Origin of the sequence: Citrobacter sp. CK194 (genome assembly GCF_030333395.1) — a bacterium.
Lineage (GTDB): Bacteria > Pseudomonadota > Gammaproteobacteria > Enterobacterales > Enterobacteriaceae > Citrobacter_B > Citrobacter_B koseri.
On record NZ_JAOWGA010000019.1, the window covers coordinates 172,614 to 287,956 of the forward strand.

Annotated in this window: 102 protein-coding genes, 7 tRNA genes and 1 pseudogene (2 of these 110 cut by a window edge); 68 read left to right on the plus strand and 42 right to left on the minus strand. The window is 53.1% G+C overall.

Translation table 11 applies throughout. From position 1 onward, the window contains the following. From cysP to cysM, 5 genes are all read left to right on the plus strand, one after another. On the plus strand, positions 1 to 345 hold the 3' portion of the coding sequence (cysP, locus tag OGX80_RS16985) for a thiosulfate/sulfate ABC transporter substrate-binding protein CysP (RefSeq protein ID WP_101744326.1). Its footprint begins 672 nt before the window's first position; 345 of the gene's 1,017 nt are visible here — the last part of the coding sequence; its start codon lies off the left edge, out of view; it ends in the stop codon at positions 343 to 345. Further along, entirely contained in the window at positions 345 to 1,178 is an 834-nt protein-coding gene (cysT, locus tag OGX80_RS16990) for a sulfate/thiosulfate ABC transporter permease CysT (protein ID WP_012131358.1), read from the plus strand. The genes cysP and cysT overlap by 1 nt, the downstream gene beginning before the upstream one ends. Further along, complete coding sequence (cysW, locus tag OGX80_RS16995) at positions 1,178 to 2,053, plus strand: sulfate/thiosulfate ABC transporter permease CysW (RefSeq protein ID WP_012131359.1); 876 nt, start codon at positions 1,178 to 1,180, stop codon at positions 2,051 to 2,053. Before cysT ends, cysW begins: the two co-directional genes overlap by 1 nt. Further along, entirely contained in the window at positions 2,043 to 3,140 is a 1,098-nt protein-coding gene (gene cysA / locus OGX80_RS17000) for a sulfate/thiosulfate ABC transporter ATP-binding protein CysA (RefSeq protein ID WP_012131360.1), read from the plus strand. Before cysW ends, cysA begins: the two co-directional genes overlap by 11 nt. A gap of 113 nt (positions 3,141 to 3,253) precedes the next feature. After that, a complete protein-coding gene (gene cysM, locus OGX80_RS17005) occupies positions 3,254 to 4,165 on the plus strand; it encodes a cysteine synthase CysM (RefSeq protein ID WP_024130134.1) in 912 nt (303 codons plus the stop codon). A 90-nt stretch (positions 4,166 to 4,255) separates the two neighbouring features. On the opposite strand, the gene OGX80_RS17010 is transcribed toward cysM, so the two are convergent. Together OGX80_RS17010 and ptsJ are read right to left on the minus strand one after the other, a co-directional pair. Then, positions 4,256 to 4,972 carry a type 1 glutamine amidotransferase gene (locus tag OGX80_RS17010; protein WP_012131362.1) on the minus strand — a complete coding sequence of 239 codons (717 nt, stop codon included), beginning with the start codon at positions 4,970 to 4,972 and terminating at the stop codon, positions 4,256 to 4,258. A gap of 13 nt (positions 4,973 to 4,985) precedes the next feature. Beyond that, positions 4,986 to 6,278: a MocR-like B6 salvage transcription factor PtsJ gene (ptsJ, locus tag OGX80_RS17015; protein ID WP_115181310.1), complete on the minus strand. Its 1,293-nt coding sequence runs from the start codon at positions 6,276 to 6,278 to the stop codon at positions 4,986 to 4,988. Between the two features lie 82 nt (positions 6,279 to 6,360). On the opposite strand from ptsJ, the gene pdxK reads away from it, so the two are divergent. Together pdxK and OGX80_RS17025 are read left to right on the plus strand one after the other, a co-directional pair. Continuing rightward, positions 6,361 to 7,227, plus strand: a complete 867-nt coding sequence (gene pdxK, locus OGX80_RS17020) for a pyridoxine/pyridoxal/pyridoxamine kinase (protein WP_047462159.1) — start codon at positions 6,361 to 6,363, stop codon at positions 7,225 to 7,227. Further along, positions 7,224 to 7,463, plus strand: coding sequence for a hypothetical protein (locus tag OGX80_RS17025; RefSeq protein WP_012131365.1), 240 nt, complete (start codon positions 7,224 to 7,226; stop codon positions 7,461 to 7,463). Before pdxK ends, OGX80_RS17025 begins: the two co-directional genes overlap by 4 nt. Before the next feature lie 219 nt (positions 7,464 to 7,682). Here the strand turns inward: OGX80_RS17025 and crr are convergent, their stop codons facing one another. The 5 genes from crr to cysZ all read right to left on the minus strand — a co-directional run bounded on the left by crr (position 7,683) and on the right by cysZ (position 12,567). Next, a complete protein-coding gene (gene crr, locus OGX80_RS17030; protein ID WP_000522253.1) occupies positions 7,683 to 8,192 on the minus strand; it encodes a PTS glucose transporter subunit IIA in 510 nt (169 codons plus the stop codon). 40 nt (positions 8,193 to 8,232) lie between these two features. Continuing rightward, positions 8,233 to 9,960, minus strand: a complete 1,728-nt coding sequence (ptsI, locus tag OGX80_RS17035) for a phosphoenolpyruvate-protein phosphotransferase PtsI (RefSeq protein ID WP_115181311.1) — start codon at positions 9,958 to 9,960, stop codon at positions 8,233 to 8,235. Between the two features lie 44 nt (positions 9,961 to 10,004). Beyond that, on the minus strand, positions 10,005 to 10,262 hold the full coding sequence (gene ptsH, locus OGX80_RS17040) for a phosphocarrier protein Hpr (RefSeq protein ID WP_005971891.1): 258 nt from the start codon (positions 10,260 to 10,262) through the stop codon (positions 10,005 to 10,007). A gap of 383 nt (positions 10,263 to 10,645) precedes the next feature. Beyond that, positions 10,646 to 11,617: a cysteine synthase A gene (cysK, locus tag OGX80_RS17045; protein WP_047462171.1), complete on the minus strand. Its 972-nt coding sequence runs from the start codon at positions 11,615 to 11,617 to the stop codon at positions 10,646 to 10,648. 188 nt (positions 11,618 to 11,805) lie between these two features. Next, on the minus strand, positions 11,806 to 12,567 hold the full coding sequence (cysZ, locus tag OGX80_RS17050; protein ID WP_112001786.1) for a sulfate transporter CysZ: 762 nt from the start codon (positions 12,565 to 12,567) through the stop codon (positions 11,806 to 11,808). Between the two features lie 229 nt (positions 12,568 to 12,796). On the opposite strand from cysZ, the gene zipA reads away from it, so the two are divergent. The 3 genes from zipA (at position 12,797) to OGX80_RS17065 (ending at position 16,128) form a co-directional block, all read left to right on the plus strand. Then, entirely contained in the window at positions 12,797 to 13,822 is a 1,026-nt protein-coding gene (gene zipA / locus OGX80_RS17055; RefSeq protein WP_115181312.1) for a cell division protein ZipA, read from the plus strand. 70 nt (positions 13,823 to 13,892) lie between these two features. Then, positions 13,893 to 15,908: an NAD-dependent DNA ligase LigA gene (ligA, locus tag OGX80_RS17060; RefSeq protein WP_058667836.1), complete on the plus strand. Its 2,016-nt coding sequence runs from the start codon at positions 13,893 to 13,895 to the stop codon at positions 15,906 to 15,908. A gap of 1 nt (position 15,909) precedes the next feature. Continuing rightward, a complete protein-coding gene (locus tag OGX80_RS17065) occupies positions 15,910 to 16,128 on the plus strand; it encodes a DUF3820 family protein (RefSeq protein WP_012131373.1) in 219 nt (72 codons plus the stop codon). Here OGX80_RS17065 and OGX80_RS17070 read toward each other — a convergent pair. Then, positions 16,125 to 17,123: a bile acid:sodium symporter family protein gene (locus OGX80_RS17070; RefSeq protein ID WP_058667834.1), complete on the minus strand. Its 999-nt coding sequence runs from the start codon at positions 17,121 to 17,123 to the stop codon at positions 16,125 to 16,127. The genes OGX80_RS17065 and OGX80_RS17070 overlap by 4 nt on opposite strands. Before the next feature lie 89 nt (positions 17,124 to 17,212). On the opposite strand from OGX80_RS17070, the gene OGX80_RS17075 reads away from it, so the two are divergent. Further along, positions 17,213 to 18,139: a LysR family transcriptional regulator gene (locus OGX80_RS17075; RefSeq protein ID WP_012131376.1), complete on the plus strand. Its 927-nt coding sequence runs from the start codon at positions 17,213 to 17,215 to the stop codon at positions 18,137 to 18,139. Here the strand turns inward: OGX80_RS17075 and OGX80_RS17080 are convergent. Further along, positions 18,130 to 18,471, minus strand: a complete 342-nt coding sequence (locus OGX80_RS17080; RefSeq protein ID WP_024130136.1) for a FlxA-like family protein — start codon at positions 18,469 to 18,471, stop codon at positions 18,130 to 18,132. The genes OGX80_RS17075 and OGX80_RS17080 overlap by 10 nt on opposite strands. A 235-nt stretch (positions 18,472 to 18,706) precedes the next feature. Here OGX80_RS17080 and xapA point away from each other — a divergent pair, with 235 nt between their 5' ends. The 3 genes from xapA (at position 18,707) to OGX80_RS17095 (ending at position 21,839) form a co-directional block, all read left to right on the plus strand. Next, complete coding sequence (gene xapA, locus OGX80_RS17085; RefSeq protein ID WP_047462182.1) at positions 18,707 to 19,540, plus strand: xanthosine phosphorylase; 834 nt, start codon at positions 18,707 to 18,709, stop codon at positions 19,538 to 19,540. Positions 19,541 to 19,600: 60 nt separating this feature from the next. After that, positions 19,601 to 20,857: a nucleoside permease gene (locus tag OGX80_RS17090; RefSeq protein WP_115181313.1), complete on the plus strand. Its 1,257-nt coding sequence runs from the start codon at positions 19,601 to 19,603 to the stop codon at positions 20,855 to 20,857. A gap of 97 nt (positions 20,858 to 20,954) precedes the next feature. Beyond that, on the plus strand, positions 20,955 to 21,839 hold the full coding sequence (locus OGX80_RS17095; RefSeq protein WP_012131381.1) for a LysR family transcriptional regulator: 885 nt from the start codon (positions 20,955 to 20,957) through the stop codon (positions 21,837 to 21,839). Positions 21,840 to 21,967: 128 nt separating this feature from the next. On the opposite strand, the gene OGX80_RS17100 is transcribed toward OGX80_RS17095, so the two are convergent. From OGX80_RS17100 to OGX80_RS17115, 4 genes are all read right to left on the minus strand, one after another. Next, positions 21,968 to 22,043, minus strand: a tRNA-Lys gene (locus OGX80_RS17100). Between the two features lie 4 nt (positions 22,044 to 22,047). Beyond that, positions 22,048 to 22,123 (minus strand) — tRNA-Val (locus tag OGX80_RS17105). 46 nt (positions 22,124 to 22,169) lie between these two features. Continuing rightward, positions 22,170 to 22,245 (minus strand) — tRNA-Val (locus OGX80_RS17110). A gap of 44 nt (positions 22,246 to 22,289) precedes the next feature. After that, positions 22,290 to 22,365, minus strand: a tRNA-Val gene (locus tag OGX80_RS17115). A 259-nt stretch (positions 22,366 to 22,624) separates the two neighbouring features. Here OGX80_RS17115 and gltX point away from each other — a divergent pair. Continuing rightward, the gene (gene gltX, locus OGX80_RS17120) at positions 22,625 to 24,040 is read left to right on the plus strand and encodes a glutamate--tRNA ligase (protein WP_047462188.1); all 1,416 of its coding nucleotides are present in this window, start codon (positions 22,625 to 22,627) and stop codon (positions 24,038 to 24,040) included. A 76-nt stretch (positions 24,041 to 24,116) separates the two neighbouring features. Here the strand turns inward: gltX and OGX80_RS17125 are convergent, their stop codons facing one another. Continuing rightward, positions 24,117 to 24,506: a MerR family transcriptional regulator gene (locus tag OGX80_RS17125; RefSeq protein WP_012131383.1), complete on the minus strand. Its 390-nt coding sequence runs from the start codon at positions 24,504 to 24,506 to the stop codon at positions 24,117 to 24,119. A gap of 1 nt (position 24,507) precedes the next feature. Beyond that, complete coding sequence (locus OGX80_RS17130; RefSeq protein ID WP_012131384.1) at positions 24,508 to 24,870, minus strand: YfeC-like transcriptional regulator; 363 nt, start codon at positions 24,868 to 24,870, stop codon at positions 24,508 to 24,510. A 221-nt stretch (positions 24,871 to 25,091) separates the two neighbouring features. On the opposite strand from OGX80_RS17130, the gene OGX80_RS17135 reads away from it, so the two are divergent. From OGX80_RS17135 to OGX80_RS17145, 3 genes are all read left to right on the plus strand, one after another. Continuing rightward, positions 25,092 to 25,167 (plus strand) — tRNA-Ala (locus OGX80_RS17135). Positions 25,168 to 25,206: 39 nt separating this feature from the next. Further along, positions 25,207 to 25,282: transfer RNA gene (locus OGX80_RS17140), tRNA-Ala, on the plus strand. 210 nt (positions 25,283 to 25,492) lie between these two features. Then, positions 25,493 to 27,691, plus strand: a complete 2,199-nt coding sequence (locus tag OGX80_RS17145) for a bifunctional diguanylate cyclase/phosphodiesterase (protein ID WP_112001790.1) — start codon at positions 25,493 to 25,495, stop codon at positions 27,689 to 27,691. An 80-nt stretch (positions 27,692 to 27,771) separates the two neighbouring features. On the opposite strand, the gene nupC is transcribed toward OGX80_RS17145, so the two are convergent. Further along, a complete protein-coding gene (nupC, locus tag OGX80_RS17150; protein ID WP_012131386.1) occupies positions 27,772 to 28,959 on the minus strand; it encodes a nucleoside permease NupC in 1,188 nt (395 codons plus the stop codon). A gap of 275 nt (positions 28,960 to 29,234) precedes the next feature. Here nupC and OGX80_RS22445 point away from each other — a divergent pair, with 275 nt between their 5' ends. Continuing rightward, on the plus strand, positions 29,235 to 29,324 hold the full coding sequence (locus OGX80_RS22445) for a hypothetical protein (protein WP_418222348.1): 90 nt from the start codon (positions 29,235 to 29,237) through the stop codon (positions 29,322 to 29,324). Continuing rightward, positions 29,305 to 30,543, plus strand: a complete 1,239-nt coding sequence (locus OGX80_RS17155) for an Nramp family divalent metal transporter (RefSeq protein WP_024130137.1) — start codon at positions 29,305 to 29,307, stop codon at positions 30,541 to 30,543. The genes OGX80_RS22445 and OGX80_RS17155 overlap by 20 nt, the downstream gene beginning before the upstream one ends. A 100-nt stretch (positions 30,544 to 30,643) precedes the next feature. On the opposite strand, the gene ypeC is transcribed toward OGX80_RS17155, so the two are convergent. Together ypeC and mgrA are read right to left on the minus strand one after the other, a co-directional pair. Beyond that, positions 30,644 to 30,964 carry a DUF2502 domain-containing protein YpeC gene (ypeC, locus tag OGX80_RS17160; protein ID WP_024130138.1) on the minus strand — a complete coding sequence of 107 codons (321 nt, stop codon included), beginning with the start codon at positions 30,962 to 30,964 and terminating at the stop codon, positions 30,644 to 30,646. 124 nt (positions 30,965 to 31,088) lie between these two features. Next, on the minus strand, positions 31,089 to 32,087 hold the full coding sequence (gene mgrA, locus OGX80_RS17165; RefSeq protein ID WP_114848275.1) for an L-glyceraldehyde 3-phosphate reductase: 999 nt from the start codon (positions 32,085 to 32,087) through the stop codon (positions 31,089 to 31,091). A gap of 182 nt (positions 32,088 to 32,269) precedes the next feature. Between mgrA and OGX80_RS17170 the strand changes: the two genes are divergently transcribed. Then, positions 32,270 to 33,925 carry an alpha-keto acid decarboxylase family protein gene (locus tag OGX80_RS17170; RefSeq protein WP_104868382.1) on the plus strand — a complete coding sequence of 552 codons (1,656 nt, stop codon included), beginning with the start codon at positions 32,270 to 32,272 and terminating at the stop codon, positions 33,923 to 33,925. Positions 33,926 to 33,938: 13 nt separating this feature from the next. On the opposite strand, the gene OGX80_RS17175 is transcribed toward OGX80_RS17170, so the two are convergent. Beyond that, positions 33,939 to 35,174, minus strand: a complete 1,236-nt coding sequence (locus OGX80_RS17175) for an ion channel protein (protein ID WP_115181314.1) — start codon at positions 35,172 to 35,174, stop codon at positions 33,939 to 33,941. Between the two features lie 204 nt (positions 35,175 to 35,378). On the opposite strand from OGX80_RS17175, the gene glk reads away from it, so the two are divergent. The 6 genes from glk (at position 35,379) to ptsP (ending at position 42,847) form a co-directional block, all read left to right on the plus strand. Beyond that, positions 35,379 to 36,344 (plus strand): glucokinase, encoded by a 966-nt coding sequence (gene glk / locus OGX80_RS17180; RefSeq protein ID WP_012131396.1) that lies wholly within the window; start codon positions 35,379 to 35,381, stop codon positions 36,342 to 36,344. Between the two features lie 247 nt (positions 36,345 to 36,591). Next, entirely contained in the window at positions 36,592 to 36,918 is a 327-nt protein-coding gene (locus OGX80_RS17185) for a PTS fructose transporter subunit IIB (RefSeq protein WP_047462211.1), read from the plus strand. Between the two features lie 20 nt (positions 36,919 to 36,938). Beyond that, positions 36,939 to 38,186 (plus strand): PTS fructose transporter subunit IIC, encoded by a 1,248-nt coding sequence (locus OGX80_RS17190; RefSeq protein WP_047462213.1) that lies wholly within the window; start codon positions 36,939 to 36,941, stop codon positions 38,184 to 38,186. 16 nt (positions 38,187 to 38,202) lie between these two features. After that, a complete protein-coding gene (gene ypdF / locus OGX80_RS17195) occupies positions 38,203 to 39,288 on the plus strand; it encodes an aminopeptidase (RefSeq protein WP_233644207.1) in 1,086 nt (361 codons plus the stop codon). After that, a complete protein-coding gene (ypdE, locus tag OGX80_RS17200) occupies positions 39,288 to 40,325 on the plus strand; it encodes an aminopeptidase (protein WP_115181316.1) in 1,038 nt (345 codons plus the stop codon). Before ypdF ends, ypdE begins: the two co-directional genes overlap by 1 nt. Before the next feature lie 26 nt (positions 40,326 to 40,351). Then, positions 40,352 to 42,847: a phosphoenolpyruvate--protein phosphotransferase gene (gene ptsP / locus OGX80_RS17205; protein WP_115181317.1), complete on the plus strand. Its 2,496-nt coding sequence runs from the start codon at positions 40,352 to 40,354 to the stop codon at positions 42,845 to 42,847. A 219-nt stretch (positions 42,848 to 43,066) separates the two neighbouring features. Here the strand turns inward: ptsP and OGX80_RS17210 are convergent, their stop codons facing one another. Genes OGX80_RS17210 through ypdA form a run of 3 tightly spaced genes read right to left on the minus strand, consistent with a single transcriptional unit; the run spans position 43,067 to position 46,385 of the window. Next, complete coding sequence (locus tag OGX80_RS17210) at positions 43,067 to 43,924, minus strand: AraC family transcriptional regulator (RefSeq protein ID WP_012131402.1); 858 nt, start codon at positions 43,922 to 43,924, stop codon at positions 43,067 to 43,069. A 14-nt stretch (positions 43,925 to 43,938) separates the two neighbouring features. Next, positions 43,939 to 44,673 carry a two-component system response regulator YpdB gene (gene ypdB / locus OGX80_RS17215; RefSeq protein WP_058667806.1) on the minus strand — a complete coding sequence of 245 codons (735 nt, stop codon included), beginning with the start codon at positions 44,671 to 44,673 and terminating at the stop codon, positions 43,939 to 43,941. A 14-nt stretch (positions 44,674 to 44,687) separates the two neighbouring features. Further along, entirely contained in the window at positions 44,688 to 46,385 is a 1,698-nt protein-coding gene (ypdA, locus tag OGX80_RS17220; RefSeq protein WP_115181318.1) for a two-component system sensor histidine kinase YpdA, read from the minus strand. Positions 46,386 to 46,774: 389 nt separating this feature from the next. Between ypdA and alaC the strand changes: the two genes are divergently transcribed. Then, positions 46,775 to 48,013 (plus strand): alanine transaminase, encoded by a 1,239-nt coding sequence (alaC, locus tag OGX80_RS17225; protein ID WP_012131405.1) that lies wholly within the window; start codon positions 46,775 to 46,777, stop codon positions 48,011 to 48,013. A gap of 51 nt (positions 48,014 to 48,064) precedes the next feature. Here the strand turns inward: alaC and ypdK are convergent, their stop codons facing one another. Both ypdK and lpxP read right to left on the minus strand, forming a co-directional pair. Further along, a complete protein-coding gene (ypdK, locus tag OGX80_RS17230; protein ID WP_010723117.1) occupies positions 48,065 to 48,136 on the minus strand; it encodes a membrane protein YpdK in 72 nt (23 codons plus the stop codon). A 378-nt stretch (positions 48,137 to 48,514) separates the two neighbouring features. Further along, positions 48,515 to 49,435 carry a kdo(2)-lipid IV(A) palmitoleoyltransferase gene (gene lpxP / locus OGX80_RS17235; RefSeq protein ID WP_115181319.1) on the minus strand — a complete coding sequence of 307 codons (921 nt, stop codon included), beginning with the start codon at positions 49,433 to 49,435 and terminating at the stop codon, positions 48,515 to 48,517. A 918-nt stretch (positions 49,436 to 50,353) separates the two neighbouring features. On the opposite strand from lpxP, the gene OGX80_RS17240 reads away from it, so the two are divergent. The 3 genes from OGX80_RS17240 to OGX80_RS17250 all read left to right on the plus strand — a co-directional run bounded on the left by OGX80_RS17240 (position 50,354) and on the right by OGX80_RS17250 (position 59,566). Then, on the plus strand, positions 50,354 to 57,313 hold the full coding sequence (locus tag OGX80_RS17240; RefSeq protein ID WP_115181320.1) for an autotransporter outer membrane beta-barrel domain-containing protein: 6,960 nt from the start codon (positions 50,354 to 50,356) through the stop codon (positions 57,311 to 57,313). A gap of 97 nt (positions 57,314 to 57,410) precedes the next feature. Next, positions 57,411 to 57,992 carry a LuxR C-terminal-related transcriptional regulator gene (locus OGX80_RS17245; RefSeq protein WP_047462248.1) on the plus strand — a complete coding sequence of 194 codons (582 nt, stop codon included), beginning with the start codon at positions 57,411 to 57,413 and terminating at the stop codon, positions 57,990 to 57,992. 62 nt (positions 57,993 to 58,054) lie between these two features. After that, positions 58,055 to 59,566 (plus strand): EAL domain-containing protein, encoded by a 1,512-nt coding sequence (locus tag OGX80_RS17250; protein ID WP_115181321.1) that lies wholly within the window; start codon positions 58,055 to 58,057, stop codon positions 59,564 to 59,566. A gap of 297 nt (positions 59,567 to 59,863) precedes the next feature. On the opposite strand, the gene OGX80_RS17255 is transcribed toward OGX80_RS17250, so the two are convergent. From OGX80_RS17255 to OGX80_RS17265, 3 genes are all read right to left on the minus strand, one after another. Further along, positions 59,864 to 61,759, minus strand: coding sequence for an amidohydrolase (locus tag OGX80_RS17255; protein ID WP_115591146.1), 1,896 nt, complete (start codon positions 61,757 to 61,759; stop codon positions 59,864 to 59,866). Continuing rightward, positions 61,756 to 62,034: a XapX domain-containing protein gene (locus tag OGX80_RS17260; RefSeq protein WP_012131415.1), complete on the minus strand. Its 279-nt coding sequence runs from the start codon at positions 62,032 to 62,034 to the stop codon at positions 61,756 to 61,758. The genes OGX80_RS17255 and OGX80_RS17260 overlap by 4 nt, the downstream gene beginning before the upstream one ends. 65 nt (positions 62,035 to 62,099) lie before the next feature. Then, positions 62,100 to 62,780 (minus strand): hydrolase, encoded by a 681-nt coding sequence (locus tag OGX80_RS17265; RefSeq protein WP_115181323.1) that lies wholly within the window; start codon positions 62,778 to 62,780, stop codon positions 62,100 to 62,102. A gap of 525 nt (positions 62,781 to 63,305) precedes the next feature. Between OGX80_RS17265 and OGX80_RS17270 the strand changes: the two genes are divergently transcribed. After that, positions 63,306 to 64,208, plus strand: a complete 903-nt coding sequence (locus tag OGX80_RS17270) for a LysR family transcriptional regulator (RefSeq protein WP_012131418.1) — start codon at positions 63,306 to 63,308, stop codon at positions 64,206 to 64,208. 211 nt (positions 64,209 to 64,419) lie between these two features. Here the strand turns inward: OGX80_RS17270 and OGX80_RS17275 are convergent, their stop codons facing one another. After that, positions 64,420 to 64,761: a helix-turn-helix transcriptional regulator gene (locus tag OGX80_RS17275; protein ID WP_071818848.1), complete on the minus strand. Its 342-nt coding sequence runs from the start codon at positions 64,759 to 64,761 to the stop codon at positions 64,420 to 64,422. 182 nt (positions 64,762 to 64,943) lie between these two features. On the opposite strand from OGX80_RS17275, the gene gap reads away from it, so the two are divergent. From gap to OGX80_RS17290, 3 genes are all read left to right on the plus strand, one after another. Beyond that, positions 64,944 to 65,945 carry a type I glyceraldehyde-3-phosphate dehydrogenase gene (gap, locus tag OGX80_RS17280; protein ID WP_115181324.1) on the plus strand — a complete coding sequence of 334 codons (1,002 nt, stop codon included), beginning with the start codon at positions 64,944 to 64,946 and terminating at the stop codon, positions 65,943 to 65,945. Positions 65,946 to 66,329: 384 nt separating this feature from the next. Then, entirely contained in the window at positions 66,330 to 68,873 is a 2,544-nt protein-coding gene (gene dosP, locus OGX80_RS17285) for an oxygen-sensing cyclic-di-GMP phosphodiesterase DosP (protein WP_286471357.1), read from the plus strand. Then, positions 68,870 to 70,432, plus strand: coding sequence for a sensor domain-containing diguanylate cyclase (locus OGX80_RS17290; RefSeq protein ID WP_049011460.1), 1,563 nt, complete (start codon positions 68,870 to 68,872; stop codon positions 70,430 to 70,432). The genes dosP and OGX80_RS17290 overlap by 4 nt, the downstream gene beginning before the upstream one ends. 42 nt (positions 70,433 to 70,474) lie before the next feature. On the opposite strand, the gene OGX80_RS17295 is transcribed toward OGX80_RS17290, so the two are convergent. Beyond that, entirely contained in the window at positions 70,475 to 71,899 is a 1,425-nt protein-coding gene (locus OGX80_RS17295; protein ID WP_220369554.1) for a glucose/sorbosone family PQQ-dependent dehydrogenase, read from the minus strand. A 628-nt stretch (positions 71,900 to 72,527) separates the two neighbouring features. On the opposite strand from OGX80_RS17295, the gene OGX80_RS17300 reads away from it, so the two are divergent. Then, positions 72,528 to 74,132, plus strand: coding sequence for an MFS transporter (locus OGX80_RS17300; protein ID WP_115181327.1), 1,605 nt, complete (start codon positions 72,528 to 72,530; stop codon positions 74,130 to 74,132). Between the two features lie 171 nt (positions 74,133 to 74,303). Here the strand turns inward: OGX80_RS17300 and OGX80_RS17305 are convergent. Together OGX80_RS17305 and OGX80_RS17310 are read right to left on the minus strand one after the other, a co-directional pair. Then, positions 74,304 to 74,378, minus strand: a tRNA-Arg gene (locus tag OGX80_RS17305). A gap of 75 nt (positions 74,379 to 74,453) precedes the next feature. After that, positions 74,454 to 75,386 (minus strand): formate/nitrite transporter family protein, encoded by a 933-nt coding sequence (locus OGX80_RS17310; protein ID WP_012131426.1) that lies wholly within the window; start codon positions 75,384 to 75,386, stop codon positions 74,454 to 74,456. A 288-nt stretch (positions 75,387 to 75,674) separates the two neighbouring features. Here OGX80_RS17310 and mlaA point away from each other — a divergent pair, with 288 nt between their 5' ends. Further along, positions 75,675 to 76,430, plus strand: coding sequence for a phospholipid-binding lipoprotein MlaA (gene mlaA / locus OGX80_RS17315; protein ID WP_024130145.1), 756 nt, complete (start codon positions 75,675 to 75,677; stop codon positions 76,428 to 76,430). A gap of 62 nt (positions 76,431 to 76,492) precedes the next feature. Here the strand turns inward: mlaA and fadL are convergent, their stop codons facing one another. After that, complete coding sequence (gene fadL / locus OGX80_RS17320; protein ID WP_024130146.1) at positions 76,493 to 77,842, minus strand: long-chain fatty acid transporter FadL; 1,350 nt, start codon at positions 77,840 to 77,842, stop codon at positions 76,493 to 76,495. A 371-nt stretch (positions 77,843 to 78,213) separates the two neighbouring features. Between fadL and OGX80_RS17325 the strand changes: the two genes are divergently transcribed. The 4 genes from OGX80_RS17325 to sixA all read left to right on the plus strand — a co-directional run bounded on the left by OGX80_RS17325 (position 78,214) and on the right by sixA (position 82,825). After that, the gene (locus tag OGX80_RS17325) at positions 78,214 to 78,498 is read left to right on the plus strand and encodes a YfcZ/YiiS family protein (protein ID WP_024130148.1); all 285 of its coding nucleotides are present in this window, start codon (positions 78,214 to 78,216) and stop codon (positions 78,496 to 78,498) included. Positions 78,499 to 78,675: 177 nt separating this feature from the next. Continuing rightward, positions 78,676 to 79,986 carry an acetyl-CoA C-acyltransferase FadI gene (gene fadI / locus OGX80_RS17330; protein WP_233644091.1) on the plus strand — a complete coding sequence of 437 codons (1,311 nt, stop codon included), beginning with the start codon at positions 78,676 to 78,678 and terminating at the stop codon, positions 79,984 to 79,986. Beyond that, on the plus strand, positions 79,986 to 82,133 hold the full coding sequence (gene fadJ, locus OGX80_RS17335) for a fatty acid oxidation complex subunit alpha FadJ (RefSeq protein ID WP_115181357.1): 2,148 nt from the start codon (positions 79,986 to 79,988) through the stop codon (positions 82,131 to 82,133). Before fadI ends, fadJ begins: the two co-directional genes overlap by 1 nt. Before the next feature lie 206 nt (positions 82,134 to 82,339). Beyond that, positions 82,340 to 82,825, plus strand: coding sequence for a phosphohistidine phosphatase SixA (gene sixA / locus OGX80_RS17340; RefSeq protein ID WP_047462281.1), 486 nt, complete (start codon positions 82,340 to 82,342; stop codon positions 82,823 to 82,825). Between the two features lie 242 nt (positions 82,826 to 83,067). Here sixA and smrB read toward each other — a convergent pair whose 3' ends face one another. Further along, complete coding sequence (gene smrB, locus OGX80_RS17345; RefSeq protein WP_115181358.1) at positions 83,068 to 83,619, minus strand: endonuclease SmrB; 552 nt, start codon at positions 83,617 to 83,619, stop codon at positions 83,068 to 83,070. Between the two features lie 165 nt (positions 83,620 to 83,784). On the opposite strand from smrB, the gene prmB reads away from it, so the two are divergent. From prmB to OGX80_RS17375, 6 genes are read left to right on the plus strand one after another with little or no spacing between them, the layout of a single operon-like run. Next, on the plus strand, positions 83,785 to 84,717 hold the full coding sequence (gene prmB, locus OGX80_RS17350; RefSeq protein ID WP_012131438.1) for a 50S ribosomal protein L3 N(5)-glutamine methyltransferase: 933 nt from the start codon (positions 83,785 to 83,787) through the stop codon (positions 84,715 to 84,717). Positions 84,718 to 84,755: 38 nt separating this feature from the next. After that, positions 84,756 to 85,841, plus strand: coding sequence for a chorismate synthase (gene aroC, locus OGX80_RS17355; protein ID WP_012131439.1), 1,086 nt, complete (start codon positions 84,756 to 84,758; stop codon positions 85,839 to 85,841). 3 nt (positions 85,842 to 85,844) lie between these two features. Next, positions 85,845 to 86,669: a penicillin-insensitive murein endopeptidase gene (gene mepA / locus OGX80_RS17360; protein ID WP_115181359.1), complete on the plus strand. Its 825-nt coding sequence runs from the start codon at positions 85,845 to 85,847 to the stop codon at positions 86,667 to 86,669. Next, positions 86,669 to 87,478, plus strand: a complete 810-nt coding sequence (locus tag OGX80_RS17365) for a sulfite exporter TauE/SafE family protein (RefSeq protein WP_012131441.1) — start codon at positions 86,669 to 86,671, stop codon at positions 87,476 to 87,478. Before mepA ends, OGX80_RS17365 begins: the two co-directional genes overlap by 1 nt. Then, entirely contained in the window at positions 87,478 to 88,026 is a 549-nt protein-coding gene (locus tag OGX80_RS17370) for an elongation factor P hydroxylase (protein ID WP_012131442.1), read from the plus strand. The genes OGX80_RS17365 and OGX80_RS17370 overlap by 1 nt, the downstream gene beginning before the upstream one ends. Positions 88,027 to 88,058: 32 nt before the next feature. Further along, positions 88,059 to 88,337 (plus strand): YfcL family protein, encoded by a 279-nt coding sequence (locus OGX80_RS17375; protein WP_012131443.1) that lies wholly within the window; start codon positions 88,059 to 88,061, stop codon positions 88,335 to 88,337. A 68-nt stretch (positions 88,338 to 88,405) separates the two neighbouring features. On the opposite strand, the gene mnmC is transcribed toward OGX80_RS17375, so the two are convergent. After that, positions 88,406 to 90,406 carry a bifunctional tRNA (5-methylaminomethyl-2-thiouridine)(34)-methyltransferase MnmC2/FAD-dependent 5-carboxymethylaminomethyl-2-thiouridine(34) oxidoreductase MnmC1 gene (gene mnmC / locus OGX80_RS17380; RefSeq protein ID WP_115181360.1) on the minus strand — a complete coding sequence of 667 codons (2,001 nt, stop codon included), beginning with the start codon at positions 90,404 to 90,406 and terminating at the stop codon, positions 88,406 to 88,408. Positions 90,407 to 90,564: 158 nt separating this feature from the next. Between mnmC and fabB the strand changes: the two genes are divergently transcribed. After that, entirely contained in the window at positions 90,565 to 91,785 is a 1,221-nt protein-coding gene (gene fabB / locus OGX80_RS17385; protein WP_047462293.1) for a beta-ketoacyl-ACP synthase I, read from the plus strand. A 111-nt stretch (positions 91,786 to 91,896) separates the two neighbouring features. Here the strand turns inward: fabB and OGX80_RS17390 are convergent, their stop codons facing one another. The 3 genes from OGX80_RS17390 to OGX80_RS17400 all read right to left on the minus strand — a co-directional run bounded on the left by OGX80_RS17390 (position 91,897) and on the right by OGX80_RS17400 (position 93,207). Then, on the minus strand, positions 91,897 to 92,427 hold the full coding sequence (locus tag OGX80_RS17390) for a YqhG/Tai3 family protein (protein WP_115181361.1): 531 nt from the start codon (positions 92,425 to 92,427) through the stop codon (positions 91,897 to 91,899). Then, entirely contained in the window at positions 92,427 to 92,795 is a 369-nt protein-coding gene (locus OGX80_RS17395; RefSeq protein ID WP_115181362.1) for a CHAP domain-containing protein, read from the minus strand. The genes OGX80_RS17390 and OGX80_RS17395 overlap by 1 nt, the downstream gene beginning before the upstream one ends. A 163-nt stretch (positions 92,796 to 92,958) precedes the next feature. After that, positions 92,959 to 93,207 (minus strand): helix-turn-helix domain-containing protein, encoded by a 249-nt coding sequence (locus OGX80_RS17400; protein ID WP_047462299.1) that lies wholly within the window; start codon positions 93,205 to 93,207, stop codon positions 92,959 to 92,961. A gap of 173 nt (positions 93,208 to 93,380) precedes the next feature. Here OGX80_RS17400 and OGX80_RS17405 point away from each other — a divergent pair, with 173 nt between their 5' ends. Together OGX80_RS17405 and OGX80_RS17410 are read left to right on the plus strand one after the other, a co-directional pair. Next, positions 93,381 to 93,755: a MerR family transcriptional regulator gene (locus tag OGX80_RS17405; protein WP_104868399.1), complete on the plus strand. Its 375-nt coding sequence runs from the start codon at positions 93,381 to 93,383 to the stop codon at positions 93,753 to 93,755. A 179-nt stretch (positions 93,756 to 93,934) separates the two neighbouring features. Further along, positions 93,935 to 95,113 carry an MFS transporter gene (locus tag OGX80_RS17410; protein WP_012131447.1) on the plus strand — a complete coding sequence of 393 codons (1,179 nt, stop codon included), beginning with the start codon at positions 93,935 to 93,937 and terminating at the stop codon, positions 95,111 to 95,113. Here the strand turns inward: OGX80_RS17410 and flk are convergent. After that, on the minus strand, positions 95,110 to 96,111 hold the full coding sequence (gene flk / locus OGX80_RS17415; RefSeq protein WP_049008705.1) for a flagella biosynthesis regulator Flk: 1,002 nt from the start codon (positions 96,109 to 96,111) through the stop codon (positions 95,110 to 95,112). The genes OGX80_RS17410 and flk overlap by 4 nt on opposite strands. A gap of 102 nt (positions 96,112 to 96,213) precedes the next feature. On the opposite strand from flk, the gene pdxB reads away from it, so the two are divergent. From pdxB to hisP, 15 genes and pseudogenes are all read left to right on the plus strand, one after another. Beyond that, a complete protein-coding gene (gene pdxB, locus OGX80_RS17420) occupies positions 96,214 to 97,350 on the plus strand; it encodes a 4-phosphoerythronate dehydrogenase PdxB (RefSeq protein WP_110493996.1) in 1,137 nt (378 codons plus the stop codon). A gap of 61 nt (positions 97,351 to 97,411) precedes the next feature. Further along, positions 97,412 to 98,425 (plus strand): aspartate-semialdehyde dehydrogenase, encoded by a 1,014-nt coding sequence (locus tag OGX80_RS17425; protein WP_115181363.1) that lies wholly within the window; start codon positions 97,412 to 97,414, stop codon positions 98,423 to 98,425. Continuing rightward, entirely contained in the window at positions 98,425 to 99,237 is an 813-nt protein-coding gene (truA, locus tag OGX80_RS17430; RefSeq protein WP_012131451.1) for a tRNA pseudouridine(38-40) synthase TruA, read from the plus strand. The genes OGX80_RS17425 and truA overlap by 1 nt, the downstream gene beginning before the upstream one ends. Before the next feature lie 23 nt (positions 99,238 to 99,260). Beyond that, a complete protein-coding gene (locus OGX80_RS17435; protein ID WP_012131452.1) occupies positions 99,261 to 99,920 on the plus strand; it encodes a DedA family protein in 660 nt (219 codons plus the stop codon). 152 nt (positions 99,921 to 100,072) lie between these two features. Further along, positions 100,073 to 100,987 carry an acetyl-CoA carboxylase, carboxyltransferase subunit beta gene (accD, locus tag OGX80_RS17440; protein WP_115181364.1) on the plus strand — a complete coding sequence of 305 codons (915 nt, stop codon included), beginning with the start codon at positions 100,073 to 100,075 and terminating at the stop codon, positions 100,985 to 100,987. A gap of 192 nt (positions 100,988 to 101,179) precedes the next feature. After that, complete coding sequence (gene folC, locus OGX80_RS17445; RefSeq protein ID WP_115181365.1) at positions 101,180 to 102,448, plus strand: bifunctional tetrahydrofolate synthase/dihydrofolate synthase; 1,269 nt, start codon at positions 101,180 to 101,182, stop codon at positions 102,446 to 102,448. After that, entirely contained in the window at positions 102,438 to 103,121 is a 684-nt protein-coding gene (gene dedD, locus OGX80_RS17450; RefSeq protein WP_012131455.1) for a cell division protein DedD, read from the plus strand. The genes folC and dedD overlap by 11 nt, the downstream gene beginning before the upstream one ends. 246 nt (positions 103,122 to 103,367) lie before the next feature. Next, complete coding sequence (cvpA, locus tag OGX80_RS17455; RefSeq protein ID WP_012131456.1) at positions 103,368 to 103,856, plus strand: colicin V production protein; 489 nt, start codon at positions 103,368 to 103,370, stop codon at positions 103,854 to 103,856. A gap of 35 nt (positions 103,857 to 103,891) precedes the next feature. After that, positions 103,892 to 105,409 carry an amidophosphoribosyltransferase gene (gene purF / locus OGX80_RS17460; RefSeq protein WP_012131457.1) on the plus strand — a complete coding sequence of 506 codons (1,518 nt, stop codon included), beginning with the start codon at positions 103,892 to 103,894 and terminating at the stop codon, positions 105,407 to 105,409. 91 nt (positions 105,410 to 105,500) lie between these two features. Beyond that, positions 105,501 to 106,076, plus strand: a pseudogene (locus OGX80_RS17465) (UbiX family flavin prenyltransferase); the annotation flags it as partial. 288 nt (positions 106,077 to 106,364) lie between these two features. Continuing rightward, the gene (argT, locus tag OGX80_RS17470; RefSeq protein ID WP_012131460.1) at positions 106,365 to 107,147 is read left to right on the plus strand and encodes a lysine/arginine/ornithine ABC transporter substrate-binding protein ArgT; all 783 of its coding nucleotides are present in this window, start codon (positions 106,365 to 106,367) and stop codon (positions 107,145 to 107,147) included. A 247-nt stretch (positions 107,148 to 107,394) separates the two neighbouring features. Beyond that, positions 107,395 to 108,177, plus strand: coding sequence for a histidine ABC transporter substrate-binding protein HisJ (gene hisJ / locus OGX80_RS17475; RefSeq protein WP_012131461.1), 783 nt, complete (start codon positions 107,395 to 107,397; stop codon positions 108,175 to 108,177). A gap of 185 nt (positions 108,178 to 108,362) precedes the next feature. Next, positions 108,363 to 109,049 carry a histidine ABC transporter permease HisQ gene (locus tag OGX80_RS17480; protein WP_012131462.1) on the plus strand — a complete coding sequence of 229 codons (687 nt, stop codon included), beginning with the start codon at positions 108,363 to 108,365 and terminating at the stop codon, positions 109,047 to 109,049. Next, on the plus strand, positions 109,046 to 109,762 hold the full coding sequence (gene hisM / locus OGX80_RS17485) for a histidine ABC transporter permease HisM (RefSeq protein ID WP_012131463.1): 717 nt from the start codon (positions 109,046 to 109,048) through the stop codon (positions 109,760 to 109,762). The genes OGX80_RS17480 and hisM overlap by 4 nt, the downstream gene beginning before the upstream one ends. A 7-nt stretch (positions 109,763 to 109,769) precedes the next feature. Beyond that, positions 109,770 to 110,543 carry a histidine ABC transporter ATP-binding protein HisP gene (gene hisP, locus OGX80_RS17490; RefSeq protein ID WP_049008687.1) on the plus strand — a complete coding sequence of 258 codons (774 nt, stop codon included), beginning with the start codon at positions 109,770 to 109,772 and terminating at the stop codon, positions 110,541 to 110,543. A gap of 97 nt (positions 110,544 to 110,640) precedes the next feature. Here hisP and OGX80_RS17495 read toward each other — a convergent pair whose 3' ends face one another. The 3 genes from OGX80_RS17495 to folX form a co-directional block, all read right to left on the minus strand. Further along, positions 110,641 to 111,153 (minus strand): GNAT family N-acetyltransferase, encoded by a 513-nt coding sequence (locus tag OGX80_RS17495; RefSeq protein ID WP_049008706.1) that lies wholly within the window; start codon positions 111,151 to 111,153, stop codon positions 110,641 to 110,643. Between the two features lie 70 nt (positions 111,154 to 111,223). Beyond that, positions 111,224 to 112,117, minus strand: coding sequence for a TIGR01777 family oxidoreductase (locus tag OGX80_RS17500; protein WP_047462321.1), 894 nt, complete (start codon positions 112,115 to 112,117; stop codon positions 111,224 to 111,226). A 19-nt stretch (positions 112,118 to 112,136) separates the two neighbouring features. Then, positions 112,137 to 112,499 carry a dihydroneopterin triphosphate 2'-epimerase gene (folX, locus tag OGX80_RS17505; RefSeq protein WP_012131467.1) on the minus strand — a complete coding sequence of 121 codons (363 nt, stop codon included), beginning with the start codon at positions 112,497 to 112,499 and terminating at the stop codon, positions 112,137 to 112,139. 196 nt (positions 112,500 to 112,695) lie between these two features. Here folX and yfcF point away from each other — a divergent pair, with 196 nt between their 5' ends. From yfcF to yfcD, 3 genes are read left to right on the plus strand one after another with little or no spacing between them, the layout of a single operon-like run. Continuing rightward, positions 112,696 to 113,340 (plus strand): glutathione transferase, encoded by a 645-nt coding sequence (gene yfcF, locus OGX80_RS17510; protein WP_024130152.1) that lies wholly within the window; start codon positions 112,696 to 112,698, stop codon positions 113,338 to 113,340. 55 nt (positions 113,341 to 113,395) lie between these two features. Continuing rightward, positions 113,396 to 113,947, plus strand: a complete 552-nt coding sequence (gene yfcE, locus OGX80_RS17515) for a phosphodiesterase (protein ID WP_047462326.1) — start codon at positions 113,396 to 113,398, stop codon at positions 113,945 to 113,947. Positions 113,948 to 114,002: 55 nt separating this feature from the next. Continuing rightward, a complete protein-coding gene (gene yfcD, locus OGX80_RS17520) occupies positions 114,003 to 114,557 on the plus strand; it encodes an NUDIX hydrolase YfcD (RefSeq protein WP_012131470.1) in 555 nt (184 codons plus the stop codon). A 5-nt stretch (positions 114,558 to 114,562) separates the two neighbouring features. Here yfcD and OGX80_RS17525 read toward each other — a convergent pair whose 3' ends face one another. After that, on the minus strand, positions 114,563 to 115,343 hold the 3' portion of the coding sequence (locus OGX80_RS17525; RefSeq protein ID WP_012131471.1) for a LacI family DNA-binding transcriptional regulator. Its footprint extends 239 nt past the window's final position; the window shows 781 of its 1,020 coding nt (coding positions 240-1,020); the start codon falls outside the window, past its right edge; its stop codon occupies positions 114,563 to 114,565.

Here is a 115,343-nt window from a genome sequence, read left to right on the forward strand (position 1 = left end):
CGTAAACAGTATGAAGCGCAGGGATTTGAAGTCGTTATCCCGAAAACCAATATTCTGGCCGAATTCCCGGTGGCATGGGTGGATAAAAACGTACAGGCCAACGGTACTGAAAAAGCGGCGAAGGCTTACCTGAACTGGCTCTACAGCCCGCAGGCGCAGACCATCATCACCGACTTCTACTACCGCGTGAATAACCCGGAAGTGATGGACAAACTGAAAGATAAATTCCCACAGACCGAACTGTTCCGCGTGGAAGATAAGTTTGGCTCCTGGCCGGAAGTGATGAAAACCCACTTCGGCAGCGGCGGCGAGCTGGACAAACTGTTGGCGGCGGGGCGTAAGTAATGTTCGCAGTATCGACAAGACGTGTGCTGCCCGGCTTTACCTTAAGCCTCGGAACCAGCCTGTTGTTCGTCTGCCTGATATTGCTGCTTCCGTTGAGCGCGCTGGTGATGCAGCTGGCGCAAATGAGCTGGGCGCAATACTGGGAGGTTATCACCAACCCGCAGGTAGTAGCGGCCTACAAAGTCACGCTGTTGTCGGCGTTTGTGGCATCAATCTTCAACGGCGTATTTGGCCTGCTGATGGCGTGGATCTTAACCCGCTATCGCTTTCCAGGACGTACGCTGCTGGATGCGCTGATGGATCTGCCGTTTGCCCTGCCGACGGCGGTGGCGGGTCTGACGCTGGCGTCATTGTTTTCCGTGAACGGTTTTTACGGCGAATGGCTGGCGAAGTTTGATATCAAAGTGACTTACACCTGGCTTGGCATCGCGGTAGCGATGGCTTTTACCAGCATCCCGTTTGTGGTGCGCACGGTGCAGCCGGTACTGGAAGAGTTAGGCCCGGAATATGAAGAAGCGGCGGAAACGCTCGGCGCAACGCGCCTGCAAAGTTTCCGCAAAGTGGTGTTGCCGGAGCTGTCTCCTGCGCTGGTGGCGGGTATTGCGCTCTCGTTTACCCGAAGCCTCGGCGAGTTCGGCGCGGTGATTTTTATTGCCGGGAACATTGCGTGGAAAACTGAAGTGACCTCGCTGATGATTTTTGTTCGTTTGCAGGAGTTTGACTATCCGGCGGCCAGCGCGATTGCGTCGGTGATCCTCGCGGCGTCGTTGTTGCTGCTGTTCTCGATTAACACCCTGCAAAGTCGCTTTGGTCGACGTGTGGTAGGTCACTAATGGCGGAAGTTACCCAATTGAAGCGTTATGACGCCCCCCGCATTAACTGGGGAAAATGGTTTCTGATTGGCACCGGGATGCTGGTTTCGGCGTTTATTTTGCTGGTGCCGATGATTTATATCTTCGTACAGGCCTTCAGCAAAGGGCTGATGCCGGTCTTACAGAACCTGGCCGACCCGGACATGCTGCACGCGATCTGGCTGACGGTGTTGATTGCGCTGATTGCCGTACCGGTAAACCTGGTGTTTGGCGTTTTGCTGGCGTGGCTGGTGACGCGCTTTAATTTTCCCGGTCGCCAGCTGCTGCTGACGCTGCTGGATATTCCGTTTGCCGTCTCGCCGGTGGTGGCCGGTCTGGTCTACCTGCTGTTTTACGGCTCGAACGGCCCGCTGGGCGACTGGCTGGATGAGCACAACCTGCAAATTATGTTTGCCTGGCCGGGGATGGTGCTGGTCACTATTTTCGTCACCTGTCCGTTTGTGGTGCGTGAACTGGTGCCGGTTATGCTGAGTCAGGGCAGTCAGGAAGATGAAGCGGCGATTCTGCTTGGCGCTTCCGGCTGGCAGATGTTCCGTCGCGTTACGTTGCCTAATATTCGCTGGGCGCTGCTGTACGGCGTGGTGCTGACCAACGCGCGCGCCATTGGCGAGTTCGGCGCGGTGTCGGTGGTTTCCGGCTCGATTCGCGGCGAAACCCTGTCGCTGCCGTTACAGATTGAATTACTGGAGCAGGACTACAACACCGTCGGCTCCTTTACCGCCGCCGCGCTGCTGACGCTGATGGCGATTATTACCCTGTTTTTGAAGAGTATGTTGCAATGGCGCCTGGAAAATCAGGAGAAACGTGCGCAACAGGAGGAAAATCATGAGCATTGAGATTGCCAATATTAAGAAGTCTTTTGGTCGCACCCAGGTGCTGAACGATATCTCGCTGGATATTCCTTCAGGTCAGATGGTTGCCTTGCTGGGGCCGTCCGGTTCCGGTAAAACCACGCTGCTGCGTATTATTGCCGGGCTGGAGCATCAGACCAGCGGGCACATTCGTTTTCACGGTACAGACGTAAGCCGTCTGCACGCGCGCGATCGTAAAGTCGGCTTTGTTTTTCAGCACTATGCGCTGTTTCGTCATATGACGGTGTTCGACAATATCGCCTTTGGCCTGACGGTGCTGCCGCGTCGCGAACGTCCGAATGCGGCGGCCATTAAAGCGAAAGTGACGAAACTGCTGGAAATGGTGCAACTGGCCCATCTGGCGGAGCGTTTTCCGGCACAGCTTTCCGGCGGGCAGAAACAGCGCGTGGCGCTGGCGCGCGCGTTAGCCGTTGAGCCGCAGATCCTGCTGCTGGATGAACCGTTTGGCGCGCTTGATGCGCAGGTGCGTAAAGAGCTGCGCCGCTGGCTGCGTCAGCTGCATGAAGAGTTGAAATTCACCAGCGTGTTTGTCACCCACGATCAGGAAGAGGCTACGGAAGTGGCGGATCGCGTGGTGGTGATGAGCCAGGGCAACATTGAACAGGCCGATGCGCCGGATCAGGTGTGGCGTGAACCCGCCACCCGCTTTGTGCTGGAGTTTATGGGCGAAGTGAACCGTTTGCAGGGAACGATTCGCGGCGGTCAGTTCCACGTTGGCGCGCATCGCTGGCCGCTGGGGTATACGCCAGCGTACCAGGGGGCGGTCGATCTGTTCCTGCGTCCATGGGAGGTGGATGTTAGCCGTCGCACCAGTCTGGATTCCCCGCTGCCGGTACAGGTGCTGGAGGCCAGTCCGAAAGGTCACTACACCCAATTAGTCGTGCAGCCTCTGGGGTGGTATAACGAACCGCTGACGGTGGTGATGCAGGGGGATAATCCCCCACAGCGCGGCGAGCGGCTGTTTGTCGGGCTGCAAAATGCGCGGTTGTACAACGGCAACCAGCGCATTGAGACACGCGAAGAGGAGCTTGCTCTGGCAGAATCGGCCTGATAGGTTAATATCACGTAGTTTTGCCGGGTGGCGCTGCGCTGACCCGGCCTACAAATATGATCTGCGTAGGCCCGGTAAGCGAAGCGCCACCGGGCTTTTTACTGGACAGAGAAGTGAACACATTAGAACAAACAATTGGCAATACGCCTCTGGTGAAATTGCAGCGGATGGCGCCGGATAACGGCAGTGAAATTTGGGTCAAGCTGGAAGGCAATAACCCTGCCGGGTCAGTGAAAGACCGGGCGGCGCTGTCGATGATCGTCCAGGCAGAAAAGCGCGGGGAAATTAAGCCCGGCGATGTGCTGATTGAAGCGACCAGCGGCAATACCGGTATTGCGCTGGCGATGATTGCCGCACTGAAAGGCTATCGCATGAAACTGCTGATGCCGGACAACATGAGCCAGGAGCGCCGTGCGGCGATGCGCGCCTATGGCGCGGATCTGATTCTGGTGTCTAAAGAGCAAGGGATGGAAGGCGCGCGCGATTTGGCGCTGGAAATGGCCGAACGCGGCGAAGGTAAGCTGCTCGATCAGTTTAACAATCCCGACAACCCTTACGCGCACTACACCACGACCGGGCCGGAAATCTGGCAGCAAACCTCAGGTCGCATCACCCACTTTGTCTCCAGTATGGGAACAACCGGCACGATTACCGGTGTGTCGCGCTTCCTGCGCGAACAGGAAAAACCGGTAACGATTGTTGGCCTGCAACCGGAAGAGGGCAGCAGCATTCCGGGGATTCGTCGCTGGCCCGCAGAATATATGCCGGGTATTTTTAATGCTCAGCTTGTGGATCAGGTGCTGGATATTCACCAGAGCGAGGCGGAAAACACCATGCGCGAACTGGCAGTACGCGAAGGTATTTTCTGCGGCGTGAGTTCTGGCGGCGCGGTTGCCGGTGCGTTACGCGTTGCCCGCGCGACGCCGGGGGCCGTGGTGGTGGCGATCATCTGCGATCGCGGCGATCGCTATCTTTCTACCGGCGTCTTTGGCGAAGAACACTTCAGCCAGGGGGCTGGGATTTAGCCTGTAGGCCTGATAAGCGTAGCGCCATCCGGCAACCGTAAAGTACGATCGCCGGATGACGACGCAAAGCGTCTTATCCGGCCTGCAACGTCAAGCGTTACGTTTCTCCACCAGCAGGTCGAGGAAGCGCCACAGTTTCTCGTTCATCTCCTGATAATTCCACTCGCGCATTTCGGCGTTCGAGCGAATAAAGCGCTTCCCTTTTGCCGCAGCCAGTTCCTGTTCTGAATGCTGGATCAGCCCTTCTACCGCCTCAGCGGTAAACTCCATATGGCACTGAAAACCGTAAACGGCGTTACCGTATTGCACGATCTGGCGCGGACATCCTTCGCTTGTCGCGAGAACGACCGACTGATCGGTTAACCCTGGCATATCGTTGTGCCAGTGCCCGACCACAAGCGGAGAGCCGAAATGAGCGAGCAGCGGATTCTGTTTCCCGGCTTCCGTTAGCGTAATCGGGTAGTGGCCGATCTCCTTTTCCGGGCTCTGGCGTACTTTTGCGCCCAGCGCCTCACCAATCAACTGGGAACCAAGACAGATGCCGATCACAATACGACGCGCAGAGATCGCCTGATTAATAAGCCGCTGTTCCGCTAAAGAGTCAAAATACGGGCACTCTTCGAGCGTAGTACGCGGTGACTGCGGGCCGCCAAACACCACCAGCATATCGAAACCATCCGCATTGGCGGGGACAGGTTCACCGGCATACACGCGGGACCAGGAGAGGGGATAACCGCGATCCTCAGCCCATTGCAGATAGGCTCCGGCAGATTCGAAAGACTCATGAACGACAAAATGAACTCGCACTTTTTCTCTCCTGTTAACGTTTCAACGCCTGATGGATATCAGCCGCCAGTTTGTTGATATCGCCGTCGCCCAGTGTCGATAGCGTAATACGCAGACCGTGGGCGGGCGCATTGACGCCAAATGCTTCGCCTTCCCGTACCAGCCAGCCCGCTTTCGCCAGCATAAACGCGATGCTCTGGCTGTGGCTTTTCAACGGCAACCACGCATTCAGCCCATCGCCGGGGGCGTGTGTAAGCCCGGTTCGCTGGAGCGCGCAGGCCAGCTTCTGCTGCTGCGAAGCATAAAATTGCCGGGTCTGCGCCAGCGTTCGCTGATAGTTTTTGTCACTCAGACAGGCATGCACTAAATCTTGCAACAGATGGCTGACCCACTGACTGCCGGAATTAAGGCGCAGGCGCAGTCTGGCTGAGGTGGCGGGATCGCTGGCGACAATGGCGAGGCGCAGATCCGGCCCCAGCGTCTTTGACATCGAGCGAACCACTGACCAGTGTAGCGTCTCCGGGGCGATCACCGGGTGCCAGGGAGATGAAGAGAGCAGGGCAAAGTGGTCGTCGATAATAACCAGCGCTTGCGGGTATTTCGCCACAATGTTCTGTAGCGCGGCGGCGCGGGAGGCGCTCAAACTGCACCCCGTAGGATTGTGGGCGCGCGGGGTTAAAATGACGGCGCGGGCGCCATTTTTCAGCGCCTGTTCCAGCATCTCAGGCTGCATACCTTCGCTATCGACGCCAACGGGGATGGCGGAAAACCCGGCGTAGCGCAGCATACTGATGCTGCTTAAAAAGCAGGGATCTTCCACCGCCACGCTGTCACCCGGCAGTAAATGGGCGCACAGCAGACGCTCGATGGCGTCAATCGCCCCACTGGTGATATCAATCTCGCCTTCGCCAGGTACGGCATCCTGCATCCACCGCTTCGCCCACGCGTGAAGGCCGGGAGAAACGGCCGCATCGCCGTAAAGACGCGGTGACTTATTTATTGTTGAAAAATAACTGCTGAGATCGGGCAGCCGTTGGGGATCGGGATTGCCGCCGGAAAGATCGGTCAGCGGCGTATCGGGACTGCTTCCTTCCAGCGCGAGCGGAGAAGGCGCACCTTTAATGACCGTACCGTTACGTCCCTGGCTCAGGGCCAGGCCAGATGTCACCAGCCGTTTGTAAGCCGCCGCGACAGTATTGCGGTTCACGTTTAATTCCGATGCCAGTTCCCGCACCGGCGGCAGCGTTTCCCCTGGCGCCAGTGCGCCGGTGGTGACATGCTGACGAATACTGTCAAAGATTTCGCTGGCGGTTTTTCCGTCGATCATTATTGACCTATGACAAAATGAATTTTAGCATATGACGATAATAGTGAGGCGTTAGCCCGCTGTCCAGTGAGAGGAGAGGTAAATGGGGCAGGATAGTGAAATACAGTCAGTGCTCTTCGACGATAAGCATCGGGCTTTACAGACCGACATTGTCGCCGTTCAGTCACAGGTGGTGTACGGCAGCGTAGGCAACAGTATTGCCGTACCGGCGATTAAAGCGCAGGGCTTGCGGGTGACGGCGGTGCCCACGGTGCTGTTCAGCAATACGCCGCATTATGAAACGTTTTACGGCGGCATTATTCCTGCCGACTGGTTCAGCGGTTATCTCCAGGCCTTAAATGAGCGGGATGCGCTGCGTGAGCTTAAAGCGGTCACGACAGGTTATATGGGCAGTGCGGAACAAATCGTTCTGCTGGCGAAATGGCTGGAAACGGTGCGGATCGCGCATCCTGAGGTGTGCATTCTGGTTGATCCTGTGATTGGCGACACGGACAGCGGAATGTATGTGAAAGCGGAAATCCCGCAGGCGTATCGTCATTATCTGCTGCCGCTGGCGCAGGGGCTGACGCCGAATGTGTTCGAGCTGGAGATGCTCAGCGGCAAACCGTGCGGCACGCTGGATGAAGCGGTTGCGGCGGCGAAATCGCTGCTCTCCGACACGCTGAAGTGGATTGTGATCACCAGTGCGCCAGGCCAGACGGCGGATACCATCAATGTGGCGGTGGTGACGAGCGGCGGCGTGGATGTGATTGAACACCCGCGTGTGGAAACCGATTTAAAAGGGACGGGCGATCTGTTCTGCGCCGAACTGGTGAGCGGTATTGTGCAGGGGAAAGCGCTGACGGCGGCGACGCGACATGCCGCAGAGCGTGTGCTGGAGGTGATGACCTGGACGCAGCGCTGCGGGTGTGATGAGTTGATTCTGCCACCGGCAGGGGAGGCGCGATGAAGAGCTATCGGCTGGTGGTTCGCCAGCAGGGGCGTGTGGTTGGTCACTTTGAAACGAGCGGGCTTGATGCGCTGGAGGATATCTGCGTGGCGCGCGCGATGTTCGGCATTGCGGGCGGCTATCAGTGCGAATTGCTGGTGTCGGACTCGGAGAAGCGGATGCTGGAAAGCGGGCCGGAAGGGATGAAGATCCTGATGCGCGAGAAGTGCTATCGTCCAGTCACCTCGCTGTTGTGAGTGCGTAACTATGCCGGATGGCGGCGAAAAACGCCTTATCCGGCATGCGATATTTTGTTGTAGGCCTGATAAGCGAAGCGCCATCAGGCAAACATCGCCTTATTCAGCATACGATATTTTATTGTAGGCCTGATAAGCGAAGCGCCATCAGGCGCGGTTTTACCGTAACCAGGATAAAAAAATGGCGCCAGTCGGCGCCATTTTTCCCTGCGGCAAGAATTACTTCTTGATGCGGATAACCGGGGTTTCACCCACAGTCACGCTACCGGACAGTTTGATCAGTTCTTTGATTTCGTCCATGTTGGAGATAACAACCGGAGTCAGGGTAGACTTGGCTTTTTCTTCCAGCAGCGGCAGATCGAACTCAATTACCGGATCGCCAACTTTAACGCGTTGACCTTCTTCAGCAATACGCTTGAAGCCTTCGCCTTTCAGTTCAACGGTGTCGATACCGAAGTGAACGAACAGCTCAATGCCGCTATCCGATTCGATAGAGAACGCATGGTTGGTTTCAAAGATTTTGCCGATGGTGCCGTCTACTGGCGCGACCATTTTGTTACCGGTTGGTTTGATAGCAATGCCATCGCCAACGATTTTCTCGGCAAAAACTACATCCGGCACGTCTTCGATGTTGACGATCTCGCCAGAGAGCGGAGCAACAATCTCAATAGTTCCGGTGTCTTTCTTATCATCAGAAACCAGAGATTTTAGTTTATCGAACAAACCCATGATCTTCTCCTAAGCAGTAAATTGGGCCGCATCTCGTGGATTAGCAGATTGTTTTTTCTTCAATGAACTTGTTAACCAGCGTCATTAACTCGTCCGTTGTCGGTTGAGCAAGAGCCTGCTCTGCTAACACCTTCGCATCTTCGAAGTTCGTGTTACGGATAATCTTCTTAATGCGCGGGATAGAAATGGCGCTCATAGAGAATTCGTCCAGACCCATCCCCAGCAACAGAAGTGTAGCACGTTCGTCGCCTGCAAGCTCACCACACATGCCAGTCCATTTACCTTCAGCATGAGAAGCATCAATAACTTGCTTGATCAAGTTCAGCACGGACGGTGACATTGGCTGGTAAAGATGTGAAATCATATCATTACCACGGTCAACTGCCAGGGTGTACTGCGTTAAATCATTGGTGCCGATACTAAAGAAATCAACTTCTTTGGCTAAATGACGAGCAATGGTTGCCGCAGCCGGTGTTTCCACCATCACGCCAATCTCAATGCTTTCATCAAATGCTTTACCTTCGTCGCGCAGTTCCTGTTTGTAGATTTCAATCTCTTTGCGCAGCGCGCGAACTTCTTCAACAGAGATGATCATCGGGAACATGATGCGCAGTTTACCGAATGCAGAGGCGCGCAGAATGGCGCGAACCTGGTCACGCAGGATCTCTTTGCGATCCATAGCGATACGTATCGCACGCCAGCCCAGGAACGGGTTCTCTTCTTTCGGGAAGTTCATGTACGGCAGTTCTTTGTCGCCGCCGATATCCATAGTACGGACGATAACCGCCTGAGAGCCGCAGGCTTCAGCGACGGCTTTGTACGCCGCAAACTGTTCTTCTTCAGTCGGCAGCGCGTCACGGTCCATGAACAGGAATTCAGTACGATACAGACCAACGCCTTCCGCGCCATTGCGCTCTGCGCCTTCAACGTCACGAACGGTACCGATGTTGGCGCAAACTTCTACCTGGTGACCGTCCAGCGTGATAGCCGGCAGATCTTTCAGTTTAGCGAGTTCCGCTTTCTCGGTTGCAACCTGCTCCTGAACGGCGCGCAGTTTTTCAATTTCTTCGTTGGTTGGATTGACGTAAACCTGATTGTTTACGGCATCCAGAATCAGATAGTCGTCGTTTTTCACCTGAGAGGTGACGTTACCGGTGCCCACGATGGCCGGCAGTTCCAGAGAACGCGCCATGATAGAGGTGTGGGAGGTACGTCCACCTGCGTCAGTGATGAAACCCAGCACCTTTTGCAGGTTCAGCTGTGCGGTTTCTGATGGGGTCAGGTCAGCGGCAACCAGGATGACTTCGTCCTTGATTGCGCTCAGGTCGATGATTGCCAGACCCAGGATGTTGCGCAGCAGGCGCTTACCAATGTCACGCACGTCAGCCGCACGTTCTTTCAGGTATTCATCATCCAGTTCTTCTAGGGCAGTGGCCTGACCTTCGATAACTTCATGCGCAGCTGCGTCAGCCGTCATGTTCTTATCTTTAATCAGGGCTATGATTTCCTGCTCCAGCTCCTCATCTTCGAGCAGCATGATATGCCCTTCAAAGATGGCTTCTTTTTCTTCACCGAACGTTTCACCAGCTTTCGTTTTGATCGCTTCCAGTTGCGCAGATGCCTTGGCACGACCGCTCAGAAAACGTTCAACTTCCTGATCAACCTTGTCGGCAGAAATTTTTTTCCGGTCAATGACGATTTCGTCTTCTTTCAGCAGCAGTGCTTTGCCGAAAGCGATACCCGGGGATGCTAAAATGCCTGAAATCATAACCCTACCTTACTTGTGACTGATTTTTAAAAGAACCCGGGAACTTACTCGAGTTCCGCCATCAGTTTGACCAGATGCTCTACCGCTTTTTGTTCGTCTTCGCCTTCAGCAGCGATGGTGACAACAGTGCCCTGAGTCAGGCCCAGAGTCTGTAGTTTGAACAGGCTTTTTGCGCTGGCGCTTTTGCCGTTGGAAGTCACAGTAATCTCAGAAGTGAAGCCTTTCGCTTCTTTAACAAACTGAGCAGCAGGGCGGGTGTGCAGACCGTTCGGAGCGGTAATGGTAACTTCTTGCTGGAACATTGTATTTCCCCAACTTATAGGTTTAGTGTTGTGGAACTAAAGTCTAGCCTGGCGGTTTGACTTTAGCCTGTATTGTTAGCGTCGGCGTAAACGGGACGCGACACACCAGGTGTTATGCGCAATCCGTTGCTGGCAACTGCTGGCCGCTGACGTTTCGCTCGTCATTAAACATTATGCCGTGAAAGGAAGACTTGAACCAAATCATTAAATCGATTCAGCTAGCGCTTTTCCTGTAACGATTAATTTCGGGCATCAAAATAATTAGTCTGGTTAAATACCAGACCCGGCAGGGTGAATCAATGCCAGGAGGGTTGAAAATTTGAAGCAGGCCACAAAAAAGCACCCAAAAGGGTGCTTTTTTACGCGTTTTTAACATGCTGGCATTACTGTTGCAGTTCTTTTTCAGTAAAGAGATCGGCAAACAAAGCAGTGCTCAGATAACGCTCACCCGATGACGGTAGGATAACCACAATATTCTTATTGGTAAAGGTTTCATCTTCCTGGAGCTTAAGTGCTGCCGCAACGGCCGCGCCGGAAGAGATCCCCGCCAGAATACCTTCCTCTTCCATCAGGCGACGAGCGGTGGAAATGGCTTCTTCATTTGTGATGCCGACAACTTTATCAATCAGTTTCAGATCGAGGTTGCCCGGAATGAAGCCTGCGCCAATGCCCTGAATTTTGTGCGGGCCGGGCTTCAGTTCTTCACCAGCCAGCGCCTGCGCGATAACCGGAGAGTCGGTCGGTTCTACTGCTACGGTAATGAGGTCCGTTTTGCCTTTGGTGCCTTTGATGTAGCGGGTGACGCCTGTCAGCGTACCACCGGTGCCGACGCCGGAGATAAAGACATCGACCTGACCATCGGTATCTTCCCAGATTTCCGGGCCGGTGGTTTTTTCGTGAATTTCCGGGTTAGCCGGGTTGCTGAACTGCTGAAGCAGCAGGTATTTTTCTGGATCGCTGGCGACAATCTCTTCCGCTTTCTGGATAGCGCCTTTCATGCCTTTCGCGCCTTCGGTCAGTACGAGGTTCGCCCCCAGCGCTTTGAGCAGTTTGCGACGCTCAACGCTCATGGTGTCTGGCATGGTCAGCGTCAACTTGTAGCCACGCGCGGCAGCAACATAAGCCAGCGCGATACCGGTGTTGCCGCTGGTCGGTTCCACCAGTTCGACGCCCGGTTTCAGCACGCCGCGTTTTTCGGCATCCCAAATCATATTGGCACCGATACGGCATTTAACGCTGAAGCTCGGGTTACGTGATTCCACCTTCGCCAGAATGCGTCCGTTACCGATACGGTTCAGTCGAACCAGCGGCGTATGACCGATAGTCAGCGAGTTATCTTCAAAAATCTTACTCATGGCCTGTCCTTAACTGTATGAAATTGGGATACATGGGCTAGCATACCTGCTCAGAGAATATGCGGAAGTAAGGATTTAGCATATCTATATTCGGAAGGGAAATAATGGTTACCTGGATGGAATAAGGAGCGGCATAAGCCCCTCCTTTTTTATACAACTATTTTACAGGGTTATGAGCGCACTGTGATTCATTTCCATGACCCATGTCTGGAACGGTAGCAATCAACCCACATCGCCGTTGCGCCACACACGGCGACGGGCATGATCACCAGGTTAAGCACCGGGATCATGGTGAACAAACTGGTTAACGCGCCGAACTGCATATTGGCGACTTTCTGCGTGCGCAGGGCGGTGCGCATCTCTTTGAACGGGACTTTGTGGTTGTCGAAGGGATAGTCGCAATACTGAATCGCCAGCATCCACGCGCTGAACAGGAACCACAGCACCGGGGCGACGGTTTGCCCGACTCCTGGAATAAAATAGAGAATTAACAGCACAATGGCGCGCGGCAGATACCAGATGAACTTTTGCCATTCGCGTTTCATAATGCGCGGCACATCTTTCATAATACCCAGTACGCCGGTATCTGGCGGCGTTGCGCCGGTCAGGCGCGCCTCAAGCTGTTCCGCCAGCAGCCCATTGAAAGGGGCGGCGATCCAGTTGGCAATGGTTGAAAAGAAATAGCCGAAGACCAGTAAAACCGAGATGACCGCAATGGGCCACAGCAGATAGCTTAACCACTGCAACCAGTCGGGAACGTGGCTCATCAGCGAAGGGATCCAGACGTCCAGTTGCGTAAACAGCCACCAGAATGCGCCGCCCATCAGCAAAATGTTTACCAGTAACGGCAAAATAACAAAGCGACGGATCCCCGGTTGCGTGACCAGTTTCCACCCCTGTGAGAAATAGTAAAAGCCGCTGCGAGGTGCAGTTGCGGATGATGACACCATAATCAGGACATGCTCCTTTAATAAAGCCCCGGGTAAACTTTGCGTATCTTACCGGGTTGTGACGCGTTCGCCAGTTAAGAAATGTTCGAAAAAACAGCAAAAAGCACGATTTCGTTCATCTTTATGCTGTGAAAGCCAAGAGCGCACTTGCACTTGACGTAATCGGCAAATACTCTTAGTGAGTAAATGTTTGCCGTGGTGGCAAGGTGTTAGAACAACAGAGAATATAATGATGCAGGATTTGCGTCTGATATTAATCATTGTTGGCGCGATCGCCATAATCGCTTTACTGGTACATGGTTTCTGGACCAGCCGTAAAGAACGATCTTCTATGTTCCGCGATCGTCCACTGAAACGCATGAAGTCAAAACGTGACGACGATTCTTACGACGATGACGTCGAAGAAGAGGAAGGCGTGGGTGAAGTTCGTGTTCACCGCGTGAATCATGCCCCCGGCAACGCTCAGGAGCATGATGCGCCTCGTCAGTCGCCGCAACACCAATACCAGCCGCCTTATGCGTCTGCGCAGCCTCGTCAACCGGCTCAGCAGCCGCCTGAAGCGCCAGCGCAGCCGCAGCAACGGCCGCAGTATGGGCAGCCGTCGCAACCGCAACCGGCACAACAACCGGCACAGCCTGTGCAGCAGCCAGTACAGCAACAGTCGGTAGCGCCGCAGGTTCAGTCTGCGCCGCAACAGCCTGTTCAGCCAGCGCCACAGCAACCTGCGCCTCAGCCTGCTCCGCAGACTTTCCAGCCAGCGGAACCTGTCGCAGAGCCTGCGCCAGCGCCTGAACCAGTAGTGGAAGAAGCGCCCGTCGCGGAAAAACCGCAGCGTAAAGAAGCGGTCATTATTATGAACGTCGCCGCTCATCATGGCAGCGAGCTTAGCGGCGAAGTGCTGCTGAACAGCATCCAGCAAGCGGGCTTCAAATTTGGCGATATGAATATTTTCCATCGCCACCTGAGCCCGGATGGCAGCGGCCCTGCGCTGTTTAGCCTGGCCAACATGGTGAACCCGGGAACGTTTGATCCTGAAATGACCGGTGATTTCTCCACGCCGGGGGTCACTATCTTTATGCAGGTGCCTTCTTACGGCGACGAGTTGCAAAACTTTAAGCTGATGCTCCAGTCTGCGCAGCATATCGCTGATGAAGTCGGCGGCGTGGTGCTTGATGACCAGCGCCGGATGATGACGCCGCAGAAACTGCGTGAATATCAGGATCGCATTCGCGAAGTGAAAGAATCCAACGCCTGAGAAACCCAGGCGTGATCCCCCCTTTCTGAACCCCCGCCTGTCGGGGGTTTTTTATCATTGATGGTGCGATATGGAATCAATCGAACAACAACTGACAGAACTGCGAACCACGCTTCGCCATCATGAGTATCTTTACCATGTGATGGATGCGCCGGAGATCCCGGACGCTGAGTATGACCGTCTGATGCGCGAACTTCGTGAGCTGGAAGCGCAGCATCCAGATTTAATTACGCCGGACTCCCCGAGCCAACGCGTCGGAGCGGCGCCGCTGGCGGCGTTCAGCCAGATTCGCCACGAAGTGCCCATGTTGTCGCTGGACAACGTGTTTGATGAAGAGAGTTTTCTGGCGTTTAACAAGCGCGTGCAGGATCGGCTAAAAAACAGCGATAAACTGACCTGGTGCTGCGAGCTGAAGCTGGACGGCCTGGCCGTCAGCATCCTGTATGAAAACGGCGTGCTGATCAGCGCGGCAACGCGTGGCGATGGAACGACCGGCGAGGACATCACCTCCAATGTGCGTACCATTCGCGCTATTCCGCTGAAGCTGCGTGGCGATAACATTCCGGCGCGTCTGGAGGTTCGTGGCGAAGTTTTCCTGCCGCAGGCCGGGTTTGAAAAAATTAATGAAGAGGCGCGCCGCACCGGTAATAAAGTGTTTGCCAACCCGCGTAACGCTGCGGCGGGGTCGTTGCGCCAGCTTGATCCGCGTATTACCGCGAAGCGACCGCTCACTTTCTTTTGCTACGGCGTCGGCATTCTGGAAGGTGGCGAACTGCCCGATACGCATCTGGGGCGCTTGCTGCAATTTAAAGCCTGGGGGCTTCCGGTAAGTGACCGGGTGACGCTGTGCGACTCTCCCGAAGCGGTGCTGGACTTCTACCACAAAGTGGAAGAAGACCGCCCGACGCTGGGTTTTGACATTGACGGCGTGGTGATTAAAGTCAACTCGATGGCGTTGCAGGAACAGCTTGGATTTGTCGCCCGCGCGCCGCGCTGGGCGGTGGCCTTTAAGTTCCCGGCGCAGGAGCAAATGACGTTTGTACGCGATGTAGAGTTCCAGGTGGGGCGGACTGGCGCGATCACGCCCGTCGCCCGTCTCGAACCGGTGCATGTTGCGGGTGTGCTGGTCAGCAACGCCACCTTGCACAACGCGGATGAAATTGAGCGTCTTGGCCTGCGCATCGGCGACAAAGTGGTGATTCGCCGCGCGGGGGATGTGATCCCGCAGGTGGTGAACGTGGTGCTTTCCGAACGCCCGGAAGAGACGCGCCCGGTCGAGTTCCCGACGCATTGCCCGGTGTGCGGTTCTGATGTTGAGCGCGTGGAAGGCGAAGCGGTCGCTCGCTGTACCGGCGGCTTGATCTGCGGCGCGCAGCGCAAAGAGTCGCTCAAGCACTTTGTTTCCCGCCGGGCAATGGACGTTGACGGCATGGGCGATAAAATTATCGACCAGCTTGTCGAGAAAGAGTATGTCCACACCCCGGCAGATCTGTTCCGTCTGACGGCAGGCAAACTGACGGGCCTGGATCGTATGGGGCCGAAATCGGCGCAGAATGTGGTGAATGCGCTGGAAAAAGCGAAAGAGACCACCTTCGCGCGATTCCTCTATGCGCTCGGTATCCGCGAAGTGGGCGAAGCCACGGCGGCAGGGTTGGCGGCGTACTTCGGTACGTTAGAGGCGCTGGAAGCGGCCTCTATCGACGAACTGCAAAAAGTGCCGGATGTCGGCATTGTGGTCGCTACGCACGTCTTTAACTTCTTTGCTGAAGAGAGTAACCGGGACGTGATCGGGCAGTTACTGGCGGAAGGCATTCACTGGCCTGCGCCGATCGTGGTTAATGCCGACGAAATCGACAGCCCGTTTGCCGGTAAAACGATCGTCCTGACGGGCAGCCTCAGCCTGATGTCGCGAGATGATGCGAAAGCGCGCCTCGTGGCGCTGGGGGCGAAAGTGGCGGGCAGCGTATCGAAAAAAACCGATCTGGTGATTGCGGGCGAAGCGGCGGGATCTAAGCTGGCGAAAGCGCAGGAACTGGGGATTGACGTGATCGACGAAGCAGAGATGCTCCGCTTACTGGGTGTCTGACATGGAAAAAGAGCAGCTGATTGAGATAGCCAACACGGTGATGCCGTTCGGCAAGTACAAAGGGCGTCGGCTCATTGATGTGCCGGAGGAGTATTTGCTGTGGTTTGCCCGTAAGGATGAATTTCCGGCGGGAAGACTGGGCGAGCTGATGCAAATCACGCTGCTGATTAAAACCGAGGGGCTGACGCAACTGGTGCAGCCCCTGAAACGACCTCTTTAAGCCTTCGCGGCGCGGCCTTCTTGCTGCGCCTGCAACTTATCGGTCTGGCGTTTGTAGCGACGCGCCAGCATCGCGCAGACCATCAACTGGATCTGATGGAAGATCATCAACGGCAGCACCATCATCCCAATCACTGAGGTGGGAAACAGGATATTGGCCATCGGGATGCCGTTCGCCAGACTCTTTTTCGACCCGCAGAAGACAATGGTTATCTCATCTGCTTTGCTGAATCCGAACCTGCGGGCGGCAAACACGTTAACGCCAATGACAATCGCCAGCAGCACAAGGCTGACGACGACAATAAACAACAACGAGCCCCATCCCACTTTGTGCCAGATACCGTTAACGACGGCTTCGCTGAATGCGGAATAGACGACCAGCAGAATGGAGGTCTGGTCCGTTTTTGCAATCCACTTTTTATGACGCGCGACCCAGTTGCCAATCCACGGACGCGACAGGTGCCCCAGCACAAACGGCAGCAGCAGTTGCAGCATGATTTTGCCGACCTGTTCCAGGCTGCCTTCCGCTCCGTGGATATTCATCACCAGGCCGACGAGCAGCGGCGAAAGAAAAATCCCCAGCAGGCTGGAGGCCGATGCCGAACAGACGGCCGCCGCGACGTTTCCTCCCGCCAGAGAGGTAAAGGCGATGGCAGACTGTACGGTCGCGGGCAAAATACACAGGTACAGGAAACCGGTATACAGCATGGGATCGACATTGACGGGCGCCCACCAGGCAAATAACACCCCGAGAACCGGAAACAGGATGAAGGTGCTGCACATTACCCACAGGTGCAGCCGCCAGTGGCTGCCGCCCGCGATAATGGCTTCGCGTGAGAGTTTTGCGCCATGCATAAAAAACAGCAGCGCAATCGCGGCGGTGGTTAAGCCTTCAAAAAACGGAACGAAATCCCCTTTGGCCGGAAAAAAGGAGGCCAGCAAAACGACGGTGATAAGCGTCAGCGTGAACGGATCAAGAATACGAAAAAGTTTCATAAAAACTCCTGAAAGTCGATGCAGGTATTTTGCTTTTTTCCGTTTGAGAAATAAAATTGATTTATTGCATCTATATATGAATTTAACAGATGAATTATTCTCTGCGTCAACTTCGTATCTTCGTCACCGTTGCTCAGGCTAAAAGCTTTAGTCGGGCAGGGGACGTCATTGGTCTGAGTCAGTCTGCGGTGAGCCACAGCGTAAAAGAGCTGGAACGGCAGACGGGAGTTAAGCTGTTGGATCGCACCACGCGAGAAGTGACGCTGACGGAAGCGGGTCAGCAGCTGGCGGGGCGTCTGGAACGTGTTCTCGATGAACTGCACAGTACTCTGCGGGAAGCCGGAAGAGTGGGAACGCAGTTAACCGGCACCGTGCGCGTGGCGGCCAGCCAGACGATTTCCGCGCATCTTATCCCGCAGTGTATCGCGCAGAGTAACCAGCTGTACCCGGAAATTGATTTTGTACTGCACGATCGTCCCCAGCAGTGGGTGCTGGAGAGCATTCGTCAGGGGGATGTGGATTTTGGCATTGTCATCGATCCCGGGGCTGTTTCGGATTTGCAATGTGAAGCCGTGCTGTCTGAACCCTTTTTGCTGTTGTGTCGCCAGGATAGTCCGTTAGCGCAGCGGGAGTGGGTTAACTGGCAGGATCTTAAACATGAGCGGCTGGTATTACAGGATTACGCCTCCGGCAGCCGCCCGTTGATTGACGCGGCTTTCGCGCATTTTGCCATTGATGCCACGATCGTGCAGGAGATTGGGCATCCCGCAACGCTGTTTCCGATGGTGGAGGCGGGGATTGGCATCAGCGTGTTGCCCGCGCTGGCGTTGCCGCTGCCTCAGGGAAGTCATTTGCAGGTGAAACGGTTGACGCCCGTCGTCGAAAGGCAGTTGATGCTGGCGAGACGCAAGAACCGGTCGCTCTCTACGGCGGCTCAGGCGCTGTGGGACGTCGTGCGCATGCAGGCCAGTGAACTTACCGCTGGCCGTGCACGCGATCCGTTGTATCAGATATAAACATCAATTTGGTGATCGTCGGAAGGCGCGTTGACACCTTCGGCCCTGAGTTGTTTCTGCTCCTGCTTCTGCTGCGTTTCTTCTGCCTGCTGGCGCTGTAATTGCGCCAGCTGCGCCTGCAACATTTTAATTTGCGTCTGTATCAGTTCCTGCTGCTTTTGTTTCTCTTCTGTGCTGCCACTGCCGTCAGCAACCTCTTTGAGCTGCTGTGTAAGCTTTGTAATTTGCTGCGTGATGCGTGAGATTTGCGCAGACAGATCGTTACCGGTAGCGGCTTTGCTGCCCGTGCTGCCGCTCTGAACGGCGGAGACTGAGGTGTTGATCGTCGTCATTACCATTTCCTCTTGCCTTAAAACGTTAATATCGGCAGAGGTGAACAGACCTTCAGCAGTCCCTGCCATTTCTGGTGGGTAAATCAGGCAAAGTCTGACCATTTTATTTTACGTATCAATATACATTTTATATCGATCGTCCGGGAAAACGGTATTGGTAATCGGTTGGTTACTCTCGTTATAACAACGATGTACCCAACGTATTTATCGATTATTCCGTTTTTAAGGACCTCTTATGACCCACACCCTTTTTTCGCAAAATCCCTGGTACAGCGCTGACATCATTCGCGCGCACAAGCCTGATTTTACCCCGCGTGTTGCTTTCATCCTTGGCTCCGGTCTGGGAGCGCTGGCGGAGCAAATTGAAGACGCGGTGGCAATTTCTTATGCGCGTTTGCCTGGTTTTCCGGTCAGTACCGTTCACGGGCATGCGGGGGAACTGGTGCTGGGGAATCTGGCTGGAGTCCCGGTGGCATGTATGAAAGGCCGTGGGCACTTTTACGAAGGTCGCGGCATGACGATCATGACTGACGCGATCCGTACCCTGAAACTGCTGGGCTGTGAACTGCTGTTTTGCACTAACGCCGCCGGCTCTCTGCGCCCGGAAGTCGGGCCAGGCAGCCTGGTCGCGTTGAGCGATCATATCAATACGATGCCGGGCACGCCGATGGTGGGGATGAACGACGAACGCTTTGGCGATCGCTTCTTCTCGCTGGCCAATGCCTACGATGCGGATTACCGCGCCATTCTCCAGCGCGTTGCAGGGGAAGAGGGCTTCACGCTTCACGAAGGGGTGTTTGTCTCTTATCCGGGGCCGAACTTTGAGACGGCAGCGGAAATTCGCATGATGCAGATCATCGGTGGCGACGTGGTGGGAATGTCGGTCGTCCCGGAGGTGATTAGCGCGCGCCATTGCGGACTAAAGGTGGTGGCCGTATCCGCGATCACCAATCTGGCGGAAGGGCTGGGTGATGTGAAACTGTCCCATGCGCAAACGCTGGCGGCGGCTGAGCTTTCCCGGCAGAACTTCATCAATCTGATTTGCGGCTTCTTACGCCAACTGGCTTAAAACACAAAATAATAATGGCCCTGCTTGCAGGGCCGTACTTTACGGCAAGGAACGAAAAAAATGGGTATTACGTCCCGCTTAAAAGTCATGTCGTTTTTACAATATTTTATCTGGGGAAGCTGGCTGGTGACCCTGGGTTCTTACATGATTAACACCTTACATTTTACTGGCGCTAACGTTGGAATGATCTACAGCTCAAAAGGGCTGGCGGCGATTATTATGCCGGGCATTATGGGGATCGTCGCCGATAAATGGCTGCGTGCCGAGCGTGCATATATGCTCTGCCATCTGGTGTGCGCCGGCGCGTTGTTGTATGCCACGACCGTGACCGACCCGGATGCGATGTTCTGGATAATGTTAATTAATGCAATGGCCTATATGCCGACTATTGCCTTATCCAACAGCGTTTCTTACGCCTGCCTGGCGCAGTCCGGCCAGGACCCGGTTACTGCATTCCCGCCCGTTCGCGTCTTTGGCACCGTGGGCTTTATTATCGCTATGTGGACGGTCAGCCTGATGGGGCTGGAGCTAAGCAGCGCGCAGCTGTACATTGCCGCTGGCGCTTCGCTGTTACTGGCGCTGTATGCCTTTACGCTACCGAAAATTCCGGTGGCGAAGAAGAATACGTCCGCCACGCTTGCCAGCAAACTGGGGCTGGATGCGTTTGTCTTATTCAAAAATCCGCGAATGGCGATTTTCTTTTTGTTTGCGATGATGTTAGGGGCTGTGCTGCAAATTACGAATGTTTTCGGTAATCCCTTCCTGCACGATTTTGCCCGCAATCCGGCGTTTGCTGACAGCGTTGTGGTGAAATATCCCTCCATCCTGCTGTCTGTTTCCCAAATGGCTGAGGTGGGTTTCATTCTGACTATCCCGTTCTTTCTGAAACGCTTTGGCATTAAAACCGTGATGCTGATGAGTATGCTGGCATGGACGCTGCGCTTTGGCTTTTTTGCGTTTGGCGATCCATCCCCGTTTGGCGTTGTGCTGCTGCTGATGTCGATGATTGTTTACGGTTGCGCTTTCGACTTTTTCAATATTTCAGGATCGGTATTTGTTGAGCAGGAAGTCAGTTCGACGATCCGCGCCAGTGCGCAGGGGCTGTTTATGACTATGGTCAATGGCGTAGGCGCCTGGGTCGGGTCAATTTTGAGTGGTATCGCCGTGGACTACTTCTCGGTGGAAGGCGTGAAAGACTGGCAGACCATCTGGCTGGTATTCGCCGCTTATGCGCTGGCGCTGGCAGTGATTTTTGCGCTGTTTTTCAAATATGAACACGAGCCAGAAAAATGGCTGGCGAAACCACTGGCGCACTAACGGCTGAAACGGCGGGGTGCCTGCCCGCCGTTTCAACGTCCCTGAGACAAATGTGCTAACGTTGCGCATTATTCCTTATCTGTGGAGCGCAATAATCATGGAACGCGTACATCGTATAGACCTTAAATTATTGCGCTATTTTCTCGCTGTTGCTGAGGAGCTGCATTTTGGCCGGGCGGCGGCGCGTCTGAATATGTCTCAGCCTCCTCTGAGTATTCATGTCAAAGAGCTGGAAAATCAGCTTGGCACGCCGTTGTTTGTTCGCCATTCCCGCAGCGTGGCGTTAACGCATGCGGGGAAAATTCTCATGGAAGAGTCGCGGCGTTTGTTGTTCAGCGCGAATCAGGCATTTGCGCGCGTGGAACAGATCGGACGCGGTGAAGCAGGGCGCATTGAACTGGGCGTTGTGGGCACGGCGATGTGGGGGAAAATGCGTCCTGTGATGCGCCGTTTTTTGAAAGAGAACCCCAATGTCGAGGTGTTATTTCGCGAAAAAATGCCTGCGATGCAGATGGCGTTACTGGAGCGACGCGAGCTGGATGCTGGCATCTGGCGGATGGCGATCGAACCGACGGAGGGATTTACCAGTCTGCGCTTACATGAATCCGCATTTCTGGTGGCGATGCCGGAAGATCACCCTCTGGCTTGCTGCCCGGCGATCCCTCTTGATGCGTTACGCAACGAATATTTCGTTACCATGCCTTCGATTCATACCGATTGGGCATTTTTGCAACGTGTTTGTCAGAAGGCCGGATTTACGCCGATGATAGTGCGTGAAGTTATGGAGCCGCAAACGGTGCTGGCGATGATCAGCATGGGGATTGGTATTACGTTAATCGCAGACAGTTATGCGCAGATGAACTGGCCGGGCGTGGTGTTTCGCCCTCTGGAAGAACGTATTCCGGCAGATTTGTATATTGTTTACGAGCCGCAGCAGGCAACACCGGCATTAACGAAGTTGATTGATGCGCTGATTCGTTGAGCATTGCCGGATGGCGGCGCAAGCGCCTTATCCGGCCTACAAGACCCGTAGGCCTGATAAGCGAAGCGTCATCAGGCATATAAATATTGCGCATAGCAAAAAGGCGCCTTTAGGGCGCCTTTTTACATTGGTGGGTCGTGCAGGATTCGAACCTGCGACCAATTGATTAAAAGTCAACTGCTCTACCAACTGAGCTAACGACCCGAAGTGGTGGGTGATGACGGGATCGAACCGCCGACCCCCTCCTTGTAAGGGAGGTGCTCTCCCAGCTGAGCTAATCACCCACTTCGGTACTTCATTTTACTGCAAGAAATCCAGCTGGCGAGAAAGTGGTGGGTGATGACGGGATCGAACCGCCGACCCCCTCCTTGTAAGGGAGGTGCTCTCCCAGCTGAGCTAATCACCCACTTCTCAATTTCTTGCTACACGGCGGAGACTACATAAAGTAGTTGGTGGGTGATGACGGGATCGAACCGCCGACCCCCTCCTTGTAAGGGAGGTGCTCTCCCAGCTGAGCTAATCACCCCCGCTGTGTGGAGTCGCATTATAGGGAGAGTTGAAAATGAGTCAACGCATTTTCTAAAGAAATTGTCCGTTCGTCGTAAATTTAAACAAAACGATCGCGAATTACTCCGTTCAGCATGATTTGTATACGAAAATCGCAAAGCGTGATGTTCCAACCCGAACAACATTGAGGAATCAGACCACGGTGATAGAATACCAGCCTGATAATCTTTCCCGGATTTGCCGGTTGTCGGCATCTTTAATAAACGTAAGGCCATTTCATGAAAATCAAAACTCGCTTCGCGCCAAGCCCGACAGGCTATCTGCACGTCGGCGGCGCGCGTACTGCTCTTTACTCCTGGCTTTTTGCACGTAACCACGGCGGTGAGTTTGTGCTGCGTATTGAAGACACCGATCTCGAACGCTCCACGCCGGAAGCTATTGAAGCCATTATGGATGGTATGAACTGGCTGAGCCTGGAATGGGATGAAGGCCCGTATTTCCAGACCAAACGTTTTGATCGTTACAACGCAGTGATTGATGAGATGCTGGAAGCGGGTACGGCATATAAATGCTACTGCTCCAAAGAGCGTCTGGAAGCGCTGCGCGAAGAACAAATGGCGAAAGGCGAGAAGCCGCGTTACGACGGCCGCTGCCGTCATGGTCACGAACATCATTCTGACGATGAGCCTTGCGTTGTGCGTTTTGCCAACCCGCAGGACGGCTCCGTTATTTTTGACGACCAGATCCGTGGGCCGATCGAATTCAGCAACCAGGAGCTGGACGATCTGATCATTCGTCGTACCGACGGTTCCCCGACCTATAACTTCTGCGTGGTTGTGGATGACTGGGATATGGAAATCACCCATGTGATTCGTGGCGAAGACCATATCAACAACACGCCGCGCCAGATTAACATCCTGAAAGCGCTGAACGCGCCGGTTCCGGTGTACGCGCACGTTTCCATGATCAACGGCGACGACGGAAAAAAACTGTCCAAGCGTCATGGCGCGGTCAGCGTGATGCAGTATCGTGACGACGGCTACCTGCCGGAAGCGCTGCTGAACTACCTGGTGCGTCTGGGCTGGTCCAGCGGCGATCAGGAGATCTTCACCCGTGAAGAGATGATCAAGCTGTTCTCGTTGAATGCCGTGAGCAAATCCGCCAGTGCGTTCAACACTGACAAACTGCTGTGGCTGAACCATCACTACATCAATTCTCTGGCGCCGGAATATGTGGCAACGCACCTGCAATGGCACATTGAGCAGGAGAATATCGATACCCGTAACGGCCCGCAGCTGGCTGAACTGGTGAAACTGCTGGGCGAACGCTGCAAAACACTGAAAGAGATGGCGCAAAGCTGCCGCTATTTCTATGAGGACTTTGCTGAGTTCGACGCAGATGCGGCGAAAAAACACCTGCGCCCGGTCGCGCGTCAGCCGCTGGAAGTGGTGCGTGATAAGCTGGCGGCCATCACAGAGTGGAGTGCAGAAAACGTACACCATGCAATTCAGGCGACAGCCGATGAGCTGGAAGTGGGGATGGGTAAAGTCGGTATGCCGCTGCGCGTTGCCGTCACTGGCGCAGGCCAGTCTCCGGCGCTGGACGTCACGGTGCATGCGATTGGTAAATCCCGCAGCATTGAGCGCATCAATAAAGCGCTGGCTTTTATCGCGGAACGTGAAAATCAGCAGTAAGGTGTATTAACCGTAGGCCGGATGGGGGTTGCGCCGCCATCCGGCCTGTTGCCCGATGGCGCTGCGCTTATTGGGTCTACGATTCATCAAGGCCCAAACGGGCGAGAAAACCGCGTATGCCTTCTCGCGACAGAAACTGCGCCAGCTTTTCCTGCTCTTTGGACGACATGTTTTCCACGGCATCAATAATCTGGCGATAGGCGTGGCTGCGCACAACGTGGCTGTATTCGGCAAGCGGCTCCTCCGCCTGATAAAACGCAGAATGGTTGCGGAAGGCAGGGATGTTAAGAATAAATTCCTGTACGCGAGCATCAATGTGAATGAGCCTTGCCCGACCGCCTTTTACGCCCGGAAACTTTTCAGTTTCCCATCCTTGTTCTCTGATCCACCGATTAACGGTTTGTCTGGCGACGCCAAGGCACTCCGCCAACTCTTCGGTCGTCATTTTGCTGCGTAATTTTTTCATATTATTTGCTATCGCGAATCCCTAAGCGTTGTAACAAACCGGTAATCCCTTCACGCAAAAGCAAAGACGTAAAGTGCTTCTGTTCAGATGGCGTCATCTCTTTGGCCAGCGTGACCAGCAGCGATTCAAGAGAGGTATCGCTGGTTAACGAAAAGGATTCCGATGCTCCCTCCGCAGAACGCTCGGCGCTGCGGATATATTCGCGAACCTGCTCATTAACGTGTACCAGCCGGGCTTTTCCTCCCTGTACGCCTGGTTTGGGCGACGTCGTCCAGCCTTCCTTGCGCACCCATTTATTGATGGTTTGTCGGCTGTAACCGGTCAGATTAGCGAGTTCTTCTGGCGTCATCCGTTCCTTGAACATAACGATTCCCTGAATAGTCGTATGGTTAATTAGCGGTTCACTTTATAGCATCATTTTAGTTGAAACCGTGACGCGTTTAACTACTAAATGCGAGTTGTTACGCAATGTTCTTCATTTGCCTGCTTTTTCAGCGATTGAATTTGCCGGTGGCATTTTGCCGTTGACACATGCGAAGGGAATTCATATGATGCCGCCCGTCAACTCGACAAGCTTTACGTGACGGGGCTATAGCTCAGCTGGGAGAGCGCTTGCATGGCATGCAAGAGGTCAGCGGTTCGATCCCGCTTAGCTCCACCAAATTTGAATCCCAACAAATCTGGTACGTAAAAGCATCGTGGGGCTATAGCTCAGCTGGGAGAGCGCTTGCATGGCATGCAAGAGGTCAGCGGTTCGATCCCGCTTAGCTCCACCAAAATTTGAACCCTCGCTGAAAAGCGGGGGTTTTTTGTATCTGCGTTCCCGCCATTTTTGTAATACAGTTTCAGTAAGCGTCAATACCTTTGTATCAAATGAAAGAACGTGTAAGAGCGCCTGATATCAGGCCTGTGCAGGTTTGCTTCGCGTCACGAATAAACTTATTATTTGTGTGCCTTATAGCGTGACTGATGAGAACAGGGAATCTATGCAGGATAAGCATAACTTACTAAAAAATATAAGAATATTTATCGTTTCTTTGACGTTATCCATTGTCGGCATACAGTTCTCCCGCTCTATTTCTCCGCTCGCCGTTGTCGATGACAGCTCTATTTTCCTGGCCTGGCTGCCGCTATGCGTCATGTTTTCCGTGCTGTTCTTATTTGGCCGACGCGGTATTGTCCCTATCATTTTAGCGATGATGGCGACCAATCACTGGAACCTTCATCTCCCGTTAATGCAGGCAGCGGTGCTGTTATTTTGTCAGACCTTTTCCGTATTGGGCATTTGCGGGATTGTCCGCTGGCAAGTGGGGGCGCGCTGGCGTCATGGATTGCCTGACAGGAATATCTGGTTGCGTATCTTCTGGCTCGGGTTTGTCGCGCCGGCGGGCATCAAAGCCAGCATGTATCTCGCGGGGCATTGTCTGGACTACCCTGTTGCGATATCAACATTCTTTGGTACAGCAACCATTATTTATACCATCGTGGATATTCTGAGCCTGATTTCAGCGGTCCTGATTTTCACTATGCTCTTTTATTATCCTTTGCGGATGATAATCAACCCGCGCTATTGCCGCATTTTCTGGCGCAGGGACATTGCGCCGTATCTGGTCAAAGAGAAGCGTCTGTTTACCCTGACCTGGATCTCCGTCGTCGTGGCGCTGATCGTTCTGATGTGCGCGCCTTTTGATGCCGACTATATTGCCGGTTATCTGGTGCCCGTCTTTTTTATTGTTTTTACGCTCGGCGTGGGCAAGCTGAGTTATCCGCTGCTGAACCTCAGCTGGGCCATCTCTGCGCTGTGCCTGCTGGTGTATAACCGGAATTTCTTGCAGGGCGTCGGCTCTGAATATTCACTGGCCTTTATCCTCTCTGTTCTCATCTCCTTTAGTATTTGCTTGCTGTATATGGTGTGTATTTATCAACGCAGCGAATGGTTGAACCGACAGTGGCATGGTCAGGCGTTAACCGATCCGTTGACGCGCCTTCCTAACATTCGCGCGCTGGAGCAATTTTTGTTGCAGGGAACAGGACAAACGGTGTGCTGCCTGCGGATGGAAAACCTGGAATTTTTGAGTCGACATTACGGCATGCTGATGCGCGTTCATTGCAAACGCTCGGTGTGTCGAATGCTGCAACCGTTCCTGCAAGAAAACGAGAGCGTATTTCAGGTGCCAGGCAGCGAATTGTTGTTAGTGCTTCGCGGCCCTGAGACGGAAGCCCGCCTGCAACATATGGTTAATCTCCTCAATAGTCGCAAAATTTACTGGAACAATACCGGGCTGGACATGGAATACGGCGCCGCGTGGGGCGCTTACGACGGCAGACAGGAGACGCTGCAACCCCTGCTGGGGCAGCTTAGCTGGTTGTCGGAGCAATCCTGCGCGAACCACCGGGTTATGGCGCTGACCCAAAGTCTTGAGGCGGTCTCCGATCAGACGACGGAACGGGTATTACTGCTGCAAAAGGTTCGCAAGGCGCTGGAAAACGGCGATCTGGTTTTGTACGCGCAACCGATTCTCAACGCGCAGGGGAAAGGGTATGCGGAGGTTCTGGCGCGACTGAAAAGTGATGACGGCATTATGACGCCGGATCAGTTTATTCCACTGATTGCCCAATTTAACCTCAGCGCCCGCTTTGATTTACAGGTTGTGGAAGCCCTGCTGCGATGGATAGCCACCCATCCGACGACAGCGCCGGGCGCCCGTTTCTCGGTCAATTTAATGCCGTTGACGTTACTGAATAAAGAGAGCGCATCACGCATTATCGGCCTGTTCAGGCGTTATGGTATTACGCCTGAAAGCGTGATCATCGAAATCACCGAAGAGCAGGCGTTTTCCAATTCTGAAATCAGCACGCAGAATATTGCGCAACTGCGGAATTTCGGTTTCAGGATAGCCATTGATGATTTTGGTACGGGATACGCGAACTATGAACGTCTTAAACGCCTGCGGGCAGACATCATCAAGATTGATGGTTGCTTCATAAAAGACATTATGACGGACTCTCTGGATGCGATGATCGTGAAATCAATTACCGATCTCGCGAAAGCGAAATCCTTATGCGTGGTTGCCGAATTTGTCGAGACGCCGGAGCAGCGGGAATTACTCTTAAGCCTGGGCGTGAACTATCTGCAAGGTTATCTGATTGGGCGACCGCGCCCGCTGGAAGCGCCACAGCTATAAAAAAACCGGGGAACATGTCCCCGGTTGCGCGTCGTAAGGCCAGATGAAGGCGTTTGCGCCGCCGCCTGGTGATACCGTAATTACAGCACCAGCGCTGCGATAGACGCAGACAGTACGCTCACCAGCGTTGAGCCGTACACCAGTTTCAGACCAAAACGTGAAACCACGTTGCCTTGCTCTTCGTTCAGACCTTTAATCGCGCCTGCGATAATCCCGATGGAAGAGAAGTTAGCGAAGGAGACCAGGAATACAGAGATGATGCCTTCCGCGCGCGGAGAGAGCGTAGAGGCGATTTTCTGTAGATCCATCATGGCGACGAATTCGTTAGATACCAGTTTGGTCGCCATGATACTGCCTACCTGAAGCGCTTCATTCGCCGGAACCCCCATGACCCAGGCCACCGGGTAGAAGATGTAACCCAGAATGCCCTGGAAGGAGATGCCCAGAACGGCCGCGAACAGGGCGTTCAGCGCCGCGATCAGGGCGATAAAGCCAATCAGCATCGCCGCAACGATAATCGCGACCTTAAAGCCTGCCAGAATGTATTCGCCCAGCATTTCGAAGAAGCTCTGACCTTCGTGCAGGTTAGACATCTGAATATTTTCTTCGCTGGCTTCGACGCGATACGGGTTGATCACTGACAGAACGATAAAGGTGCTGAACATGTTCAGAACCAGCGCCGCAACGACATATTTCGGCTCCAGCATGGTCATGTACGCGCCCACGATAGACATGGATACGGTAGACATTGCCGTTGCCGCCATCGTGTACATACGATTGCGGGACATTTTGCCGAGGATGTCTTTATACGCGATAAAGTTCTCAGACTGGCCCAGAATCAGGGAGCTGACGGCGTTAAATGATTCCAGTTTACCCATCCCGTTGACTTTGGATAAGAGGAAACCAATCGCGCGAATCACAACCGGCAGAACGCGGATGTGCTGAAGAATACCGATCAGCGCGGAAATAAAGACGATGGGGCAAAGGACTTTCAGGAAGAAGAAGGCCAGGCCCTGATCGTTCATGCTGCCGAAAACGAAGTTGGTCCCTTCGTTGGCAAAACCGAGCAGTTTTTCAAACATCTCGGAGAAACCTTTCACGAAGCCCAGGCCAACGTTTGAGTTCAGGAAGAACCAGGCCAGTAAAACTTCGATAACAAGCAGCTGAATGACGTAACGAATGCGAATTTTTTTACGGTCATGGCTTACCAGCAGTGCGAGTACCGCAACAACAGCGAGGGCCAGGACAAAATGAAGGACGCGGTCCATATTTGCTCCAAATATGAGGCAGGTTTAATTTCCGTGCACATTCTATGCAACAACAATAAAGAAAACGAGATCAAACACACACTATAATAAGGAGCTGTGATGAGATTCAAAATTAGTGATCTGGAATACGTTTCTGTTATGTTTAGTATGGAAGTGAAAAGTTATGTCATTGTGCTAATCTCATACAATTAACAAACAACCTGGTTTTGTTTTTCGACCCTCCCTTGCTGGCCCATAGCCTGGCGCTATCAGAGATATCAACGTTACCCATTAAAATGCACTTGATAATCATTCTCAATAAACATAGCATAAAACATAGCAAAGGCTATGTTTCTGAGGCAAAAGATGACAAACGATCGCGTTGAAAGCAGTAGTGGACGAGCGGCGCGCAAGTTAAGGCTCGCATTGATGGGCCCGGCGTTCATCGCCGCGATCGGATACATCGATCCCGGTAACTTTGCGACCAATATTCAGGCCGGAGCCAGCTTTGGCTATAAATTGCTGTGGGTGGTTGTCTGGGCGAACCTGATGGCGATGCTCATCCAGGTTCTGTCGGCCAAACTGGGGATTGCGACAAGCAAAAACCTGGCGGAGCAAATTCGCGATCATTACCCGCGCCCTGTCGTCTGGTTCTATTGGGTTCAGGCGGAAATCATCGCGATGGCCACCGACTTAGCGGAATTTATCGGGGCAGCGATCGGCTTTAAGCTCATTCTCGGTATCTCCCTGTTGCAGGGGGCGGTGCTGACGGGTATCGCCACATTCCTGATTCTGATGTTGCAGCGTCGTGGGCAAAAACCGCTGGAAAAAGTGATTGGCGGATTACTGCTGTTTGTGGCCGCAGCCTATATTGTGGAACTGATTTTTTCGCAGCCAAGCCTGGCGCAGCTGAGCAAAGGGATGATCATCCCCAGCCTGCCGAACTCTGAGGCGGTATTTCTGGCCGCCGGGGTGCTGGGCGCGACCATCATGCCCCACGTTATCTATCTGCACTCTTCTTTAACGCAGCATCTGCACGGCGGCTCCCGGCAGCAGCGCTATGCCGCCACCAAATGGGATGTGGCGATAGCGATGACGATTGCAGGGTTCGTGAACCTGGCGATGATGGCGACCGCTGCCGCCGCGTTCCATTTTAGCGGGCATACCGGTATTGCCGATCTTGATCAGGCGTATCTGACGCTGGAACCGCTGCTTAGCCACGCTGCGGCGACGGTGTTCGGCCTGAGCCTGGTTGCGGCGGGGCTCTCTTCCACCGTGGTCGGTACGCTGGCGGGGCAGGTTGTGATGCAGGGATTTGTTCGCTTTCATATTCCGCTGTGGGTACGCCGCACCATCACGATGATGCCGTCGTTTATCGTTATTCTTATGGGGCTCGATCCAACCCGAATCCTGGTGATGAGCCAGGTCCTGCTGAGTTTCGGCATTGCGCTGGCGCTGGTGCCGTTATTGATTTTTACCAGCGATCGCACATTGATGGGCGATCTGGTGAATACCCAATGGGTCAAGTACATCGGCTGGATGATTGTGGTGCTGGTGGTGGCGCTGAATATCTGGTTGCTGGTAGGAACCGCGCTGGGGTTGTGATTTAAAGACCGTATAGCCAGGGAAGTTAAGAGAAATGGTTGAATCGGTATTGCTGATAAAAACACAATTCGAAAATAGCCCCGTTTGAACGGGGCTATTTTTAATGACGGTGTCCGTGACCCCGGCCAGGGTGGTGGTCGCGATCGCGCCAGCCTTCGCGGTAGCCGCGTTCATAGGCTTTGCGCTTATCCCAGCCGCGATGATAGCCATTATCGTGTCGCCACCAGCGATTTTTACGCCATTCATAATGGTGGTGCCAGTAATCCCGGTCGCGCCAGTATCTGCCGTCCCAGTAGTTACCGTAATTATCGCGATCGCCAATTTGTAATTTTATCGATGGCAACAGGGTGATTTCGCCAGCGTTCGCGGCAAGCGGTGTAAAAGCCAATAAGGCTGCCGCCAGAATCAGTGACCTGAACATTCTTTTTCTCCTTCACGATCGAGCCGTAATCGGCCTGTTAACGCAATATTACGGGGCGGTAAAGCCCCGTTTCATCGCCTTAACTCTTAAATCATGAGTGAGAGCACTTTTTGCTAAAAAGTGATTATTGGCCGCCGTTCAGGATTGCGTTGATTTCTGCGCATTCGGCGGGAGAAAAATGACGATTCGCCAGCATCCCCACGGCATCTTCAATTTGCGCGGTCTTGCTGGCGCCAATCAGCACTGACGTCACTTTGTCGTCGCGCAGCACCCAGGCCAGCGCCATCTGGGACAGTTTTTGCCCCCGACGTCCGGCCAGCGCATTTAACTGGCGCACTTTTTCCAGTTTCTCCGGGGTAATCTGATCCGGGTTAAGGAAGCGGCTTCCGCTGGCGGCCCGGGAATCAGCCGGAATGCCGTTGAGATAACGATCGGTTAATTGCCCGCCCGCCAGCGGTGAAAAGGCGATACTGCCAACGCCTTTCTCCTGCAATAATGCCAGCAAGCCGTCTTCGACCCAGCGCTCGAACATCGAGTATTTGGGCTGGTGAATCAGGCACGGCGTGCCCAGGTCGTCCAGGATCTCAATGGCCTGTCTGGCCAGATCCGCCGGATAGTTGGAAATCCCGACGTACAGCGCTTTTCCCTGACGAACAATATGATCCAGCGCTTTCATCGTCTCTTTGAGCGGCGTTTCCGGGTCAGGGCGGTGGTGATAGAAGATATCGACATACTCCAGCCCCAGACGTTTCAGGCTTTGATCGAGGCTGGCTATCAAATACTTGCGCGAACCCCAGTCACCGTAAGGGCCATCCCACATGGTATAACCCGCTTTAGTGGAAATGATCAGTTCATCGCGCCACGGTAAAAAATCTTCCTGTAGGATACGGCCAAAATGGCGCTCTGCTGAGCCTGGCGGCGGGCCGTAATTATTCGCGAGATCAAAATGGGTAATTCCCAGATCAAAAGCACGCTGTAGCAGCGCCCGGCTGTTCTCTACCTGAGTGGTATCACCGAAATTGTGCCATAGCCCAAGTGAAATGGCGGGGAGCTTTAAACCGCTCTGACCGCAGCGGCGATACTCCATTGTCTGGTAGCGATTTTCATCGGCCCGATAAACCATGTTGTTGCCCTCTGAATGACGTGAGTTTTCAGTGTATACGTTTACACGGATTGTTATTCAATGAGATTACACCGTGAAAAACTGTAAATCCTGCTTTCCACCCCTTTTGCAGCGGCTTTTCTGGACAGCTATCACAGTTCTTTAATACTCAACATGAGGTTACCGTCAGAAGGATAGCTGTCATGCAAACCCCATACTCCGTTGCGGATTACCTGCTGGACAGACTGGCAGGCTGCGGTATCGGGCATCTTTTTGGTGTGCCGGGCGATTATAATTTGCAGTTTCTTGACCATGTGATTGCGCATCGTGACGTATGCTGGGTAGGGTGCGCGAATGAGCTGAATGCCGCCTATGCGGCTGATGGCTACGCCCGGTTAGCCGGGGCTGGGGCGTTGTTGACCACTTTCGGCGTAGGGGAGTTAAGCGCGCTTAATGGCCTGGCGGGAAGCTACGCAGAGTACGTTCCCGTGCTGCATATTGTCGGCGCGCCATGCAGCGGCGCACAGCGACGGGGCGAACTGATGCATCACACCCTAGGCGATGGCGACTTCCAGCATTTTTACCGTATAAGCCAGGCTGTAACGGCCGCCAGCGCCGTGTTGAATGAACAGAACGCCTGTTATGAAATCGACCGCGTATTACGCGAAATGCTGACGATGCGCAGACCCGGCTATCTGATGTTACCGGCGGATGTGGCAAAACGATCTGCTGTCCCTCCTGTAAACGTTCTCACACCTGACCGTGCCGAAGGGGAAAATGACACGGTGGCGGCGTTTCGCTATCGCGCGCGCCAGCGGCTGATGAACAGCCCGCGTGTGGCGCTGCTGGCAGACTTTCTCGCCCTGCGTTTCGGCTTGCAGCCGGTTTTACAACGCTGGATGGCGGAGACGCCAATAGCGCACGCGACGCTGCTCATGGGCAAAGGGCTGTTTGATGAGCAGCACCCGAATTTTGTCGGTACATACAGCGCCGGAGCCAGCAGTGAATCGGTGCGTCAGGCGATTGAAGAGGCTGATACCGTTATCTGCGTTGGCACCCGGTTTGTTGATACGCTGACGGCGGGCTTCACACAGCAACTGCCGCAGGAACGCACAATTGAAATCCAGCCGCATGCTTCGCGCGTCGGGAATAGCTGGTTCAGCGGTCTGTCGATGGAGCAGGCGGTCACTACGTTGCGCGAGTTATGTCTGGAACTTTCATTTTCGCCTCCTCCGACCCCGGCGCATGCGCCCGGCGGCCATATTGAGAAAGGGGCGCTGACGCAAGAAAACTTCTGGCATACGGTACAGGCGTACCTGCTGCCGGGCGATATTATCCTTGCCGATCAGGGAACCGCCGCGTTTGGCGCGGCGGATCTTTCACTGCCTGCTGGCGCGGATGTGCTGGTGCAACCGCTTTGGGGATCAATCGGCTATGCTTTGCCCGCCGCCTTTGGCGCGCAAACCGCCTGCCCGGAACGGCGAGTGATTCTGATTACCGGAGACGGCGCGGCGCAGCTGACGATTCAGGAACTGGGGTCGATGATGCGGGATGGACAGTCGCCGGTCATTCTGCTGCTCAATAACGATGGCTATACCGTGGAGCGCGCCATTCATGGGGCGAACCAGCGTTATAACGATATCGCCGGATGGAACTGGACACAGGTTCCGCAGGCGCTCAGTGCGAACTGTCAGGCGGAGTGCTGGCGGGTAACGCAGGCTATCCAGCTGGAGGAAGTGCTGGCGCGCCTGAAATCCCCGCAGCGGCTTTCGCTGATTGAGGTCGTGCTGCCGAAAGCCGATTTGCCGGAATTGCTGCGTACCGTCACCCGCGCGCTGGAATCGCGCAACGGGGAGTAAACGCGGTGGCCGGTTATCTGTCGTGGCGGTTGACGGCCATCATCGGTTTGCCTGCCAGCAGGAGCCAGGCGGGAAGCATAACGATGCACAACAGCGGAAGCAGGGTGGTGTCCGGTACGACGACTGCGGCCATAAACAGACTCAGCCAGCCGTCACGGGTTACGACCAGCATCATCCCCAGAATCGCGCATGAGACGGTAATTGCCGCCGGAACCGCTTCAACATGCGCGTGCAGCATCAGACCCAGCGCCACGCCCACAAAGACCGCCGGGAAGATACGCCCGCCCCGGAAACCGCAGGCGGCGGCGATAACCAGCGCGCCCAGCTTAACGATCGCCAGCATAAAGTAGTCCGTGGCGCCCAGCGTCTGGCTGAACGCCAACTGCTGCATCTCGTCCAGCCCTTTAAAGAGGGTCAGCGGCCCGCCCAATACGCCCAGAATTCCCAACATAAAACCGCCGATACCGAGAATAAGTACCGGATTTTTCAGACGATGCACCAACGTATGCAGACGTGGTAAACACCATACCGCCACCATACCCGCCGCAATCGCAATGGCTGCCACCACTGCGCCGCTGAAAATATCGCTCAGCCGCATTTGCGTGTAGTGCGCAATCGGCAAGGAGAAGTGCGGATGGAAGAACAGGCTGGTGGTTAACGATCCCGCGGCTGCCGCCATCAGCGGAGCGAACAGACGATCCCACAAGGGCGTATCGTCAGAGCTGTTCAGGGTTTGCGAGAAAATCAGCGCGGCGGCGACAGGGGTGCCGAACAGCGCGCCGATAGTGCCTGCGGAAGCCAGGATCGTCCAGTCCAGCGCCCCTATGCGTGGGAAAAGGCGCGCGCCGATAGCGACGGCCAGCGCGATATTCACCGCCATAATGGGATGCTCCGGCCCCAGGCTTACTCCACCTGCCAGGCCGAGAATGAGCGCGATCAGCAGGCCCGGAAGCGCGACAGGGCTCATCGGTGCGCCGATCAGCGGTTCGGTCGCCGGGTCCGGGCCCGCATGCCCAGGGCTGTAGCGGATGACAAGCCCGACCATGATCCCGGTAAACGTGAGCATGCCGATAATCCAGACGGGGGAATCATGGGCAATGCCCAGGCCGATGGGGATTTGCTCCCACAGCAGGCGCTGTAAAACGGAGGCGACTTTCATCACGGCGATCAATACCAGACTGGAGGCAATGCCAATAATGAGTGCGGGAAGCGATAATAACAGCATCGTTCTGGCTCGCGGATGGAGCATGATCTATTCCTTAATACTGAGTCATATGCTTAGTTTGCACAGCCTGCCCGATGGCATCGCTGCAAATGGTGCTGAAACGATAAAGTAATTATGTGATGCAGATCGATATTTTTGGGGAGCTCGCCTCTCGACCGTTGTTGTTATGCCCCCATGAATTTACAGTGTGGCAAAGATTTATTCTGACTTTAGCGGAGCAGTAGAAGAATGACAAAATATGCTTTAGTAGGTGATGTAGGCGGCACCAACGCGCGTCTTGCTCTGTGCGATATGACCAGCGGGGAGATTTCGCAGGCGAAAACCTATTCCGGGCTGGATTATCCGAGCCTCGAAGCCGTGGTGCGCGTGTATCTGGACGAGCATAACGCCAGGGTGGAAGACGGCTGTATCGCTATCGCCTGCCCGATCACCGGTGACTGGGTGGCGATGACCAACCACACCTGGGCATTTTCTATTGCGGAGATGAAAAAGAATCTTGGCTTTAGCCATCTGGAAATCATCAACGATTTTACCGCCGTGTCGATGGCGATCCCGATGCTGCGCAAAGAGCATCTGATCCAGTTCGGCGGCGCGGAACCGGTTGCCGGCAAACCGATTGCCGTTTACGGCGCCGGAACCGGATTAGGGGTGGCGCACCTGGTTCATGTCGATAAACGCTGGATCAGCCTGCCGGGCGAGGGCGGTCACGTTGACTTCGCGCCGAACAGCGAAGAGGAAGGCATTATTCTCGAAGAACTGCGTGCGGAAATTGGTCACGTCTCCGCCGAGCGCGTGTTGTCGGGGCCAGGGCTGGTGAATCTGTATCGCGCTATCGTCAAATCTGATGGCCGTCTGCCGGAAAATCTGCAACCGAAAGATATTACCGAACGCGCGCTGGCGGATACCTGCATTGACTCTCGTCGTGCGCTGTCGCTGTTTTGCGTCATTATGGGCCGTTTTGGCGGTAATCTGGCGTTGACGCTGGGCACGTTTGGCGGCGTCTACATTGCGGGCGGCATCGTGCCGCGCTTCCTGGAGTTCTTTAAAGCCTCCGGCTTTCGTGGCGGGTTTGAAGACAAAGGCCGTTTCAAAGCCTACGTTCAGGATATTCCGGTTTACCTGATTGTGCATGATAATCCCGGTCTGCTCGGCTCCGGCGCGCATCTGCGCCAGACGTTAGGGCAAATTCTGTAATTGAAGCTCGGCAGGCCTGATACGCGTTAGCGCCATCAGGCAGGGCATGACAGTCGTTGCCTGCATTATCCGGCCTTAAACCGCGTCACTGACGCGGTTTTTTTGTGCCCGTCGCCGACCTTTCCGACGCTCGTCACATTTCTGTTTAACGGGATTATTTGTCCAGTAAAAGCATTATTTGTCTGATAACAATGCGCAGGCTCTCACCGCCATAATTTCTCTCGTTAACTATCTGGAGGAGTCTGTTATGGCGAAAAAACTCATTGCTGTTTGCGCATGCCCGATGGGGCTGGCCCACACATTTATGGCGGCTCAGGCGCTGGAAGAGGCGGCGGTTGAAGCGGGATACGAGGTGAAAATTGAAACCCAGGGGGCGGACGGCATCCAGAATCGCCTGACGGCGCAGGATATCGCTGAGGCGACGCTAATCATCCATTCCGTTGCCGTTACCCCCGAAGACAATGAACGGTTTGAGTCGCGCGATGTGTATGAAATTACGCTCCAGGACGCGATAAAAAACGCCGCCGGTATCATTAAAGAAATCGAAGAGATGATTGCGGCAGAGCAACAATAATTTTCGACAGGGATACACATATGGCCATTAAAAAACGCAGTGCAACCGTTGTGCCTGGCGCATCCGGTGCGGCAGCGGCAATAAAAACCCCTCCGGCCTCCCGTAACAGCTTCTGGGGCGAACTTCCGCAGCACGTCATGTCGGGTATCTCGCGCATGGTGCCCACGTTAATCATGGGTGGGGTGATTCTCGCTTTCAGCCAGCTGATTGCCTATAGCTGGCTGAAAATTCCCGCAGATACCGGCATTATGGATGCGCTGAATAGCGGAAAATTCGACGGTTTTAACCTCTCATTACTGAAATTCGCCTGGCTATCGCAATCCTTTGGCGGCGTGTTGTTTGGCTTTGCGATTCCAATGTTCGCGGCGTTTGTCGCTAACTCTATCGGCGGTAAGCTGGCCTTTCCCGCAGGATTCATCGGCGGCTTAATGTCCACCCAGCCAACCCAGATACTGAATTTTGACCCGGCCAGCCTGCAATGGGTAACGACCGCGCCCGTACCGTCAACGTTCATCGGGGCGCTGATTATCTCGATTGTCGCGGGCTATCTGGTGAAGTGGATGAATCAAAAAATCCAGTTGCCTGATTTCTTACTGGCCTTCAAAACCACCTTTTTGCTGCCCATTTTGTCCGCCATTTTTGTGATGCTGGCGATGTACTACGTGATCACGCCGTTTGGCGGATGGATCAACGGCGGTATCCGCACGCTACTGACGGCGGCGGGTGAAAAAGGAACGCTGATGTATGCGATGGGGATCTCGGCGGCAACGGCGATCGATCTCGGCGGCCCAATTAACAAGGCCGCAGGATTTGTCGCTTTTAGTTTCACTACCGATCACGTTTTACCCGTCACCGCGCGTTCTATCGCGATTGTGATCCCGCCGATTGGTCTGGGGCTGGCAACGATTCTCGATCGTCGCTTAACCGGTAAGCGCCTGTTTAACGCGCAACTGTATCCGCAAGGCAAAACCGCGATGTTCCTGGCGTTTATGGGGATCAGCGAGGGAGCGATTCCTTTCGCGCTGGAAAGCCCGATCACGGCAATCCCTTCGTATATGGTGGGCGCGATTGTCGGCTCGACAACCGCCGTCTGGCTGGGCGCCGTGCAGTGGTTCCCTGAGTCTGCGATTTGGGCATGGCCGCTGGTGAGCAATCTTGGCGTCTATATGGCGGGGATCGTGTTAGGGGCGGTGATCACGGCGCTGATGGTCGTTTTCCTGCGTCACATGATGTATCGCAGAGGCAAACTGCTGATTGAAAGCCTCTGAAAAAAGGAATGACATCATGACGTTACGTGCATCGCTTCGCCAGTGGCTGGTGGAACAACGCCTGGATGCGGTATTGATTTCATCCCGGCAGAACAAGCAACCGCATTTGGGGATTTCCAGCAGCGCCGGGTTTGTTTTTATCACGCATAAAAGCGCGCATCTGCTGGTGGATGGCCGTTATTACGCTGACGTTGAAGCGCGTGCGCATGGCGATCAACTGCATCTGTTGGCCGGGTCGCAGACGCTGACTTCCATTGTGAACCAGATAATCGACGACGAGCAATTGCAGGTCATTGGTTTTGAAGGCGCGCAGGTAAGTTGGGATTGCGCGCAACGCTGGCAGGAAAGGCTGCGGGCGAAGCTGGTGAGCGCGTCGCCGGACGCGCTGCGACAGATCAAAACGACACAGGAAATAGCGTTGATACGCGAGGCCTGCCGGATTGCCGATTGCAGCGCGGAGCATATCCGCCGTTTTATTCGCCCCGGTCTTCTCGAACGGGAAATTGCCGCGGAGCTGGAGTGGTTTATGCGCCAGCAGGGGGCGGAAAAAGCCTCTTTTGACACCATCGTCGCCAGCGGCTGGCGTGGGGCGTTACCCCACGGTAAAGCCAGCGAAAAAATCGTCGCGGCGGGTGAATTTATTACCCTGGATTTTGGGGCGCAATATCAGGGGTATTGTTCGGATATGACGCGAACATTCCTCGTGAGCGGGCAGGATGCGCCCGTCGCATCTCATCCGCTGTTCGCCGTTTACCAGACGGTTCTTGAGGCGCAGCAGGCGGCGATTGCCGCCATTCGTCCGGGCGTGTGCTGCCAGGCGGTGGATGCTGCGGCTCGTCGGGTGATTGAGGCGGCGGGCTATGGCGATTATTTCGGCCACAACACCGGGCACGCTATCGGCATTGAGGTGCATGAAGCGCCGCGCTTTTCACCAACGGATACCACCCGACTTGCCGCAGGCATGTTGCTGACCGTAGAGCCGGGCATTTACCTGCCGGGGCAGGGCGGCGTGCGTATTGAAGATGTCGTACTGGTCACGGAAGACGGCGCGGAAGTGCTCTACACGATGCCGAAAACAGTATTGCTCACGGGAGAAGCATAATGGATTTATCGCTGTTAAAAGCCCTGAGCGAGGCGGATGCCATTGCCTCCTCAGAGCAGGAAGTGCGCCAGATCTTACTGGAGGAAGCGGATCGTCTGCACAAAGAGGTGCGTTTTGACGGGCTGGGATCGGTGCTGATCCGCCTTAATGAGTCCGATGGGCCGAAAGTGATGATCTGCGCGCACATGGATGAGGTGGGGTTTATTGTGCGCAGTATCTCGTCGGAAGGGGCGATCGATGTGTTGCCGGTCGGCAACGTGCGTATGGCGGCCCGCCAGCTCCAGCCCGTGCGTATTACCACGCGGGAAGACAGTAAAATTCCCGGTTTGCTGGATGGCGAGCGTAATGGAAATGAGGTTGGCGCCTTGCGGGTCGATATTGGCGCACGCTCATATGATGAGGTGATCCAGGCGGGCGTTCGACCTGGCGATCGCGTTACTTTTGACTCTGCGTTTCAGGTGCTGCCACACCAGCGGGTAATGGGGAAAGCATTTGATGACCGACTGGGGTGCTACTTGTTGATCATGCTGCTGCGTGAATGGCATGACGCAGCGCTGCCCGCCGAGGTCTGGCTGGTAGCCAGCTCCAGCGAAGAGGTCGGGTTACGCGGCGGGCAAACGGCCGCTCGCGCGGTTGCTCCCGATATCGCTATCGTGCTGGACACCGCCTGCTGGGCGAAAAACTTTGATTATGGCTCGGCGAATCATCGGCAGATCGGTAAAGGGCCGATGCTGGTGCTTGCCGATAAGTCGCTCATCGCGCCGCCCAAACTGACCGCCTGGGTTGAAAGCGTCGCCAGTGACTCCGGTCTGCCGCTGCAACTGGATATGTTCAGTAATGGAGGGACGGATGGCGGAGCGGTGCATTTGACCGGGACGGGAACCCCGACGGTGGTTATTGGGCCCGCCACGCGTCACGGGCATTGCGCCGCGTCCATTGCGGATTGCCGCGACATTATCCACACGCAGCAACTTTTATCGGCACTTATTACCCGTCTTACGCGTGAGACCGTCGTTCATCTTACGGATTTCAGATGAGCGTCTTGCGTTAATCAGGAGTTGTTATGTTAACGATTCAATTTCTCTGCCCGTTGCCAAATGGCCTGCATGCGCGTCCGGCGTGGGAACTGAAAGAGCAGTGTAGCCAGTGGCAAAGCGAGGTGACGTTTATTAACCATCGCCAGAATGCGCGCGCGGACGCGAAAAGCTCGCTGGCGCTGATCGGCACCGGAACGCTGTTTAACGACAGTTGCAGTCTGAACATTAGCGGCAGTGATGAAGAGCAGGCCAGGCGTTCTCTGGAGACCTATCTCCAGCACCGGTTTATCGACAGTGACAGCGTTCAGCCGACCTCTGCGGAACTGGCGGCGCATCCGCTACCGCGCTCGCTGGTTCGACTGAATCCCGATTTACTGTATGGCGCGGTATTGGCTAACGGCGTCGGCGCTGGCGCGCTCACGTTGTGGCGAAACGATAATCTGGAGGCGTATCGCGCAATTCCGGCCAGCGCGGAAGACAGCACCCGGCTCGAACATAGCCTGGCGACGCTGGCGGAGCAGCTTAATCAACAGCTTCGCGAACGTGACGGTGAAAGTAAAACGATCCTTAGCGCCCATCTGTCGCTGATCCAGGATGACGAGTTTGCGGGGAACATTCGCCGCCTGATGGACGAGCAGCACAAGGGGCTGGGCGCGGCGATTATCGCCAATATGGAGCAGGTGTGCGACAAGCTGTCGTCCTCCGCAAGCGACTACTTACGCGAGCGGGTAAGCGATATTCGTGATATTAGCGAACAGTTGCTGCATATCACCTGGCCGGAACGACGCCCGCGTAATACGTTGATTCTTGAACAGCCGACCATTCTGGTGGCGGAAGATCTGACGCCAAGCCAGTTCCTGAGCCTCGATTTGCAGCACCTGTCCGGCATGATTCTGGAGAAAACCGGCAGAACGTCGCACACGCTGATTCTGGCGCGCGCATCCGCGATTCCGGTGCTCAGTGGGCTGCCCCTGGACGCGCTCAGTCGCTACGCCGGGCAACCTGCGGTGCTGGATGCCCAATGCGGCGTGCTGGCGATTAACCCGAACGCCGCCGTCTGCGGCTATTACGCCATTGCGCAGCAACTGGCGGATAAGCGTCAACAGCAACAGGCGAGAGAAGCGTCTTTGCCTGCTTTCTCCCGGGATAATCAGCGTCTTGATATCGCCGCCAATATTGGTACGGCGCTGGAAGCGCCGGGCGCGTTTGCCAATGGCGCGGAAGGCATCGGTCTGTTCCGCACTGAAATGTTGTTCATGGATCGCGACAGCGCCCCTGACGAACAGGAACAGTTTGAGGCCTACCAGCAGGTACTGCTGGCGGCGGGAGAGAAGCCGGTTATTTTTCGCACGATGGACATTGGCGGCGATAAAAATATTCGCTATCTCAATATCCCGCAGGAAGAGAACCCTTTCCTCGGCTATCGCGCCGTGCGTATTTATCCTGAGTTTGCCGGGCTGTTTCGCACGCAGCTTCGCGCTATTTTGCGTGCGGCAACTTTTGGTCAGGCGCAACTTATGATCCCGATGGTGCACAGTCTCGATCAGATCCTGTGGGTTAAAAGCGAGCTGCAAAAAGCGATCGTGGAACTCAAAAGAGACGGGCTGCGCCATGCTGCAACGATCCCGCTGGGGATTATGGTGGAAGTTCCGTCGGTCTGTTACATCATCGATCACTTCTGCGATGAGGTGGATTTCTTTAGCATCGGCTCGAACGATATGACCCAGTATCTGTATGCCGTCGATCGTAATAATCCGCGCGTCTCGCCGCTGTATAACCCGATTACGCCGTCATTCCTGCGCATGTTGCAGCAGATCGTCCGCACGGCGCATCAGCACGGAAAATGGGTGGGGATTTGCGGCGAGCTGGGCGGTGAAAGCCGGTATTTACCGCTGCTGCTGGGGCTGGAACTGGATGAATTAAGCATGAGCAGCCCGCGAATCCCTGGCGTGAAAAGCCAGCTGCGGCAGATGGACAGCCAGGCGTGCCGGGCGCTTGCGGCGCAGGCCTGTGAGTGTCGTAGCGCAGAGGAGATTGAAACGCTGTTGAATCAGTTTGCGCCGCAAAAAGACGTGCGTCCGCTGCTGGCGCTGGAAAATATCTTTGTGGGCGAGTCATTGAGCAACAAAGAGCAGGTGATTCAGTTTCTTTGCGGCAATCTCGGCGTAAACGGGCGTACTGAGCATCCGTTTGAGCTGGAAGAGGATGTCTGGCAACGTGAGGAGATTGTCACGACTGCTGTCGGTTTTGGCGTGGCGATCCCGCATACCAAATCACAGTGGATACGTCATTCCAGCATCAGCATTGCGCGGCTGGCGCGCCCTGTTGACTGGCAGTCGGAGATGGGCGAGGTTGAGCTGGTGATTATGTTGACGCTGGGCGCTGATGAAGGGATTAACCATGTGAAAGTCTTTTCGCAGCTGGCGCGTAAGCTGGTGAATAAAAACTTCCGTCAGTCGCTGTTCGCCGCTCAGGATGCCGAAAGTCTTCTGGCGCTGCTGGAGGCGGAACTGACGTTTTGAGTCTGCGTGTCTGAGTGAATGCCCGGTGGCGCTATCGCTTACCGGGCCTACGTGTACGCCCAATTATTCGTTTTACGTGTATGCCGCCATCCGGCGGTTATGCCCGGTTATCCGTTTTACGCGTAGGCCGGATAAGGCGTTACGCCGTCATCCGGCGGTTATGCCCGGTTATTCGTTTTACATGTAGGCCGGATAAGGCGTTACGCCGCCATCCGGCGGTTACCCCTGAAAACGTGCGCTGTACTCTCCCGGCGTCAGGCCAAACTGCCGGCGAAACAGGCGGCAAAAATAGTCGCTGTCGTGATATCCGCAACGTTCCGCCACCTCGCTAATTGACAGATGGTACTTCTGCAAAATGATGCGCGCCTTCGCCATTCGCACCCAGCGAACATACTCGACAAAACTCATGGTGCCGTGCTGGGTGAACAGTTTTGATAAGTGATTCGGCGTGATATTGAAAAACTGCGCCACGCTTTCCCGCGTCAGCGGCCGGGCGTAGTTGTCCTGCACCCAGTTGCACATACTGTGATAGAGAAATTCCGAGCGCGGGCGGCGTGAGTCCGGGCGAGTATTGACCACGCTACGGCACAGATGCAGCAGGCTGAGAACCAGAGGCTGAATAATATCCTGCGCCTGAGGCGAGCGGCTCAGATGGGTCAGAGCCGTGAGCATGGCTTCCCCTTCGCCGCGCTGCTGGTGCGCTAACTCAATGCGTCGCACCGGGCGTAACAGGGAAGCGGTACGGTTATCGTAAAACGATAATCCTAACCAGGCCGGGGCAAACACCAGACTTAACAGCATCACCGGTTTATCGCTACCGGGCAGGTTTGCCGCCCTGGCGGGGATGAACAGCATCTCACCCTCCGTCAGGGCGTGCTGTTTTTTTTCGAGCAGGTTGCCGTATTCTCCGCGCAATACGATGTCGAGACGCGGTAAATCAATACACAGGCTGCCTGTGGGGAGAGCGGTATGTTGCGTGGCAAACCAGACGCGTCCCAGCCGCTGCGGATTTAACACCAGGCCGCTGAACAGATCGGCAAAAAACTGTTGGTCTGCGGGCAAGCCTGGTTCTTTCATCACCTAATCCTGAGTCATAAATGCATTAACTGCCTGAACTCTTTCACTTTACTCCGACTGACCGGGATTTCAAATTCCAGATCTTTGAGCCGCAGGATGTACGTGTTGTTAAACCAGGGTTCGATTTCGCGGATCTTGTTTAAATTCACACAAAACGAGCGGTGGCAGCGAAAGAAATGCGACGCTGGCAGTTTGCTGCAAAACTCGGTGATATTCATCGGCATGACATACGACTCCCGCCGCGTGTAGACAAACGTCATCTTTTCATGCGCTTCGGCGTAATAGATATCGTTGATCGGCGTGACGATAATGCGCTCATCTTTAATCAGATTAATGGTGTCGTTTTCACGGGCGACAGGGCTGCCGGGAACGGCGACGGCCTGCTGCTGTTGCCAGGCGGCCTCCAGCTTTTGCAGCATCCCCACGATGCGTGATTCCTGGTACGGCTTCAGTATGTAGTCAAATGCTTCCAGTTCAAACGCCTCTACCGCGTGCTCTTTCCATGCGGTAATAAACACAATAAACGGCTTATGGGCGAACTGGCTGATGTTTTGCGCCAGCAATACGCCATCCAGCGAGGGAATATTGATGTCCAGAAAAATGGCGTCAACGCGGTTATGCTGTAGAAATTTGAGCACGTCCAGACCGTCGTCAAACGTACCGACAATCTCCATCTGGCTATGCTCTTTTATCAGCCAGCTTAATTCTTGCTGGGCCAGGAATTCATCTTCAACGATGATGACTTTCACTACTCATCTCCGGGTTAAAGCAATAACGTTGCCGGTGCGGCGGCAGGGGAGCGCTGATTGGGAACATAAAAGGCGATTTCGGTGCCCGGTTCCAGACGGCGGATGTGCAGCCCTTCACCGTATAACAGCTTAACGCGATGATGGACATTCAGCAGGCCGATTTTATTTCCCGGCATTTCATTCGCCTCCACCCGCTCAATTACTTTAGGATCAATACCGTGGCCGGTATCCCTGACGGCGATTCGCACACGGTTGCCGCATTCGGCGACGCTGATGGTCACTACGCCTTTTCCTTTACAGGGTTGAATGCCGTGGACGATTGCATTCTCTACCAGCGGCTGAATAAGCAGGCTGGGAATGTAGCAGTTCACCTCTTCATCAATATCATAAATGACGGTCAGCTTGTCGCCAAAACGAGCCTGCTCAATGGCGATGTAGTCCTTGATTTGATACAGCTCCTTTTTGATATCAATTTGCTCATCATCTTTTAATTCAATGTTATAGCGCAGATAGCGTGACAGATTAAAAATGAGCTGGCGTGCGGTGTCCGGGTTGAGCCGAATGGATGACGAAATGGCGTTCAGCGCATTAAACAGGAAATGGGGATTAATTTTACTTTGCAGCGCTCGCAGCTCTGCCTTATTTGCCATTTCCCGCAGTTGCTCCGCGCGGGACACTTCCAGTTGGGTGGAGATAATCTGCGACAGGCCGATCGCCATCTCTTGCAGGGAAGAGGTGATCTGATGCGCGTGGCAGTAGTAGATTTTTAGCGTCCCGGTCACTACGCCCTTTTCCCATAATGGGATGACCAGCATTGAGTGTATTTCCGGCGTGCGGTGCGCTTCATCATTGTTTTTAATGATGATTTTCCCGTAATTGATGGCCTGTTGCGTGGTCGGGCTGACAAAATCATCGTTATTGCGGTAGTTGGTTTCCCCCACGCCGACATAGGCCAGAACGTGTTCGGTATTAGTGATTGCTACCGCGTCGGCATGGATATCATGACGGATGATTTCGCACACCTGGCGGAGTGATTCGCTGTTGACCTGGCGAAAGAGCGGCAACGTTTTGTTGGCGATATCCAGCGCTAGTTTGGCCTGCCGCGCGGCGCTGGCCTCTTTCTCGCCCTCCACGCTTTGAACCAGCAGCACGATAAAACCGATACATACGCTGCCGAGGATCATCGGGATACCGATTTTGGACACGATATCTACGCCCAGCGCGATGGTCGGCGCCCAGACAATGACCAGAATCATGGTCAAGGTTTCACAAAGCATCCCGCCCAAAATACCCACGCGCCAGTGCTGTGCTTTTGGGATTTTCCGGTTTATCCAGCCCGCGATACATCCCGCCAGAATACTGGTGATAAAACACGGTACGGCAGTGACCCCGCCAATATCGATAAGGTAGCGGTGAATACCGGCGATCACACCTGTAATGATCCCGACCCACGGGCCAAACAAAATGCCCCCGGACATCACGGCGATGATGCGAACATTCACCAGCGAGCCTTCGACCGGCACGCCGGACCAGGTGCTGAACAGGGCGAACATCGAGAAAATCGCGGTAACGGCGAGCAGCTCTTTCGGGGAGTGCGCTGACTTATGCAACAGTTCGCGAAACAGGCGGATACGGATGAGGAAAAACAGACAGAACAGCATTAGCGCTGCCCGGTCAAATACCGCCAGCAGCATGTTGAATATTTCGTGCACGGGTGACTCTTGTGACTGGGTTAAACCACTATGATAGGTAACCCGCACCCATATGACCAGCCCGCTGATGCGGCGCTGTTAATGAGGAAAAACCATAATATTAAAAGGGGATTAATCTTTTGTTAGAGAAATGACAAGACCTCGCCAGGATGAGGAACGCCTTAAGGTAATTTTATTGATATCAAAATGTTAATTAATTGATGGTTGTTATGGGCGATATTTTGCTGAGTATTCCCGTTTTCTTTTTAGTATTCCCCTTTTAAGCCGATGAAAAATATTTTCGTTTGCCTCTCGACAGGAGGATTTTTTTCAGGCTATTTTCTAAGCATGCCACGGTCGTGGCAGCGTCGCTCGGACGGTCCGGGCGCTAACGTGAATCTGAGGATACTATGGCTGATACCCGCCCTGAACGTCGCTTTACGCGTATTGATCGTCTCCCTCCCTACGTTTTTAACATTACCGCTGAACTGAAGATGGCTGCGCGTCGGCGCGGCGAAGATATTATTGACTTCAGCATGGGGAACCCGGATGGGGCAACGCCTCCTCATATCGTCGAGAAACTCTGTACGGTGGCTCAACGCCCGGATACGCATGGTTACTCGACCTCACGCGGGATCCCGCGTTTACGCCGGGCGATCTCCCGCTGGTATCAGGAACGTTACGACGTGGATATCGATCCAGAAACGGAAGCGATCGTCACTATTGGTTCGAAAGAAGGGTTAGCGCACCTGATGCTGGCAACCCTCGATCATGGCGATACCGTGCTGGTGCCGAACCCCAGTTATCCCATCCATATTTATGGCGCCGTCATCGCCGGCGCGCAGGTGCGTTCGGTTCCGCTGGTGGAAGGCGTGGATTTCTTCAACGAGCTGGAACGCGCGATCCGTGAAAGCTACCCGAAACCGAAGATGATGATTCTTGGTTTCCCCTCCAACCCGACGGCACAGTGCGTTGAGTTAGAATTCTTCGAAAAAGTGGTTGCGCTGGCCAAACGCTACGACGTGCTGGTGGTCCACGATCTGGCCTATGCCGATATCGTATATGACGGCTGGAAAGCGCCGTCAATTATGCAGGTGCCGGGCGCGCGCGACGTGGCGGTGGAGTTTTTCACCCTGTCGAAAAGTTACAACATGGCGGGCTGGCGCATTGGCTTTATGGTGGGCAACCAGACGTTAGTCAGTGCGCTGTCGCGGATTAAGAGCTACCACGATTACGGAACCTTCACGCCGTTACAGGTGGCGGCGATTGCCGCGCTGGAAGGCGATCAACAGTGCGTGCGTGATATCGCCGAGCAGTATAAACGTCGCCGCGACGTACTGGTGAAAGGCTTGCATGAAGCCGGATGGATGGTCGAAATGCCAAAAGCCTCGATGTATGTCTGGGCAAAAATACCGGAGCAGTACGCGGCAATGGGGTCGCTGGAATTTGCGAAAAAGCTGCTTAACGACGCCAAAGTGTGCGTGTCGCCGGGGATCGGTTTCGGCGACTACGGCGACACCCATGTGCGTTTCGCGCTAATAGAAAACCGGGATCGTATACGTCAGGCGATCAGAGGTATTAAGACCATGTTCCGCGCAGATGGCCTGCTGCCTGCGGGGGCGAAATCGGTAACAGAAGGTACCGAGTAGAAAAGCAAACAGGAGCCATCTGGCTCCTGTTTTTTGCTGCATCTTTTCAATTTAGATCATCAGGGCAAAAGTACCGGCCCAAACGATGACCATAAATGAAATGCCCATAAAGAAATATTTCACGTTTCATCTCTCCGCGTCGCTTTAAGCACGCCTAAATGAACTTAAATTTACCTGTGTATAGAGAGCTGGTGCCCGCCAGAATGAGATTGAGAATGTTCTCCGTCTTTCTTGTGGCATCACCTCAGAATTCTGTGCGTTATTGCTCCAGACGGCGCTAATGTACGCCTAAAAATGAGGCGAGACAAGAGGCATTTTTTTATTTACTTTTAGTAACTTACAACTGTCGTGATTCGGCGACAGTTTAATTTCTGACGGTAATAAATTGCTATTCAGCGACGCTATTGCTGTTCAGAAAAAGTCACATAAAAACCAGATGGTTAACAGGGATATTGGAAGGAAAGATAGCGCCGGGCAATAAAAAAGGCCTTGCGGCCTTTTTTAAACATACAACGATGCTTCCCCTAAAGGGCGCGTTTTGAAACGACGATGGATCCAGAGATATTGCTCAGGTGCGCGCATAATCTCTTTCTCAATAATCTTGTTCATATAGGCTGCCGCCTGGTTCTCTTCTTCCGGGTAGCCTTCCATTTCTGGCGTGATGTACAGACGATAACCTGAGTTATCACCTTTTCTGATCATGGTGACGGTCAGCATCGCTGCGCCGGAAAGGCGGGATAACACATAGGTGCCGTTAGTCGTTGCGACGTCTTTGACCGCGAAGAAGGGGGCAAATGAACTGCCTTTACGGCCGTAATCCTGATCCGGGGCGAACCATACGGCTTCACCTTTTTTCAGCGCGCCGACGATGCCGCGCAGATTGTTGCGCCCAATCATCGCTTTATTTGAACGCATGCGACCCCGCGTCTGAACCCACTCCATCAGCGAGTTATTGTGCGGGCGGTATGTCGCCATCATCGGCCGGCACAGCCCCATGACCCGACCGCCTAATTCCAGCGACATAAAGTGGACGCCAACGACCATCACACCGCGTTTTTGCGCTTGCGCCTGCATGAGGTTATCCAGACCGTCCACATCAAACCATTTACGTACCCGCTTATCAGGCCAGAACCACGCCATACCCGTTTCAATAAGTGCCATTCCGAGGGAGTGGAAGTTCTCCACTATCATCTTTTCCCTTTCTTCCGGCGTCAGATTGGGGAAGCAAAGCTCAAGATTCTTACGGGCGATGGATTCGCGACGTTTCAGAAAGGGACGGGCAAGTCTGCCGGTTCGCGTACCCAGGAAGCGTAAAACGGGGTAGGGAAGCAGCACCAGTAACCAGAGTACAGTAAGACCAAACCAGGTAAGCCAGTAGCGCGGGTGCAGTAACGCACGAGAAAATTTGCATTGTGGGAACATAAATACCCTCTGTTGATACGAACAATATGTATCGCAGAAGATTCATTGTCCGCAGCGGTACACTCACGATAGTTAGGCCATCATGTACGACAATGGTTCCTGTAAAGAGTGTAAAGCTTAGTCAGGACAAAACCACGAGGGGCATGAATGCTTGGACAACTAATGTACCACCGGGGGATTAATATCAGCCAGAAATTATTAATTAAGATGCGTAAATATTTTTTGATGGGGGTGGTTTTGTTATTAATTTATTGTTTTTAAATGGTTTTCTATGTGTGTGCACATGTTCGTTTTCCCTGAAAAGCCGCTTCTGGCCGGTAAGCCTGTCAGAGTCTGACGCTTCTGAATGTGATAACAATTGCTTTAAATATTCTCATTGATGGAAGCATTTAATTAAATGAGTTAACAAAGGATATTTTAAATCAAAAAACAGCGATTTTAAGAATAATCTTAACTAAATAAAAACATGTTTTATATCAATTAGATAACAAATTAAGACATTAAATAATCGATGTTCAGATTACCCCATCAAATAAATCTTTTCCACCTTAAAAAAACAATAATAAACATAAAAAATATAAGTCAGGTAATTAATTATACCTATATAAATCATGTGGTTAAAAAGGAAATATCGGTTTTTTCTATGATTTTTATTTTCCTGCATTGATCGCTATGAACGATCATCATTTGAATTTTAATAGTTAACACCTATCAAAATTAACTATACGATCGTTGTAATCGATCAATGTTTGTTGCTTGTGATAAACTCGCCACGTTCTGAGAAGTATTGGTTGTTTAACGATTTGGATTTCTTGTCTGGCAAGAAATCGATATTTGCTAGTCGATGCGTTGGGGCGAATGGTGTCTTTTTAATGTTTTGCCACGTATCAATGCGGCGTTTTGAATAATGGTAAAATTATGAATAAAGTGTTTAAAGTCATCTGGAACTCCAGGCTGAATATATTTGTCGTGGCATCTGAATTAGCGCGTGGTTATTGTAAAAGCACGGCCGGGAACACCAGTTTTGGCAGTCTTTTAAAATACCCATTAATGAGTGCGCTGGCTGTTTCGATTTCGTGTATTTTAACGACTGGCACATTCGCCGCCGATTTACAGGTTTATGATTTCTCTCCTCAGGATCCGTTTGAAGAGATTATTTCTGGTTCCACGCATTTGACAGGCGGTTTTTCTGGAATACAGCGAGGAGAAACAGGATATACCTGGACAACGCTTGGTCAGGCCAGAGAGGATGGGTTAATTACCGGCGATTCCGGGCAATGGGTGGATAAAGATATCTTCCGTATGGGCTCGCAGACCAAATCTATAAATTACACCGATCCCGTTACCGGTAGCACGGTAACGATGAAAGTTTATGATAACAATGATATGCAGACCGAAGCGGCCAAAGATTTCCGGGTTGTCGTTTCTCAACCCGTCGGAAAAGATGGTCAGTATGTCGATCGTAATTTGTATCAGGTTGGGGCGGGCGCTTCTCTTGATGTCGATGTCGGTCAGAAAACGGGGAATTGGGTCGGTGCTGCGGATAACCAGTTCAACGTTATCATGAAAAGTTCGGTAAATACGCAAAACTTATCGTCTGCTTATCATGTCACTAATGGCGGCAGCCTTAACTACCAGTCTAAAACAGTCGTTCAACTGGGGAATAGTGATAACAATATAAAAGACGCCAGCAATGCACTGGCATGGATGACGGCGGCTGACTTTGTTGGTGAGTTTGACAGCGTTATTGGTAAGCAGAATATTACCAGCATTGATGAGTTCAAGGCGTATAACGATGCGTTGATTCAGGCGCTCCAGGATGGGCAAATTCAGCTAACGGAGGCGCAATATGCTGATGAACTGAATAAAGCCAGGGATACCTCACTGCACGGGATCTTCGCTGATACGGGGAGTATTGCGGCTGATGATGCCATCAGAGCCTTTGTTAACAGGGATGCGGTATCCTATATTCATGGCGTGGGCAGCGGCACCAATGTGGTTATCGATAAGGATGCCAACATTCAGTTAGTGGGATCGGATGCCACGGTTGTTAACCTGGAAAATGGCGCCAGACTGACAAACAACGGCACCCTTGGTACCGCAGGTAATACTTATCGCGGCGCTTATATCATTGCTGCGAGAAATACGTCTTTTGTTGATAACAACGGTGTTATTGATGCGGGCACGAATCCCGAAATGGCGGATTTTTTCTCAAGTGGGGCGGCGGGCGTAGCACAAGGTGCGCATACTGCCATTCTGGCTAATGGTTCCTCTGTAATTAATAACAACAGCAGCGGCGTGATAAATGTTGCGGCCAGAGGTAACTATTATGGTAATACCGGCGTGTTGATGAGCGGTAATGCCACGCTTAATAATGATGGTGCTATTAATATTGCAGCGAGTAATGAGGCGAACAGTATATTAGGTAATGGTGCCAACATCGGCGTCGTTACCCAACAAAACACCACCTTTAATAACCGGGGCACATTGTATATTGGTCGCCTGGCGCAGCGTGCACCTGATGATGCAAACACGGATATCGCGATCAAGCAACAGTCAATTGGGGTTCATCTGTACGGTAATGGTACTTATAACGGTTCCGATACTTCACAGATTATTATTGGCAGTAAAGTCCAGAATGCGACAGCGATTGATGTTGGCGGGAATGCAACTCTCGATCAAAAAGGGAGCATTAATATCAATGGTGCTGTAACCGGGGAGTCCGTTTCTTCGAATATTGGTATTATTGCACGCGCAGGAACCCAGGCCGCTAAAGTCGTTCATGATGGCATCATTAATCTGAACGGCCTGAACAGTACCGGGATACAGGTGCTGGAAAATGGTCAGATAACCAGTTCGGGCACGATTAATATTAATGGTGGACTGGACCCAGTAACCCACTATGCCAACTATGGTATTTACGTCCAGGGTGAAAGGGCTCTGGCAATATTGTCTGGCACCGTAAATTTAAGTGGTGATGGCGCTATTGGGGTTCATGCGCGTGATAAAGGTGAAATTGATGTTACCGAGAATGGTACTGTCAATTTCAAAGATGGCGTTAATCAGACGGGCTATTATATTTTTGGCGCGGGTTCCACTATCAAAAACGCGGCCTCCAGCGTTCAGGACGCGTCAACCCAGAATGCCACGCTGTACCGCGTTGACGGAGGCGCCAGCTTCTATGGTTCTGCCGATAGCTCAGCGCAGCTAAACGCTTCTGGTGATGGCGCAACGATTATTCGGACAACCGGTGCTGGTAGCCATTTTGATTCCGGTAAACTTGCTCTTAGCGTCACGGGGACAGGAGCGACGGGCATCCGAATTGAAGGAGGCGCGACGGGCGAAATTACCTCGGATGCGGTTATTGTCAGGGTGGCCGGGAAAGATACCACTGCCGGCATTGTTGATGGTAACTATTACAACCTTGATGGCTCCGTTAATGATGCGCAAAAAGGTGACTCCGTATTAACCAGTTATGCGGTGCTGGAGACAGCAAACACGGCAGACGGCGCATTTGGCTACATCGCCAGAAATGGCGGCCGTCTGATCCATGAAGGCTCGATTGATTTCACGGCTGACAACAGTACCGGGATACTGGTGGATGGCGGGATCCTGGAAAACCATTCTGATGTCACTGTGAATGGCGTGGCGGTTAATATTCAGGGCGCTAACTCAGAGGTGACCAACAGTGGCGTGGTGACCGCAACGGATGGCCAGGCTGCCTATCTGGTTGGGAACAACGCCACGCTGGCGCTGAATGGTAACGGTGAAACCCGGGCGGCGGGCACCGCTCACGGGATCTTACTGGATACTGGCGCGAAAGGCCTGACGGTTGATGGTGCGACTATCACAATGGATAGCGCTGGTAGCGGCAACGCAATTGAAAACAAAGCCGCGATTAGCGGTATTCAGTTGAAAAATACCACGATTAATGTCGGTAATGGCGTGGGTGTTCACACCGGCGCATCGATGGCGCAAACCAACTCCGGCACGATCAATATTAATGGCAGCGGTACAGGGATACTGTTTGAGAACGTGGCTGATGGCTCTGACACCGATCAGACGCTGGATATGTCTGACTCCAGAGATCTGGTGATCAATGTGAACGGTGCCCAGGGGAACGGGATTATTACCCGAGCATCCACCGACCTGAAAACCGGCGCCAGCGTTAACGTCCTGGACAGTGACGGGAAATCAGCGCTGGTTGTCCAGGGGACGACGAAGAATGTAGAGCAATCCGGCAAACTGACCTCGGTGTCTGACAAGGCGGCGGTGGTCGATTTGAATAACGGCGTACTTGAGAGCTTTATCAATAAAGGCGATATCCTGGCGCTGGATGCCAGCCACACTGCGCTGGAAATGAACAGTGGTAACGGGATTACCTTCACCAATGCCAGTGGGGCAAATATTGTCGGTCAGGTGAATCTGCTTAATGGCGACAATACGGTGATCCTTGAATCAGGAAGCACTGCGACTGACATTACCAGTGGCAGCGGCAAAGATAACTTCATTCTGAAGAATATCAGCGAGAATGAAAGCGGTTCATTGTTCACATCATTAAATGGCGGCAGCGGCGACGACACATTACAGCTTGAGAATTCGTCATACACTTTAACCCGTGCTGATGCCATTAACGGCATGGAGCATATTGCGCTGGCGAATAATTCTGTTTTTACCCTCGACAACGTTGCACTGGGGCTGGGTGACGACGAACTTGATGGCGCGGGAACCGGATACACCATTGACGGTTCCAGCCAGCTTAGTATTAAGAATACGGCGGATGTGACTTTTAAAAGCCATCTTGCCGGGACGGGAGTTGTTGCCGTTGATACGGCGAATAACCACTTCAACTTTGATGCTAATAATGCCGCAGATGGTTTTGCCGGTACGCTGGCGCTTACTAACAGCCGTTTTGAACTTGACGGTCTGAATACTCAGGCGCTTAGCAACGCTACGCTGCAAGCTGGAAATGGCAGCATTACCCATGTCGGCAGCGGCGAGCAGAATATCGGCGGTCTGGATTTCAAAGGGGGGACCGTACAGTTTGACGGCGTAACTCCGGGTAACCCAACGGCTTTAGGAACGATTCACGCTGGCGCGATGGATCTCTCTGGTCGCGGTACGGTTCAGGTTGACAGCGGAACGGTCAGTAACGATCGTCCTCAGGCTGATACGCATCGTCCAATACTGGAACAGGATGACGCGCAGGCATTGATTAAACTGGCGACCTCTGACACCGCCGTTCAGGGGGGCGCCGGTAACCTGGTGCTGAAAGATAAAGACGGTAATGTGATCAGCGATAGCATCACTGCCGATATCGCCCAGAATGGCGCAGTGGTGGCGAAAGGAACGTATGACTATCGTCTGACCGGCGGTGACAGTGATGACGGACTTTATGTCAGCTATGGCCTGACCCAGGTCGATTTGCTGGGTAAAGACGCCGATGCGCTTATCCTTGATGCGAACGGGAAAAGCGGCAACGCGGCTGACCTGAGCGCCAGAGTGACCGGCAGCGGCGATCTGGCGTTTGACAGCCAGAAAGGCCAGACGGTGACGCTGTCGAATATGGATAATGATTACAGCGGCGTCACCGATGTGCGCAGCGGTAATCTGGCGATGCTGAACGATAACGTGCTGGGAAATACCCGCGAACTGAAACTGGCTGGCGATACCGGGTTTGATATGCGCGGTCATTCACAAACCATCGGCAAGCTCACGGCTGAAAGCGGCTCTCTGACCGATTTGAACGGCGGTCATCTGACGCTGACAAACGGCGGTGAAGCGTCTGGCGTACTGACGGGCGACGGGGAGCTCACCGTTGCAGGCGGAACCCTGAATGTCTCCGGGGCGAATACGGGGCTGAAGGCGACGACCACGATTGCTCAGGGCGCGACGGCGGTGCTGGATAATACGCTGGGGCTGGGAACCGGAGATATTGTTGCCGCCGGGCTGCTTAATCTGAGCAACGCCACGGGCGTGCTGTACAACAGCATCAGCGATGCCGGGAAAGTCGCACTGGATGCCAGTGATGTGGTGCTTGCTGGCAACAATAGCCATTTTGCCGGGACCTTCGACATCGACAACGACTCCACGCTGACGGCCTCTTCCGCGCAGCAGTTAGGCACCTCCGCGATTCAGAATGCCGGTAAGTTTGTGCTGAACACTCACGAAAACTGGTCGCTGGAGAACGGTGTTACAGGCAGCGGGAGCGTGGTGAAGAATGGCAGCGGCAACGTCACGCTTAGCGACAGCGCCCAGTGGACCGGCGCGACGGATATCAACGCCGGTGGTCTGACTCTGGGCAGCGCGGATAACGCGTTCACGCTGGCCAGTCATCAGGTCAATATCGGGAAAGACGGGCGCTTATCCGGGTTTGGCGGCGTAGCCGGAAATATGGCTAACCAGGGCACGTTATTGATTGGCGATGACGTCAGCGCGGTTCGCAGAGCGGCTTCTTCACCTGTCAGCTTTACCGTAGGCGGCAATCTGACGAACAGCGGCGATATCTGGACCGGAAGCAAAGGTAAAGATGCCGGTAATCAGCTTGTGGTAAACGGGAACTATCAGGGAGATGGCGGTCATCTTCATCTGAATACCGCGTTGAATGATGATAATTCCGTCACGGATAAACTGATTGTTAAAGGAAACACCTCTGGCACAACCGGCGTCAGCGTGACGAATGCTGGCGGTTCTGGTGCGCAGACGATCAATGGCATTGAAGTGATTCATGTTGATGGTCAATCCGACGGTGAGTTTACGCAGGACGGCAGGATTGTGGCCGGGGCGTATGATTATTCACTGGCTCGTGGTCAGGGCGACAACAACGGTAACTGGTATTTAACCAGTCATAAGACAGATCCAAATCCGGGGCCGGGTCCGAAACCTGAACCCGATATCCGTCCTGAACCGGGCTCCTGGACAGCTAACCTGGCGGCAGCCAATACGCTGTTTGTCACGCGGCTTCACGATCGTCTTGGCGAAACGCAGTACATTGACGCGCTGACGGGCGAGAAGAAAGTCACCAGCATGTGGATGCGTCAGGCGGGTGGGCATAATGCCTGGCGGGACAGCTCCGGTCAGCTTAAAACCCAGAGTAACCGCTATGTGATGCAGGTAGGGGGCGATGTTGCCCGCTGGAGCGGCGACGGACTGGATCGCTGGCACTTTGGCGTCATGGCCGGATATGGACACAACAGCAGCAACACGCGCTCCTCATCGACAGGGTATCGCTCTGACGGTTCCGTGAACGGCTACAGCGCCGGGGTGTATGCAACGTGGTATGCCAATGATGAAACGCATCAGGGCGCTTATCTGGATTCATGGGCACAGTACAGCTGGTTTAATAACAGCGTCAAAGGCCAGGACATTCAGAGCGAATCGTACAAATCTAAAGGGATCACCGGGTCGCTGGAGCTGGGGTACACCCACAAGCTGGGTGAATTTGCAGGAAGTAAGGGCTCTAAAAATGAATGGTTTATCCAGCCGCAGGCGCAGGCCATTTGGATGGGCGTCGAAGCTGACGATCATCGTGAATCGAATGGCACACGTATCAGCGGTGAAGGGGACGGCAACGTTCAGACCCGACTGGGCGTCCGTACTTTCCTGAAGGGCCACAGCGTGATTGATGAAGGCAAAGCGCGCGAGTTCCAGCCGTTCGTGGAAGTGAACTGGCTCCACAATACGCGCGATTTCGGCACAAAAATGGATGGTGTCAGCATCCGGCAGGAAGGCGCGCGTAATCTGGGTGAAATAAAAACGGGCGTTGAGGGACAAATTAATCCACAACTCAATGTCTGGGGGAATGTCGGCGTCCAGCTGGGCGATAAAGGATACAATGACACCTCAGCAATGATAGGGATTAAATATAACTTTAAATAGCAGAAAGGGGGCGTCGTGCCCCCTTTTTCTGTCGTGAGTTCTCATCTTTATAACATTAAAAAACAATTTTCTTCAGGAAGAATAGAGTGAGGGATGAATGATTGTAATCTCAGAAAATAGTTTTTTCCATCTTGGGGTTAGCGCATTAGTAGAAAGAATGGCATTGAATACCACCCGTAATTTGATTGTGTTTGATACGGGGCGCGATTGTCTCTATATGCTTGATACTGAAGAGGCAAAGATGCCTTTTTTCCATGAACCGATTTTGATTTTTTCACATTGTCGGCGTATTTATCTCACCGAGAAAAACAGAAAATTCAAAATCGAAACGCTGCTATCAAAAACGAAATCTCATCCCGCTGTCAGACGGAAGCGAGAAGTATTAACCGTAAGTGAGTTACGCGTCATAAAAAAAGTTTGTCAGGGGATCAGTCAACGACGAATTGCAGAACAGTTCAAGGTCAGCGAAAAGACGATCAGTAATCAAAAAATGAACGCCTTGCGAAAGCTGAGCATCAATAAAACAACAAAGTTTTTCGTTGAGTATCTGGCCTGGCTGAGATTGTGGCATGAGTATGTTGAGTATAAAAACAATCAAATGCGAAAACCGGTTAAACTCTCTGTCATCACGCCTGAAACCTTTACAAAAAGGCGTAGTGAGGTTTTAATAGAGGTTTAATCTACGTAAGCCAGGATGACAATGAGTCTTGCTTATATTTAAAGGGACTTTTACAGAACTCAATGAAACAACATGCTGGGGGATTGGTGGGAAACAAGCTAGTTTTTGTGATCGTATTCTTAACCATCACTATAACCGGCATGGTGACTTTTTGGCTGGGTGCGTCCAGCCGGGTAGATAATGACAAAAGAGCATTAATCCAGCGCGTAGATTCGCTGCTGTTTGAAGCGAAACAGATATCAGATTCGTTGACCGCGCATTTAACAGAACGCTGCTCAGATGAAACGGTGCGTATGCTGACGAAACAGATACACCGTTATCCGCATATTGGGGGCATTTTCCTGTTGCAGGATTCGCAGGTATATTGCTCATCCGGGATGGCGAAACCTGAACTCAGCAATTTAACCGCAGGGGAGAACGGTAATCGGCTATTTTTAGTTGATGAAACGCCGGCATTTCGCGGGGAGCCTGTATTAGCCTACGTTACTGTGAGAGGAAATAACGCAATAGTGGTGACGATCAGTACCTACTGGTTTAAGTCGCTGCTTGCAGACAGTCGTTTACTTGTTAACGTGAATGGAAATATTCTCTCCGATGATAAGTTAATCAGTACAAATAGTATTGATTTTCAAAACGCCGCCTGGCAACAATCTAATATGTTTGATTATCAGGTAATGGAATACCCGGAACATACGGGCATTGCTTCTGTTCTTAACTTTATTTTTATTCTCTTTTTATCCGCAGCGATTGCCGTTCCTGCCGCTTTTCTGTTTAACTATACGCTACAACGAATCGCGATGTCCCGGTATATACAACTTCGCCGGGGGCTGCGCAAACAGCAGTTCGTTCCTTATTACGAACCCGTCATGAATTGTGCTTCCGGGGCGTTATATGGCGCAGAAGTGGTCATGCGATGGAAGAAGGGGAACGATACATCCGTTATTAATGAAGAGATTATCTCTCTGGCAAATAAAACCGGGATGATATCTCCATTAGTTAACTTCATTTTACGACAGGTGGAAAAAGATATACTCTCTTTACGCCTCAGACTGCCGAGAACATTCTACATTAATTTCCGACTTAGTGAATCGATGATCGCTATGCCAGAACTTATTGATTCGTTTGTTGAGTTTCAAAAACGCTTGCCCAGCGATGTAAAACTGACGCTGGAATTTCCTGAGGTTGTTTATCGTGATACAACGCTTGAGTTTGATTCTGTTCTCAGGAGGTTACGTGTCGAAGGCATTAAAATTAAAATGAGTTCCTTATTTTTAGAGCGTTTAAATGCTGACCGTAATTTATATCTTCCGGTTGATGCTGTCAGAATTGAAAAGTCAATTACCGGATTAATCTCGGACTCCAAAGAACCTGTCGCGAGTGTTGATGATATTATTCGTTCGGCGGTAAATAAAAATTATACGATTATCGCGGATGGTATTGAAAATGATCAGCAGTACCACTATTTATCACTGCGCGGTGTTGTTTTACAACAGGGGAATTACTGGTCAATGCCATTGTCCAGTTTTCATTTAATGCAGTATATTATTCAGAGCGACAAAGTATTACTGTGTTAATTTCTGATAATAATGCGAAAGTTATCGATATATCATGCGCATATTACATGGAGTAATATGCGCATGTGTTTAAGTTTTAGCGCGATCTCAGCCACATATTTACCCTGGTGGCGGGCGATATCCAGTTCACGACTGTCACGAATGATCCACCACGGATTACCGCCATTGCTGAATGTTTTTTTATTCGTCAGCCGTCTTTTTCTGCACGTCCAGCCAGCCAACGGCATACCGCCGCCCCGATAAGGGGGCGAACGGCATGCGTCAGACGTTGTGAAAATGTCATGTCAGGTTCCACGGTCAGACAGCCCAGCAGGAGCAGCCAAGCGCGCCAAAGAACCCTTTCAGATCCGATACCGGCAGGCTGGATGTCCATGCGCCAGCATGATCGTGCCCGTGCAGGCCGCAGCCGTGAGAGCAACCGCAGGAGGCCATCGCCATTTGTCGTACGGCAAGCGAGTTTTTCCCCGCGCCTTCTGGCTCTCCCCATGCGGCGTAGCCTTTGAAGGTGCGCGTTGGCGACCAGTCCGGCATCGCGGGTGGGACAGGATTGTCATCCAGGGATTCGAAAGGACCCGCCCCCCAGACGATTTTTCCGCCCACCATCGTTAATTCTGAAGACAGGAAGGAGATCTCATCCTCGGCGCAGGCAAAAAAGTCTTTGTCCGGCACAATGAGGTCAGCGAACTGACCGGCCTGAATACGGCCTTTTTTACCTTCTTCATTGGAGAACCAGGTGACGTTCTCCGTCCACATTCGGAGCGCTGTTTCCCGATCCAGGCAGTTACGACGCGGATAAAGCTGCATGCCTCCCACGGTTTTCCCGGTGATCATCCAGGCGAGAGAAACCCACGGGTTATAGGATGCTACGCGGGTGGCATCCGTACCGGCGGACACTTTCACCCCTTTTTCCAGCATACGGGCAATGGGCGGCGTGGCTTCCGCAGCGCCGGCACCGTAACGCTCAACGAAATATTCACCCTGATATGCCATACGGTGCTGAACCGCAATACCGCCGCCTAACGCCGCGATACGATCGATTGAACGCTCAGAAATTGTTTCGGCGTGGTCGAAGAACCAGTTAATCCCTTCAAGCGGGATATCCTGATTGACCTTCTCAAAAACATCGAGGGCGCGAGAAATGGTCTCGTCATAGGTGGCATGCAGACGCCAGGGCCAGCGGTTTTCCGCCAGAATGTGAACAACTTCTTCCAGCTCGCCTTCCATTTCCGGCGGCATATCCGGTCGCGGCTGGCGGAAGTCTTCGAAATCCGCCGCTGAAAATACCAGCATTTCACCGGCGCCGTTATGGCGGAAGTAGTCGTTACCCTGTTTGTAGGTGACGGAGCGGGTCCAGTTGAGAAAATCCTCTTTCTCTTCCTGGGGTTTCTGCGTGAAGAGGTTATAGGCCAGGCGCACGGTCATCAGATTTTCATCTGCAAGTTTCTGAATAACGGCGTAGTCATCGGGGTAATTCTGGAATCCGCCACCAGCGTCGATGACACCGGTTACGCCCAGACGATTCAGCTCACGCATGAAATGGCGGGTGGAGTTAACCTGGTAGTCAAACGGCAGTTTGGGGCCTTTGGCCAGCGTGGCATAAAGGATGCCTGCGTTGGGGCGTGCCAGTAATAATCCGGTAGGATTGCCTTTCGCATCGCGGGTTATCTCGCCTCCGGGTGGTTCCGGCGTCTCTTTTGTATACCCGACGGCACGCAAAGCCGCGGCGTTCAGGAGCGCGCGGTCATAGAGATGCAGCAGAAACACCGGGGTGTCCGGCGCAATGGCGTTGATCTCTTCGATAGTTGGCAGACGCTTTTCCACAAACTGATGTTCAGTAAAACCGCCAACCACGCGAACCCACTGCGGTGCCGGGGTGATGGCTACCTGCCGACGCAACATATCCATCGCGTCAGCCAGCGAACGTACGCCATCCCAGCGAAGCTCCATATTGTAATTAAGCCCGCCGCGTACTACGTGCGTATGGTTATCAATCAGCCCGGGTAATACCCGTTTGCCTTTCAGGTCGACGACTTTGGTTGCCGGACCCGCGAAGGCCATAATTTCAGCGTCGCCGCCAACCGCGAGAAACTTCCCGTCTTTGACTGCGACGGCGCTGGCGGTTGGGTTGCTTTTATCGAGAGTGGTAAACAGACCATGATGCAGAATAACGTCTGCGACAACATGTTGTGTCATGAGCGTTTCTCCTCTGAGGAATGACTGTCTTCAGCTGCCTGGCGGCCGGGGAGCTGCCCGAAGATATGGCTGATGGCATGGGTTTTGGTACAGGCCGAAGAAAAGGCTGTGCCGGACAGAAGTTGTTTGCCTACCGGAATAACTTGTTCGCCGACCAGCATTCCCAGCAAGCCAAGGAGGGCTATCAGCGGTGGGGCGGGGGAGCGGACATTCAGCAAACTGTAAATAATGCCGACAAGAAGTCCGGCACCCAGAGAAAGGATATACATTTTCATGCAGACCTCATCAGGACAGGCGCAATGCGTGGTGCATTACGCCTGCCGTAAATCAGTTGGAGGTGTTATTTAGCCGGGGTTGGGCCGATACGTTCGCCGTGTTGTACGCGCTCAGGCGCTTTATGAACCATAGTATAGGCATAATCGACGCCCATGCCGTAGGCGCCGGAGTGTTCACGCACGATATCCATAATGCCGTTGTAGGTCTCTTTACGGGCCCAGTCGCGCTGCCACTCAAGAATGACCTGCTGCCAGGTTACCGGTACGATGCCTGCCTGAACCATACGATCGATAGCGTATTTGTGCGCATCAACGGAGGTGCCGCCGGAAGCATCAACAACCATATAGATTTGATAATCCGCGTCTTTGACTGCACACAGGGCAAACGTGGTGTTACAGACTTCCGTCCACAGACCGGAAACGATCACTTTCTTACGACCATTCGCCGCCAGCGCATCACGAACGTTCTGATCGTCCCATGAGTTCATTGAAGTACGTTCCAGGATGTTGTTTTCCGGGAAAACGGCCAGGAGTTCGGGATAGGTGTTACCGGAAAAACTTTCGGTTTCTACGGTCGTGATGGTGGTGGGGATATTAAACAGTTTTGCCGCTTTGGCCAGGCCAACAACGTTGTTTTTCAGTACCTGACGGTCAATAGATTGTACCCCGAAGGCCATCTGGGGTTGCTGGTCGATAAAAATCAGTTGACTGTTCTGCGGGGTGAGGACATCAAGGTAATGAGACATATCACTTTCTCCTGAACTAATATAGTGTAAGCACAACATGATTAGAAATGCGCATTCCCGAAGAGAATAATGCCGTGTTATTCCTTCCTGACGTTCAACATTTTCCCGTCGCATTTATTTCATGTTACGGTATACGTGCTGTCAGCAATGTTCGTTCCTTATCCGCGTACTCTTCCTTTTTATTTGTTATCCATCCGTCATCTGATTAATGACAGGGGAATATCTTTACCATCATTTTGAGCTGTCGGTCAGAATGTGACGACAGACTCAGTTTAGAAGTTTTATGGCTAACATCAATGTTCAAAAACATTACTCACTGTCTTTTAAAATGTGACAATCATATTTTTCTCATGTCTTGTTTAAGAATTTTATACAACATGTTTAAGAAAACTTTTGGAAACTTATTATTTATTAAATATTGTTCCTTGTCATGACTCATGGGGTTTACGATTTCACCACCGGTAAACTATTATAGGGACTGTATTCATAACAGGACAATCATACGTCCCGTATCTGGTGACAGTAATGCATTTAGAAGATATTCGAATTTTTGTAACCATCGTAAATATGGGAAGTTTTACAGCAGCAGCCGAACACCTGAGTCTATCCAAACAATTTGTCAGCAGAAGAATGGCCGCGCTGGAGAAAAAAGTTTCAGCCCGATTACTGGTGCGAAATACCCGAAAGTTGTCCGTTACGGATACCGGCCAGGCTTTTTTTCATCATGCCCGGCGCATTCTGGAAGAGGTTCATGAAGCCGAGCAGGTTATCTCCGCCCGGCAGCAAAAACTGGCCGGGTCATTCAGGATTAGCCTGCCGATGACATACGGCATCAGGCGACTTGCCCCCCTGATTGTTGAATTTCAGGCGGCGCATCCAGAACTTACCGTTCATATTGATATGAATGACCGATATGTCGATGTGGTGGGCGAAGGCTACGATATGGTTTTGCGCATCGGGAACCTGATGGACTCTACCTTAATTGCTCGCTGTCTGGGTAAATTACCGATGGTGATTTGCGCCAGCCCGGATTATCTCCGTTTGCACGGTACGCCTCTGGCGCCTTCTGAACTGGCGCAGCATAGCTGCCTTTTGTATGGTCGGGAGGGGCAATTCGGCTGGAAATTGACGGAGGAAAATTCACCGAATACGTATGCCGTCCGAGGCAATCTGAGCAGTAATAACGGGGACGTGATCCGCGAGGCCGCAGAAGCGGGGGCCGGTATTGCGCTTTTGCCGCTTTTTATCGTTGAAGACTCGCTGCAACAAGGCGCTTTAGTGCAGATATTGTCTGATTACTCGCCGCCTCCGCTGACGATCAGCGCGCTGTATCCAAAACATCGCCAGCGCAGCGCAGTGACCCGGATCTTATTGCCATTTCTGGCCGAAAGAATTGCCGGCATCGTCGACCCGATTAAAAAAACATGAGTGATGTAGGGGCTGATGTTGTCAACTAAATCAGGATAGTGAATATGTTATTTGAGTATTGATGGGCTCAGGCAGTGACATAAAATGGCCGTGTCAAGCCGACGCTGATAACTATCATATGATCATCAAAGTGATGTAATCCCTGGTATTCCAGAAGGGATAAGATGTTCGTTGCTCTTTAAAATTATGCTTGCCTGATGTTCGGTTGAAATTAAACGCGTTCTCTTTTTTCTGTCATATCGCGTCTGACTTGTCCTGGCGTTTTCCCAAAGTATTGATGGAATCGTCTTGAAAAGGCTTGCTGACTGGAAAAACCTACGATAAAGGACACATCCATTATCGGTGTTCTGGTTGTCGATAAAAGTTCAAAGGCCTTATTTAATTTTAACTCTGTTACATACTGACCAAGGGTTACGCCGGTATGCGACTTGAATATTCTCTGGAGGTGCCAGGGAGAATATCCAGATCTCGCGGCTATGTCAGTAATTCGTAATGGTTTGTCTGTATTGTTGTGGAGCCATTCAAGTAGAACGTCGAGCACACTTTTGTACATGATAATACATCTGCCATTTTCGGTTATTGATTATGTATCAACGTATCATAATCATAATGCTTATATCGAACTTTATTGTGCAGTTTTTTTGATGATAACCAGCAATAAAATTATACAGCATCGGCAACCTTGTTGTGTATGTTGGTAGTGTCTTATGAGTGCTTTTATTTTGAGGATTGAATATGAAAAGAATTGGCATCAATGGCTTCGGTCGTATCGGTAGACTGGTATTACGCCGGATTCTGGAAACCGAACTGAATGTGGAAATTGTCGCTATAAACGATCTCACCTCGCCGGATGTTTTGGCTTATTTGCTGAAATATGATTCAAACTATGGTCCCTTTAACGGCACGGTTTCCCATGCTGACGGTTCAATTATCGTCAATGGTAAAGTCATCAAAGTATTTGCTGAGAAAAATGCGGGTGATATCCCCTGGGGTAGCCTGGGTATTGATGTTGTTGTGGAATGTACCGGTTTTTATACCTCAGCAGAAAAAGCGAATGCCCATATTGAAGCCGGAGCGAAAAAAGTGCTTATCTCCGCGCCTGCTGGCGATATGAAGACCATCGTTTATCATGTGAATGATGAAACGCTCACTTCTGCTGATAACATTATTTCCGTTGCGTCCTGTACGACAAACTGTCTGGCGCCGGTGGCAAAAGCCCTGAATGACGCCTTTGGTATTAACGTCGGTACGATGACGACGGTACATGCTTATACCGGCACCCAGGCTCTGGTGGATGGTCCCCGAGGTAAAGACTTCAGGGCTTCTCGTGCTGCGGCGGAAAATATTATCCCGCATACGACAGGGGCGGCCAAAGCGATTGGTCTTGTTATTCCTGAACTTAACGGGAAACTGAAAGGTCATGCCCAGCGTATTCCGATAAAAACGGGTTCAGTGACGGAGTTAGTGACCGTCCTGAATAAGACCGTCACCGTTGAAGAGGTCAATAACGCGCTGAGAAATGCAACAGTTGATAATGAGTCATTTGGCTATACGGATGAGCCAATTGTATCGTCTGATATTATTGGCATCCATTTTGGTTCCGTTTTTGATGCGACCCAAACGGAAGTAACAGAATTTGATGGCGTGCAACTGGTCAAAACGGTCGCCTGGTATGATAATGAATACGGGTTTGTGACCCAGTTGGTCAGAGTATTGAAGAAGTATATTTCCCTCTGATTTCTGTTGAAAAGAAACCCCTGCACAAAAATGCGGGGGTTTTTAAATGGTGATATAAATTTAGGTTATGTCAGATTTTTATTGTTGATGTGCGCTGTCGTTCAGGTAATGAAAACGGCAAACATGGCTTCGTACTGCGTAAGAAAAGGAACCGGACAGAAAAGGAATAGCAGGCATGATAAGCGTGACATATTTTATACCGCTGAGTGGAAGTAATCCGTTTGCTTCAGTAGACTTTTCCTACAGGGTTTGAATAGCGAAACGCGGCAGGTGACGTCATCACCATGTATCGGCCTGCCTGAGGCTGTGGTTTGCAGGGACAATTGTTCAGGATAATGCGACTTTCCGTCAGTCAGGCATTATCTGTTGAGGAGTTATCTGAAAATGAAAGCTGCGGCTGACAATATTCTGTTTCCTGCTCTTGAGCAGACGTTCATGGCGGTTGTCCTCGTCGACGAGCGTAACCGGGTTCTGTTCTTTAACGAAGCCGCAGAGAAATTGTGGGGCTATTCCAGGGATGAAGTGCTTGGCCGGGATATGAATATATTAATTCCCGGGCCTCTGAAGCATGTTCACGGGGATTATGTCCACCATCACCGCGACGGGGGAAATTCCCGGGTTGTCGGGATGAATCGTGAACTTCAACTGGAACGAAAAGACGGCACGCAGGTCTGGACCAGCTTTTCGCTCTCCAAAATAGATGTGGATGGCCGCATCCACTACATGGCCGCCGCCCGGGACGTCAGCAAAGAGGTAGCCAGGCGCGAGCAAAACCGTCTGTTGTTGCTTGCCGTCAATAACACGGACAGAGCCGTGGTTGTTCTGGATGAACAACGTCGTATTGTCCAGACCAACCGTGCGTTCACCAGCATGTTTGGATATGGCGCAGACGAAGCCATGAACCAGGTGTTCACTGATTTCCTGCTGTTTTCAGGAAACAGCGATGACGCGCTAAAACGTGTGGAAGAACATCTGCGGGGAAGTCGCTGGTTTCAGGAAGAACTCCTCACCGCGACCAGAAACGGCAGGGAAGTCTGGAGCAGGGTTTCGGTAAACCCTGTCCTCAATGAGCGTGACCACCGCCAGACCCGTAACCTTGTCGTAACCTTCGTTGATATTACAGAAGAACGTAATATTCGTAATCTGGAGCGGGATGTACTGGCCGCGCTGACCAGCCGGATGACTTTCCAGGAAACGGGTGATTACATCTGCCAGCGAATTGGAAATATTGCGCCAGGCGTACTGGTCTCGGTATGCCGGATCGTCGATAACCGGATGCGCCCGTGGGCAGCTCCCGGTTTTCCAAAAGAATATGGTGAATACTGGGATGGCGTGGCCGTCGGTGAAGGTGTGGCAAGCTGCGGTACTTGCGCTGCGCGTGGCGAGCCCGTCATGGTCCAGGATATCAGCACCGATCCTCTATGGGCTCCCTATAAACATCAGATGTTGCCTCATGGTTTTCGGGCATGCTGGACATACCCTGTAAAACGTCGAGATGGTTCCGTGGCAGGGACGTTTGCTTTTTATTTCAGGACACAGAATGAGCCGGATACATTTCTGGTTCGCATTGCCGATGCCAGCGTTCATCTTTGCGCTCTGGCGATTGAGCGGGAGGAAGGTCGCCAGCAAATCGACCGACTGGTTCGGTTCGATGCCCTTACGGGGCTGCCCAATCGTCAGTATCTCTATCACCATCTGGATAAACTGCTGTCGGGTAACGAGCCGGAACTCGCCGTGTTTTTCCTCGATATTAACCGTTTTCGTAAGGTGAATGAGTCACTGGGGTATTCCGCTGGCGACCAGGTGATTATCACGCTGGCTAACCGCTTGCAGGAACGGTTCGGGCCGCATCACTTTATCAGCCGGGTGGGTGGCGCGCAGTTTGTCGTGGTGGCGAGCGCCTGTCGTGTTGATGAGGCCTCACACCTGGCTGAGCTTATGCAGCATATTGTTGGCGCTGAAATGAGCGCCGCCGGGCAGACCTTCGAGCTTAAAGCCTGTATTGGGATCAGCCATTCCATTGGCGGCGACAGGGAAACGCTGCTGGCCCACGCCGAGAGCGCGATGGAGCGGGTACGTGAAAGCGGTGGAAGCTATCAGTTTTTTAACCCGGAACTGAATCAGGCCGTCATGCAACGTCTGAAACTGGGCATGGCGCTGCGAAATGCGATTACGGAGGGTCATTTGCGGCTGGAATATCAGCCTCAGATCAGGGCTGCGGACGGGCAGGTATACGGTTTTGAAGCGCTGACCCGATGGCACGATCCGCACGCCGGCGACATCTCTCCAGGGACGTTTATTCCTCTGGCTGAAGAGACGGGAGAGATAGAGCATATCGGCCTCTGGGCGCTGCGTGAAGTCTGCCGACAGCTTTTTGAATGGCGGGAAAAGGGCACGAATGTGTCGGCGGTATCTGTAAACCTGTCTGCCCATAACTTCCGTAAGCCTGATTTACCCCGTTATATCGCCGACCTGCTGAATGAATATCAGCTGCCCGGCAATGTCCTGACCATTGAAATTACGGAAAGCGCCATGATGGATCTGACGGACGAGATGCTTGCGCGGGTCAGGGAGATTCGCGCGATGGGCGCGGGGGTCTCAATGGATGATTTTGGCACCGGCTTTTCCAGTCTGGCCAGCCTGGCGTATCTGCCGGTGACGGAGGTCAAAATTGATAAAAGCTTCATTGACCGGTTCGCCCGCGATCGTCGCGTCAATGCGCTGGTCGAAGCGGTTGTCAGTATTGGGCATAACCTCGACCTGACGGTTGTGGCGGAAGGTGTGGAAAATACCCATCAGCATCAGCAACTGAGAAAAATGGGCTGTTCCGTACTTCAGGGATTTCTTTTTTCCCGACCATTGTCGGCGAATACGTTACCGGTATGGCTAGAGGCTTACCGTTCACCCTTGCAGGATGCACAATCATGAAGAAAAAACTGTTACAGATGCTGAATTTGCGTCTGCTTATTATTGCTTTTGCGTTTCTGATGACCCTCCTTACTCTTTTCAATAGTTTCTATTCAGCCTGGCGTGTCCAGAAGCAGGTACTCATTGAGAATGAACTCAGTGAAAACCAGGCATATGCGGAGAGGATTGCTTCCACTATTGATTTGTATCTGGCGGTTTTCATGGAGCGTCTGGAATACAGTGCGAGCGTCATCGGTCAGCATTTCGATGATGAGAGCATTATCGCTGGTGAAATGATGAGGATGCAGCGGCGAGATTTTGGTTTTGATTCCGTTACGCTGGTGGATGAAAAAGGCAAAATTATTGGTGTGCTGCCTGAATCCCTGAACCTGAAGGGGAAAATGCTGACCACGCCAGGCGGTGTCGAGGCTCTCAAAGAAATGCAGCCGACGGTCAGCAGCGCCTACAATTCTCTGTCCGGTAATCTGGTGGTGTATATTTCACATCCCGTCAGGAATGCGCAGGGGAAATACCTCGGTTTTATTGGCGGCGCGATTTATCTGCAAAGAAGCAACGTTCTTTCAGCGCTCATTTCTAATCATTTCCGCAATGATGACAGCTATATTTATGTCGTTGATAAAAATGACCAGCTCTTATATCACCCCGATCCGGCCCGCAGAGGGGAAAAAGAGGAAGGCAATGCCGCAGTGAAAGCCGTGGAGCAAGGGCTGAGCGGTGCGATGGAGGTGACGAACTCCCGTGGCGTGGAAATGCTGGCGGGGTATGCCAGTATAAATACCTCGGGCTGGGGCGTTGTGGCGCAAAAACCAAAAGATAAAACCCTTACTGCGCTTGATGGGCTCATGTGGCAAATGATACGCGGCGTTGTACCGCTGGGTATTGTGGGGTTGTTTATTCTCTGGTGGCTGGGGAATGAAATCGTCAGACCATTGCGTCAACTGGCGGATCACGCCATTTCGATGGACAGCGATGAGTCCGCAGAAAAAGTACGAAACGTTCGATCATGGTATATCGAAGCCTCCCGACTCAGGCGCGCGTTGCTTCAGGGAATGGAATTAATCCGGGAGAAAATGAAATGGCTGAACGATCAGGCCAGCACTGACCCGCTTACCGGCCTGGTCAACCGACGGGCGGCAGAGAAACTGCTGGCTGAATACGAACATCAGCAGCGGCAGTTTGCGGTGATTTCTCTGGATATCGATCGCTTCAAAGCCGTCAACGACACGTTTGGTCATGACATTGGCGATGTTACGTTAAAAGCGCTGGCGCAGCTGCTGAAGCGAAGCTGTCGTAAAAATGATACCGCCTGCCGTATGGGAGGAGAGGAGTTTATGATGTTTTTCCCGGAGACGTCGGTAGAGGCTGCGGCGGATATTGCGGAGCGGCTGAGAAAAGAGGTCGCCGCCGCAAAGATAGAGACGGTAGGGCATATCACCATTTCTCTTGGCGTGACGGTGTGGCCGTCGGGCGTTGACTCTGTCTCTCAGGCGCTGAAACGGGCTGATGAATTGATGTACCAGGCGAAACAGGCGGGCAGAAACCAGGTGGTCGCAGGATAAAAAAGCAGGCGAATACCTTATTCGTATTCGCCTGTTATTGAATTATTTGCCCGTGTATTCAAAGACGATAATAGAACCCGGGTTACTCAGATTATGCGTTGGATGGTTGGATTCATCCATCACATTACCAAAGTTATCCGTCGCCACGTAGATTTTACGGGTGTCCGGGCTGACCAGCACCATGCGGTAACGGTTTGCCGTGTGGAAATATTTCGCGACGTCACCCTGGACATCTTTCTTATCGGCATTCAGCAGAACACGGTACAGCGCGCCATTTTTCATGGAGCTGATAATCACCGAGTTTCGCCAGCCTTTAATTACGCCGTTTTCCGGGTAGTATGCCACGCTGGATGGCGCAATTGTCGGCCAGCAGATATATGAAGAATCCGGGCCGCAGCTGGTGTCGTTATAGGTAAAGCCTTCTTTGACCGTAAAGAACGTTTTAATCGGCGCTTTAAAGTCTGCGGCTTTCCACTCTGTTTCTTTCTGGACAGGAACGCCTGCCGGAATATGGTTAGGGTCCCAGGTCAGAGACGGGCAATTCGCCGCTTCAGAGTAGTTGGCATAAACGTAAGCCTGATCGTCCTGGAAACCGGCAACGTGTGGCCAGCCATAGTTGCCGCCGGGTTCGAGGATATTCAGCTCGTCATCGGAAGATGGCCCTTGTTCGGATGCGTAAAGGGTATCGCCAATAAATACCAGTCCCTGAGGGTTACGGTGTCCGTAAGTAAACAGGTGGCTTTTGATCCCTTTAATAACGGGGTTATTATCTGGAATAGAGCCATCGGTATTCAGACGCAGCACTTTACCGGCATAGGCGGCATAGTCTTTATTCTTCAGTTCATTCTCAGTGGGAATACGCTGAGCTTCGATAGGTTTACAGAAATTCGCGCCCTGGTTATGCCCTTGTTCACCGATGGTATAATACAACTTCCCGTCCGGGCCAAAGCGCAGGCGTCCACCGTTGTGGTCATTGCCTGCCGGGAATCCAGCCAGGATCTCTTTTTCATTACCCAGCGTCTGGGTTTTTTCGTCATATTCCAGGCGAACGATTTTGGCGTGTTCCTTGTCGCCGTTCATATAGGTATAGGCCGTATAAACATAATTATCGCCACCCGGTTTCATGAAGTTCGGTGACAACGCCAGGCCCAGAACGCCTTCATGCTGCGGCCCGGTATGAACCCCGCTCAGCGTAATGGCGACTTTTTTCTCACCGGTTTTCGGGTTGATACGATCGATAGAAGCGGCTTTACGTTCGGTTACCCATAAATAATCATCCGGCCCCCACACCATATCCCACGGGGCATCAAGCCCGCTAATGAGGACATGCGCGGAAAAAGGTTCTGAGGCTTGTATCTCGGTTTGTTTTGAATTTGCGGCCTGTGATGAGGTTGCGGCATAACTAACGCCAGATATGGCAAGGGCTAACGTAACAGCCTGACTGATGCGCTTTATTTTATTATTCATCATTGCGTTCCTGTATATGATAAATAGTTTCGACGGATGTCGAAATTTTCAAAGATGTAACAACTATTGTCCTTGAGAGGTAATTTGTCAAGTTGCGCCAGAAGCCGGTAATTTATTAAAAATGAATCTGTTGCGATAAGGTGGAATAAGTCGATTTGGGTGTGTCGGCATTGGAGTGTTGTTTAACGTGTTGTTTGTACTGAATGTTTTCTCTGGCAGTTGTTAGAGGTTCATTTGTTGGCTTCTCACAATATCGCGATATGAATTTATTGTCTCATTTTTTGAAATTCACTGTCCGACATGTGTTGTTAATGTTGATTTTTACCCACTGGCTTATGTGGTTGTGTTCTATAATGAGAGTGATGTCCATGAATAGTCTCTATTTTTCAGTGATAACACTTTATTTAAGGATTATCAGGCACATTTCTACCGGAGATGGTATTGTCTGAATGCGGATTTTAATTCTTGTTATTTATTTTTATAAAAGGTAATGTCATGATATAAGGGACTGTATCTAAATATTCCCCGTAAATCTTCTTTTCCTGTTTTTGTATTTTGATTACGATATCGTTGATACCTGTGACAAGTAAATGATTACCGGTCATCTTAAGCTGGAGGGCATATTTATATGGCAGAACAACATTCATCAGCATGGTCACCTTTACGTAACCGTGTTTTTTTCATGTTATGGATAGCCACACTCTTTTCCAATATCGGGACCTGGATGAATGATGTTGGCGCCGGTTGGTTGATGACCAATTTAAGCCCGGACCCTGTCATGATTGCCGCTATTCAGGCAATGACCACTCTGCCCGTATTCTTGCTTGCGTTACCGGCGGGGGCCATTGCGGATATTTTCGACAAGAGAAAGTTACTTATTCTTGTTAATATTATGATGCTGTGTGCCGCATCTCTGCTCGCAATTATCGTCTATTTTAATGTTGTCAGTATCGGATGGTTATTATTCATCACGTTTATTCTCGGATCCGGCGCCGCGTTTTTAGGCCCGGCATGGCAGGCCATTGTACCTGCTATTGTTGAACCTCATGAATTAAAATCCGGGATTGCGTTAAACAGTATGGGGATTAACATCAGCCGGGCGATCGGGCCCGCGCTGGCCGGTATTTTGATTTCACAGGTCGGTCTTTATCTTCCTTTTCTTCTGAATGCGTTGAGTTTTATTGCGATTATTGCTGCGGTATGGTGGTGGAAAGGAGAAGAAAAAACGAACGGGAGTCTTCCGGCTGAATCTGTTGTTGCCGCAATGGTTTCAGGTTTGCGTTATGCCCGTTACAGCCCGGAATTAATGAGAACAATAATAAAGGCTGCCAGCTTCTTTGTTTTTGCCAGCGCGTATTGGGCAATGCTCCCGTTGGTGGTGAGACTCTCACTTCAGGGAGATGCAACATTATATGGCGTGTTAACAACCAGTATCGGGATCGGCGCTGTCTGTGGCGCATTCAGTTTGCCTGCGTTGCGTAAGCGACTCAGTGCTGGCGCTCTTATTACCTCAGGAACATTCGGTACTGCTGCCGTATTACTGATATTCGCCGGAGCAGCATCTCAATATGCCGCCATTTTCGCCAGTATTGTGGCTGGTTTCAGCTGGATTATTACCTTGTCAACGCTCATGATATCAGCCCAGACAGCGCTCCCGGACTGGGTTCGCGCAAGAGGGCTGGCCTTATACCTGACCGTGTTTTCCGGGTCAATGGCATTCGGTTCTCTGGTCTGGGGACAAATTGCCTCGCATACGTCAGTAACCACAGCATTACTTTCTGCCGCAATCGGTATTGTCGTTGTCTGGTTATGCGTATTAAAGGTAAAAATTGACCATGACAATATTAACTTGCAGCATTCAGATCACTTTAGCCTTGCTGAGGATGGTCTTAATGATATTACCGGCCATACCGGCCCGATGCTGGTGTCTGTTTATTATCATGTCGATGCTGAAAAGAATGGCCAATTTATCAGTTTGATGAAAAAGTTAAAAAATATCCGGTTAAGGGATGGCGGTTACGCCTGGGGACTGTTTGTAGTTCCTGAGAAATCCAATGAATTTATTGAAACATTCATGGTGTCGTCATTGGCTGAACATCTGCGTCAGCACGACAGAGCGACTGTCGATGACAGACAAATACAGCAGCAGCTGGATGACATCATTCTGAATAAAAAAGCAACACACTATTTTTCTGCGAGTGTAGCGGAATCTTTTGTCATACAAGAGGAATAAGAATAAGCGTCAGCTTATACCGTCTGGTGAATAATAGAACGTTGTGGGGCGGCAGGACTGAATCACGCATCATCCTGTCTGCCTCGTGGCAATGTAGAAATGCAAAATCACAAGACGATGGCTGATTGTGGTGGTTTTACTGAACCCGGCAGACGTCAGGAGAGGTATGTATGGTGTCCCCTGCAGGAATCGAACCTGCAACTAGCCCTTAGGAGGGGCTCGTTATATCCATTTAACTAAGGAGACGAGGCGGCACGAGTATAGCGTTTTTTACCTTGCACAGTAAGTATATCGCCGCCTGACTGCTCAAACAGTCGCCATTCAGGACTGTTTTTTCTGCTTTTCTGCCTTCTTTCCGGCACGCAGCCTGGCCTCTTCTTTGCGTCTGGCGCTCATATCATTACGAATCTGCGCATGACTCATAAGCGCGAAGATGAATGTACCGCCGCAGATATTCCCCGCCAGCGTGGGCAAAGCAAAGGGCCAGAAAAAGTCGCTCCAGTGCAGCGTGCCGTTAAACACCAGATAGAGGATTTCAACCGAACCCACGACGATATGGGTCGTGTCAGCGAGGGCGATGAGCCAGGTCATCAGAATGATCACCACGATTTTTGCGGCGCCGGCAGCAGGAAACATCCATACCATCGTGGCAATGATCCAGCCGGAAATAATGGCATTGGCAAACATCTCGCCAGGGCTATTTTTCATCACATCCATGCCGATTTTGACAAACGCATCGCGCGTTTCTTCGTCAAATATAGGCATATATTCAAAAGCCCATGCGGCGATGCCAGTACCGACTACATTGCCCAGCAACACCACGCTCCAGAGCCGCATCAGCAGACCCGCGTTGCCCATCGTCGGGTTTTGCATCACCGGCAGAACGGCGGTGACGGTATTTTCAGTAAACAACTGCTGGCGCGCCATGATGACGATGATAAAACCAAAGGTATAACCCAGATTCTCAAGTAAAAAACTGCCGGGGACGCCGTCCAGCTGTACGTGAAAAATACCTTTCGCCAGTAGCGAGGCGCCCATTGAGAGCCCTGCGGCAATGGCTGACCACAGCAGCGCCATAGCGTCACGCTCCAGCTCTTTTTCGCCGTCCTGGCGGATATGTTCGTGAATCGCCATCGCGCGTGAGGGGAGGCGATCCTCGTCGACCTCTATCTTTTTCCCGCGTTGTTTTTCTTCGCTTTCGACTTCGAGTTCGTCACTGTGTTGATCAATTTTCTCTTCGCTGAATTTATCCATTGTGAGACCTCGTGATGAACACATCTGTCTAAAGCGTAGTGGCTTTTATCCGACTGAAGGCAGGGCAAACTCTGAAATCGCAAAAAAGGCGACGCGCGTTTTTACCCGCCCGGTTAGAATGAAACCCGCCATGAGCCAGAGTTACAGGCTATGATCAAATCAACAAGAATCAGTATATAGACATCATTTGACGTGCTGTTACAATCGCTCACACCTAAACAGGCGGATACGGTCTCGTTCCGTCATGGATGGCAATCAGCGATAGCCATAATCAACAGGGAGACATTTATGAAGCTTCGCCTGTCGGCGCTTGCGCTGGGGAGCACACTGCTGGTGGGATGTGCAAGCTCCGGTACAGAACAGCAGGGGCGTTCAGATCCGCTCGAAGGATTTAACCGCACCATGTACAACTTCAACTTTAACGTGTTGGACCCGTATGTCGTTCGACCGGTCGCTGTCGCCTGGCGTGATTATGTTCCGCAGCCTGCCAGAAATGGTTTGAGTAATTTTACCAGCAACCTCGAAGAGCCTGCGATTATGGTGAACTATTTCCTGCAGGGCGATCCCTATCAGGGCATGGTGCACTTCACCCGCTTCTTCCTGAATAGTATTTTGGGGATGGGGGGCTTTATTGATGTTGCGGGGATGGCGAATCCAAAACTACAGCGTGTTGAACCGCACCGTTTCGGCAGTACGTTAGGCCATTACGGCGTGGGGTATGGCCCCTACGTGCAACTTCCGTTCTATGGCAGCTTCACGCTGCGTGAAGATGGCGGTGATATGGCCGATACCCTTTATCCGGTACTTTCCTGGCTCACCTGGCCGATGTCTATTGGTAAATGGACCATTGAAGGAATTGAAACCCGCGCGCAACTGCTGGATTCCGATGGTCTGCTGCGTCAGTCTTCCGACCCATATATTCTGGTGCGTGAAGCATACTTCCAGCGTCATGACTTCATCGCTAACGGCGGGAAGCTTAAACCGCAGGAAAACCCGAATGCCCAGGCGATTCAGGACGATCTTAAAGAGATTGATTCTGAATAACCACACGAGGCCAATAAAAAAGGTGAGTCAAAAGACTCACCTTTTTTTACGTCTGATGAAAATCAGAATGCGTAGTTAAAGTTCGTACCGAACAGCCAGGCTTTACCGTCAGACTTGAAGGAGTAAGCTGCCGGGCCTTCCCCTTCGGTGAATTTCACGTTCTGACCGTGCATATAGGATGCGCCAACGTCAATAGAAGCATCTTCATTGAAGGCGTAAGTTGCACCCGCGCTCAGCCACAGACGGTCCTGATCGGGAATAGAAATGGAGCGTTTGTTTGCCGGAACCGGGCTATCGTCATACGCGATACCGGTACGGAAAGTCCAGTTCTTATCGTAGTAGTAGGTCGTACCCAACGCGATACGGTACGCATCCTTAAAGCTTTCATCTTTATAGAAGAGCGTCTGGCCGTCGTCGCCTTTGGCTTTTAACTCCTGGAACTGGCTCCAGCTGGTATAAGTCAGGCTATAGTGGATAGCCCATTGCGGTGCGACGCGGTTATAACCGGAGATTTCCCACATTTCAGGCAGGTTCAGGGTTAAGGAACCATTCTGTGTTGCGCCGCCAGTGCCGTATGGCAGGCTTGAAAGCCCCATACTGGCGAAAATATTGTTCAGATTTGGGTTAATGGAGCTTTTGTAATCGCCTTCGAAGTCGATTTTCACTTCAGAGCGGTAGGTCAGGCCCCAACGGTTATCCTTGTCGAGTTCATACAGGATGCCTGCGTTCCAGCCGAATCCCCACTCATCACCCTTCAGGTGGGCGATCTGGGAGTCAGGGGAGTTAATGCCATCCGTCCACTGAGAGGGTACGCCTTGTCCAACCAGCTGTTGTGAAAGCACCGGACCGAGGGAACCCGCGTAGCGCTCAATTTTAGCCTTCGCGTAAACCGCATCAAAACCAACCCCGAAGCTCCAGCTATTATTCAGGCGATAGGCGCCGCTGAGGTTCAGGTTCACCGTTTGCAGGTCTGTTTTACCGCCATAGATACCGGCTGAATAATCTTTATTGAATTCGGTGGCGAGGCCATAGTTGGAGGTAATGGATGCCCCCCAACCGAACTGATCGTTGATCGGCGCAACGAAGTGCAGGTTAGGAACCCACGCTGTTGGCGCAATATTATTCGCGTTGGCATTTTGCCCGGTTAAGTTAGAGCGGCCGGTCACATTGACATCTGGATCGATATACACCGCACCCGCAGAGAAAGTGGGGCGATCGAACATCATAATTAACGCCGGGTTGCGGCTAACGTTACCGGCATCATCTGCGATAGCGCCTTCACCCGAATAAGCCCGGCCAAGGCCAGAGGAAGAAAATTCGTTTAACTGAAAGCCTGCAGACCAGGCTTGTGTGGAGACGATTGCCACTGCGACTGCGAGAGCAGACTTTGTAAACAGGGTTTTCTGGCTCATGACCATAACCTCATCGATTTATTTTTATACAAACTATGTTACATGCCGTAACAGGAGCGCGAAGTGTAGGGTCTGAGGTACGACAGAGAAATCAGACCAGTGGCGTGAGTATAGGTCTGACCAGCTGGAATGTTGCAAGTATGTTTATAATATTTTTCAATTGTGATCGTAGAAACGCGATCCAGCTGGCAAATTTGAGGCCTGGCGCACTCACTCGATTGGGCGATTTTTGTTTTAGATCATTTTTAAGTGTGATTTCGGTCACTTATCCCATTTTGCATCATTAACGACTGGAGAGCCTTTTTCCACGAGCGTAAAATATCCTCAATATTTATCTGGCACCTTGAGTGCAAATACAGAGGAAATCTACAATGAGTAAATGCAGTGCTGATGAAACCCCGGTTTGCTGCTGTATGGATGTTGGCACCATTATGGACAACTCCGATTGCACCGCGTCTTACAGCCGTGTGTTTGAAAACCGCGCGCAGGCCGAAGAGACGCTGGCGGCTCTGACAGAAAAAGCGCGTGGCGTGGAGTCTGAACCTTGCCAGATTACATCCACCTTTACCGAAGAAGCTGAAGGCGTGCGTCTGGACATCGACTTTGTCTTCGCCTGCGAAGCTGAAACGCTGATCTTCCAGCTGGGTCTGCGTTAATCCCCTTCTTTGAATGCCCCTGTCAAATTCTGGCAGGGGCATTTTCGTAACCCTCTGTTACTATCCTCTGTGTCTTAGCTCTCACTTTCTGGCGTCTCCGCTTGGCGAAATGTAAAAAATTGGTTAAGACTGTGATCAGGTCAGACCACTTATTTTATTTTTTTACAGGGGAATGTTATGAGTCAGGCTTTACCACTGGTTACCCGCCAGGGCGATCGTATCGCCATTGTAAGCGGATTACGTACGCCGTTTGCTCGTCAGGCCACCGCTTTTCATGGCATTCCTGCTGTTGAGCTGGGAAAAATGGTGGTTGGGGAATTGCTGGCGCGCAGTGAAATACCTGCCGGGGTTATTGAGCAACTGGTTTTTGGCCAGGTGGTGCAAATGCCTGAAGCTCCCAACATCGCCCGGGAAATTGTGCTGGGTACGGGGATGAATGTTCACACCGATGCCTACAGCGTAAGCCGGGCGTGCGCGACCAGTTTTCAGGCGGTAGCGAATGTTGCGGAAAGCCTGATGGCAGGGACGATTCGCGCGGGGATTGCTGGCGGCGCGGACTCCTCTTCCGTGTTACCCATTGGCGTCAGCAAAAAGCTGGCGCGTATACTGGTGGACGTCAATAAAGCCCGCACGACCGGGCAAAAACTCAAACTCTTTTCCCGCCTGCGTCTGCGAGACCTGATGCCTGTTCCGCCCGCGGTCGCTGAATATTCCACCGGGCTGCGGATGGGCGATACGGCCGAGCAAATGGCGAAAACCTATGGCATTACGCGTGAGCAGCAGGATGCGCTGGCGCATCGTTCTCATCAACGAGCCGCGCAGGCCTGGGCCGAAGGTAAACTGGCGGATGAGGTGATGACGACATATGCGCCGCCGTATAAAGAGCCTTTCTCTGAAGACAATAATATTCGTGGCAACTCTACTCTGGCTGATTATGCGAAGCTGCGCCCCGCGTTTGACCGACAACATGGGACGGTCACGGCGGCGAACAGTACACCGCTGACGGATGGCGCGGCAGCCGTCATCCTGATGACGGAGTCTCGCGCTAAAGAACTTGGCCTGGCGCCGTTGGGCTATCTGCGTAGCTATGCGTTTACCGCAATTGACGTCTGGCAGGACATGCTGCTGGGCCCGGCCTGGTCGACGCCGCTGGCGCTGGAGCGGGCCGGATTAACGCTGGCCGATCTCTCGTTAATTGATATGCATGAAGCCTTTGCCGCCCAGACGCTGGCTAACATTCAACTGCTTGGCAGCGAGCGTTTTGCCCGCGACGTGCTGGGCAGGGCGAATGCGACCGGGGAAGTGGATGACAGTAAGTTTAACGTCCTCGGCGGGTCGATTGCCTATGGACATCCGTTTGCCGCAACGGGGGCGCGGATGATCACGCAAACCCTGCATGAGCTACGCCGTCGGGGAGGCGGTTTTGGCCTGGTGACCGCGTGTGCTGCGGGGGGTTTAGGGGCGGCAATGGTTCTGGAGGCGGAATAATGGACATGACATCAGCGTTCACGCTTAACGTGCGTCTGGATAACGTCGCGGTCGTCTCTATTGATGTCCCCGGTGAGAAAATGAATACCCTGAAGGCGGAGTTCGCGACGCAGGTTCGTGCCATCCTGAAACAGATTCGGGAAAACAAGGCGCTGCGCGGTGTGGTTTTTATTTCTGCGAAGCCGGATAACTTTATCGCGGGGGCGGATATCAACATGATCGGCAACTGCAAAAGCGCGCAGGAAGCTGAAACGCTGGCGCGTCAGGGCCAGCAGATAATGGCTGAAATTCAGGCGCTGTCTGTTCCGGTTGTCGCCGCCATTCACGGCGCGTGTCTCGGCGGTGGGTTAGAGATGGCGCTGGCTTGCCATCGGCGCATTTGTACTGATGATGCGAAAACCGTGCTGGGTCTGCCGGAAGTGCAACTGGGGCTGCTGCCAGGGTCTGGCGGTACGCAGCGATTACCGCGCCTGGTTGGGGTGAGTACGGCGCTGGACATGATCCTCACCGGTAAGCAGTTACGGCCAAAACAAGCGCTCAGGGTTGGTCTGGTGGACGAAGTCGTGCCGCACGCCATTTTGCTTGAGGCCGCCGTGGAACTGGCGATTAAAGGGCGTTCCGCTCAGCGGAATTTACCGGTGCGTGAGCGTATTCTGGCCGGGCCGCTTGGGCGCACGCTGCTGTTTCGTATGGTCAGTAAAAAAACCAGGCAGAAAACGCAGGGTAATTACCCGGCGACAGAGCGAATCCTTGAGGTGATTGAAACCGGGCTGGCGCAGGGAAGCAGCAGCGGATACGACGCGGAAGCGCGGGCGTTTGGCGAACTGGCGATGACGCCGCAGTCGCAGGCGTTACGGAATATCTTTTTTGCCAGCACCGAAGTGAAAAAAGATCCGGGGAGCGACGCGCAGCCTGGCCCGTTAGCCAGCGTAGGCGTGCTGGGCGGAGGTCTGATGGGCGGCGGTATTGCTTACGTGACGGCCTGTAAAGGCGGCTTGCCGGTTCGCATCAAAGATATTAATGCCAAAGGCATCAACCACGCGCTGAAGTACAGCTGGGATCAGCTTGAAACCAAAGTTCGCCGCCGTCATATAAAAGTGGGCGAACGCGACAAACAGCTGGCGCTAATCTCCGGCTCAACGGATTACCGCGGCTTCTCGCATCGGGATCTGGTTATTGAAGCGGTGTTTGAAGATCTGGCGTTAAAACAGCAGATGGTGGCGGAAGTCGAGCAAAACTGCGCTCCTCACACCATTTTTGCCTCCAACACCTCATCTTTACCCATCGGTGACATCGCGGCTAACGCGGCCAGGCCTGAGCAGGTGATTGGTTTGCATTTCTTTAGCCCGGTAGAAAAAATGCCGTTGGTGGAGGTCATTCCTCATGCGACAACCTCCGCGCAGTCGATCGCCACGACCGTTAAGCTGGCGAAAAAACAGGGCAAAACGCCGATTGTGGTCAGCGATAAAGCCGGGTTCTACGTTAATCGTATTCTTGCCCCGTATATCAACGAAGCAATACGGCTGCTGACCGAAGGCGAACGCGTCGAAGCGATCGATGCCGCGCTGGTCAAGTTTGGTTTTCCGGTCGGGCCAATCCAACTTTTGGATGAGGTTGGCATCGATACAGGCACTAAAATTATACCTGTACTGGAGGCCGCTTACGGCGAACGTTTTAGCGCGCCTGCAAACGTTGTTGCCTCAATTTTGAATGACGATCGCAAAGGCAGAAAAAATGGTCGCGGTTTCTATCTTTATGGCGTGAAAGGGCGTAAAAGCAAAAAACAGGTCGACCCTGCAATTTATAGGCTTATTGGTACGCAAGGGCAGAGCCGACTTTCTGCGCAGCAAATGGCTGAGCGGTGCGTGATGTTAATGCTCAATGAAGCGGCGCGCTGCTTTGATGAGAAGGTGATCCGCAGCGCGCGTGATGGCGACATCGGCGCGGTATTTGGTATTGGTTTTCCGCCGTTTCTTGGCGGCCCGTTCCGTTATATGGACACTCTCGGCGCGGGTGAAGTGGTTGCGGTTCTGCAACGACTGGCTACGCAGTATGGCGACCGGTTTACCCCGTGCGAGCGCTTATTGCGGATGGCTGAACGCGGTGAACGTTTCTGGAACAGTGGGGAAACAGACCTGAAGGAATAAGGTCATATCAGGACGAGACCGCACCGAATGACTGTGTGGTGGTCAATTTGTAAACAAAGATTGACTATACTTACGCCATTGAGGTAAAAAACAGCGTTTCATTCGGTGAATGGATAAGGCACAATGCCGGCCACCGCATTTTTATCATACCCGTCAGGGTTTTTGCTAAGAATGTGGGTGATTCTGGTTAACAAAAGCGGTGCAATATGCAAGTTTTTATCATGCGTCACGGCGACGCGGCCCTCGATGCCGCCAGTGATTCGGTTCGTCCCTTAACCTCGTGTGGTTGTGACGAATCCCGCCTTATGGCGAACTGGCTGAAAGGTCAAAAAGTGGATATCGAACGTGTTCTGGTGAGCCCGTTTCTACGAGCCGAGCAAACGTTGGATGTGGTAGGGGAGTGTATGAACCTGCCTGGCAATGTGGACGTTTTGCCGGAGCTTACTCCTTGCGGCGATGTCGGTATGGTCAGCGCCTGGTTGCAGACGCTGGCGAATGAAGGCGTCGCATCGGTGTTAGTGATCTCTCACCTGCCTTTGGTGGGATATCTGGTGTCTGAACTCTGTCCTGGCGAGACGCCGCCAATGTTCACCACATCTGCGATTGCCAGCGTAACGCTTGATGAAAGCGGCAAAGGGATTTTCAACTGGCAGATGAGCCCGTGTAATCTGAAAATGGCAAAAGCGATTTAACGTTATTATCGTCGGTTGGATACTGTGCCTGATGGCGCTTCGCTTATCAGGCCTACATCCTGCACTGACTCTGCAGGCCGGATAAGGCGCCTGATGGCGCTTCGCTTATCAGGCCTACAGCCTGCACTGATCCCGTAGGCCGGATAAGGCGCCTGATGGCGCTTCGCTTATCAGGCCTACAGCTTGCACTGATCCCGTAGGCCGGATAAGGCGCTTGCGCCGCCATCCGGCAATCGGCATTGTCAGGGAAGCTCCGGCGGCAACCACTCTTCTACTTCAATCAATACCAACAGCGCAGCGTCCCCGCCGTACTCTTTTGGCGCCTGATGGAAGGCCATAACGTGCGGATGTTGCGCCAGCCATAACGGCGTTTGTTGCTTAAGAATATGCTTTCCGTGGCCGTGCATCACACAGGCGCAAAAGACATGCTCGCGGCGACAGGCGGCAATCAGCGCCCCCAGCTCTTGCTTGGCCTGCTGTTGCGTCAGACCGTGCAAATCCAGGAACAACTCCGGCGAATAGTCGCCCCGACGCATTTTCTTCAGTTCGAAATGGCTGACGTCGGTACGTACATATTTCACCGGGCCGTCGGTATTCAATAACGGTTGAAATTCATCGGAGAAATAGTGGCTGGCATCAGCCTGCTCCTGTATCAGACGTTTGACCGGGACTTCTGTGATTTTTTTACGTTGCGGTCGGTGGACAATGGTGTCCTGCTTAATCTGGCGGGTGCCGGTCATTAACTGCCGGAACAACGCCTGGTCCTCCTCGCTGAGCGATGTTTTCTTTTTCATTCGAACGTCTCATCTTTTATTTTGCGTTAGTTTACCCGACTCAGGGGACATTCGTTCAGCCAAAACTCAATTTTCACGCTCTGGCGCCGCGTGAGTGCTGATTTATCGCCGTCTTCGTGGCAAACTAGCCGCCGAATTTAATGCGAGCATGCCCTGGAGGAATACGTGGATAAAATTTTCGTTGATGAAGCAGTGAGTGAGCTGCATACCATTCAGGACATGTTGCGCTGGGCGGTAAGCCGGTTTAGCGCGGCGAATATCTGGTATGGTCACGGCACGGACAACCCGTGGGATGAGGCCGTACAGCTGGTACTGCCGTCACTTTATCTGCCGCTGGATATTCCAGAAGACATGCGCACCGCGCGCCTGACGTCCAGCGAACGTCACCGCATTGTTGAACGGGTTATTCGCCGTGTCAACGAGCGTATTCCGGTGGCCTACCTGACCAATAAAGCCTGGTTCTGCGGCCATGAATTCTATGTTGATGAACGCGTATTAGTGCCACGTTCGCCGATTGGCGAACTGATCAACAACCGCTTCGCGGGGCTTATCAGCGAGCAGCCGCACCACATTCTGGATATGTGTACCGGCAGCGGATGTATCGCTATCGCCTGTGCTTATGCTTTCCCGGAGGCGGAAGTGGATGCCGTTGATATCTCCAGCGACGCGTTAGCCGTAACTGAACACAACATTGAAGAGCACGGTCTGCTCAACCATGTCACGCCGATTCGCTCCGATCTGTTCCGCGATCTGCCGAAAGTGCAGTATGACCTGATTGTGACGAACCCGCCGTACGTTGATGCGGAAGATATGTCCGATCTGCCGAATGAATATCGTCATGAACCTGAACTGGGCCTGGCGTCCGGCACTGACGGTTTAAAACTGACCCGCCGTATTCTGGGCAACGCGCCGGACTACTTGTCCGATGACGGTATTCTGATTTGTGAAGTCGGAAACAGCATGGTACATCTGATAGAACAATATCCCGATGTACCGTTTACCTGGCTGGAGTTCGATAACGGCGGCGACGGCGTCTTTATGCTGACGAAAGCGCAGCTCATTGCGGCTCGCGAGCATTTCAGCATCTATAAAGATTAATCAACGGTCAACAACACAACAACGATAACGGAGCCGTGATGGCAGGAAATACACTTGGACAACTCTTTCGCGTAACGACTTTTGGTGAATCACACGGGCTGGCGCTCGGTTGTATCGTTGATGGCGTTCCGCCGGGCATTCCGCTAACGGAAGCCGACCTGCAACACGATCTCGACAGACGCCGTCCGGGAACCTCGCGTTACACGACCCAGCGTCGTGAACCGGACCAGGTGAAAATTCTCTCCGGCGTCTTTGAAGGCGTGACGACGGGCACCAGCATTGGCCTGTTGATTGAAAATACCGATCAGCGTTCACAGGATTACAGCGCCATTAAGGACGTTTTCCGCCCGGGCCATGCCGACTATACCTACGAGCAGAAATACGGTCTGCGCGATTACCGTGGCGGCGGTCGTTCTTCCGCCCGTGAAACGGCGATGCGCGTCGCGGCTGGCGCGATTGCTAAAAAATATCTGGCGGAGAAACACGGCATCGTCATTCAGGGGTGTCTGACCCAGATGGGCGATATTCCGCTTGAAATCAAAGACTGGCAGCAGGTTGAACAAAACCCGTTTTTCTGTCCTGATCCAGATAAAATCGACGCGCTGGATGAACTGATGCGCGCCCTGAAGAAAGAGGGCGATTCGATTGGGGCAAAAGTGACCGTCGTGGCAAACGGCGTTCCGGCAGGGCTTGGCGAACCGGTCTTTGACCGTCTGGATGCGGACATCGCTCATGCGCTGATGAGCATCAACGCGGTAAAAGGCGTGGAGATTGGCGATGGGTTTGATGTGGTCGCGTTGCGAGGTAGCCAGAATCGCGATGAAATTACCAAAGAGGGCTTCCTGAGCAACCATGCGGGCGGTATTCTCGGCGGTATCAGCAGCGGGCAACAAATTGTTGCACATATGGCGCTGAAACCCACTTCCAGTATTACGGTGCCGGGACGTACGATTAACCGCTTTGGTGAAGAAGTCGAGATGATCACCAAAGGGCGTCACGATCCGTGCGTTGGGATCCGCGCCGTGCCGATCGCTGAGGCCATGCTGGCGATCGTGCTGATGGATCACCTTCTGCGTCAGCGCGCGCAAAATGCGGATGTAAAGACTGATATTCCACGCTGGTAATCAATGAAAAAAACGGCACTCGCGTTGCTGGCTCTTCTGGTCAGCAGCGCCAGCCTGGCGGCGACGCCCTGGCAGAAAATTACGCATCCTGTTCCCGGAAGTGCGCAATCCATCGGCGGCTTTTCGAATGGCTGCATTGTTGGGGCAGACACGCTTCCCGTGCAGTCCGAACACTATCAGGTGATGCGTACCGATCAGCGCCGCTATTTTGGTCATCCCGATCTCGTGATGTTTATTCAACGACTGAGCACTCAGGTCAGCAATCTTGGGTTTGGAACGGTGTTGATTGGCGATATGGGGATGCCTGCGGGCGGGCGGTTCAACGGCGGACATGCCAGCCACCAGACCGGGCTCGATGTTGATATTTTTCTGCAACTGCCGAAAACACGCTGGACGCAGGCGCAGCTACTGCGACCTCAGGCAATTGACCTGGTCTCCCGCGACGGCAAACATGTGGTGCCTTCGCTGTGGAAGCCGGAAATTTCCAGCCTGATAAAACTGGCGGCGGAAGATAACGACGTCACGCGTATTTTTGTTAATCCTGCCATTAAACAGCAGCTATGCCTGGATGCCGGAACCGATCGTGACTGGTTGCGTAAAGTGCGACCCTGGTTCCAGCATCGTGCGCATATGCATGTACGATTACGTTGCCCTGCCGACAGCCTGGAGTGCGAAGATCAGCCTTTGCCTCTGCCTGGCGATGGATGCGGCGCAGAACTACAAAGTTGGTTTGAACCTCCTGAACCTGGAACAACAAAGCCTGAGAAGAAGACACCGCCACCGTTGCCGCCTTCCTGCCAGGCGCTACTGGATGAGCATGTACTCTAATGGACAATTTTTTAAATCTGTTTATGGTGTCCCCGCTGTTATTGATTGTTCTTTTTTTCGTGGCAATGCTGGCTGGATTTATTGATTCGCTGGCGGGGGGAGGCGGCTTATTAACGATCCCTGCATTAATGGCGGCAGGCATGTCGCCAGCACAGGCGCTGGCGACCAATAAATTGCAGGCCTGCGGCGGCTCCCTCTCCGCGTCAATCTATTTCATTCGTCGCAAAGTGGTCAATCTTGCCGATCAGAAACTCAATATTCTGATGACGTTCATTGGCTCAATGAGCGGCGCGTTACTGGTGCAATATGTCCAGGCGAGCATTTTGCGGCAGATTTTACCGGTGCTGGTTATTTGTATTGGCCTTTACTTCCTGTTGATGCCGAAACTCGGCGAAGAGGATCGTCAGCGTCGGCTTTATGGCCTGCCTTTCGCGCTGGTCGCCGGGGGCTGCGTCGGATTCTACGATGGCTTCTTCGGCCCGGCTGCCGGATCGTTTTACGCGCTGGCGTTTGTGACGCTGTGCGGGTACAACCTGGCGAAATCCACCGCCCATGCCAAAGTGTTGAATGCCACCTCGAATATTGGCGGCCTGTTGCTGTTCGCTATTGGCGGTAAAGTCATTTGGGCGACAGGTTTCGTGATGCTGATTGGCCAGTTTCTGGGCGCTCGTATGGGCTCGCGACTGGTGTTAAGCAAAGGACAGAAGCTCATTCGCCCGATGATTGTCATCGTCTCTGCGGTGATGAGCGCCAAACTACTTTATGATAACCACGGACAGGAGATTCTCCACTTGCTGGGGATGAACTAATGAACAGTACGCATCATTACCAACAGCTAATTGATATTTTTAACGGCTGCTTTGCCGACGATTTTAATACCCGTCTGATTAAAGGCGATGACGAACCGGTCTATCTTCCTGCTGATGCGGACGTGCCGTACCACCGGATTGTTTTTGCGCACGGCTTTTACGCCAGCGCGCTGCATGAGATTTCGCACTGGTGTATTGCCGGAAAGGCGCGTCGCGAGCTGGTGGATTTTGGTTACTGGTATTGCCCGGATGGGCGTGATGCGCAAACCCAAAGCCAGTTTGAAGACGTGGAAGTGAAACCGCAGGCCTTTGACTGGTTGTTTTGCGTGGCGGCGGGCTACCCGTTTAACGTCAGTTGCGACAACCTGGAAGGGGACTTCGAACCGGATCGCGTGGTATTTCAGCGCCGGGTTCATGCCCAGGTGATGGAGTACCTGGAAAAAGGCATTCCTGAACGCCCGGCCCGGTTTATTAAAGCGTTACAGAATTATTATCACACGCCTGACATTACGGCGGAACAGTTCCCGTGGCCGGAAGCGCTCAACTGAGGCCGACGCCACGTTTACAATGAGGAAAGAAGATGATCGCGGAGTTTGAATCACGCATTCTGGCATTAATCGACGATATGGTAGAGCATGCAAGCGATGACGAGCTGTTTGCCAGCGGATATCTGCGTGGCCACCTGACGTTAGCAGTTGCAGAACTGGAAGGCGGTGATGACCATTCCGCAGAAGCGGTGTATGCCAACGTCACCAGCAGCCTGGAAAAAGCGATTGGCGCAGGCGAGTTGTCGCCGCGTGACCAGGCGTTAGTAAAAGAGATGTGGGATAACCTGTTCCAGAAGGCCATTAACGCGTAGGCCGGACGCGTCGCCATCCGGCATTTTCACCTTGCCGGGTGGCGTTAACGTTCATCCAACGGATGGACTTATTTCACCGCTTTTCCCTTCAATAACTTCCGTACCCACAGACGATTCGGGTTTAACGCCGCCAGCGTGTCAGCATCCATCGGAATGGGCTCTTCACTCATTTGCGCCGCGAGAATTTCCGCACAGAGCGGGGCTGAACACAACCCGCGCGATCCGAGCGCTCCCAGCATAAACAAATCAGGATAAACCGGCGCGCGTTCAGCGGCATCTTTCTGTCTGGCAAGGGCGGCGTATTGTGCGAGCGTTGCATCATAGTCCGGCACATTTCCGACCATCGGCAGATGATCGCGCGTGGCGCAGCGTACGCCACAGCGCGCCGCTTTTTCGCTGATATCAACCTCTTTTGCCCATGCGGCATCCGGGAAGCAGTCGATCAAGCGCTGGCGATTCTGCTGCTGATCGTCTTCACGATAGGCAGTTTCCTCACTGCCGCGATGGTAACTGGCGCCAATGCAATGCTGATGAGTGGCAGGGTTTTGCGGCGTGAGGTATCCATCGTAGCACAGCACCTGGCGTAATGCGGAAAGCGCAGGCGTCGTCGGGATATGGCTCACCTGACCAGCCACCGAATAGACCGGTAACGGAAGCGTCTGGTCAACGTGGTTAATCTGATGCCCGTTTGCCAGCACGACCACCTCATGTTCAACTGCCTTACCCTCTGCAAATTGCAACTGCCAGCCTGTGGCCTGGCGCGAAAGGGCGGTGAGCGTGTGTGTGTAATGCCTCCGCAGACCTTGTGTGGCCGCCAGCGCCAGCAGCGCAGCGGTTAACTGTGCTGGGCACAGCCAGCCGCCAGCCGGATACGTTATTCCGCGACAGTGTGTCGCCACGCCTGTTTCCTGCTGCGCCTGGTCTGGATCTACAGCCACTGCGAGCGCATCGGGCAACCCCAGCGACAGCATCTGATCGATTTTGTGCTGGCTCTTTTCGTCCCAGCCCAGTTGCGTGACGCCGCACCAGTCATGGTCGAAAGTCACCGGCAACGCGTCATACAGACGCCGCGCGAACGTAAACGCGCTCGGGAAAAAGAGGTTAATCGCCGCATCGTGTTTGCTGAGCAGGGGATAAAGCGCCCCCTGGCGATTGCCGGATGCGCCTTGCGCGGGTTGCTCATCTGAACAATAGAGCGTTACCTGCCAGCCGCGGCGCAGAAGCGCCAGCGACAGCAGCGCGCTGGCGATGCCACCGCCGATGATTGCGACGTCTCGTTTGGCGCTGCCGCTGCGGGTGAACCACGGCGTCGGGGAGGGGGACGTCAGCGCGTGCGCCATGACGCCGCAAAGCATTTCACGCTTGCGGCCAAAACCTTTGCGTTTTTGCATCGTGAACCCTGCCTCCTGCAACCCCCGGCGCACGAATCCCGCAGAGGTAAACGTCGCCAGCGTTCCGCCGGGGCGAGCCAGTCGCGCCATGGTGGAAAACAGATTCTGCGTCCACATGTCAGGGTTTTTCGCGGGGGCAAAACCATCCAGAAACCAGGCGTCCACTTTCTGGTTCAGGGATTCATCCAGTTTCCCCGTCAGTTCATTAATATCGCCGAACCAGAGATCCAGCGTCACGCGACCGTCATCAAGAATCAGGCGATGACACCCGGCCAGCGGCAGCGGCCACTGCGCGTGTAGCTGCTGTGCCCAGGGGGCAAGCTCTGGCCAGTGTTGATGGGCTAAAGCGAGGTCGGCCTGCGTCAGGGGAAATTTTTCAAAACTGATAAAATGTAATCTTTGTAGCGTAGCCTCAGGGTGAGCGTCGCGAAACTGTGAGAATGCCTGCCAGAGCGTCAGGAAGTTAAGGCCAGTGCCGAAACCGCTCTCTGCCACCACGAATAATGGGCGAGGGTGCAGCGGAAAACGCTCCTCAAGCTGATTGCCGCCGAGAAAAACATAACGCGTCTCTTCCAGCCCATTATCATTGGAAAAGTAGACGTCATCGAAATCTCGGGAAACAGGTGTACCCTCAGCGTTGAATTCAAGGTTGGCAGGTTGTATAGCGTATTGTTTCACGTAAGTTACTCGTCTGACAGGCAGTGTCACGATCTTAGCGATGTGCGCCCGGAGGCGCAAATTTCCATATTAATTGGCTGATCGGACTTGTTCGGCGTACAAGTGTACGCTATTGTGCGAGTCGAATCTTAAAATAGTGCGACTTACAGAGGTATTGAATGAAACGTGCAGTGATTACTGGCCTGGGCATCGTTTCCAGCATCGGTAATAACCAGCAGGAAGTCCTGGCATCTCTGCGTGAAGGACGTTCAGGGATCACTTTCTCTCAGGAGCTGAAGGACTCCGGCATGCGTAGCCATGTTTGGGGTAACGTCAAACTGGATACCACTGGCCTCATTGACCGCAAAGTAGTGCGCTTTATGAGCGACGCATCCATCTATGCTTACCTTTCTATGGAGCAGGCGATTGCTGATGCGGGTCTCTCTGTAGAAACTTACCAGAATAACCCGCGCGTTGGCCTGATTGCAGGTTCCGGCGGCGGCTCCCCGAAATTCCAGGTCTTTGGCGCAGATGCCATGCGTAGCCCGCGTGGTCTGAAAGCCGTTGGCCCGTATGTAGTGACCAAAGCGATGGCCTCCGGCGTTTCTGCCTGCCTCGCTACGCCGTTTAAAATCCACGGCGTGAACTACTCCATCAGCTCTGCTTGCGCGACCTCTGCGCACTGCATCGGCAACGCGGTTGAACAGATTCAACTGGGCAAACAGGACATCGTCTTTGCCGGCGGCGGCGAAGAGCTGTGCTGGGAAATGGCGTGTGAATTCGACGCGATGGGCGCACTGTCCACCAAATACAACGACGATCCGTCTAAAGCTTCCCGTACCTATGATGCGAACCGTGATGGTTTCGTTATCGCGGGCGGCGGCGGTATGGTTGTGGTTGAAGAACTGGAACATGCTCTGGCGCGCGGCGCGCACATCTATGCGGAAATCGTCGGTTATGGCGCAACGTCTGATGGCGCTGACATGGTTGCACCGTCAGGCGAAGGCGCAGTGCGCTGCATGCAGATGGCGATGCATGGCGTTGACACTCCGATTGACTACCTGAACTCCCACGGTACTTCTACGCCGGTAGGCGACGTGAAAGAGCTGGGTGCAATTCGTGAAGTCTTTGGCGATAAGAGCCCGGCTATCTCCGCGACCAAAGCGATGACCGGTCACTCTCTGGGTGCGGCTGGCGTGCAGGAAGCTATCTATTCGCTGCTGATGCTGGAACACGGCTTTATCGCGCCGAGCATCAACATTGAAGAGATGGACGAGCAAGCGGCAGGTTTGAACATCGTCACCGAAGCCACCGATCGCGAGCTGACGACCGTCATGTCCAACAGCTTCGGCTTTGGCGGCACCAACGCGACGCTGGTTATGCGTAAGCTGAAAGCGTAAATCTGAAGACGTTGGGCGGATAAGGCGTTTACGCCGCTATCCGACATCAACGTTTGCCTGATGGCGCTTCGCTTATCAGGCCTACAGGGGAGCCGATGATGGCTCCCTTTTTTATTGCTTGTTTTCGTATTCCTGCGCGATTTTTGCAGACCACGCCCTGGCGCGGGCAATAGCGCCTGCATCGTAGATCGGGTGTTCAAACTGGTGGGTAAGATCGCGTACCCGATAAATTTTCCATTGACCATTTTCCCGGCGAGTGTACACCATTAAATGGATAAGGCGGGTATCGGAATCGCCAAGCCACACATCCACTTTTTCACCTCCCAAAAAAGCACTGGCTGTTCCTGCGTGGAATTTAGCGATCCATTCCGGCGCGTAGTCCTGCACGTACATAAAGTAGTCTGACGCCACAATTTCCTGCTCATAATAATCGTCAATTTTCTTTAATCTGCGAATAATTTCAGTTGAAACATATTTTTCATAAATAGGATTGGTGTAATTGATAAGGCTCTTATCGTTATCGCTGGCGTATATTGCCATGTACTGGGGGTAGAATTGACTCACCATGTTACGACTACTTGTATCATTGTGAACATTACATGCGGATAACAGTAAAAGGATTAATGGGAGAATAAATCGCATTAGTTCCTCCTGTATATCGTATATTGTGGTTTTGCTGCTCTGTAACCAGGACCTGCCCACATATCACGTTGTTTGAAATCGGAATACCAGTCTTGTCCATCAAATATAGCCATATGACCGCTTGGGTTTCCTCCCTCATACGGTTGAAAAATGACAACATCACCTGCTCGTGGGGACTCATAAGGAGAGACGGGTCTGAAACCCGCGTGCATTAAAAGAGAACCATAATCTTTGGCGTGCCCAGTGTTCCCTATATCTATGCCTCCGGCACGGATTGCCTTTCGTGTATATTCAGCACATTTTTTGATTGAGTGTGTATGAGCGTGATGCTTTGCATAGTTTGTTGCTGCTCTTATATCCCAGACCATATTATATCCTTTGGGTGTTATTACGTGATCCGTTAATTAATTATCACTGTAATAATGGGCTATATAGGTAATATGTGCTATAAAAAAGCATTATAAATAATGTGATTGTGTTTAATATGCCAAATAATATTGACCTGAAAAATACTTCTGGATTTATAGTGTTTTATTCTTCTGAACGCTGATGTGGTTCCTCATGACCAGAAATGTAGCGCGAAGGCCAAATCACATCTGGTGTGGTCTCCAGCGCCACCGCAATGATCAACTCTGCTCTGGGCCAATGGCGGGTAAATACATTGCGTAACGAGTCGGGAGATAATCCAGCTGCTCGTGAAAGATCTCTGAGCGTAATTCCTCTTTTTTCCAGTGCACTTTTAATATCTGCACGATGCCAGTCTTGGCTTTTGTGTTCCATTCTGTAATCCTAAGAAGATGTGTTATCGGCGCCGATATTTTTCAGGTTATAAATTAGCGCGACAAAAAGAACGTTACTTTCTTTTTCATTATAAGAATATTGCCAGAATAAACCTGAAATTTCGCGAAAAAGAAAAAATATTTTTATTTCATCAGGGAAAAGGAAAGAAACTGATGGCAAAAGAGTGGTTCACGGTTAAGGAGTGTCTTGCATTACCGGGGTTTCCTGGAAGTGTGCCTGCGGTTCGTGAACGTTTGAATAAGTACAGTGAGGGGAAAGAGAGTGTCAAACGTAAGCGTGCTAAATCGAAAGCTGAGGAGTACCATATTTCTGTTTTTCCTCTCTACCTCCGTCCTTATTTGAACGAAAATGAGGCAGTGCTAACGCTGGAGAATGCCTTCGACCAGGAAGTGGAACCCAAAGAGATCTGGGATATGATATTCAGGCTACTGACGCCGGGGCAACGTATACAGGTGACTGGGCTGTTCAGGACAAAGGGAATCGATGCCGTCTTTCCCTTTCTGTTCGATGACAAGTCTTCGTTTTGATACAACTTCCTGAGACTTCAAGGTTGACAAGTTTAGCGACTCACAGGCAGACTTCACGCTCAACATTATCCCCATGATAATGCGTAAGCGTTTAACGTTATCCAACGCACCTTAATCCTGATGGTCAGGTGGAGGGGGCGTGGCATTTCCTCGCCTTACTCTGCATTCTGGAGTAACGCATGACAGCTGTATCCCAAAAAGAAAAAACACCTTCTGCGAATTTTTCGCTTTTTCGTATCGCTTTTGCGGTTTTTCTGACCTATATGACGGTCGGTTTACCGTTACCTGTAATCCCTCTTTTTGTTCACCATGAGCTGGGCTATGGCAACACGATGGTCGGCATCGCGGTGGGCATTCAATTCCTTGCAACGGTATTAACCCGTGGTTACGCCGGGCGACTGGCCGATCAATATGGCGCCAAACGTTCCGCGCTACAGGGGATGTTGGCCTGCGCGCTGGCGGGGGGCGCGTGGCTGTTGGCGGCGTTGTTACCTGTTTCTGTACCTGTAAAATTCGCGTTGCTGATCGTCGGGCGACTGATCCTGGGTTTTGGCGAAAGCCAGCTACTGACCGGAACCCTGACCTGGGGGATGGGGCTGGTTGGGCCTTCGCGCTCCGGTAAAGTGATGTCGTGGAATGGCATGGCGATTTACGGCGCGCTGGCTGCCGGTGCGCCGCTTGGTTTACTGATTCACAGCCATTACGGTTTTGCGGCGCTGGCAGGAACGACAATGGCGCTGCCGCTGCTGGCCTGGGCATTTAATGGCACCGTGCGTAAAGTACCTGCGCACGCGGGCGAACGTCCGTCGCTGTGGAGCGTCGTCGGCCTCATCTGGAAGCCGGGCCTGGGGCTGGCGCTACAGGGGGTTGGTTTCGCCGTTATCGGCACCTTTATTTCACTCTATTTCGCCAGTAAAGGCTGGGCGATGGCCGGTTTTACGTTGACCGCGTTTGGCGGCGCTTTCGTGCTGATGCGCGTGCTGTTTGGCTGGATGCCGGATCGCTTTGGCGGTGTGAAGGTGGCGGTTGCGTCCCTGTTGGTCGAAACGGCAGGGCTGGTGCTGCTTTGGCTGGCGCCTGTGGCCTGGATTGCGCTATTGGGCGCGGCGTTAACCGGGGCAGGGTGCTCGCTCATCTTCCCGGCGCTGGGTGTTGAAGTGGTGAAGCGCGTACCTTCTCAGGTACGCGGTACGGCACTTGGCGGCTATGCCGCGTTTCAGGACATCTCCTACGGCGTTACCGGCCCGCTGGCCGGGCTGTTAGCCACCTCGTGCGGCTACTCTTCCGTATTCCTCGCCGGGGCGATTTCTGCCGTCGTGGGGATTGTGGTGACGCTGCTGTCGTTTCGCCGGGGTTAAGACACCAGCCAGAACAGAATGAAGGCAACCGCCAGTGCGATAAAGATCAGCCCCGGTCGCGCCGTTACGGATTTGATGGTTTCAATCATCGGGGCGAACGGGCTGTATATCGGCTGAATGTGATGCGGCTCGGTTAACTCTCTTTCGCGCGCAACGCGGCGCAGAAAGACCTGGTTCAGCAGATCCTGAACCTGAGCGGTTGTCAGAATTGTATGCGGCAACGCCTGATATGTCTGCTGGGCGTAATCTCTTAACGCCGTGAATTCATTCGGCTCCAGCGGCAGTTTTAGCGCCGCCTGTAGCGTCTGTAGGGTGGGCGCGCTCTGGTTGCTGAGGGTCTGGCGCGCTTGCAGCCAGGTGACCAGGTGCGTGAACTGTTTTGCAGGGATCAGCTCGCCGCTTTTCACACCGGAAAGTTCCAGCATGGACTGCCAGATAAGTTTGCCCGATTCGCCCGTCGCGGCGGCCAGCTTCGTCACCAGTTGGTTGAGCGTATTATGCTCGGCAGGCAATAACGGTCTGTCGGTTGGCGGACGTTGTTGAGGCTGAGGAATGGAAAGTTGCCCCTGTTGCAGTAGCGTCAGCACATTCTTTAACTGCTCGGGCGTTAACTGGCTGAGCGCCGTCTGACCGTACTGTTGGCGAATAAAATCGCTGACGGCCTGGCGGTTGTTCCCCTGGCTCAATAATTCCGTCAACTGCGAGAGTACCTGACGATTCGCGTGGTTCTGCTGAGCGACGCTCAGGCGTTGCGTGAGATTTTGTTCTGCGGCGGGGAAGTGACGCGACAGTAACGGCGTGTCGCTTTTTACGCCCAGATCGTGTTTCATTCCGGCCCAGACTTCCGCGCTTTGCTGTTGCGTCAGCGAAATCAGACGCGTAATCAGGCGTTCCAGCACCGTGCGCTGCTGGGTGGATAGCGGCTGTTCTCCGGCAACGGAAGGCGCAGTCTGACCTTCACCGGGAGGGCGTGCGGGAGTACCGGAAATGGGTTGCATCATCACTTATCCTTAAACCATAAATCTTAGCAAAGTATGCCTGGCGGCCAGATTATGGCACACTTGCCCGGTTAACTCTCGTTCTCAAACAGGTACGCAGACGTGAAAATCCTCGTTGATGAAAATATGCCTTATGCCCGCGAATTATTTAGCCGTCTGGGCGAGGTCAAAGCGGTTCCCGGTCGCCCCATTCCCGTTGCAGAACTTGATGATGCGGATGCGTTAATGGTGCGTTCAGTCACCAAAGTGAATGAAGCGCTGCTTGGGGGGAAATCCATCAAATTTGTCGGCACCGCAACCGCCGGAACCGATCATGTGGATGAGGCGTGGCTTAAGCAGGCTGGCGTGGGGTTTTCAGCGGCGCCTGGCTGCAATGCTATCGCTGTTGTTGAATATGTCTTTTCCGCTTTACTGATGCTGGCGGAGCGTGACGGTTTTGCTTTAAGCGACCGCACCGTGGGGATTGTCGGCGTAGGTAATGTTGGCGCTCGCTTGCAGGCGAGGCTGGAAGCGTTGGGCATTCGCACTTTGCTGTGCGATCCGCCGCGTGCGGACCGGGGCGATGAAGGTGATTTCCGCTCGCTGGATGAGCTGGTCCAGGAAGCGGATATTCTGACGTTCCACACGCCATTGTATAAAGAGGGGCCTTACAAGACGCTGCACCTGGCGGATGAGGCGCTGATCGGGCGGCTGAAGCCGGGGACGATTCTGATTAACGCCTGTCGCGGCCCGGTGGTGGATAACACCGCGCTGCTGGCGCGCCTGAATGCCGGGCAGTCGCTGAGCGTGGTGCTTGATGTCTGGGAAGGGGAGCCCGATCTCAACGTGGCGCTGCTGGAAAAAATTGATATCGGCACATCGCACATTGCCGGTTATACCCTGGAAGGGAAGGCGCGCGGCACCACGCAGGTCTTTGAAGCCTATAGTACGTTTATCGGACGGGCGCAAAAAGTGGCGCTGGATACGCTGCTACCCGCGCCGGAGTTTGGGCGTATTACGCTGCATGGCCCGCTGGATCAGCCGACGCTGAAAAGGCTGGTGCATTTGGTGTATGATGTGCGCCGCGATGATGCGCCACTGCGTAAAGTCGCTGGAATTCCGGGCGAGTTTGATAAGCTGCGTAAGAATTACCTTGAGCGCCGTGAATGGTCTTCCTTGTACGTGATGTGCGACGATGCCAGTGCCGCCACGCTGCTGCATAAGCTCGGTTTCAACGCCGTTCATCATCCGGCCCATTAACATTCTTTTTGTCGCTCCCTGCATAGCGCGGGGAGCTTTGCTATTTCTGGAGTAAACCACCATGTCTGAAGGCTGGAACATTGCCATCCTGGGTGCAACAGGCGCCGTAGGCGAAGCCCTGCTCGAAACGCTGGCTGAACGTCAGTTCCCGGTCGGTGAGATTTATGCGCTGGCGCGTAATGAAAGTGCGGGCGAACATCTGCGCTATAGCGGCAAGTCGATCATTGTGCAGGATGTCGCTGATTTTGACTGGACGCAGGCGCAACTGGCGTTTTTTGTCGCTGGCGCTGAAGCCTCTGCCGCATGGGTTGAGGAAGCCACCAATGCGGGCTGTCTGGTGATCGACAGCAGCGGCCTGTTTGCCCTGGAACCGGATGTGCCATTAGTGGTGCCGGAAGTGAACCCGTCTGTGCTGGCTGATTACCGCAACCGCAATGTGATCGCCGTAGCCAACAGCCTGACCAGCCAGTTGCTGGCCTCGCTGAAGCCGCTGATTGATGAAGGCGGTCTGTCGCGCATTAGCGTCACCAGCCTGCTTTCTGCCTCGGCGCACGGGAAAAAAGCGGTGGATGCGCTGGCCGGTCAGAGCGCGAAACTGCTCAACGGTATCCCTATCGACGAAGATGATTTCTTTGGTCGTCAACTGGCGTTTAACATGCTGCCGCTCCTGCCGGACAGTGAAGGCAGCGTGCGCGAAGAGCGCCGTATCGTTGATGAAGTGCGTAAGATTTTGCAGGACGACGGGCTGATGATTTCCGCCAGTTGCATTCAGTCGCCGGTATTTTATGGCCATGCGCAAATGGTCAGTTTTGAAGCGCTGCGCCCGCTGGCGGCGGATGAGGCGCGCGATGCCTTTTCTCGCGGCGAAGATATTGTGCTGTCTGAAGAGACTGACTTCCCGACTCAGGTGGGCGATGCGTCTGGCAATCCGCAGCTTTCTGTCGGCTGTGTGCGTAACGACTATGGCATGCCGGAGCAGGTTCAGTTCTGGTCGGTGGCCGATAACGTTCGCTTTGGCGGCGCGCTGATGGCGGTCAAAACCGCGGAAAAACTGGTGCAGGAGTACCTGTACTGATGTCAGCAGTGGAACAACCGCCAGTTTATAAAATTGCGCTGGGCATTGAGTACGACGGCAGCAAATATTATGGCTGGCAACGCCAGAACGAAGTGCGCAGCGTTCAGGAAAAGCTGGAAAAAGCGCTTTCTCAGGTTGCCAACGAACCTGTTAACGTGTTTTGCGCCGGGCGGACAGACGCTGGCGTACACGGAACGGGGCAGGTGGTGCATTTTGAAACCACCGCGTTGCGTAAAGACGCGGCGTGGACGCTGGGTGTAAATGCGAATTTACCTGGTGACATCGCGGTTCGTTGGGTTAAAGCTGTACCTGAGGATTTTCACGCCCGGTTTAGCGCAACGGCTCGCCGTTATCGCTACATCATCTACAATCATCGGTTGCGCCCGGCGATTTTAGGTCATGGGGTTACGCACTTTTATGAGCCGCTGGACGCAGAACGTATGCACCGGGCGGCGCAGTGTCTGATTGGTGAAAATGATTTTACCTCGTTTCGCGCGGTACAGTGCCAGTCGCGTACGCCGTGGCGAAACGTGATGCACATTAACGTGACGCGTCACGGTGCGTATGTGGTGGTCGATATCAAAGCCAATGCCTTTGTACATCATATGGTCAGGAATATTGTCGGTAGCCTGATGGAAGTAGGCGCCCACAACCAGCCGGAGAGCTGGATAGCAGAGTTGCTGGCGGCGAAGGACAGGCGGCTTTCAGCAGCAACGGCGAAAGCGGAAGGGTTGTATCTGGTTGCGGTTGATTACCCGGAACGGTTTGACCTTCCCAAAACGCCACTGGGCCCGCTGTTTCTGGCGGACTAATTTGAGTCGTATAAGGCATCAATATGGACCTGATTTATTTTCTGATTGATTTTATCCTGCACATTGACGTGCACCTGGCGGAGCTGGTCGCGGAATACGGCGTCTGGGTATATGCCATTCTGTTCCTGATCCTGTTTTGTGAAACCGGACTGGTGGTGACGCCGTTTCTGCCGGGGGATTCGTTGCTGTTTGTGGCGGGGGCGTTGGCGTCGCTGGAAACCAACGATCTCAACGTACATATTATGGTGATGTTAATGCTGATCGCCGCGATTGTCGGCGACGCGGTGAACTACACGATCGGCAGATTGTTTGGCGAACGGTTATTCAGTAACCCGAATTCAAAAATTTTCCGTCGCAGTTACCTTGATAAGACGCACCAGTTTTATGAGAAGCATGGCGGGAAAACCATTATTCTGGCCCGTTTTGTCCCGATTGTTAGAACCTTTGCGCCGTTTGTTGCGGGTATGGGACATATGTCTTATCGCCATTTTGCCGCGTATAACGTTATTGGCGCGCTTTTATGGGTGCTGCTCTTCACATATGCGGGGTATTTCTTCGGTACGATCCCTATGATTCAGGATAACCTTAAGTTACTGATCGTAGGGATTATTGTGGTGTCGATATTGCCAGGCGTGGTTGAAATCATTCGCCATAAGCGCGCTGCGTCGCGTGCCGCAAAATAGAAAGTAACTCAGCGGTTCGACCACTTTTTTATCCAAAGTTTCGGGCTGTTATGTTTTAATGTGCAACATTCATAGTCTGTTGGGGGCAAAAATGGCATTATGCGCTCCTGATAACAAAGCTGACGACTAAGGTTCAGGCAGAAAGGTCACTAATGAGCTGGATTGAACGAATTAAAAGCAACATTACTCCCACCCGCAAGGCAAGCATTCCTGAAGGGGTGTGGACCAAGTGTGATAGCTGCGGTCAGGTTTTATACCGTGCTGAGCTGGAACGTAATCTTGAGGTCTGTCCGAAGTGTGACCATCATATGCGCATGTCGGCGCGCAATCGCCTGCATAGCCTGTTAGATGAAGGAAGCCTTGTGGAACTGGGCAGCGAACTTGAGCCGAAAGATGTGCTGAAGTTCCGCGACTCCAAGAAGTATAAAGATCGTCTGGCTTCCGCGCAGAAGGAAACCGGCGAGAAAGACGCGCTGGTGGTGATGAAAGGTACGCTCCACGATATGCCGATTGTCGCGGCGGCGTTTGAGTTCTCCTTTATGGGCGGTTCTATGGGGTCTGTGGTCGGCGCGCGTTTTGTCCGTGCCGTTGAGCAGGCGCTGGAAGATAACTGCCCGCTGATCTGCTTCTCCGCTTCCGGCGGCGCGCGTATGCAGGAAGCGCTGATGTCGCTGATGCAGATGGCGAAAACCTCCGCTGCGCTGGCGAAAATGCAGGAGCGTGGTCTGCCGTATATCTCCGTGTTGACCGATCCGACAATGGGCGGCGTTTCCGCAAGTTTTGCGATGCTCGGCGATCTCAACATTGCAGAACCGAAAGCGTTAATCGGTTTTGCGGGCCCGCGTGTTATTGAACAAACCGTACGTGAGAAACTGCCGCCGGGATTCCAGCGCAGTGAGTTTCTGATTGAAAAAGGCGCTATCGATATGATCGTCCGCCGCCCGGAAATGCGCCTGAAACTGGCAAGCGTTCTGGCGAAGCTGATGAATCTTCCGGCGCCGAACCCGGATGCGCCGCGCGAAGGCGAGGTGGTGCCGCCGGTACCCGATCAGGAACCCGAGGTCTGATAATTTACTCTATGGATTTCGAGTTGCAGGAAGGCGGCAAGAGAGCGAATCCCGATGAGCTTGCACAGGCAAGTGATTCGGGTGAGCGAGAGCAGCCAACACACCTGCAGCTTGAAAGACGACGAGTACAAAAGGGCAGGGCCAGCTGGCGCTGCCTTTTGCTTTTCTCAACGTAACGAATTTACAGGCAACATGGACAATAAACACATTCCCCAAGCCGCGTCGCCCCTGGCAGCGTGGCTTTCTTATCTGGAAAACCTGCACAGTAAAACTATCGATTTGGGGCTGGAACGCGTAAGCCGGGTTGCGGCGCGTCTGGGCGTGCTGAAACCCGCGCCATTTGTCTTTACGGTGGCGGGCACTAACGGTAAAGGAACAACCTGCCGCACGCTGGAGTCTGTGCTGACGGCGGCGGGCTATAAAGTGGGCGTCTACAGTTCTCCGCATCTGGTGCGCTATACCGAGCGCGTTCGCGTGCAGGGGAACGAGTTGCCGGAGTCTGCTCATACCGCCTCGTTTGCCGAGATTGAGGCCGCGCGCGAAGACATTTCTCTGACCTACTTTGAATATGGCACGCTGTCGGCGCTGTGGCTGTTTAAGCAGGCTCAGCTTGACGTGGTGATTCTGGAAGTCGGGCTGGGCGGACGTCTGGACGCGACCAATATTGTTGATGCGGATGTTGCGGTAGTGACCAGTATTGCGCTGGATCATACCGACTGGCTGGGGCCGGATCGCGAAAGTATCGGGCGTGAGAAGGCGGGGATCTTCCGGGCGGAAAAACCGGCTATCGTCGGCGAACCGGAAATGCCGTATACCATCGCCGATGTGGCGCAGGAAACCGGGGCGCAGTTACAGCGTCGCGGCGTGGACTGGCATTATGATGTGACGGGCGACGGCTGGTCGTTTACGGACGGCGAAGGTACGCTGGCGAATCTTCCGCTGCCGCAGGTGCCTCAGCCTAACGCCGCCACCGCGCTGGCGGCACTGCGCGCCAGCGGGCTGAACATCAACGAGCAGGCGATTCGTGACGGCATTGCCCGGGCGATTTTGCCCGGTCGTTTCCAGATAGTGAGCGAATCGCCACGGGTGATTCTGGATGTCGCACATAATCCCCATGCTGCGGAATATCTGACAGAACGCCTGAAAATGTTGCCGAAAAACGGGCGTATACTTGCCGTTATCGGTATGCTACATGATAAAGATATCGCAGGGACGTTAGCCTGGCTGAAAAGCGTGGTCGACGACTGGTATTGCGCGCCGCTGGAAGGGCCTCGCGGCGCGACGGCGGAGCAATTGCTGGAACATCTGGGCAAAGGCACTGTCTATGACAGTGTCGCGCTGGCGTGGCATGCAGCGCTGGCAGAGGCGAAACCAGAAGATACCGTGCTGGTGTGTGGATCATTTCACACGGTTGCACATGTCATGGAAGTGATGGACGCGGGGAGAAGCGGTGGCGAGTAAGTTTCAGAATCGTTTAGTTGGCACAATCGTGCTGGTCGCTCTCGGGGTGATTGTGCTTCCCGGGTTGCTCGACGGGCAGAAAAAACACTATCAGGATGAGTTTGCGGCGATCCCGCTGGTGCCAAAGCCTGGCGATCGCGATGAGCCTGATATGATGCCAGCCGCAACACAGGCGTTGCCGACCCAGCCGCCTGAAGGCGCTGCTGAGGAAGTGCGTGCCGGAGATGCGGCAGCGCCGTCTCTGGACCCTTCCCGTTTTGCTGCGGAAAACAACGCCAGTTTCGATCCTGTCCCCGCACCTGTTGAGCCGCCGAAGCCGAAACCGGTTGAAAAGCCGAAACCACAGCCGAAGCCGCAGCAACCGGTAGCGGCAACGCCGACACCGGCGCCTGAGCCGAAACCTGCTGCTGAAGAAAAACCCGCGCCAACGGGTAAAGCGTACGTTGTGCAGTTGGGGGCGTTGAAAAATGCCGATAAGGTCAATGAGATCGTGGGTAAACTTCGTGGCGCGGGCTTCCGGGTATATACTTCTCCGTCAACGCCGGTACAGGGTAAAATAACCCGTATCCTCGTCGGGCCTGACGCCTCAAGAGACAAGCTGAAAAATTCTCTTGGCGAGTTACAGCAGATCTCCGGTTTGAGTGGCGTGGTGATGGGTTACAGCCCGAACTAAGCCACTGCTGCCTGATGGCGACGCTGCGCGTCTTATCAGGCCTACGGTGTACTGTTTTCCAGGCCGGATAAGGTGCTTGCCCGCCATCCGGCAATGCCCGAAGAGGCAAAAAGTTTGATGGCGTTGAATATTTTTTCAGCGCCATTTTTATTTACGCACGGGAAGGAAATCCCTACGCAAACGTTTTCTTTTTCTGTTAGAATGCGCCCCGAACAGGACGACAGGGCGTAAAATCGTGGGACACATATGGTCTGGATTGATTACGCCATTATCGCGGTGATTGGTTTTTCCTGTCTGGTTAGCCTAATCCGTGGCTTTGTTCGTGAAGCGTTATCGTTGGTGACATGGGGTTGTGCTTTCTTTGTCGCCAGCCATTACTACACTTACCTGTCTGTCTGGTTTACGGGCTTTGAAGACGAACTGGTTCGAAATGGGATTGCTATCGCGATACTGTTTATCGCGACGCTTATCGTCGGCGCTATCGTGAACTTTGTGATAGGTCAGCTGGTGGAGAAAACCGGCCTGTCGGGTACTGACAGGGTGTTGGGGATCTGTTTTGGCGCGCTGCGAGGAGCGTTAATCGTCGCCGCCATTCTGTTCTTTCTCGATACGTTTACCGGCCTGTCGAAAAGCGAAGACTGGAGCAAGTCGCAGCTTATCCCGCAGTTCAGTTTCATCATCAGATGGTTCTTTGACTATCTGCAAAGCTCGTCAAGTTTCTTGCCCAGAACGTAACGGTTCTGAGATGTGGCTTAACGAGGAAAAGACGTATGTGCGGTATTGTCGGTATCGCCGGTGTTATGCCGGTAAACCAGTCGATTTATGACGCGTTAACGGTGCTCCAGCATCGTGGTCAGGATGCCGCTGGCATCATCACCATTGATGCCAACAACTGCTTCCGCTTGCGTAAGGCAAACGGGCTGGTGAGCGATGTTTTTGAAGCTCGCCATATGCAGCGTATGCAGGGCAATATGGGCATCGGGCATGTGCGTTACCCAACGGCTGGCAGCTCCAGCGCTTCCGAAGCTCAACCTTTTTACGTCAACTCGCCGTATGGCATCACGCTTGCTCATAACGGCAACCTGACCAACGCGCATGAGCTGCGTAAAAAGCTGTTTGAAGAAAAACGTCGTCACATCAACACCACGTCAGATTCTGAAATCCTGCTCAATATTTTTGCCAGCGAGCTGGATAACTTCCGTCATTACCCGCTGGAAGCCGATAACATCTTTGCCGCCATTGCCGCGACCAATCGGCAGATTCGCGGCGCGTATGCCTGCGTGGCGATGATTATCGGGCACGGTATGGTGGCTTTCCGCGATCCGAACGGCATCCGCCCGCTGGTGCTGGGCAAGCGCGACATTGGCGATGGCCGCACTGAATATATGGTTGCGTCCGAAAGCGTGGCGCTTGATACGCTGGGCTTCGAATTCCTGCGCGATGTGGCGCCGGGCGAAGCGGTGTACATCACCGAAAAAGGCCAGTTGTTTACCCGCCAGTGCGCGGATAACCCGGTCAGCAATCCGTGCCTGTTCGAATACGTCTACTTTGCGCGCCCGGACTCGTTCATCGACAAAATTTCCGTCTACAGCGCCCGCGTGAATATGGGGACGAAGCTGGGCGAAAAAATTGCCCGTGAATGGGAAGATCTGGATATCGACGTGGTGATCCCGATTCCAGAAACCTCCTGCGATATCGCGCTGGAAATCGCCCGCATTCTGGGTAAACCGTACCGCCAGGGCTTTGTGAAAAACCGCTACGTTGGCCGGACGTTTATCATGCCGGGCCAGCAGTTGCGCCGTAAGTCCGTGCGTCGCAAGCTGAACGCCAACCGCGCTGAATTCCGCGATAAGAACGTCCTGCTGGTGGATGACTCCATCGTGCGCGGCACCACCTCTGAACAGATTATTGAGATGGCCCGTGAAGCCGGCGCGAAGAAGGTCTATCTGGCTTCTGCGGCGCCAGAAATTCGCTTCCCGAACGTTTACGGTATCGATATGCCAACGGCAAATGAGCTGATTGCTCACGGTCGTGAAGTGGATGAAATTCGCCAGATCATCGGCGCTGATGGGCTTATCTTCCAGGATCTGGACGATCTGATTGAAGCTGTTCGCGCTGAGAACCCGGATATTCAGCAGTTTGAATGTTCGGTCTTTAACGGCGTGTATGTCACGAAAGACGTTGACCAGCAGTATCTCGATTATCTGGATTCCCTGCGTAATGACGACGTCAAAGCGATGCAGCGTCAGAACGAAGTGGAAAATCTGGAAATGCATAACGAAGGTTAATCTCTCCTCCCGGCAAGGGCGCGCAATCCGTGCCCTTGCTTGCAACGCCCCGTAAAATCCTGCAAAGTCAGCCCAGACGCAAGAAAGGGCAAAAATCATGAAACGACTCATTGTAGGGATTAGCGGCGCCAGCGGCGCGATTTATGGCGTGCGCTTGTTGCAGGTTCTGCGTGACGTGGCGGATGTGGAGACCCACCTGGTGATGAGTCCGGCTGCGCGTCAGACGCTTGCGCTGGAAACCGAATTTTCCTTGCGGGAGGTGCAGGCTCTGGCCGATGTCACCCATGATGCGCGCGATATTGCCGCCAGTATCTCTTCTGGTTCCTTTCAGACGGCGGGGATGGTGATTTTACCGTGCTCGATCAAAACGCTCTCCGGTATTGTACACAGCTATACTGACGGACTTCTCACCCGTGCGGCGGATGTTGTCCTGAAAGAGCGCCGCCCGCTGGTGTTGTGCGTGCGGGAAACGCCGCTGCATTTAGGACACCTGCGCCTCATGACTCAGGCGGCTGAAATTGGCGCCGTTATTATGCCACCGGTTCCCGCGTTTTATCATTGCCCGCAAACGCTGGATGATGTGATTAATCAGACGGTTAATCGAGTTCTGGATCAGTTTGATATCACGTTGCCGCACGATCTTTTCACCCGTTGGCAGGGCGCATAACGCTGCCCGTTCACAGTGCGTTTTTGCACAAATTGCCCTGTTTCAGGGCAATTTTGTAACCGCGATCATATCCTCAACATTTAATTCGCTAAAAGCGACCGAAACGCTGCGGTTCAACCGTCATACCTGCTATCTTCAACATCAGGACAATATTGCAACGTTTTATTAACATATTTAACGTCAAATAGGGACGCCGACGTGAAAATGGCATAAGACCTGCATGAAAAAGTCTGCAAACACACAACACAATGCAAAACATAATAAAATTACGCCACTTGAGGGTTATGTATGAAGAAGACAGTTCTCGCTTTGTCTTTGCTGGTAGGACTTTCCGCAACGGCGGCCAGCTACGCAGCGCTACCGCAGACGGTTCGTATTGGTACAGACGCGACATATGCGCCTTTCTCATCGAAAGATGCCAAAGGGGATTTTGTCGGTTTTGATATCGATCTGGGCAATGAGATGTGCAAGCGTATGCAGATCAAATGCACCTGGGTCGGCAGCGATTTTGATGCGTTGATTCCTTCCCTGAAAGCGAAGAAAATCGATGCCATTATTTCATCGCTCTCCATTACCGAGAAACGCCAGCAGGAGATTGCCTTCTCCGACAAACTGTATGCCGCCGACTCGCGCCTGATTGCCGCGAAAGGCTCATCTGTCCAGCCGACGATTGACTCGCTGAAGGGCAAGCACGTTGGCGTACTGCAAGGCTCCACTCAGGAAGCCTATGCGAATGATAACTGGCGCAGCAAAGGCGTGGATGTTGTGGCCTACGCGAACCAGGATCTCATCTATTCCGACCTGACGGCGGGCCGTCTTGATGCTGCATTGCAGGATGAAGTTGCGGCCAGCGAAGGGTTCCTCAAACAGCCTGCGGGCAAGGACTATGCGTTTGCCGGTCCTTCCGTGAAAGATAAAAAGTACTTTGGCGACGGCACCGGGGTTGGCTTGCGTAAAGACGATACCGAGCTGAAAGCGGCGTTTGATAAAGCGCTGAGCGATCTGCGTGCTGACGGCACCTACGACAAGATGGCGAAAAAGTACTTTGACTTTAACGTCTACGGCGACTGACAGGTTGCTGCGGGGAGTGTTGCGCACCGTTTTGGTTAACCATCACGGTGCGCGATGAGAGATTTGCACCATCATGGTGCGTTTGTCGCTGTCAAAATGAGCATGAATGCATACTTAAGCGCTTTTCATGCAAAATAAACCGGCTGACAGGGTAGAATGCTTTGCCTTGTCGGCCCGATTAATGGCACGATAACTGCACCTGGTCCTGTAAAGATCCCCTATAAAAGACAGTCTGTTGAGGATAGTTATGAAAAAACTGGTGTTGTCTCTTTCTCTGGTCCTGGCTTTCTCCAGTGCTACCGCAGCATTTGCAGCCATTCCGCAAAAAGTTCGTATCGGTACCGATCCGACTTATGCCCCTTTTGAATCGAAAAATGCACAGGGTGAATTGGTCGGTTTTGATATCGATCTGGCCAAAGAGCTGTGCAAACGCATTAATACACAATGTACCTTCGTGGAAAACCCGCTGGATGCGCTGATCCCGTCGTTAAAAGCGAAGAAAATCGATGCCATCATGTCCTCGCTTTCCATCACCGAAAAGCGTCAGCAGGAAATCGCGTTTACCGACAAGTTCTATGCAGCAGACTCTCGCCTGGTCGTCGCCAAAGATTCTGATATCCAGCCGACCGTTGAGTCCCTGAAAGGCAAGCGTGTTGGCGTATTGCAGGGCACCACGCAGGAAACGTTTGGTAATGAGCACTGGGCGCCGAAAGGCATTGAAATCGTCTCTTACCAGGGTCAGGACAATATCTATTCCGACCTGACGGCAGGGCGTATCGATGCCGCTTTCCAGGATGAAGTCGCAGCCAGCGAAGGCTTCCTGAAGCAGCCTGTAGGCAAAGATTACAAATTCGGCGGCCCGTCGGTGAAAGACGAGAAACTGTTCGGTGTGGGTACGGGTATGGGGCTGCGCAAAGAGGATAACGAACTGCGCGAAGCCCTGAACAAAGCATTTGCGGAAATGCGTGCTGACGGTACTTACGAGAAGCTGGCGAAAAAGTACTTTGATTTTGATGTTTACGGCGGTTAATCGCCGCTGGTGCAGATAACGCCCGCAGATTTTTGACGCGCTGATTTTATACCTGATGGCGCTGCGCTTATCAGGCCTACAGAGATTTTGTAGGTCGGATAAGGCAAAGCCGCCATCCGGCATTTAACGGTTCGACTGAGATCAAAAGAGGCGTCTTACTCACCACACACGACAGGACAGGCAGCATGTTGTACGGGTTTTCAGGTGTTATTTTTCAGGGCGCGCTTGTCACGCTTGAGCTGGCCCTCAGCTCAGTTGTGCTGGCCGTGCTGATCGGTCTTGTCGGCGCGGGCGCGAAACTTTCGCAAAACCGGGTGACGGGACTTATTTTCGAAGGCTATACCACCCTGATTCGTGGGGTGCCGGATCTGGTTTTAATGCTGCTGATTTTCTACGGGTTGCAAATCGCGCTCAATGCGGTGACCGACGCGATGGGAATAGGGCAGATTGATATTGATCCGATGGTCGCCGGTATTATCACCCTGGGTTTTATCTATGGCGCGTACTTTACGGAAACCTTCCGTGGCGCGTTTATGGCGGTGCCCAAAGGGCATATTGAAGCGGCGACGGCATTCGGTTTCACCGGTTCGCAAATATTCCGGCGGATTATGTTCCCGGCGATGATGCGCTACGCCTTACCGGGGATTGGTAATAACTGGCAGGTTATCCTCAAAGCGACGGCGCTGGTTTCGCTGCTCGGGCTGGAAGATGTGGTCAAAGCCACGCAACTGGCCGGCAAGAGCACCTGGGAGCCATTCTATTTCGCCGTAGTGTGCGGGCTGATTTATCTGGTATTTACAACGGTTTCCAATGGTGTGCTGCTGTTCCTCGAGCGCCGCTACTCCGTGGGTGTGAAGAGGGCTGACCTGTGATCGAGATTATTCAGGAGTACTGGAAATCCCTGCTCTGGAGCGATGGCTATCGCTTTACCGGCGTGGCCATTACGCTGTGGTTGCTGATCTCCTCGGTGGTGATGGGCGGCATTCTGGCGCTGTTTTTGGCGATTGGCCGCGTTTCCAGCAACAAATTTATCCAGTTCCCCATCTGGTTGTTTACCTATGTTTTTCGCGGTACGCCGCTGTATGTGCAACTGCTGGTGTTCTATTCCGGGATGTACACGCTGGAGATCGTGAAAGGAACCGATCTCCTCAACGCGTTTTTCCGTAGCGGTCTTAACTGTACCGTTCTGGCGTTGACGCTGAATACCTGCGCCTATACCACGGAGATTTTCGCTGGCGCCATCCGTTCAGTACCGCACGGGGAAATTGAAGCGGCGCGGGCGTATGGCTTCTCATCGTTCAAAATGTATCGCTGTATTATTTTACCTTCCGCGCTGCGTATCGCGCTGCCAGCATACAGTAACGAAGTGATCCTGATGCTGCACTCAACCGCGCTGGCGTTTACCGCGACGGTGCCGGATTTGCTGAAAATCGCCCGTGATATTAACTCGGCAACCTATCAACCGTTTACCGCATTCGGCATTGCCGCTGTGCTGTATTTGATTATTTCGTATGTCCTGATTAGCCTGTTCCGTAAAGCGGAAAAGCGCTGGCTCCAGCACGTGAAACCTTCTTCAACGCACTGAGAATACGATGTCTGAGAATAAATTAAACGTTATCGATTTGCACAAGCGCTACGGCGAACATGAGGTGCTGAAAGGGGTATCGCTACAGGCTAACGCCGGAGATGTGATCAGTATTATCGGATCGTCTGGCTCCGGTAAGAGTACCTTTCTGCGCTGTATTAACTTCCTCGAAAAACCGAGCGAAGGGTCGATTGTGGTGAGCGGCCAGAATATTTCCCTGGTGCGTGATAAAGACGGCCAGCTCAAGGTCGCCGATAAAAACCAGCTGCGGCTGCTGCGTACGCGCCTGACGATGGTATTTCAGCACTTCAATCTCTGGAGCCACATGACGGTGCTGGAGAACGTTATGGAAGCGCCGATTCAGGTGCTGGGATTAAGCAAACATGAAGCGCGCGAGCGTGCGGTGAAATACCTGGCGAAAGTCGGTATTGATGAACGTGCGCAGGGAAAATACCCGGTACACCTCTCTGGTGGTCAGCAGCAGCGCGTCTCGATTGCCCGCGCGTTGGCGATGGAACCTGAGGTGCTGCTGTTTGATGAGCCGACATCGGCGCTTGACCCCGAACTGGTAGGCGAAGTCTTGCGTATCATGCAGCAGTTAGCGGAAGAGGGGAAAACGATGGTGGTGGTGACGCATGAAATGGGATTTGCCCGCCATGTTTCCACCCATGTGATTTTCCTGCATCAGGGGAAAATCGAAGAAGAAGGCGATCCAGAGCAGGTATTCGGCAACCCGCAAAGCCCGCGTTTGCAACAGTTCCTGAAAGGCTCGCTGAAGTAGCGGTTTATCCGTCGCTCAGATAAACAATTTTGCCCGGTGACTCTGTGCTTACCGGGCCGACACGTAGGCCGGATAAGGCATCGCCGCCATCCGGCGATTATCGCCCCATCTCGCTTTCCAGACGGTATACCCATTCGTCATACCGGATGCCGTTCACCTCATAGGCGTTTTCCAGCACCTGAGTCCGCGTAAAACCACGCTTTTCCAGCACGCGCACAGACGCGTGATTCTCTGCCAGCACATAGGCGTTTATCGCTTTCACGCTGGTATGCGTAAAGGCGTAATCGCAGACGGCATATAAGGCTTCTGTGGCGATCCCTCTTCCCTGCGCTTCCGGGAGAACCGTATAGCCGATATCGGCTTCCTGCGGATAATGGTGGCTAATTTGTAAGCCAATGTCGCCCAAAGGCTTATCGCTGTTATGCAGGCGGATGACGAAGGTATGCTTTGAGACGAGGCGACGGGCGAACAGCAGGCGAGTGTCTTTTTCCGGCGTGATATCAGCCATATAACGCATGATTTCAGGGTTTTCACGCAGTGCGAGAAAAAAGGACCAGTCAGTAGGTTGAAAAAGGGAGAGGGTCAATCGGGAGGTGGTTATTATCGCCATAAAATCGCCATTCCAGAAGTCAGGCATACTACCTTACCACCGGAATGGCTACAGTGACCAGGTGAATGGTTTAACGGATCACATCGGCCAGCGCTTCTTCTAAATCGTACCAGCGAAATGAAAACCCCGCCGCCTCCAGTCTTTTTGGCAATGCGCGCTGTCCGCCCAGCACCAGTACCGATGATTCCCCCATTAACAGGCGGATGACGGTCGCGGGAACGCGCAGGATTGCGGGGCGGTTCAGCGCATGACCCAGCGCATGGGCGAACTGTTCATTACGAACCGGATAAGGCGAAACCATATTGAACGGGCCGCGCAGGTCGTTATCCAGCAGCCAGAGAATACCGTTTACCATATCATCGATATGGATCCAGGCCAGATACTGACGCCCATTGCCAATTGGCCCTCCCAGCCCCAGGCGAAACGGCGGGATCATTTTGGCCAGAATGCCGCCTTCCGGCGCCAGGACGACGCCGGTGCGTAGCAGACAAACGCGCGTTTTATCACTTTGCGCGCTACAGGCAATCTGCTCCCAACGCGCGCATAACTTATGGGTAAATTCGTTATGCGGCGGCTCTTCTTCCGTTACGACAACTTCGCCCAGATCGCCGTAATAGCCTGCGGCAGACCCGGAAATTAACGCGGCCGGGGGCGTCTCGCTGGCGTTGATCAAATCTGCCAGCTTTTGCGTGATGGACCAGCGGCTTTGACACAAACGCTCTTTTTGCTGCGCGGTCCAGCGTTTGTCGGCGATAGGCTCGCCAGCAAGGTTGACCACGGCGTCTATGTCGTTGAGGTTTTGCCTGTCCTCCAGCCCTTTCCACAGCGCAACCCGGGAGTCGAGAAGCTGACGCGCCTTATCGGGACTCCGTGTGACGACCGTCACCTGATGCCCCAGCTCCAGCAGACGGGGAATCAGGTGGCGTCCTATCAGGCCAGTACCGCCGGTAATCAGAATCTGCATGTTTCCTCCCGGATAGCGCTTAACGTCGCCAGCTGAGCGTCATGGAGACGGAATCGGCATAACGCAGCGCATGAAGTTTGTCGATCTCTACTTCAGCATAAGTGACCCAGTGATGTTCGCGTGCGATGTCGAGCACATCCTGAGTTAATTTTTCTAACAGCGAGAATCGGTTGCTCTCCACATGCTGAATAATGTTTTTTGTGATGGTGCGGTAATTCAGCGCGTCGTTGATGTCCTCGCTTACGCGGGCTTTTTCCGCCGGATAGTGAATGGCAACGTTAATAACGATATCCTGGCGGTTGAGGATCTCTTCCTCTTTGATACCGATAAACGTGCGCAGACGAAGGTTTTTTATACGAATAATAGCGTCAGGTTGTGACATTGCAGGCGTCCTCCATGGTTGAACCTTTGCATGATACACGAGAACCCGGCCGCGTTATCCGCTCTGACTCTCAGGCTTCTGCTAAGGCCGCAGTCTTGCGCGTTCTGTTGCCGGGCTCAGTATGAGTTTTCATCAGGTGACAGTATGCGAAAGACTCTATATTTTGAGAGAAAGCCCAAAGAACGAAGAGGACATTATGAGCAAACCCGAGATTACGCTTTGGTCAGACGCTAACTTTTTCTCTCCTTACGTCTTATCCGTTTATGTTGCCTTGCAGGAGAAAGGACTGCCTTTTACCCTCAAAACCGTTGACCTGAGCAGCGGCGAGCATTTGCAGCCCTCATGGCAGGGCTACGCGTTAACGCGCCGCGTCCCGGTGCTGGAAATCGATGGCTTCGAACTTAGCGAGTCGTCGGCGATTACCGAGTATCTGGAAGATCGCTTTGCGCCGCCGCAGTGGGAGCGCATCTACCCGCACGATCTGCAAAAACGCGCCCGCGCGCGCCAGATTCAGGCGTGGTTACGCAGTGATTTAATGCCCATTCGCGAGGAACGTTCGACGGATGTGGTCTTTGCGGCGGCCAGGAAAGGCCCGTTAAGCGAAGCAGGGAAAGAGAGCGCGGCAAAACTGGTGGCGACGGCCAGTGGTTTGCTCGCTCACGGTAAGCCGAATTTATTTGGCGAATGGTGTATTGCGGATACCGATTTGGCGCTCATGCTTAACCGCCTCGTACTCAACGGCGACGAGATTCCTGAGGCACTGGCGGAATATGCAGCATTCCAGTGGCAGCGCGCCTCCGTTCAACGTTTTATTGCGCTTTCCGCAAAGCGTTCCGGCTGATAATCCGCGTATAATCCAGTATCATAGAACGGTTTTTTATGACGAGGAGTGAGTGATGAAACTGATGTTTGCATCGGACATTCATGGTTCGTTACCTGCGACAGAGCGCGTACTTGAACGGTTTGCGCAAAGTGGCGCGCAATGGCTGGTGATACTGGGTGATGTGCTTTATCACGGGCCGCGTAACGCGCTGCCGGAAGGCTACGCACCGGCGCAGGTGGCAGAACGCCTGAACGAGCAGGCGGCGCGTATTATTGCGGTACGGGGAAACTGTGACAGCGAAGTGGATCAGATGCTGCTCCACTTCCCGATAACCGCGCCGTGGCAGCAAGTGCTGCTGGAAAACCGGCGCATCTTCCTGACCCACGGACACCTGTTCGGGGCGGATAATGTCCCCGCGTTAAATGCGGGCGACGTTCTTGCTTATGGGCATACTCATCTGCCGGTCGCTGAAAAACGCGGCGAGCTGTATCACTTTAATCCAGGCTCAGTCAGCATCCCGAAAGGTGGGTTTGCAGCAAGCTACGGCATTCTGGATGATAATGTTTTGAGCGTAATCGCACTCAATGATCAAAGTATCATTGCGCAGGTCGCGATTAATCCGTAATTTACCCCACAATTGTAAATGCGCCGTAAGAGCGCCAGAAAAAGAAGGTTTCCTGATGGTGGAACAGCGTCGTTTGGCAAGTACTGAATGGGTGGATATTGTGAATGAAGAGAACGAAGTCATTGCGCAATCCAGCCGGGAGCAAATGCGAGCGCAGCGCTTACGTCATCGTGCAACGTATATCGTCGTGCATGATGGTATGGGCAAAATTCTGGTTCAACGCCGTACTGAGACAAAAGACTTTTTGCCCGGCATGTTAGATGCCACCGCAGGTGGGGTGGTGCAGGCCGATGAGCAACTGCTGGAGTCTGCACGACGTGAAGCGGAAGAAGAACTGGGTATCGCAGGCGTGCCGTTTGCTGAGCACGGTCAGTTCTATTTTGAAGATGATAATTGCCGTGTCTGGGGCGGATTATTTAGCTGCGTTTCTCATGGGCCATTCGCGCTTCAGGAAGAAGAGATCAGCGAAGTCTGCTGGCTGACGCCGGAAGAAATTACGGCGCGTTGCGATGAATTCACCCCGGACTCATTGAAAGCGCTGGCGTTGTGGATGACCCGCAATGCCAACAATGAATCGGCAAAGCAAGAGAAGCAAGAAGAGACGGAATAAGGCCTCTAACAGCTATCCCGCAGGCATAAACTGGAGGCGATCTGTTTCCGATCGCTCCAGTTGCCATCCTTCAGACGTTCCAGCAGCGCGCGTCCGGCTTCAAGGCCTATCTTACGATGCGGTACGGCCATTGTCGTTAACGGCGGCTGACAAACCCGGCTCACATCGCTGTCGCCGAATCCTACCACCGCCAGATCGTCAGGGACTTTGATCCGTCTGCGCTGACACTCATATAACGCACCGCAAGCCAGCTCATCGGATACGCACACCAGCGCGTCCAGCTCGGGCCACGCCAGAATAAATTCGGGAAGCTGTGAGGCGCCGGTGGAAAAGTTTGGCGGCAGGGCGGCGTTAATCACGCGATTGGGCGACATATGGTGGCGCAACATCGCCTTGTACCAGCCCTGCAAATGCTGTTGAAAGATCCACTGCTCCTGATTGGCGCAAAGCAGGCCAATATTCTGATAACCGCGCTGAATGAGCATTTCGGTCAGTTCGTACATTGCCGCGACGTTATCAATACCGATATTCATATCAATCGGATCGGTACGAATGGCGCCAATTTCCATCACCGGAATCGACGCGTTTTTTAACCAGTGACGCACCGTGTCGCTGTGCTCGACGCTGAGTAAGATGGCGGCGGCGATGTTGGAGGCCAGCAGCGTCTCCAGCAGTTTCTCTTCCTGTTCGAGATGGTGGAGGGACTCCGCCAGCATAATCTGGTATCCCGCAGGCTGTAAAACTTGCTGAAGTCCGGCAAACATTTCTGAACAACCGGCTTCCGTG

Excerpts from the sequence above, each read along its gene's own strand:
- OGX80_RS17260 (WP_012131415.1), bottom strand. The coding sequence starts at position 62,034 with ATGAAAATGTATATCCTTTCTCTGGGTGCCGGACTTCTTGTCGGCATT.
- fabB (WP_047462293.1), top strand. The coding sequence starts at position 90,565 with ATGAAACGTGCAGTGATTACTGGCCTGGGCATCGTTTCCAGCATCGGT.
- OGX80_RS17075 (WP_012131376.1), top strand. The coding sequence starts at position 17,213 with ATGAATTATTCTCTGCGTCAACTTCGTATCTTCGTCACCGTTGCTCAG.
- cysW (WP_012131359.1), top strand. The coding sequence starts at position 1,178 with ATGGCGGAAGTTACCCAATTGAAGCGTTATGACGCCCCCCGCATTAAC.
- OGX80_RS17395 (WP_115181362.1), bottom strand. The coding sequence starts at position 92,795 with ATGGTCTGGGATATAAGAGCAGCAACAAACTATGCAAAGCATCACGCT.
- OGX80_RS17250 (WP_115181321.1), top strand. The coding sequence starts at position 58,055 with ATGAAACAACATGCTGGGGGATTGGTGGGAAACAAGCTAGTTTTTGTG.
- OGX80_RS17255 (WP_115591146.1), bottom strand. The coding sequence starts at position 61,759 with ATGACACAACATGTTGTCGCAGACGTTATTCTGCATCATGGTCTGTTT.
- cysZ (WP_112001786.1), bottom strand. The coding sequence starts at position 12,567 with ATGGTGTCATCATCCGCAACTGCACCTCGCAGCGGCTTTTACTATTTC.
- OGX80_RS17210 (WP_012131402.1), bottom strand. The coding sequence starts at position 43,924 with ATGAAAGAACCAGGCTTGCCCGCAGACCAACAGTTTTTTGCCGATCTG.
- nupC (WP_012131386.1), bottom strand. The coding sequence starts at position 28,959 with ATGGACCGCGTCCTTCATTTTGTCCTGGCCCTCGCTGTTGTTGCGGTA.
- fadI (WP_233644091.1), top strand. The coding sequence starts at position 78,676 with ATGAGTCAGGCTTTACCACTGGTTACCCGCCAGGGCGATCGTATCGCC.
- zipA (WP_115181312.1), top strand. The coding sequence starts at position 12,797 with ATGATGCAGGATTTGCGTCTGATATTAATCATTGTTGGCGCGATCGCC.
- OGX80_RS17025 (WP_012131365.1), top strand. The coding sequence starts at position 7,224 with ATGAAGAGCTATCGGCTGGTGGTTCGCCAGCAGGGGCGTGTGGTTGGT.
- cvpA (WP_012131456.1), top strand. The coding sequence starts at position 103,368 with ATGGTCTGGATTGATTACGCCATTATCGCGGTGATTGGTTTTTCCTGT.
- ptsP (WP_115181317.1), top strand. The coding sequence starts at position 40,352 with ATGTTAACGATTCAATTTCTCTGCCCGTTGCCAAATGGCCTGCATGCG.
- OGX80_RS17065 (WP_012131373.1), top strand. The coding sequence starts at position 15,910 with ATGGAAAAAGAGCAGCTGATTGAGATAGCCAACACGGTGATGCCGTTC.
- fadL (WP_024130146.1), bottom strand. The coding sequence starts at position 77,842 with ATGAGCCAGAAAACCCTGTTTACAAAGTCTGCTCTCGCAGTCGCAGTG.
- flk (WP_049008705.1), bottom strand. The coding sequence starts at position 96,111 with ATGCAACCCATTTCCGGTACTCCCGCACGCCCTCCCGGTGAAGGTCAG.
- ptsJ (WP_115181310.1), bottom strand. The coding sequence starts at position 6,278 with ATGATCGACGGAAAAACCGCCAGCGAAATCTTTGACAGTATTCGTCAG.
- OGX80_RS17130 (WP_012131384.1), bottom strand. The coding sequence starts at position 24,870 with ATGTTCAAGGAACGGATGACGCCAGAAGAACTCGCTAATCTGACCGGT.
- OGX80_RS17370 (WP_012131442.1), top strand. The coding sequence starts at position 87,478 with ATGAACAGTACGCATCATTACCAACAGCTAATTGATATTTTTAACGGC.
- ypdE (WP_115181316.1), top strand. The coding sequence starts at position 39,288 with ATGGATTTATCGCTGTTAAAAGCCCTGAGCGAGGCGGATGCCATTGCC.
- folC (WP_115181365.1), top strand. The coding sequence starts at position 101,180 with ATGGACAATAAACACATTCCCCAAGCCGCGTCGCCCCTGGCAGCGTGG.
- argT (WP_012131460.1), top strand. The coding sequence starts at position 106,365 with ATGAAGAAGACAGTTCTCGCTTTGTCTTTGCTGGTAGGACTTTCCGCA.
- fadJ (WP_115181357.1), top strand. The coding sequence starts at position 79,986 with ATGGACATGACATCAGCGTTCACGCTTAACGTGCGTCTGGATAACGTC.
- OGX80_RS17095 (WP_012131381.1), top strand. The coding sequence starts at position 20,955 with ATGGAACGCGTACATCGTATAGACCTTAAATTATTGCGCTATTTTCTC.
- OGX80_RS17185 (WP_047462211.1), top strand. The coding sequence starts at position 36,592 with ATGGCGAAAAAACTCATTGCTGTTTGCGCATGCCCGATGGGGCTGGCC.
- ypdF (WP_233644207.1), top strand. The coding sequence starts at position 38,203 with ATGACGTTACGTGCATCGCTTCGCCAGTGGCTGGTGGAACAACGCCTG.
- ypeC (WP_024130138.1), bottom strand. The coding sequence starts at position 30,964 with ATGTTCAGGTCACTGATTCTGGCGGCAGCCTTATTGGCTTTTACACCG.
- gltX (WP_047462188.1), top strand. The coding sequence starts at position 22,625 with ATGAAAATCAAAACTCGCTTCGCGCCAAGCCCGACAGGCTATCTGCAC.
- OGX80_RS17245 (WP_047462248.1), top strand. The coding sequence starts at position 57,411 with ATGATTGTAATCTCAGAAAATAGTTTTTTCCATCTTGGGGTTAGCGCA.
- OGX80_RS17400 (WP_047462299.1), bottom strand. The coding sequence starts at position 93,207 with ATGGAACACAAAAGCCAAGACTGGCATCGTGCAGATATTAAAAGTGCA.
- OGX80_RS17480 (WP_012131462.1), top strand. The coding sequence starts at position 108,363 with ATGTTGTACGGGTTTTCAGGTGTTATTTTTCAGGGCGCGCTTGTCACG.
- OGX80_RS17080 (WP_024130136.1), bottom strand. The coding sequence starts at position 18,471 with ATGACGACGATCAACACCTCAGTCTCCGCCGTTCAGAGCGGCAGCACG.
- OGX80_RS17170 (WP_104868382.1), top strand. The coding sequence starts at position 32,270 with ATGCAAACCCCATACTCCGTTGCGGATTACCTGCTGGACAGACTGGCA.
- OGX80_RS17240 (WP_115181320.1), top strand. The coding sequence starts at position 50,354 with ATGAATAAAGTGTTTAAAGTCATCTGGAACTCCAGGCTGAATATATTT.
- hisP (WP_049008687.1), top strand. The coding sequence starts at position 109,770 with ATGTCTGAGAATAAATTAAACGTTATCGATTTGCACAAGCGCTACGGC.
- gap (WP_115181324.1), top strand. The coding sequence starts at position 64,944 with ATGAAAAGAATTGGCATCAATGGCTTCGGTCGTATCGGTAGACTGGTA.
- OGX80_RS17405 (WP_104868399.1), top strand. The coding sequence starts at position 93,381 with ATGGCAAAAGAGTGGTTCACGGTTAAGGAGTGTCTTGCATTACCGGGG.
- OGX80_RS17265 (WP_115181323.1), bottom strand. The coding sequence starts at position 62,780 with ATGTCTCATTACCTTGATGTCCTCACCCCGCAGAACAGTCAACTGATT.
- OGX80_RS17425 (WP_115181363.1), top strand. The coding sequence starts at position 97,412 with ATGTCTGAAGGCTGGAACATTGCCATCCTGGGTGCAACAGGCGCCGTA.
- mgrA (WP_114848275.1), bottom strand. The coding sequence starts at position 32,087 with ATGGTTTATCGGGCCGATGAAAATCGCTACCAGACAATGGAGTATCGC.
- accD (WP_115181364.1), top strand. The coding sequence starts at position 100,073 with ATGAGCTGGATTGAACGAATTAAAAGCAACATTACTCCCACCCGCAAG.
- glk (WP_012131396.1), top strand. The coding sequence starts at position 35,379 with ATGACAAAATATGCTTTAGTAGGTGATGTAGGCGGCACCAACGCGCGT.
- mepA (WP_115181359.1), top strand. The coding sequence starts at position 85,845 with ATGAAAAAAACGGCACTCGCGTTGCTGGCTCTTCTGGTCAGCAGCGCC.
- sixA (WP_047462281.1), top strand. The coding sequence starts at position 82,340 with ATGCAAGTTTTTATCATGCGTCACGGCGACGCGGCCCTCGATGCCGCC.
- OGX80_RS17070 (WP_058667834.1), bottom strand. The coding sequence starts at position 17,123 with ATGAAACTTTTTCGTATTCTTGATCCGTTCACGCTGACGCTTATCACC.
- alaC (WP_012131405.1), top strand. The coding sequence starts at position 46,775 with ATGGCTGATACCCGCCCTGAACGTCGCTTTACGCGTATTGATCGTCTC.
- OGX80_RS17270 (WP_012131418.1), top strand. The coding sequence starts at position 63,306 with ATGCATTTAGAAGATATTCGAATTTTTGTAACCATCGTAAATATGGGA.
- yfcD (WP_012131470.1), top strand. The coding sequence starts at position 114,003 with ATGGTGGAACAGCGTCGTTTGGCAAGTACTGAATGGGTGGATATTGTG.
- OGX80_RS17175 (WP_115181314.1), bottom strand. The coding sequence starts at position 35,174 with ATGCTCCATCCGCGAGCCAGAACGATGCTGTTATTATCGCTTCCCGCA.
- OGX80_RS17495 (WP_049008706.1), bottom strand. The coding sequence starts at position 111,153 with ATGGCGATAATAACCACCTCCCGATTGACCCTCTCCCTTTTTCAACCT.
- truA (WP_012131451.1), top strand. The coding sequence starts at position 98,425 with ATGTCAGCAGTGGAACAACCGCCAGTTTATAAAATTGCGCTGGGCATT.
- yfcF (WP_024130152.1), top strand. The coding sequence starts at position 112,696 with ATGAGCAAACCCGAGATTACGCTTTGGTCAGACGCTAACTTTTTCTCT.
- OGX80_RS17375 (WP_012131443.1), top strand. The coding sequence starts at position 88,059 with ATGATCGCGGAGTTTGAATCACGCATTCTGGCATTAATCGACGATATG.
- dosP (WP_286471357.1), top strand. The coding sequence starts at position 66,330 with ATGAAAGCTGCGGCTGACAATATTCTGTTTCCTGCTCTTGAGCAGACG.
- OGX80_RS17125 (WP_012131383.1), bottom strand. The coding sequence starts at position 24,506 with ATGAAAAAATTACGCAGCAAAATGACGACCGAAGAGTTGGCGGAGTGC.
- OGX80_RS17290 (WP_049011460.1), top strand. The coding sequence starts at position 68,870 with ATGAAGAAAAAACTGTTACAGATGCTGAATTTGCGTCTGCTTATTATT.
- smrB (WP_115181358.1), bottom strand. The coding sequence starts at position 83,619 with ATGAAAAAGAAAACATCGCTCAGCGAGGAGGACCAGGCGTTGTTCCGG.
- ptsH (WP_005971891.1), bottom strand. The coding sequence starts at position 10,262 with ATGTTCCAGCAAGAAGTTACCATTACCGCTCCGAACGGTCTGCACACC.
- OGX80_RS17325 (WP_024130148.1), top strand. The coding sequence starts at position 78,214 with ATGAGTAAATGCAGTGCTGATGAAACCCCGGTTTGCTGCTGTATGGAT.
- lpxP (WP_115181319.1), bottom strand. The coding sequence starts at position 49,435 with ATGTTCCCACAATGCAAATTTTCTCGTGCGTTACTGCACCCGCGCTAC.
- cysK (WP_047462171.1), bottom strand. The coding sequence starts at position 11,617 with ATGAGTAAGATTTTTGAAGATAACTCGCTGACTATCGGTCATACGCCG.
- OGX80_RS17300 (WP_115181327.1), top strand. The coding sequence starts at position 72,528 with ATGGCAGAACAACATTCATCAGCATGGTCACCTTTACGTAACCGTGTT.
- OGX80_RS17410 (WP_012131447.1), top strand. The coding sequence starts at position 93,935 with ATGACAGCTGTATCCCAAAAAGAAAAAACACCTTCTGCGAATTTTTCG.
- cysT (WP_012131358.1), top strand. The coding sequence starts at position 345 with ATGTTCGCAGTATCGACAAGACGTGTGCTGCCCGGCTTTACCTTAAGC.
- OGX80_RS17155 (WP_024130137.1), top strand. The coding sequence starts at position 29,305 with ATGACAAACGATCGCGTTGAAAGCAGTAGTGGACGAGCGGCGCGCAAG.
- OGX80_RS17365 (WP_012131441.1), top strand. The coding sequence starts at position 86,669 with ATGGACAATTTTTTAAATCTGTTTATGGTGTCCCCGCTGTTATTGATT.
- cysA (WP_012131360.1), top strand. The coding sequence starts at position 2,043 with ATGAGCATTGAGATTGCCAATATTAAGAAGTCTTTTGGTCGCACCCAG.
- OGX80_RS17295 (WP_220369554.1), bottom strand. The coding sequence starts at position 71,899 with ATGAATAATAAAATAAAGCGCATCAGTCAGGCTGTTACGTTAGCCCTT.
- OGX80_RS17390 (WP_115181361.1), bottom strand. The coding sequence starts at position 92,427 with ATGCGATTTATTCTCCCATTAATCCTTTTACTGTTATCCGCATGTAAT.
- OGX80_RS17275 (WP_071818848.1), bottom strand. The coding sequence starts at position 64,761 with ATGTACAAAAGTGTGCTCGACGTTCTACTTGAATGGCTCCACAACAAT.
- OGX80_RS17500 (WP_047462321.1), bottom strand. The coding sequence starts at position 112,117 with ATGCAGATTCTGATTACCGGCGGTACTGGCCTGATAGGACGCCACCTG.
- OGX80_RS17435 (WP_012131452.1), top strand. The coding sequence starts at position 99,261 with ATGGACCTGATTTATTTTCTGATTGATTTTATCCTGCACATTGACGTG.
- mlaA (WP_024130145.1), top strand. The coding sequence starts at position 75,675 with ATGAAGCTTCGCCTGTCGGCGCTTGCGCTGGGGAGCACACTGCTGGTG.
- OGX80_RS17145 (WP_112001790.1), top strand. The coding sequence starts at position 25,493 with ATGCAGGATAAGCATAACTTACTAAAAAATATAAGAATATTTATCGTT.
- OGX80_RS17190 (WP_047462213.1), top strand. The coding sequence starts at position 36,939 with ATGGCCATTAAAAAACGCAGTGCAACCGTTGTGCCTGGCGCATCCGGT.
- xapA (WP_047462182.1), top strand. The coding sequence starts at position 18,707 with ATGACCCACACCCTTTTTTCGCAAAATCCCTGGTACAGCGCTGACATC.
- OGX80_RS17310 (WP_012131426.1), bottom strand. The coding sequence starts at position 75,386 with ATGGATAAATTCAGCGAAGAGAAAATTGATCAACACAGTGACGAACTC.
- OGX80_RS22445 (WP_418222348.1), top strand. The coding sequence starts at position 29,235 with ATGCACTTGATAATCATTCTCAATAAACATAGCATAAAACATAGCAAA.
- crr (WP_000522253.1), bottom strand. The coding sequence starts at position 8,192 with ATGGGTTTGTTCGATAAACTAAAATCTCTGGTTTCTGATGATAAGAAA.
- hisJ (WP_012131461.1), top strand. The coding sequence starts at position 107,395 with ATGAAAAAACTGGTGTTGTCTCTTTCTCTGGTCCTGGCTTTCTCCAGT.
- ptsI (WP_115181311.1), bottom strand. The coding sequence starts at position 9,960 with ATGATTTCAGGCATTTTAGCATCCCCGGGTATCGCTTTCGGCAAAGCA.
- aroC (WP_012131439.1), top strand. The coding sequence starts at position 84,756 with ATGGCAGGAAATACACTTGGACAACTCTTTCGCGTAACGACTTTTGGT.
- purF (WP_012131457.1), top strand. The coding sequence starts at position 103,892 with ATGTGCGGTATTGTCGGTATCGCCGGTGTTATGCCGGTAAACCAGTCG.
- folX (WP_012131467.1), bottom strand. The coding sequence starts at position 112,499 with ATGTCACAACCTGACGCTATTATTCGTATAAAAAACCTTCGTCTGCGC.
- ligA (WP_058667836.1), top strand. The coding sequence starts at position 13,893 with ATGGAATCAATCGAACAACAACTGACAGAACTGCGAACCACGCTTCGC.
- yfcE (WP_047462326.1), top strand. The coding sequence starts at position 113,396 with ATGAAACTGATGTTTGCATCGGACATTCATGGTTCGTTACCTGCGACA.
- pdxK (WP_047462159.1), top strand. The coding sequence starts at position 6,361 with ATGGGGCAGGATAGTGAAATACAGTCAGTGCTCTTCGACGATAAGCAT.
- OGX80_RS17090 (WP_115181313.1), top strand. The coding sequence starts at position 19,601 with ATGGGTATTACGTCCCGCTTAAAAGTCATGTCGTTTTTACAATATTTT.